This window comes from Reticulibacter mediterranei (genome assembly GCF_016587455.1).
In genome coordinates, this window is the sequence record NZ_BNJK01000001.1 from 5,184,601 (window position 1) to 5,299,943 (window position 115,343).

Consider the following 115,343-nt stretch of genomic DNA (forward strand, 5'->3'; position numbering starts at 1 on the left):
CGACTTATCTTTCTAATGTGGTAGAGCTTAAAATGAAAAACAGCTAATAAAATAAGGGTGATCATCTCTATTGAGACTCCTTTTCCTGGCTTGACAAATGCACTAGTTTTCATTATCATATGTCTATTAGACCTATTAAGAGACATACTATTAGACCTGATAATTGTTGCGAAATTATGAGAAACATATCATCAGGCGTTGGTTGTGGGAACCAATGCAAAGGGAGTTGCTTCTATGGATACTGTTACAACACCTGTATTGATTGTAGGTGGTGGCCTGGTTGGTTTATCAACGTCGCTTTTTCTGACACAACACCATGTTTCCTCGCTGCTTGTAGAGCGCCACGCCAGCACATCTATTCACCCGCGCGCTCGTGGCATCAATTTTCGCTCAATGGAGCTTTTTCGTGAGTTAGGACTGGAAGAGCAGCTACGTCTTGCTGGAAAAGATCTTGCCAATAATCACGGCATGCTGGTTGTTGAGACGCTGGCAGGAGTCGAGCGTAAGCGTATTGCGATGGCAGAGCCAGAGCATAGCTCAATGGATCTCGTCAGTCCGACAGGTTGGTGCGTCTGTGCCCAGGATCAGAGCGAACCTGTCCTGCTTGCGGCGGCTCGTCAGCGTGGCGGTGATCTCCGTTTCAGCACCGAAATGATCTCATTCGAGCAGGATGAGGCTGGTGTGACCGCTATTGTGGCAGACCGAACCACCGGAGCGCAACAGACCATTCGCGCCGACTACCTGGTAGCTGCTGATGGCGCTGCCAGCCCTATTCGCAACGCTCTTGGCATAACCAGAAGCGGCACTGGAACGCTGGGACACAATATTAGCATCTACTTTTCCGCCGATCTGGGTGATCTGGTGCGAGGCCGCGAGTTTGTGCTGTGTCAAGTTGAGAACGCAGAGGTTCGAGGCTTGTTTATCGCCATCAACAACAGGGATCTCTGGTTATTCAGTATAGCTTATGACCCTGAGCGTGGTGAGAGGCCGGAAGATTTCTCGGCTGAGCGCTGTATCGATCTGATTCGTAAGGCTGTTGGCTTGCCGCAACTTGCCGTTGAAATCAAGAGTATCCTGCCCTGGGAGGCGGCGGTACGGGTTGCTGATCGCTTTCAAGATGGGCGCATCTTCCTGGTTGGCGACGCCGCACACCAGATGCCTCCGACCGGAGCCTTCGGTGCAAATACCGGCATTCAGGACGCTCATAACCTTGTCTGGAAACTAGCAGCGGTCTATCATGGACAGGCCGCATCTGCATTGCTTGCAACTTATGACGAAGAGCGACGCCCGGTTGCCCGCTTCACAACCGAACAGGCCGGCCTTCGCTCTGCCGCTACTGCATTTGATCCTCGTAACGCAAACCGAACAGATCTGGCCGATAGCCTCGTCATTATCACGGGATACCAATACACATCTGGGGCGATCATTGCGGATGAAACTGAGCCACTGCCCCTTGATCATCTGGCGCTGGATGGTCATCCGGGCAGACGTGCTCCTCATGTCTGGCTTGAACGGCAAGGCAGACGCATCTCGACGCTCGACCTCTTCGGGCCGCGCTTTGTCTTGTTAACTGGAGAGCAGGGACAGGGATGGCGCGATGCTGCTCATGCTCTAGCTACTCGTCGAGACCTTAATCTCGATGTCTATTGCATCGGTTCCAGTGACGATCTCATTGATCTGGATAATCGTTGGAGCGATGCTTATGGCGTGACGAGTGCTGGTGTGGTGCTTGTGCGCCCTGATGGTTTCGTATGCTGGCGTGCGCGAGATGCAAAAGAGCCGCAGGAACAGGCGCTAGCAGCCGTTCTAGATCAACTGTTGCATTAAGCGTTCTCAATCATAATGCAAGAGCTTTTACCAGAGCGGTAAAAGCTCTTTTCGCCTGGTAATTTATCTGTGTATCTAGAGGTCGCTACCTGCCACCGAGTCTTTCTTGCCAGGAAGCAGTTTTTCTCGCAATTGCAGCGTCCAATCGACCTCCGCCTGCCACTGCTCGGCTCGATGTTGCATGATATTGAGCGCCAGTTCTCTATGAGCAGGATTGGCCCCTTTGTTGTCGGCGAGTTCGTGAACGAGGTTTGCGGCTTCTGTTTTGATATGCAGTATACAGGCCTGGCAGTAATTGATGTAGTGGTTGAGCAGATGGAGGCGCTCCCTGTATGGCAAAAGATCCAGGGAAGAGACTTTTTGGTGAAAGTGGCGCTGGTAATCTCCTATATTCGATGACGTATCCATCATGAGCTTGTAGAAGCGCTTACGTCCTTCTTCGGTAATCATAAATGTGCGCGTGGTCCGTTCCGTTTGCTCTGTGTTTGGTTCGTCTTCGGCGCGTGTAATCAATCCGCTTTGCTCTAAACGGATCAACAGTGGATAGAGCGTCCCATTGCTGACCTTTGCCCAGGGACCGATGGTATCATTCGTGATTTTTGCAATGAGATAGCCATGCATGGGAAAGCGCATCAAAAGTGCAAGAATAATCAGTTCGTACATCCTGATCCCAATAACGATTATATAGATAAAAGAAAAATTTATACGCTGTTGATAGGTCGCGTAGACCTATTATAGATGTGCAAAGATGGATCGTCAAGAGAAGTCACAGGCGGATTTTTGTGGTGGGAAAGTTTCGTTCAGGTGTAAATAAAGAGGAGAAGATGACAGAGCGTGTCAAGAAATATCTGCTATACTACTGTTGAATGAAATAGTAGGAAATATGTTCTTATGCAAGGAGGTGGTCATGGCTTCTGTTCCCGCGATCTCTATTCAGAAGCTACGTAAGGTGTATACAGTCAACGAGCGAGAGGCCGGTTTGCTGGCAGCAGTGCGCAGTCTGGTTCGCAGGCGCACGCGCGATGTGGTAGCGGTTTCTGATCTCTCGTTTGAGGTGGAGGCGGGCGAGATGGTTGGTTTTTTGGGACCAAATGGTGCAGGCAAAACCACAACGCTAAAAATGTTGGCCGGGCTGCTCCATCCAACTTCCGGTGAGGCGAACGTGCTTGGGCATACCCCCTGGAAACGCGAAAAAGACCTGTTGCGCCAGATTACGATGGTGATGGGGCAGCGCAACCAGCTTGTCTGGGATATCCCCACAATTGATTCATTCGAACTGAACCGTGCTATCTATCGCATTACCCCTTCTGCTTATCGGAAAATTCTAGACGAGCTAACTGATCTACTCGATCTCGCTCCCTTGCTGCACAAACCGGTGCGTACTCTTTCGTTGGGAGAGCGCATGAAGTGCGAGATTGCGGCGGCGCTTTTGCATAAGCCACAGATCCTCTTTCTGGATGAGCCAACAATTGGGTTGGATGTGGTGATGCAGCGTCGTATTCGCAGTTTTATCGGCGAGTACAATCGTCGTTTCGGGGCCAGCGTCCTGCTGACGAGCCACTATATGGCCGATGTGGAGGCGCTCTGCAAACGTGTGGTTATCATTCATCATGGTGCCTTGCTTTTTGATGGCGATCTCTCGGCGTTGATAGATCGTTTCTCGCCCTATAAAACCATTGTCGTGAGTCTGGAAACAATGGACGATGAGCATGTGTTAGAGCGTTATGGCAAGGTGATAGAGCGGCAGATTGAAGAGGGGCGTGCCGTCTTACAGGTGCCGAAAGATCAGACGGCAAGCGTGACGAGCCGCTTGCTGGCAGACCTGCCGATCCGCGATTTTACCATTGAAGATCCGGCCATTGATACAATCATTGAGCAGGTTTTTGAGCAGGAGGCGGTATGCGAGACCTTCTAGATCTATATCGCGCCTTCTTGAGCATCAGGATCGCGGAGCAGTTGCAATATCGTGTTGCGGCGGCAATCTGGTTGATCGATATTGCGCTCAGCCCATTGATTTCCATCATCATCTGGTCGGCAGTTGCTAAGAGTCAGGGTGGCATGGTCAATGGCTACACCATATCGTCGTTCGCCGCTTACTTTATTGCAGCGATGCTAGTTAATTATGTGACGGACACCTGGGTTTTCTGGGAATTTGAGTGGCGTATTCGTAAAGGGATGTTCTCTTCAGCCTTGCTCAAGCCGGTGCATCCTGTGCATGGTGACGTGGCAAATAATCTGGCGTACAAACTGCTGATGCTATTTGTCATTGCGCCTGTCACGCTGCTGCTGGTGGTGCTGTTCCATCCAGTCTTCCATCTCCACTGGTGGCATGTTCCACTGTTGCTCGTGGCATTGATACAGGCATATATTGTGCGCTTCTCCATAGAGTGGACGCTGGGGATGGTGGCTTTCTGGACAACACGGGTCAGCGTCCTCAACCAGCTCTATGTGGCGCTTTTGCTCTTTCTTTCGGGACAGATGGTGCCGCTAACATTTTTTCCAGCTTCAGTGCAGATAGTGGCAAGCGTCCTGCCCTTTCGCTCAATGGTGGCGTTTCCTGTAGAACTGGCTCTGGGTACGTTGTCCTTGAACGAGATGTTGAGCGGATTAGCTGTGCAGAGCATATGGGTCGTGTTGAGCGTGGTGTTGCTTGTTGTCGTCTGGCGTATTGGGATACGTCGTTATTCAGCTGTAGGAGCGTAGTATGATGGGCCTGATCCAACTCTTCCGTTTACTCAGCACCTTCTTTCGTATTGGCATTTTAAATGAGGCAGCTTATCGCGCCAATTTCTTTATGCAAATCTTGCAGGCTCTTATTAATCTGGGAACCGCGTTGATTCTGTTACAGACGATTTTTAGCTATACCACCACGCTGGATGGTTGGCATTCGACGGAACTGCTGGCATTGGTGGGTATCTACTTTTTGATGGGTGGCGTGATGAATTGTGTCTTGCAGCCCAGCATGAATCGTTTTATGGGTGATGTGCGCGACGGCACGCTGGATTATACCTTGCTCAAGCCCGCAGATTCTCAGGTATTGGTCAGCGTGCGGGAGGTAGAGATATGGCGCTTGATCGATGTGGGACTGGGTATCGTGGTGATCGTGGTGGCGCTGCTTGAAGGCGGCGTCAAGCTCAATATCTGGGGCGCGGCGAGCTTTATGGTGGCGCTGCTGGCTGGTGGGATAATTATCTATAGCTTTATTCTGATCCTGTCTACGCTGGTGTTCTGGTACACCAAAATCGAGAATATCCTGGTCATCTTTCAAAGCATGTATGAGGCGGGACGCTGGCCTGTCACGATCTATCCCGGCTGGTTGCGCATGATGTTGACATTTATTGTGCCAATTGCCTTTGCCATTACCGTTCCTGCTCAGGCGTTAACGGGAAGGTTGGTATGGCCGACATTATTAGGGGCAATCGCGCTTGCTCTGGCATTATTTGCTGGATCACGCTGGTTCTGGCGCTTTGGTATTCGTCATTACACTGGAGCCTCTGCTTGACCTTGTGCCCTGTGTGTACTTCCACTTTCACGTAGCGACAACCGCAAGGGATTGTCGCTACGTTCGTTTTCTATATCAGAGGCGTAATTAACCCCGACTTTTGAAGTATTCGACGGTGGTTTTGACGCCTTCCGCGAAGGTGACAGAGGGTTTCCAGCCCAGGAGACGCTCTGCCTTGCTGCTATTGAAGTAGGAGAGGTAGATATCGCCCGGGCGTTTCGGCGCACGCGTGATCTCTGGCTTGTAGCCAGTAAGGTTTGCCAGCACTTCATAGATCTCGTTGACGGATGTTGGGGCGCCGCTGCCGATGCAGAAGATATCGTTATCGCCGCGACTCAGCGCCAGCACATTGGCACGAGCGACATCCTCGACAAAGACGTAATCTTTGCGCTGTTCGCCATCCCAATCGATCCGAACAGGCTGGTGGGTCAGGAAGCGTTTGGCAAAGATAGCGATAACGCCTGCTTCTCCGTTGGGGTCTTGACGTGGCCCATAGACATTGCCATAGCGCAATGCCGTGTAGTTGAGTCCCTGCGATTCCTGCCAGTAGCGCAAATAGTGTTCTGCAACCATCTTGGTGATGCCGTAGGGAGACTCGGGACGTTGGGGAGTATCCTCATCAATAGGCAGGCGCGTGGGGGTGCCATAGGTTGCGCCAGAGGAGGCAAAAACGACCTTTTTTACTTCGACTCGTGCGCTGTTACTCAGCACATTGAGGAGTCCGATAACGTTGACACGAGCATCAAGTTGAGGGTTTTTGGTGGAGACCGCAACACTGTGCTGTGCTGCCTGGTGGCTCACCGCCTCCGGGCGAACCTCATCAAAGATACGAGCAAGCGATGTCTCGTCTGTAATGTCTGCACGGTAGAAACGTGCATTGGGGTTCAGATTGGACTCTTTGCCGCCACCCTCTGCCCAGAGGCTATCAACGACCGCAACCTCATGCCCCGCCGCGATCAGTTGATCAACAATATGCGATCCGATGAAGCCAGCTCCACCGGTAACTAGAACCTTCATAACAAAAACGAACCTTTCCTGATTGGATGTTAGCCAGTTTTCAGGCTAACAGTAGCGCCAGAGAACCAGCGCTACCATATATATCTTTTACTATACGCCATTATAACCAGGAATGATAGTACCCTTCAAACGAGTTGTTCTAGTGCAGTTTGAAGCTCTTGCGGTGGGGCCAGAACCGGGAAGATGCGCAAGCCTGTTTCCTGTCGCAATCGGTCTAACACCTGCTTGTCGCGCGGATTTGCGATTGCCACCGTCAATGTGTCGCGTTCGCGCCCAAGCGGGAAGCAGCCTAGTTCCAGGGCCAGTTGTGGGCTGATAAGCTGTCGTAATTTGAGCGGGAGCTTGCGCGGTAACAGAGAGAGATAGGGGATGCCTGATTCTTGTGCTAAAAGTGGCAGTTCAAAAGCTTCGGGTGATTCGCGAATAACCTTCTGCGAATGCCTGTCCTGTCGTGTTGTGTACTTGTGAACAGGTTTACCGGGAGCGGAGAAACTTTGCTGAGGCTTGTGGGCAGCGGTAATACAATCGAGAGCCTGTTCGTGAGGGGATGGATAGGCACTATGTCCGATAGTCATGCTATAGGGACGCAGGATATCTCCATCTGTTGCGTTGTGGACGCGCCAGAGGAGAGCCTCCCAGAGTCGTTCCTGAACAATAACTCCACCAGCCAGATTTGCTCCCAACAAAATAAAATGGAAGGAAGTATTCATGAGCAAAACTGTGTCGGTCTTGCGCACCAGAGAGCGCAAATTATCAAGGAAATACCGCGTGCTCTGTTCGACACGTTCCTGGCTGTAAAGATCCTCCTCAAAATGGAGAGAGATCGAGACCAGAGCAAGCTGTGTGATATCGGACTGCTTGAGCGATTTCAGCGTTGCCGTGATGTCGTGTATTGTATCGACGGTGCTGTATGTATAGGTATCTGCCGTATACCTCTGTGTAGCGACCAGCGTGCGCATCGTGCTGCTCCTTAAAGGCTTGAGTGGTGTAAGCTGGTGAATCATTATTCATAGCCAGATCCGCGAGAGGTAGACACCTTTTCCACGCGGAGGCGATGTCGCTGTATCCATAATAGAAACAAGCATACCCTAAAAATACTGAGAGCGCGGCGAAAAGATGGTTGCGTTCCTGTTAAGAGTTTTCATTTGCGGTTGAGATCCGGGTTTCTGTTCAGATGTAATGCTCAGATTAGCTGTTAGATCATAGCTGTTAGCGCTCCTGTACGAGTAGTACATTTCCATCTAGAATGATAGGATATCATAGAAGAGAACAAAATTTCGAAGGATGAGAAATTGATGAATGATCTGGAAGATGGCACATTAGAATAATTGAAGAAGATAAATAAATGCCAGGGAAAATACGCTGAAGCATCAGCGCATTTCGGCTCCAAGCGCAAATTGTTTGGAGAGCGTATGCAACGGCACCATGATCATATCAATTTGTTGTAACATCAGGTCCACTTTTTGCATCAAGTCGAGAAGGAGTGCGGTTATCTCCTCTTGCTGGGCCGTACTCAGCTCTGGCAGCGTGTCGCGGAAGAGCGAGCAGGCGCATTTGAGCAGCCTGGAGATGGTGTTATCAATCTGAAGTAGCGTGGGCGTTGCTGAGAAGAGATGTGCAAAGCGATAGCGGAACGTAGCAGGCTGGACCAGGCATTGCAACCAGCCGTTGAGCCTGGGGGTGAGAGCGCTCAGAAATTGCTCACAATACAGATGGATGGCAAACGATGTATCTGGAATTGTTGGTATGGTTTGCAACGGTACAGAAGCGGTAGAGGTAGCGAGTGAGATTAGGATGGCATAACTTGCATCGTTCAAGAGTTGGCAAAGCGGTTCAACTCGCTCAAGAGCCTGTTTGATCTCCCGTAAATAGGTCCAGGTGGCGCGGTGTTGTTTCATCTGCCAGATGGAGGCGGATTGAGTTTCGGCTGAGGAAATTTCTTCGCTGAAAGCGCGGCATAGCATGCGAGATAACGCTTCAATACTCAGAAAAAGATGATGTAAACAAAAACAGAGAATATCTCTATCATTTGTGTGAGTATGCAGGTCGATGCCGCCACAAAGTTGTGTGATCAGAGTCAGTATATCAGCGGTCGTTTGTTCTGGCTCTAATCTGTGGGGTGTAAGGTGCAATGTGTCTGTATAGTTCTGTTCTTCATCGCTAACAGCGAATGGTGTCGCATCCGGTTTCATCTGTGCCCGATTCATTTCTCTTCCTCCCAGCATCACCGAGTAGTTTTCTCTTTCTATTGTACTGCTACTACATAACTGGATAATGCCTGAAATTGCGAGAAACTGGCAGCGTTTGGCAGGAAATTTGGCGGTAATGGCAGCAATTGATCTTTATGCTGTGAACATAGCAGAAACGATGCAGGGCGTTGTAGCAAAGAGCGTCCGCATGAACGAAAGAGAAAGCGAGGTTTTCTTCATGGTAGCAAAGACTTCTGATATGTCTACATCCTCAACTCTACTCAGGGGTACATTGCAGCTTGATGGAGCGGTATCGGCGGTGGGTGCGCTTGCTTTTCTGGCTGTTGGCTTCAGTCCGCTCTCCGATTTCCTGGGTTTTACTGAGCCTGCCTTCCCATTAATTGTAGGTGTCATACTGATTGCCTATGTCGTCTGGTTGTTTCGGTTGACCCGGAGGCGGGAGGTGGATCGTCGTCAGGCGATGGGAGCAGTAGCTATTAACGATGCCTGGGTTGTGATCAGCATTGTGTTACTTGTGATCAATCTACCCCCGCTGACCCTGTGGGGTAAGCTTTTTGTGGGACTGATCGCCGTTGTGGTTGCCGCTTTTGCCATTGTGGAATTCTATGCCTTGCGCAAGAGCTAATACACACCATTTCAAGAAGGAGGGGCTCATATATGTCTTCTCCTTCTTGAAATACATCCATTACGACAATATTTTGCTATTGCAGGGCTTCAAGTGTTTTGGCGCGTACAGCTTCGACCGTTGTACCGAGGCTTTCTAGCAGTTTTGGAATGCTTCCCTGGCTTTCTCTGGTGAGAGCAAGCAAGAGGTGTGGCGTGTCGAGTTGGTGATGCCCTCTCTGCTGGGCTTCGTCGGCGGCCAGGTAGAGATACGCCCAGGCAAGAGGCGTGAAGTCGAGATTGCCGGGTTCGACAGGTTGTTGCCCGCGCTTCATCTGGCCCTCAATTGCGGCGCGTGTTTGAGCGAGATCAATGGCGAAACTATGCAGGATGGTGGCGGCGGCATTTTGCTCTTCATGCAGTAATCCCGCCAGCAAATGCTCCAGGCCGATGTGGTCGTGTTGCAGAAGATGGGCCTCTCCCTGTGCCAGATCCAGCACTTTTTTTGCCGCGTTCGTGAGATGATAGGTTTTCTTGAAGATTTCAATAGCCGGGAGCGCGGGAGTGGAGGCCGCTGAACTGCTTCCGCCCTTTTCTTGCGGTAGGAAGTCTAACGTCTGCTGACGGACGCGTGCCAAGTTGATCCCCATACTCTCCAGCACGCCAGCTGCGATTCCCTTTCCTTCGCGCACGAGTCCCAATAGGAGATGTTCGGTGCTGGCAAGCGGTTGGTTGAGGCGTTGTGCTTCGTCGATAGCCAGTTCGATCACCTGTTTGGAGCGTGGGGTCATGCCGATCTTACTATTTACAATGCGATCTCCGCGCCCAATAATAAATTCGATGGCGCGGCGCACCTGCTCAAGTCCGACGCCAAGACGGGCTAGCACCTGGGCCGCAACTCCACCCTGGTCTCGTGTCAGACCAAGCAGCAGGTGTTCGGTGCCGATATAGTTGTGTTGGAAGCGCCGCGCCTCTTCGTCTGCCAGATCCAGCACTTTGTGTACCTGCTCATTCAGCTTGTTCAGGTGGGTCTCTTCCCAACTCTTTTTCGCTTCCCCAGACGGGTCGTTCGGTGGTGCTTCTTTCGTCGGTTCCAGTTTTTCAGAGGGCGTTTCTGGCTGGCTGAGGAACTGGATAGTCAAGGTGCGCACCTTCTCCAGTGTTACCCCTTTCTTCTCTAATATCGCATTGCCAACGCCTGTGCCTTCACGTATCAATCCTAGCAAGAGATGTTCGGTGCCGATATAGTGATGGTTTAAGTGCCGGGCCTCATCCACTGCCAGTTCAATGATCTTTTTTGCACTTGCCGTGAGGCCGATCTCGCCGAGGACGATATGGTCGCCTCGTTTGAGGGTTGCCTCCATATCTTTGCGTGCGCTTTTCAGTTCAACGCCCAGTGTGTGTAACACTCTGGCCGCGATCCCTTCATTTTCGCGGATCAGTGCCAGCAGGAGATGTTCGGTGCCGATGTAGTTGTGCCGGAAGCGTTGCGACTCTTCCTGGGCCAGACTGAGGACTTTACGAGCGCGTTCGGTGAATTTACCAATGGGGAAGCGATCTGGTGGAGGTGGATCTGTAGGGGACATACGGAGTTCTCCTTTCGATAAAAAGCGGAGAGTATCGCCTTTGACGGGAAGGTGAATATATGCTGATACTATCGAGAAAAGTTATATTTTAAGATACAATTGAGAAAGAACTATTACTCTGTGGTGTTGCCTTACTATATCTTATTATTCGGTAATTTGCAATGATTTTGCCTCTCCTTCGCAAAGGCTTGCTTTATGAGATGGATAGTATTGTGAGGGGAAATGCTTGCCTGGCTTGAAAAGCGCGCCCCCGACAAATATAATGCGCTCAGACCGTGAACGATTCTTTCATTTCATGATGATGATTTTGCGGAAACGCTTTGATTGTCGTTGTATCTCTACTTGACAGTGATGCCTACGAGTATGAAAATGTACGGAGAGCTATTCTTCTCGTATACTTTCCGTCAGACCGTGTTAGGGATGCTGGAAGGCGATAGGTAAACGGCAATGAAGGATACTTCCACAGGAAATTCTTGTAGTCATATGCAAACGGTGGCGTGTTACTCGTTGGTTTTATTGAGCAGCTGGCTGGTGACATGTGGCTCGGCAACCTTCAGACGCATGAGAGAGGGAGGCGCGGCCAATATCACTCGCTCTCTCAACTTCGCCCAATATCACAGACTGGTAAATCAAGGTAAAAGATGATAGAAGATACGATGCAACAATTTCAGACGCCATCGACCGCTTCAGAGACGGCACAGCAGGCCAGCATCACCACAGGCGAGCATGCGCCTGTGCAGGCAGCGCAGGCGATGCAGGAAGCGGCCAGAGCTGCTGAAAGGGCGCGTTTGCGGCAGGGCATTATGCATGTGCGCATTCGCCATTTTTATTGTGCGTTGGAGGAGATGTTTGATCCAACGCTCAAGGGGCTGCCTTTTGTAGTCGGAACAGGGATGGGACGGCCAAACGAGCCGGGACGTGTGATCGATGTTTCGCCCGCCGCAATGCGGCTGGGTATTATTCCAGGGATGCCGTTGCGCCGCGCTCATCGTATTGCCCCACGCACCCGCTTTTTACCAGCCTCGCACGAACATTATCAACCAGTATTGCAGAAGCTGCGCGAGCGTTACCGGGCCTATTCGCGCATCGTCGAGTCGGTTCCTCTGGCCGATACCTTTATTGATTTACGCGGATGTGAACTAAGCTTTGACTCGCCGGTTGCACTGGCTGAGCGGCTGTGTGCAGAGATCGCCGAGATGGGCCTGACCGCGCTGATCGGCATTGCGAACGGCAAGGCGATTGCTGAACTGGCTGCCTTGATGAGCCGCCGGGATGGACGACAGGGCGTTCTCTATATCCCTACGGGGCGTGAGGCCTCGTTTGTCCAGACATTGCCGCTTTCCATGTTGTTGCAGTTGCGAGCGGCGGGTACAGGAGTGCCGGGAGCATTGCCCGAATTGGCGGAGCAGCACGAAGGAAATTCATCACAGCCGCCCGAAATCGAGGGGAAGAGCGACCTGATTGATCCCGTTGCTGTCGCCGAACTGGTCGCGCATTTGCGGGACTTTGGCATCACGACCTTTGCGCAGGTGGCCGCGCTCTCAGAAGAAGGGCTGATTCGCCGCCTGGGACGGCTGGGTGGCTGGGTGTTTCAGGTGGCGTGTGGAGAGGATGGCAGCCTTGTTGTGCCTGATGCGCCTCCACTCAGCCAGAATGCGCGTATTCGCTTTCACCATGCCGCCGACGCCGATGAGACTTGCGCAGCTATTCGTCGTCTCGCCAACTATCTTGGGGATCGCTTGAGGGAGCAGCGGCTCAAGGGGCAGGCCATTGCCTTGATCCTCTGGCCCAATCGCCTGCGCCCCGAGACGCGTAAACTGGTGATGGGCGAGGATGGCGAAGAGGTGGCGATCACCGCAGCCGAGGAAACGGTAGGAGGCCAGATGATGCTCTCGCGCCATACCGACGAGGCCGATATCCTTGCTCATCATAGTCTGATGCTCTTTGCACATTATCATCGCCCCTCGTTCCGCTACCTGCAAGTGCAGTTGCGCGTTGGCGATATCATCTCGTCTATTCCAGCTTATTATCCTCCGCCAGCCCGTTCGCGTGGCAAGCTGACCAGGAAGTTAGAGCGGCCCGGTTGAGGCCGCTCTGTAGCTTAGAGGCGCTCGAAGGCGCGTAATACCAGAAGGTTTTGTATCGTACTCCATCCTCGCCAGCCAGTATCATAGGGTGTGGGCCAGCCGCCGTCCTCGCTCTGTTCCGCCCCCAATCTGTCCAGGCGATCCTGCAATATGGATGCTGGCAGATGTTGCGCGGTATATGTCTGTGGGTGACGTATATACGCGAAGAAGTGTTCGCTATCATCCAGCGAATTCGCAAGATGTTGACGAATCAGCCACCAGAGGACGCCAGAGATGTATAGCTCACGTTGGGGATGGTTCCAATTGGATAGGAAGTAGGAGGCGTAAGGCCGCACGCCGTAGAATTCGTTGCCTGCCACATCTTCCAATCGGGCAAGTTGCGTGAAGAGCCGTTCAACTCGCATATGGAGCCGCTCTGAGCCGAGGCCCAGTTCTTTGAGCAGCCCCGCGAGCGAACAGGCGGGATTGAGATTGGGCCATTGCCAGCCCTGGAACCAGGGGGCGAGCGGATGCTGATAGATTTCAGGTGCGAAACGCCAGTTGCCGTTCTCTTCCTGCGTCTCTTCCAGATAGCGTAGCGCCTCCTGTAACACCTGATGGTCGCGTGGCACGTTCGCTTGCAAGCAGATGAGTAGTGCCAGTTCAGTGGCAAATGGATTACTCTGCGGCGCTTTAATATCGACCTCCAGACCGAAGAAGCCACCATCGGCGTTCTGATAGCAGTGCAAAGTCGTGAGCAGTTCATCAAGCGAGAGTGTGCCGAAATGATAGTTGAAGAGAGCGCGGTCGATGTCGCGTCCATGCTGCGTAAAAAATTGTTCTGCTTTGTTAAGAATAGTATTCATTGTTTCTCCTCCTCTACAAACGGTATCTTTTCGTTCAGAAGCGCTTCTACTGGAGAGTATAGCGGTGATTGTGGCTAGAACTGGTCCTATTTGAAAAGGATTTTTCTGGTTGTGAAGTAAACTTGTGATCCAATGCATATCTAGTAGAAGCGATATCTGCTATACTAAGCTCCGAAAGCGTTGTCAGAAAAAAGGGAAAGGTACTACAGGTATGCTGGGTCCACTCTCTCAACAAACATTGGGGAAGAAATATCTCCTCGGGGAACTCCTGGGGCAGGGAGGCTTTGGATCAGTCTATAAAGCCGAGAACCTGTACCTCAAGCGTTCCCAGGCCGTCAAAATTCTGCTGGAGCATCATTTTGCTACTCCCGCCTTCCGAGCGCGCTTTATTCGTGAAGCGCAGGTGTTGGCGGGCCTGAGCCATCCAAATATCTTACCCATTTATGACTTTGAGCTTGAAGAGCGCATGGCTTATCTGGTGATGCCGTATATTAGTGGTGGCACGTTGCAAACAATTCTCAAGCAACAGGGGGCGCTCAAACTGGACGAAACAGAAGCCTATTTGCGCCAGATCTGCTCTGCATTGCAGTACGCCCATACGCGCAATATCGTCCATTTGGACCTCAAGCCGTTGAATCTGCTGCATCAGGATGGAACGCTGCTGCTTTCCGATTTTGGCCTGGCTCATCTGATGAAGGAGGGAGCGGTCGAGGGTGGTACCAGCTTGAATTTTGGTTCGCCTCACTATATGTCGCCCGAACATCTGAGAGGCGAGCCGCAGCAGCGCAGCGATATTTACGCGCTTGGCATTATCCTCTACCAGATGTTGACCGGTCAGATCCCGTTTCATGGCACAACGCCGGAAGCGATCATGATTAAACATCTCACGGAGCCGCCGCCCTCGTTGCGCGTCGTGCGACCCGATTTGCCAGCGTCCCTTGATGGCGTGCTCAACAAAGCATTGGCGAAAAAGCCAGAGGAGCGCTACTCGACAGCTGGCAATTTGTTAGATGATTTCAAACAGGCGCTTACCCTTCGGGCATATAGCACGCCCATACCTGATTCGCGGCCATCACTGCCCTCAACGGTTCCTGCAAAACAGCACGTGGCATCACCTCCCCACGCTGATCCCTATCCACCGCAACCAGTGCAGAATATGCAAGCTGCAAAGTCGGCAGCGATACCTGTTATCCAATCTCCTGTTCCAACTTCGTCCGCTGCCTTGCCAGAACGTGGAGTGATCCTGACTGCTGCATTTATGATCCAGCTTGCGTTACTGGGCGGCTTTTCATCATTCCTTTCTGTCCTACCGATTCGCAATTATGGTTTGTCTACGGCTGCGTTTAGTTCTCTGACACTGATTACAACATCCTCTCTGGGTGTTGCTGCGGCAGTGGGCGGTTCTCTCTACAACCGCTTTGGTCCGCGCAAGATTGCCACCACTGGTGGTATTCTTTATGGGTTGGGCATCGTTCTGATCCTTTTGTGGCCGACTCTATTTGGCATAGATCTGAGTGGGCTGCTTGGTGGTGTTGGTACCGGGCTGCTCACGATTGCCTCTCTGACAATGGTTCTGCAATGGTTTCCTGGACGGCGAGGGCTAGCTGCTGGTCTAGTATTAGCAGGGTCAACGCTTGGTGGCTTGCTTCCAAATCTACTCAATTCGGGAAGAAATCCCTGGATATATAACCTGGGTATACCTCTGCCTGCTATGTTTGTCCAGGGTCTGTTTGCTTGCCTGATCGCCATCATTGCTGCCCAATTCTTACGGCAGATCCCGGAAGGAGACGGGCCTTTTTCGTTTCAGACCCGGCGAGAGTATAAAGTTGGGGAAGTGTTACTCAGTCCTGTATGGTATATTCTGCTGATGCTGCTCTTCTGCTCTGCGGGCATTGGCTTAAACATGGCTCTCGTGACTAGATGGCTTATGGGTCCGTACGCTCTCGGCATATATTCCATTATAAGCGTAGCGGCATATATGAGTGGTCGTATCCTGGGTGGCTGGCTATCAGATCTGATTGGCCGTCCGAGGATGCTGATGATCCTTTTCGGGCTACAGGTGGTAGCCTGGCTCGCTTTTCTGGTAAGAGGCGCAATGCCAGAGATGCTTTTGATTGGCCTGATCTTATTATGTATTGGAGGATGTGCAAGCGTCGTGCCTGCAACAACTGCCGATGTGTTTGGAGCAAAGAACGTTGGTGCGATTTATGGTATCATGTTGCTAATTGCTCCGCTGGGCAGTATTCCTATGGCGTGGTTGCTGTCTTCGTCGGGTGTTTATGCGGCGATACCTGTTCTGGTTGGTATTCTGCTGGTTGGTTTGATACTGGCGTTCGTTCTCTCTCCACTCACTCGCAAGGGGGGACAGGGTTCTTGAGAAAGGCATGGTGAGCAATGTATTCTCCGGTGACGCGTTTGCTCACTGCGCTTGATTTGCTGCAATCGCGCCCAAGCATTACGGCTGCTCAACTGGCCGAGCGCCTGGAAGTGAACGGGCGGAGTGCGCGACGTTATATTGCAATGTTGCAAGATCTCGGCATCCCAATTGAGGCCGAACGTGGGCGCTACGGTGGCTATCGGCTACGTCCTGGCTACAAGTTGCCGCCGTTGATGTGGACGGAAGAGGAGGCGCTGGCGGTCACACTCGGTTTGCGGGCGGCGCAACAGCTTGGATTGGCCCAGACGTTACCAACGGTCGAGAGCGCTCTGGCAAAGGTCGAGCGTGTGTTGCCGACAGCCTTACGCGAGCGTGTACAGGCGGTGCAGGAGATGGTAGTACTGGATGTGGGAGAGCCAATAGCATCAGCGCACACAGAACATGTGGTGCTTTTGAGCATGGCAGCATATCGCGGGTTGCGTACTACTATGCTCTATCAAGCGAAAGCTGGTGAGCAGACAGAGCGCCTGTTCGACTGCTACGGGTTGGTATATCATGAGGGGCGCTGGTATGCCATCGGGTACTGTCATTTGCGCCAGAGTTTGCGCGTATTTCGCCTGGACCGGATTGAGCGAGTGCAGCTACACGAAGAGCGCTTTACTCGCCCGGCCCATTTCGATTGCCTGGCCTACGCTGTCCAGTCGTTTCTGACCATGCCCTCGCGCTGGCTGGTTGAGGCCGTGTTAGAGACGACGATGGACCAGTTGGACCGACGCGCGATACCTCCAGGTTTTGCCTCGTTGGAGGAGATTGAGGGCGGCCTGCTCTTTCGCGCATATGATGATGATCTGGAGCATGTGGCGCGTTTCCTGGTGCATCTGGGCTGTTCCTTCCGCGTAGTACAGCCTCCTGAACTTCTCGATGTGCTGCAACACCTTGCGGAAGGGCTACTGCGCAGCGTAGAGCAGGCAAGGTCGAATATGGCAGGGGCGACGGCTTGTCCTCGCCCAGGTGTACAAAACGGTAATTGATGGATCACGGGCGAGGACAAGCCGTCGCCCCTGCCATATTCGGCTTACTTATTTATTCTGTGCCTGCATCTGTTGAAGTTGTGCCAGTTCTCGTCTGCCACGCTCCTCCAGTTCTTTTTGCCAATCGTCTTTATATTTGCGCATCGTCTCTACCAGCGTATGGGCGATGGCGTAGTTGCGATACCATTTGTGGTTGGCTGGCACGATATACCAGGGGGCGTTGTTGGTGCTGCATCGACTCAAGGCATCTTCGTAGGCTTTCTGGTAGTCTTCCCAATATTTCCGCTCAACCCAATCGCCAGCCGCGATCTTCCAGGCTTTGTCCCGCTCCTGAACCCGGTCTTGCAAACGCTGCTTCTGTTCATCATAGCTGATATGCAGGAAAAATTTGAGAATGATAGTGTTGTCGTTGGCAAGCAATTGCTCAAAATGGTTGATTTCTTTATAGCGCCGTTCCCAGACCTCTTGAGGCACAAGTTTATGGACGCGCACCACCAGCACATCTTCGTATTGCGAGCGATTGAAGATGCCCAGGACGCCCTTTGGTGGAGTGACTTTATGGATGCGCCAGAGAAAATCATGGGCCAGTTCTTCAGGCGTTGGTTGCTTGAACGAGTGGACCTCGCAGCCCTGGGGGTTGACGTTGGAGAATACGTGGCGAATCGTGCCATCTTTGCCGCTGGTATCCATGCCTTGTAGAATCAGCAAGATACTGTGATGCTGAGCGGCTGCCAGTGCCTCCTGCAAATCGCTCAATTTCTGGGATAAATTATCTAACGCGTCTTTTGCATTGCTATGATCGATATCCTTTGCTATATAATTTGGATCATGATCTTTCAAATTAACCTTTGTGCCCTCTTCAACCTTCCAGAGCAGATGATTGGTAGTCATGAGCAGTTTCCTTTCCGTTATGGTGATCCTGCGTGCTGGTGTTTGCTATCTGCATCATCTCCTCTGCCAGCTGGCGCAGCGCCTCGCGTAGTTCTGGCGGATGCAGGATAACGAATGGAAGATCCAGTCCCACCAGATAGCGTGCCATTGTTGGCAGGTGGACATGGTGTGTCTGATACAGAACCCCCGTTGGCGTGGCGGTCAGTTGCCCATACGCGGAAGGGATCTTGTGCTGTACCAGATGGAGTTCTGCGTGAAACTCAACTTCAATCGACCATTTCGCCGGGACAGCGGTGAGATGTTTGTCTGCGTAGGCTCGATAGTCGAAGTCTTCATCGGCAAGAAAGGTTTCTGATAGGAGTTGCACGCTGCGAAAGCGATCCAGCCGAAACGTACGATATCCCTGGCGCAGACAACAGTACCCCACTACATACCAGCGTCCTCTCCATCCCACAACTCCATACGGTTCAATTGTGCGCTGCGTGACCTCGTTGTGGTGCGAACAATATTCAATGGTGACTCGTCGGTGCTCCTGCGCGGCTCCGCTGACTACCACCAGCCATTCAGCGTTGGTGTGTTCGTCCTGTGCACGAGGTAAGAGCCGCATATGAGAGGAGATTGCCTGGAGACGCTCGCGCCCCTTCATGGGAAGCACGCGATAGACTTTGGCGAGCGCTCCCTGCAATGCGACGGAGGGGAGATCAATTTCTAGCCAGGAGGCTCCCAGCAAGCCAAGAACGATAGCGGTGGCCTCCTCTTCCGTAAAGAGCAGCGGCGGGAGTTTAAAGCCGGGTCGCAGCCGATAGCCACCACCTGGACCGCGCATTCCCTCAACAGGCATACCCATCTCCTGAAGCATCAGGATATAGCGGCGCACCGTTCGTGGCTCGACCTCAAGACGGCTCGCCAGTTCTTCTCCGCTCATATGAGGATGCGTTTGCAGCAGTTCCAGAATGGTGAGCAGGCGTGTTGTTGGATGGTACATTGACGTTCTCCACGACAGAGATTGGGATAGTCGGACTCTCATTGTAACTGGTACACCTGTTATACGGCAAGAGAGAGGGAGAGGGGATACGCTATGCTCTTCTAGAAACAAAGAGCCGACACTTTCGCTTGGGGAAATATAGGTGAAAGTGTCGGCTGGACGGCTCCTATCGGTTGCGGCTCAATGCCTCTTCAATCAGATCATAGGGGATACCCTCCTCTCGGAAGATGGAGAGCATGGTATCCTTACCGATAGAATGCGTGGCTTTTTTCATCTGATAGATCCGCTGGGCAAGAGCGGTGAGCGCCTTTTCCCTGACTTGAGGCACGTGCTGAAAGATGCTGGTGAGATTCACCCGCTCTTGCATCTCAGGTGAAGGGAGACCTGTCAGCACTCGGGCCTGCTCAGCCGTTTGCTGCTTTGCGCCTATCCATGCCTCTCCATAGAGAAAGTATAGAGCTATTGTAACGCCCACCTGCCAGGTGAGTGTAGCGGCGATAGTGGCCTCGATGCCGAGCAATACGCCTGATGTTGCCTCTACACCTGCGTCATGCCATATCTCATGTAGCAGCTCCAGCAGAAATGGATGATCAAATTCACCGGCCAGATACTCATACACGACCTCGCCGGTTCTGTTGAGAGGACTTCCCATGATGGTTGATTGCGTGACCATTCCGCGTGCGAAATGATCCGGTGGTGTTATATAGATGGCGACCAGTTCCTTGAGCATGGGTCGATAGACAAGAGCGACTTGAGATGCAATTGAGGCCAGCTTTGCTTCTCTGTCGCCATCTGGGGCCAGCATGCTTATCACAATATCTGCCATCGTCCGCCCCGCTGCATGGAGCGAGATGGTGCGTTCGGCTAGCTGGTTACGCGTCGCTGCATGAAACAGGCTGTTGGGTATATCAGCAATATAATTCATCGTATCCTCCTTGTCTTTACATATGGGAGAAGCGCTTGATGTTCTCCTGAAACAGAGGAGTAAAGAGAACATCGGCAAACTTTTTTAATACTTGAACCACACGAATGGCTGAGAGCAGGCGGTAATTCGCCAGTGGCTCTTGCAGCTTATCGACAATCTGCTCATACAACTGTTCAATGGCTTGCGGCGATTGCATGTCCGTGCTCTGTGCAACTATTACGTGGCAGCACGCTGCCAGCAGCGCGATGCCACGCACACCGAAAGGATGGTAATGCGTCTCCACAACGCGCGTGCCAGCTGGTTCACTTGAAAATATCGAGTCGGTGCAAACCCGTTCGTAGCCATCAAGGACGCTGCGTGTTCTTGTTTCATAGCCGATAACGACCTTGCGCTTTTTCTCTATCGTGCGCCATCTTTGGACGCGACCCGTGTTGCCATCAAAGATGCTATCGAGGAACTCGATGGGATCATTTGTATCGCTCCAATAACTTTCCTGTACATACTCTATCTCCTCTTTTTCAATAGGTCGTGTATAGTCAATCTCCTCTATCTCTTTGTAAACTGGAATTTGCTGATAGATCGGGACGGAGCGTGTAACATAGATTGTCTCAGTGATGATCTCTGTGCAATCTTGCGTAATGCGATTGATGATGGCCTGGAAGTGTGGACGATACTGTGCACTTTCTCTATCGTGTATCTGATTATTCAGGCTTAGCAGAAAATCCAGTAAACTTTGCAGATAGCTTTCGAGCGGATTTGGCCCGGTCGCATCAGGCTTTTCAAAGGCAACCTCGGCGAAGAAACGGATCAGCTCCTTCTTTAACTCCTTGACATAGGCATTTGGAGTCTTCTGTAGTGATGGTTTAACCAGTGGAACCAGCATATTGTTCTCCTTTACCCTTCGATTCTTGCGAGACGAGCGCCTGACGTAATAACTAAATCCCATCTGGCCCTTAGAAATGATGCCAGTATTTATGACACCGCTTGTTTGGTTTTTATATTTACTTAGAGCTAATCTATCCAAGTGCGAATTAAATGGATCTACGTCGTATTATCAGTGAAGAGTAAGCACTCTCAGGAAATGAGATGGATACTTGGCCTGAGAGTTTTTTGCTTACATTGCCAGTATGACCAAAAGAAGGAGGAATGTCTTTGAAACTGCTGGTGAATAAAACTTGAATTCTCTTGAAAATATTTGAACTTGGGAATGTATTTGTTGGAGAGGTTGTGTTCATGACCAAAAATTATGCTCAGCAATCGCTCAGTAAAAAGCTGGCGATGCTACGCGAACGTGTTGACGGTCCATTGACGCAGGAGGCAGTCGCAACTTATCTGCATGTCTCATTGACGACTGTCAACAACTGGGAAAAGGGGATTGCCAGCCCACGAGCATTCAACCTGCGCAAAATTATCACTCTATATCTTTCCAGAGGGGCGTTCACTATTGGGAAGGAGCGCCAGGAGGCCCGGCAGTTGTGGGAAGAGTCGAGGGTCGCAGCCGATTTTGATGAGGAGTGGTTCTCGCGCTTGCTGGATCAGCATCGGCAGGGCACGCTCGAAGTGAACAACTCTACACCAAAGGAGGCTGATTCGTCTCCTGCAACCGCCATCGAGGTTATTCCTATCCAGGTAGAAGCTACTGAGAGCGACACGCTCAATCCACCGCTGCTCGCTGCTCTTCAGGATGGCATGGTGATAGAGGCAGAGGGTCAGGGGGAACTGCATTCTGTGGGCAATCAGGGCAGCGTGCGGGAAATCTTTATGAGCGTCCAACCGCATCTCGCCACTAGCGATGAGCAGCGGGAGCGTATACTCTTGATTACCTATAGCAACCTGCATACGCTTGTGACAGAGATGTTGCAGCACAGCGCCTATGTGCGCCTCGAAATGCGCGAAATGCCAGAGGCCGTCGTGTCGCCTTCTCAGACCTTCTCTAATGATGAGCCTGTGCGCCGCATTTTCTCTGATATTATGCGTATATACGATAGAACGGCAGGAGCTTTTTTGCTGTTGGGTACTCCAGGATCGGGCAAGACGTTTCTGTTGCTGGAGCTGGCCGGGACGCTTTTCAAACGCGCCAGCCAGGACGAGCGGCACCCTGTACCATTTTTATTTAACCTGTCGTCATGGGCCGTACGGCAGTTGCCGCTTGAACAGTGGATGATCGGGGAGCTGAACGATGTCTATCAGGTTCCGCGCGAGATTGGTCGGGCCTGGGTGACAGCCGGGAAGATTTTGCCGCTCCTGGATGGATTGGATGAGGTGGCCGCTGCCGATTATGCTTCGTGTATCGGGGCGATCAATGATTTTCGGCACAAACAGGGTTTGCTGCCGCTTGTGGTCTGTTCTCGCACCGCAAACTATCTGGCACAAAAGCAGCGCCTGTGGCTGCGTGGTGCAGTTGAAGTGCAGCCTTTGACTTCTGAGCAGGTAGATAGTTATCTGGCACAGGTGAGGGTAGAGGCCGCATCTGTTGCAGCGCTCAGAGTGGCGATTCGTGAGGATGCAAGGCTGCAAGAGATGGTCTCCACGCCGCTCATCTTGAATATACTTACTCTGGTGTATCGTGGGCGTGCCGCTGAAGATCTCTCAGAGATCAAATCCGCCGACCCGGGCCAGATCTTTACTCATTATATCGAGCGTATGTTGAGGCGGCGGAAGAACAAAAAATTATATCGGCCCGAGAAGATTATTCGCTGGCTGTCCTGGCTGGCCCGACAGATGGTCCAGCGCCATCAGAGCGAATTTCACTTTGAACGGCTGCAAATCGACTGGCTCCCGGAGAAGTTTTTAAACCAGCTACTTCCGATTCTCGGCGTTGGGATCGTCTACGGGCTGTTCTTAGGCATCATCAAAGGCGTCAACTATGCCTTTTTAAAAGGTGCGGATCAGGCTGGGCGCAATTTCGGTCCTGGACGTGGCCTGTTAGATGGCGTGATGATCGGGCTGGTGACAGTTGTTGTTTTTGTTTTGCTCAATGGCTTGATTACTGCTCACCGGGTCAGGCGCAGGCAGGCGACTCAAATGAAGGGCTGGCTGCATGTGCTGGGTGGACTGTTTGAGAAAAGGCTTGTCTATGGAGTGGTGAGCGGCTTTTTCAGCGCACTAGCGATTACGCTACTGGTTGATCTCGCTGCCGGATTGTACAATGGCCTTTTCTGCTGCGTGATATTTGCCAGCCTTGGTCCGTTGGATACTGAGATCAGGCCAGCAGAGGTAATTTCCTGGTCCTGGACGCCCATTCGACGCAATGCGGGTAAGTTTCTTGGCGCGGGAATGGTGCTTGGCCTGGCCTATGGTCTGCTCACTGGACTCTATTGGGAGGTAAAGCAGTATCCCGTGATGCCGGGATTGAGAGTCTTCATTCCGTGTCTGTTGTTCGGGTTAAGTCTCGGTCTCGTGCTGGGTCTGTTGATTGTGTTGACACGGGGCGTCTCTCACGGCAGGCTAAAGCAGCAACCAAAGAGGCCCAATCAGGGTATCTGGAACTCTTTGCAGTATAGCCTGCTGCTCGGTGGCGGCTCCTTCCTGCTCTTCGGGCTGTTTTTCGGGATCTTTTATGGCGTCCTCCTGTACCAGATTTTTCACTTCTTCAATGTGCCATATAGCGAATATAATGGGTACTTTCCGAGGGATAGCGGGCTGGTTATTGGTTTCGCCGATGGTCTGGCCGTTGGCGCGTTCTTCTGGTTAAATAAGGGCGGGACTGCCTGTGTACTGCATCTGGTTTTGCGCTTGTTGCTCTGGAGTGGAGACTATGCCCCCTGGAATTATCCTCGCTTCCTCGATTATGCAGTGGAACATATTCTCTTGCGCCGTGTCGGAGGAGGCTATACTTTTTTTCACAAGCTGGTGCAGGAACATTTTGTCTGGCTTTATAGCCAATCAACTCTGGGAAACGAGGAGCGAACACTTGCTGTGCAGGACTGAAAAGGGAAAGGGGGCGAGATGACGCTCTCGCCCCCTTTCTCGAAGCCGTTTTACCCCGCTCACCAGTATAAATGCACCTATCAATAAATGCTAGCTTTTGATACTTTGGGATCATAGAAGAGATACGATAGTAGATAAAAGGGAACATCATGTAATTGTAAACATTGCAGTTTTGTGCAATTTACAATGTTTACAATTACATGATGTTCTTGCTTTACTTGACTTTGAAGGAATCGGTCATAGGCCGGAAGGTTCCAATCACTGCATTGTCGAAGTTCTGTGGAGTAGAGTAAAAGGCGATGGAATAGTAGGTGTTGCCAACTGGTTTCGCCATGTCCAACGTGCGAATCTCCTGATCGCTTCCGTTTGCAATTGCGGAGGAGCAGCGATACTCTCCTTGATTCCAGGTGACTCCATTAATATCAGCAGTTGCAAGCAAGTTGCCGGATTCTTTACAGCGATCTTTCAGGCTTGTTCCCTCTTCTATTTGCAGCGCAGCCGTAGGGGACTGTGTTTGTACAATCACATGCAGCACAGATCCTTTTTGTGCTGGGTCTGTAAATGTGACGCCGTTATTGCCGTCCGACTCAACTTTCCAGGAAGGTCGATAGTTGATTGTATAGCCTTTGCCGGTATAGGTGACGAAAGATGCGTTACTGCTCTGTGTGGGGCTGGGCGTGCTGCTGGTAGTAGTTGCAGTGGGTTGATTATTCGTAGTTTGATTGGTGGTAGTGGTGGTTTGATTGCTGGCACAGGCAGCCAGTAAGAGCGTGAGTGTTAAGAGACAGCCTGTCAGATATATAGAAAGAGGTTTTTTCATATTTTTAAAACTCCTTAATTGTGCTATTTTAGATTATTTTTGACAACGTGGACATGTTGTTATTATGCAACTATAATGTTGTATGAAGCTATGAAACACTGCACAATCCTAATAATTGATGTGTTCAGTACCTTTGCTGTATATGGCAGGACGTTTATTTTCACTTCTTGAGGAGAATGCTCATGAAAATCGGCACAGGTCTTCCCATAGCCATTCCAGGAACGCAGGCAAATTTGCTCCTGGAATGGGCGAAGCGAGCCGAGCAGGGACCATTTTCAAGCCTCGGCGTGTTGGATCGCGTCGTCTATGACAACTATGAGCCGCTTATAACGCTCGCAGTTGTTGCTGGCGTCACCACGCGTTTGCGTCTGGTGACTACTGTTCTGCTTGCCCCCACGCGCAATACTGGTATCCTGGCGAAGCAAGCTGCCAGCCTGGATGCGCTCTCGGGTGGACGCCTCACGCTGGGTCTGGGTATTGGTGGACGTAAGGATGATTTTCTTGCGGCTCCGGCAGATTTTCATACGCGAGGTAAGCGTTTCAATGAGCAACTGGAGTTCTTTGAGCGTGCCTGGTCCGGCCAACCAATCAACGATCAGATCGGACCAATTGGCCCGACTCCAGCCCGGCCGGGCGGCCCGGAAATCTTAATTGGTGGTTACTCTGGAGCGGCGATACAGCGTTTGAGCCGCTGGGGAAATGGTTTTATCGCGGGTGGACGCGCTCCCGATCAGGTGAAACAGTTTTTCCAGATGGCGCGCGATGCCTGGCAGAAGGCCGGTCGCCCCGGACAACCTCGTCTGGCTGCGATCGCCTATTATGGTCTGGGGCCGCAGGCGACAGAGGGGATCGAGAAGTATATTACCCATTATTACTCTTTCCTCGGTCCTGCCGCCCAACAGATGGCGAAGAACGTTCCCTCTTCCCCGGAGGCGGTACGTACACTCATTCAGGCCTTCAGCGATCTGGGAGTTGATGAAGTGCTGATCGGCCCCTGTATACCCGAACTGGATCAGATTGATCGTCTGGCCGATGCCATAAAATGATTTACCATTCGTAGTGGAGTGATTTATCGCGTAGGACAACCTGGGATGCAACTTGAGCCCATACGCGATAAATCACTCCACTACGAATGATGCCTTAGCTCTGAGCGATACGAGCCTCGGCGGGAATAGCAATGCTCAGGATTAGAGATATGATGATGGTGCCGAGCATACAGGCTGCGCCACCAACACCCAGCGTCCAGGCTGCTCCGGCGGATTGTGCGATCCAACCAGCACAGAGATTGCCAAAGGGAGCCAGCCCGAAAGCAATCAAGATCCAGAGACTCAGCACGCGGGCGCGGACGTTCTCCGGCACCATTGTCTGCACGGCGGTATTCGTCATCGTTGTTGAGAGCACCGAGGTGGCTCCCAGCAATGCCAGCAGAGGCAGCGCCAGAATGATATTGCTTACCAGCGCAAACGCCAGACACGCCACGCCAGCCAGAGCAGAGACGATCAGCAGGAAGCGCGCACCGTCCTGAATACGTTGAGAAAGCACCACAAGCAATAGCGAACCCCCCAGTGCACCAATGCCCGCAGCTGAGTTTAACAGTCCCAGACCGGTGGCTCCAACCCGATAAATGCTGTCGGCGAAGATTGGCAACAAGGTGAGATACGGAAAGACCAGGAAACCGGTGATGAGTTGCAGCACCAGTAAAATCTGAAGTACTGGCCGCTGTCGTGCGTGGTCCAGGCCAACGCGCAAGCTATGCCAGAGGCCCTCCTGCTGCTTCTGCTCTGCTTGTTGGACATGCAACTGAGGACGAATGAAGACTAAAGGAATAATGACTGCTACGTAGCTCAAGGCATTGAGATAATAGGAACCAGCGATGCCTAACAAGCCTACGGAGAGGCCGCCCACAGCCGGGCCGATCACTCGCGAGAGATTAAACTGGGTGGAGTTCAGCGCAATTCCCTGTTTGAGCTGGTCTGGTGGCACCAGATCTCCAACGAAGGTTTGCCAGGCCGGAAGACCGACCGTGCTGACGACTCCATTAATCAGCGCAACGGCGAGAATATGCCAGACGTTGATGATCTTGAATGTGGTGAAGATGCCGAGCAGCAGAGCCGTGAGCATATAGATCACCTGCGTCCAGATGAGCAGACGACGGCGATCCAGACGATCTGCTACCACTCCACCGATCAGAGAAAAGATGATGTTGGGCAGCGTAGCGGCAAAGGCAACAAGACCTAAGAGCAGGGCAGAGTTCGTCAACTGGAGAACCTGCCATCCCTGACCCACATTCTGAATCCAGAAGCCCATACTTGAGAGAAAGGCTCCCGCCCAGAAGACGCCGAAATTTTTGTCAGCCAGGGGACGAAGCGAAGAAGGAAGCGCGGGCAAACGTGTTCTTTTAGGCGTACGTGTTTTCGAGGGCACCGACAATGACATTGAACATCCTTTACATAGATAGAAACACACTACTAAACACACAACATGCAAAAAACACCACGAACATAATTTAAGTTGCTTGTTTGAGATAAGTAGACATAACGTTCAACAAAACATAAGCCGCAGGGCTTTTCAAAGCTCGATCCCGGCGGGCAAAACTGCCTGAAGAGCCGGAAAAGACTGCCTTGAAAAGCCCTGCATTTATGATTACCTCAATTGTAGGAAGGATATGCGGCAGATACAATAGGCAAAGTAACTATAAAAAAGAAAGTAGAAAAGTGCAAATATGCTATCCTGGGGCAAATGGAGCCAGACGAGGTTTGCCAAAGGTACCATTTCGTTGTTCCTGATGATACAGAATGATATCATAAATTACTGTATAAGTTGCTAAATAGATGCGCACGCCGAGCGTTAAGAGGCCAATCACTCATGGGTAAAAAATGTATCCTGTTGCTCTCCCCTTCAGAGATAGTTGTAGCAGCGCTTGAGTGTAGTTGCTGCTATTTGTGATGGTTTTCGCCCGGATTATGGCATAAAATACATCTTGTCCCGCGTCCCTTATAGTAGGAGTATTCAAGAGTAGGGAGTACTCGATGAAGTATAAGTGATAGCAGGACCGCCGATATTCTACCACTGCTAGATGGTGGCAATCGGAGTGAAAATGTGGCCCGGTATGTCAAACCGCGCACATTGAATTTATGATGTAGGGGAGGGTGATGACGATAAGCACGATAGGATTTACAACCTGGTTTACTCTTGGCTGTTATGGTGGTTTAGCTGCTTGTGTAGTCGCCATAGCCGCCAATGTGTTTTATACGACATTACGCCAACGTGGAACAACCCGTCAGTTGGTGGCGGTCGTTGTGATCTGCGCACTCGCTGCACTACTCTTGCTGCCTGCAATTATCTGGTTTCATCTTCGCTTCAGCATCCGACAGGCACAGCTCTCACAGATGGAGATCTATCTTGTCCTGGCTTATATCGCATTTTGTGGCTGGCTGCTGCCAATTGGAGCGACCTGTGGCTATTTCCTTTTTACTCGACCTCGCAATGCAGCACCACCCCAGCCTCTTGCAGGCGTGGAACAACCGAACGTGCAAGCTCCGCCGCAGCCGCCGCAGCAATCTGTTCCACCTCGCTATCAACATGGTGTGCATGTGCCATTTGTCTATGGAGATGATACACCCTGGGGCTGGTTGGAGTATCGCACTGGCAGCTTTCAGGGCCAGCGGCTGGCGCTCAAACGGGCCATTATTACGATTGGCCGCGATGAGGGCAACGAGATCTGGCTCGACGACGATATGGCCTCTCGTTATCATGCCGAACTGACCTGGCACGAGGGACGTGTGTATCTGACCGATTGCGAGAGCCTCAATGGTGTGCAGCTCAACGGCCAGCGCATTCAACACAGCGTTCTAGTCTCATCGAATGACCTGATAGAGGTTGGCTCGCATCGCTTTGGGTTCGTGCTGGAAGAGGAGCCACGCAAGCTTGACGATAGCGATGATCCCCTGGCACACCATACATGGCGTTCGGCACTGGAATCGTTGACTGCCGGGAGCGATATCTTGCCCGCGACCCGACCGCTTGACGATTCCCTGGCTGCTGTTGTGGGGGGGAAAGAACTGGCCGATAGCGATTTGAAGCAGACAGAGGAGGTTGATCGGGCAGCCCCGCTGTTGCTACCGAACAATATGCAAGGCGCGCTCGTCATTTGTGCAGGCAGTAAAGCGGGACAGAGCTTTCGTTTGAATCGGCCAATCCTGACTGTTGGGCGCGGCATTGAGAGCGATGTCATTATCAATGATACGTCTATTTCTCGCCGGCATGTTCAATTTCTCTGCCAGCCTGATGGCGATTATGTGCAAGACCTCGTGAGCCGCAACGGAACGACCATTAACGGAGAAATGCTCAGCGCGCCCAAACGTTTGCAGTTGGGCGACAAGGTAATGATCGGGAATATTTGCCTGGAATATACCACCGTGCCATCTTTGCAAACATCTTCCCTCACGACGGATATTACCCCTCCGCCTACTATGACTGGACCGATCAGTGGCGTAGGTCTGGCTCCGCTGAGATTGCCGAGTAGACAAAAAGAGGAATAATCTCCCTGATCGTCAGCCCCAGCTCCAGAGCACAGGGGCCGGGGCTGACCGCTCTCACCATTCCACATCCGCATTGCTCAATGGATGCCATCCCAGGATTGGGCGACCATGACCTGGGTAGAGATAATACACTCGCAAGCTGCGTAGCACTCGTAGTGTCTCCTCCAGTTCGTGCCGATTGCTCCCACCGCGCAACAGCGGAGCGCCTCCCGAGAGGGTAATGACAGTATCGCCACAGAGTAACTCGTAGGTGAAGGCGTTGTAGAGGCAGAGGCTTTCCGGGGTATGCCCAGGGCTGGCAATCACCCGCCAATCGGGATGTGAGGGTAGCCCTGCGATATCTTCCAACCAGAGATCAATCAACTGTATCTGTTGCGTATAGGCGGGCGGAAATAAATCGAAGTGATGCAGTGGCCCGGGCAGCAGTTGGCCGGCGAGATGGCTGATGCGAGGCACGACCTTGCCGATCTGTTGCTCTTCCAGTGCTAGATGTTGGATGGCGAGCGATGCTGCGACCGGGGCCTGGCAGACGGAGCGCAGAGCCTCAACCCCCGCCGTGTGATCGGGATGGAGGTGTGTCAGCACGATGAGGTCTATGTCGGTCGGCAGGCGATGCAGAAATCGTTGCACATAATTGCATAGAAGATGAACATTTAGTTCCGAGCCGGGATCAACGACAATCAGACGTTCGTCGTCAATTAAAAAGGTGTTTGCCATTGAGAAACGATCTGTAATGGTGTGTACGCTCCTGAGCCGAGGCGTAACGGATAGATCCTGGGATTGGTCGGCAGATGCAGGGTTCAAGTCATCCCTCCGCTGGTCGCAATACTCAAAATATGCTTCTATCCTAGCATCGCGGTCAAGCCAGGGAGATTCACGCAATTTGTGTTACATTTTGATGATGTATATGTTACAATGATTACGTGGTTCGGGAGCAAAGTCCCCGCGGTTAGTAATGTCCCAGCCCCGGTTCGTTCCGCCATCCGGAATCTAGGAATCACTGCCTGTGAACCACAGAGAACATTCTGCATGAGATCGTCTTGTTAGAACAACTTCACCTACCGATGAGTTATTGTCAAGCGGAACGATAAAGATGAAGAAGGGGAAATAGTATTCATGATGTCCAATGAGGGCTACCGGGATCGTATCCTCACCTGCCGTGATTGTGGAAATGAGTTTACCTTTACTGCTGGCGAGCAAGAGTTCTTTGCCAGCAAAGGATTGACGAATCCTCCTGGTCGTTGCCCATCCTGCCGTGCCGCCCGGCGCGGTCAGCAGTTTAGTGGTGGCGGAGCGCGTGCTTCACGTGGTGAACAGTACGATGCTATTTGTGCGGCGTGTGGTCGTCCAACAACTGTACCCTTTATGCCCCGCGAAGATCGTCCAGTTTATTGTAGTGATTGTTTCCAGGCTCAGCGTGCTTCACGTCGTCCTCGTGAAGAGAGCAACAGCTATAGTTTTAGTTCTGGTAGTGAGAACAACTACGGCGGTGGGAGCTATGGTGGTGGCAACTATGGTCGAGATCGTCGTGGTGGCCGCGACCGTCGCGGCAATAACCGGGATCGTGAGCGTCGCGATAACCGCTGGGATGACCGTTGGTAGAGCAAATCTGTCTCTAAGTCAGGCATATAGTACAAGAACTGCAATGCGACAAGAGGGCAACTCCATTGAGGGTTTGTCCTCTTCATTTTGCTCTTTGTTTCTGTTTTTCTCATTTTCCTTACCCATATGTTATACTAACGTCGATATGAGTCCTTATCCTCGATACGGAGGTTGTTCTGAACAATGACAGTCACCAGGGATGATCAGTGGCCACATTATAGCTATATCGTGCCTCAGATCTATACAAAATCAAAAGTACGTCTGGTTGGTTTAGGGACGTATACCCCTCAAGGAGTTATTACAAACGAATTTTTTGCCTATATATCGACCCGTCTTGGCGATCCGCGCAAAGCGGAAGATCTTGAGCGCGTCACCGGTCTGCAAACGCGTCATGTGCGTTCCAGTACCCTTGATCTGTGCCGCGCAATGGCAGGCGATGATGCTCCCGGCCTTATTTATGATCCAAACGCGCCTGCTGAGGAGTCATTGGTCGATATGGCGGTAATTGCTGCGAAACGAGCCATCGCCAGCGCTGGTCGCGACGTTTCCGAAATCGATACGATCATCGGTGCCTCTTCTTCCGATAATGATGCTTTCCCTACTATTGCTGGCTGGGTGCAGATGCGCCTTGGGCTACCACCTATTCGCGCCACTATGCTACGTGGTGCTTGTGCTTGCCAGACCGAGGCGTTCCAGGCATGCGCTGAAGTGCTGGCGAGTAGCTCAGCGAAACTGGTGCTGCTGGTGACTTCAGAAGGGTTGTTGCCCAACATCATGAATGTGCTGGATTGGAAAACCAGCTCCTTGTTTGGTGAAGGGGCCGCTGCCTTTCTGCTGGAACGTGGCGATGAGGATACCTTTGTTATCAATGGCTCCGACGCTCATCAGGCCCAGTCGCTCATCTACCAGACGCCGTTACGTAAAGATGTGGTCGAGATGGCGGAGGTCGATATCAAGATTCGTCAATTGTACCGGGAAGGCCGTGGGAAAGATTTAGCCCAGTTGCTTTCTCAGTATATGGTTGGTTATACCAAAATGAACGGCAAAGAGGTTTTCCGTGCTGCCCCACGTGCAATGGCCGAGTGTGTTGATGCCGTGTGCCGTCATGCTGGTCTCCATCCCGACGAGCTTACCCACATCGTTCCCCATCAGGCCAACTCGCGCATCACGCGTCGCCTCGGCGAACTGCTGATCCACGATTATGGCTGGCCCGAAGAGACGATGGAGAAGCTGGCTGATAATTTCCGCTACTACGGCAATCTCTCGAACGCCAGCATCGCCCTTGCCTTAACGGAACTGTTGCGCCAGGGGCGACTGCACGATGGAGAATGGATAGCCTTGCCTGCCGTTGGTGGCGGGATGAACTATGGCTGCTGGCTGATGCGCTATCATACCCTATCCAATCTCGATGCAACCCTCAATCCGCAAGCATAGAGATCAACGAAAGGTTTGTGGCAATACAACCCAAACCTTTCGTCATTTTATGTTTCTTCCTCTTCTTCCTCCCGCAGATCCATAAATATTTTGAACAGTACCAACAACACATAAAAAATGCTAAAAATGGGAATCAACAGCCAGGGAGCATTAATAAGTATAAAGATAAAAAAGATCGAAAACATCATCGTGCAGAGCATTGCATCCATGATTGATTGAGGCAGCGCAGTAAACAGGCTGCGAAAGAAGCGGCGGCGAGCATTCACTCGTGACGATAAGAGGCGCAGTTGTAGCCTGACCTCTGCAATCGTTTGTGGACGCTGGTTGGCGTCTGGCTCCAACATTTGTTGCAATAACTGGTGAAGGTGTCGCCTTGTTTTCCCTTGCAAAAATCGTTTGCGTGTCTTCTTCCCAACGAGGGAAGGCTCCTTGCCCGTAAGCAACGTATGGAGCGTTGCTCCCAATCCGTAGATGTCGGTTTGTGTGGTTGTCTGCGCCCTTCCGTATTGTTCGGGAGCGGCATAACCAGGCGTGCCAAGCGGCCCGGTATCGCGTTTGCGACCGGGAACGTAGTGGCGGGCAATGCCAAAATCGATCAGGTACAGATGCCCGCCCTTTGTCTGCATGATGTTGGCTGGTTTGACATCGCGAAAAATGACGGATGGTTGCTGTGAATGTAAGTAGCCCAGGACATCGCATAGCAGCAGGCCAATCTGTAGCACCTTTCGCAATGAGAGATGTTTGCGATGCGTCTTCTTGAGTGCCTCTTCCAGCGTGGTTCCTTCGATGTAGTCCATCACAATGTACCAGTGATCGGCATCGGTGAAGGCATCGTACATGCGCGGCAGGCTGATATGCCGCAACCGCGAGAGATAGCGCACCTCTCGATTGTAGGCATCGGTGGCCTCGATCATCTCGCGTGGTCGCAACGTATCAAGGTTGATCTGTTTAATTGCTACTTTCGTCCGATAGCGGTCGATATCCTCAGCCTTGTAGATCACGCCATAACCGCCCTCGCCGGCTTTGCTTACGATGCGATAGCGCCGGGCAAGCAGCGAGCCGGGCTGCATGGGAGTTTGCACAGGCGGAGCGAGCTGTGCATGCTGTCCCGGCAAAGCTGGCGTGATTTGTATGGGTTGATATTGTACGGGTTGATGAGGGGGCTTGCCGCAGACAGTACATAGCGTCGCCTGGGCCGTAACACCAGCTCCACAGACATCACAAAAGCAGACAAGAGCAGCATCCATGGAATCCGTCCTTGCTGTACTATACTCCGTTGTACTTGCTACAATACGCTACAATACTCTATTGATCTGGTGGTGTTCCGTAGTGATGCTTTTTCTTTGCGCTGATTGATTCATCCACTCTTATTATAATACAGTTGGGAAAGCAGGTATAGAGGAGGTACGATTATTCCAGCCCACGTTCGTAGGTCGTATAGGTATCCCCGTTCCACTCATACTCTACTCCGGTCAGAGCGTCGCGCACCAGCACGAGATCGGGCGCGTAGATCCGTATCTTTGTCAGTTCCATTGCATGCAACTGTTCTCGTAGATCATAGGCGAGCAGGCTGATTGGCTCGATGGCGGTCCCGTCAATATAGCCCACCGAGAGGATCTTCTCACCAAAGAAATCGGCCGTCTCTGCTATTGCCAGACCATCGAGCCGCTCCCAGCGATACAGGACATATACTTGCTTTGCCGCTATCTTTTCTTCCAGCAGCTCAACTGTAATAGGAGAGGCTTTGAAGTGGGCATAGTAAAGGCCGCCAACCAGTGGGAAGACGTTGGAGGCATTCAGGAAATCAACAATGGTCTCTAGATCGTCGGAGGTAGCCAGGCGTGGTTTCTCCTGTCCTACCCCTTTCTGTTTGGCCTGGATAGGAGAAGCATGGAAGAGCGCCGAAGTGCCAACATGTCGGAAGTGGAAGAGCCTGGCAAGGCGCTGAGCAGGTTCGTTGTCCGATTCAATAGCCTGCCGTGCATATGTCGCGCCGCGCTGCATGGCCTCGATCAACAGAGCTTCGTAGAGGGCGCGCGCCAGCCCTTGCTGGCGATACTGTGGATCGACGCGTAATCCCTCAAGCCAGGCGTCGATTCTGGTTAACATATCGAGATGGACGATACCTGCTGGGCGCTCTTCGACCGTTGCCACAAAGAGGCGACCATCAGGATTGGTCAGCCACTCATCCCAGGTCTGATCGATATAGTCGCCCCATTCCCAGGTGTTACGACAGAATGCCAGAACTGCCTCGCGGTCCTCTGGCCGGGCCGGTCTCACTTCAATATAAGCCATACTTTCCTCCTTGTTAAGAAGCATATAGCGAGAAGACCCGCGCGTCAATGGCCGGCTGGATGAAGAAACAGTTTTACAGCAAGCAACGTACTATACATATTGGTATCCATACATTACCATCCAGGATTCTTATCCTGATAGATATGAGTCTTAAAAAGAGGTAGTGCCCTATGCCACAACGTTTCAAAAAAGAATCGGTCGATGAGAAAGACGAACCAACCAGCAAAAAAGTCGAAAGCAATATCGAAGGGGCAGTTGAGCAGGTGCAGCAGGAAGTGGCTCGGGGGCGCGCTCCCTGGTATCGTGTCCTTCAGCGTACGCAAGTGCTTGCAGCGGTTTGTATCGTTGTCTTCCTCCTGTTTGGCCTGCTGGCCGGGTATGTCTACTTCAATCCCGTCCTCGCTATCGATGTCTTCATCACCCGTGAATTTCAGGAGAACCAGAACCCCTGGTTTCAAGCGCTGATGGCCTTTGTGAGCTGGCTTGGCAACTATCCGCCGCTCTTTTCAATACTGGTAGCGCTGACAGGTGCCGCTTTCTGGCTGGCGCGATTGCGCCTGGAGGCGCTTTATATCGTTGTGCTTTCAGCAGTCAGTACCCTGTTGAATATCGGGATAAAAGTGCTGATTAATCGACCACGTCCTACCGCAAGTCTGGTGGAAGTGCTTCAGGTCGTTGGCGGGAAGAGCTTTCCCAGTGGACACGTGATGTCCTATATGGCGTACTGGGGGCTGCTCTTTGCACTGGGCTTTATTCTCTTCAAAAGAGATCGCTGGTGGCACTACGCCTTGCTGATCGTGCCAGCTTTCTTTGTCGTCCTGGTTGGCCCATCGCGCATCTACCTGGGAGATCATTGGGCCAGCGATGTGCTTGGAGCGTATATGCTCGGCGGTCTGCTATTGGGGATCAGCCTGTGGATCTATCTGAATTTGAAGCAGCGTGGTGTCACTCTTACATAGAGAGGAAAAAGAGGTGGTGAGCGCCCCTCCCATATTCGTGTATCCCTGGAAGATTCCAGGGATACACCCATAAACAGCTTATTGTTCTTCGGCTGTTGTTTTGTCGCTGCCTCGCCGGGTTTTTCGTCGGTGGAGGGCCTCCTCAGTGGTGGGAGTGTTGTCTGCGCTCTGCTCGTCGTTGACCGCTTCTGGTGCTTTGCTGGTCTCAGCATCAGCTTGCTCATCTGTGCTCAGGTTCTCTTCGGATTGTGTGTTTGTCTCGCTAAGAGCTTCTTCAGGGGCAGGAACGGCGACGTTTTCCTGCTCTTCTGTTGACTCGGAAGAAGGTTCCTGGTTCTCAGTGGCGGCTGGCTGATCGGCAGGAACATCTGCGCGTCCTTCGACAGGTGGCAGCGATTCTTGATGCAGTTCTTCTATCGCCTCCTCCTGGGCGGCTGGTGCTTCTGCTTCGGTAACTAGCATGTCCAGCGGTGGCAACTCGGCCTGCTGATCGTTGCTGCTCGCGGCAGGAATGCCATTAAGAGACTGTCGAGAAGATTGCAGTTGAGAGAGCTGTTCTTCCAGATTGAAAACATGTGCCTGGGCATCTGCCAGTTTGGATTGTACTCTGTTCACCTTTTTTTCTGCCTTCTGTACATCCTGTCTGGCCTGTTTAATCTTAGCCTGCAACTTTGTTTCCCGTTTGGCTTGCTTCTTTGTCTGCTTTTTCTGTGAAGGTGCTGGTTTGGTGGTGTCTGTGGTCTTTACCATCGTTTTCTCCCGGCTTTCAGTTGTTATTTGTGTAGATACCAACGAAAATGGATAGGTTCTCTGTTTACCAACACGCATGAGAATGAGGTAACGCCTCACTCATGGTAAGTGGATATGCTGGGCTATTGAGGTACTCCATTATATTAGAAAACGAAGGCCATTCGCAAATGTATCGAGGCGAGCCTTGCCTTGTCCGACAATTTTGTCTGTGATAGACTCAGAAATAAAAATGGGTAGAGAGAGATGGACTATCCCCTATGGAATTGAACGATACTACTGACTATCAGCTCTGTTTTGCCTGTGGACAGCGCAATCCGTTTGGCCTGCATATGACCTTTCGCCTGGAAGAAGATACGGTCGTCTCTGATTTCCGGCCTCAGCAGGAGCATCAGGGCTTCCCTGGCGTCATTCATGGTGGCATCGTTGCCGCGATCCTGGATGAAGCGCTCAACCGTACCACTATGCTCACAGAACAGCCAACATGGACGATGACGGGTCGCCTGGAGATACGCTATCGTCGTTACGTCCCATATGGTCCACTACTGCGGGTTCGCGCGCGATTGGAAAAAGTACGAGGACGCATGGCGCAAGCAATTGGTGTCTTGACCTATTCAGATGATGAAAGCATTGTGCTGGCTGAGGGGCAAGGAACCTTTATGGCGCTCTCTCCTGAAAGCCTGGATGCCATTATGCAAGAGCATCCAGGTATGCGCGCCTTTTTTGAGAACAACCAGAAATAAAAAGGCCGGTCAGCAACAGAATGCTGACCGGCTCTGTTATTGCGATTCCTGGTGCGATTCCATTTCTGGTGGCGTGACTGGTTCCGCAGGAGGCGGTGGGGCCAGTGTTGTCGTAGGTTGTCGCTGATCGGGATGCAATTGCGACTGCGCCAGGGGCGTCCCTGTCTCCTCCAGAATGTTGTGCAGTTGTTTGGCGTCTATCGTTTCGTGACGCCGTAGCTCCTGCGCGATTCGATCCAGCGCCGGACGGTAGGTGGTGAGAGCCTCGATTGCCTGATCGTAGCAGGTGCGCACGATGCGGTCTACCTCCTCATCAATGATCTCTGCCGTCTCTTCGCTATAATTCGTGGGCGCTCCCGTATCGCCGGCACTTGCGAAGGGGCTTTGCCGCTCACTGAACGAAACCGTGCCCAGCCGCTCGCTCATGCCCCAGCGCGCTACCATCTGGCGCGCCATCGCTGTGACGCGTTGCAAATCGTTTTCCGCGCCGGTTGTGATCCTGTTGAAGACCACCTGCTCGGCAGCACGACCACCAAGCGCCGTGACGATCTGGGTGAGCAGATACTCTTTGGCGTAGTTGTAACGATCATCCAACGGAGTATACATCGTCACACCGAGTGCCTGACCACGAGGCACAATCGTTACTTTCGTGACCGGATCGGCACCCTCGCTGACCAGCCCGGTGAGCGCGTGACCACCCTCATGATATGCGGTAACATTCAGGTCTTCGTCGCTCAGCACCAGCGGACGCTCGGCACCAAGCAGAATCTTATCCAGCGCCTCTTCAAAACAGCGCTGGTTCACACGATCCAGATTGCGTCGTGCCGCCAGTAGAGCGGCTTCGTTGACCAGATTCGCCAGATCCGCACCGACCATACCTGTTGTTGAACGAGCGATGGCTTGCAGATCGATATCGCTTGAGAGCGGTACGTCGCGAGTGTGAATCTTCAGAATTGCCAGGCGACCATTCCAATCGGGACGATCAACAGTCACGCGCCGGTCAAAGCGGCCCGGACGCAGAAGCGCCTGATCGAGACCATCAGGGCGGTTCGTTGCTGCCAGCACTACGACCGCTTGCCGTGCGTCGAAACCGTCCATCTCGACAAGCAGTTGGTTCAAGGTCTGCTCACGCTCATCGTTCGTGTTAATGCTGGCTCCACGCTGGCGACCAACGGCATCGATCTCATCGATAAAGATGATGCTGGGCGAGGCTTTTTTGGCCTGATCGAACAGGTCACGCACGCGACTGGCACCGACACCAACCAGTACCTCGACAAACTCGGAGCCGCTCATCGAGAAGAAGGGTACGCCAGCTTCTCCCGCCACAGCACGTGCCAGCAGCGTTTTACCGGTTCCTGGAGGGCCAACCAGCAACACGCCGCGCGGGATCTTGCCGCCTAAACGCTGGAACTTCTGCGGCGTCTTCAGGAACTCAACCACCTCTTGTAGTTCGTACTTCGACTCATCCACGCCTGCGACATCGGCAAATGTTGTGCTGGGTCGATCCTCCAGGATCAACTTAGCACGGCTCTTGCCAAAGCTGAAGATGCCTTGTTGCCCCTGTGTCGCTCGACGACTGAAGAAGAAGAACAGGCCGATCAGGAAAACCCAGGGCAGGAAGGTAATGAGCAGGTTAAGCCAGAAGCTATTGTCGGGCGGTGGCTGATAGACCACTTTCGCTTTATGTTGGATTAGCAGCTGTGCAAGCTGATCATCTCCATTTGGCAGCTGATAGACGTGATATTGCGACTGACCATTCACAGGAGCGTTGAGTTCGCCGGTAATGTCGGTCTGGCCAATAAACGTCGCTGACTTCACATTATCCTTCTGGATCTCGTTATAGAATTGTGTGTAGCTCAGTTCCACTCGTTGTGGTGAGTTGGCGCTCTGATTGGAATTGTTTACATAATTGAATATGAATAAGGCCAGCATGATGCCAACCAGCAGCCAGAGCCAGCGATTGATTCCTCCTGATGGTCGCGGCTGTGGGGTCTGCCCATTATTGCGGCCCCCCGGTCCTGGACGCGCCTGCTGCCTATCGTTACTATTTTGTAGCCAGTATTTATTACCCGGCTGTTTATCCATATGATGTACCTGCTTTCTGGGCCTCCACATCTATTACCCTCTAAGAAATCCATGTGAAAAAGGATATGGGTGGGCCATTGTATGGCAACATCCTTATTATATCTTACTGATGGGGGAAATGCACGTACCGGCTAGTCGCTCCTCGTGTATTTTGAGGGCGACAAGTGTGTACCCCACCTCGTATATCCTCTCTTCATGGCCTCTTGTAATTGTTGTAGTTTATACGATTACAAGTTACCGTCAGTTACAATTTATTTGCCTAAAAAAATTGAAGGAATAAAAAGGGCAAAACAAGTTGTACGGACCCGATTTATCGCGTCCCATTTATCCATTGATTCATCCATATCATGCAGATGCCAGATTTATGGATAAATCAGGATAAATGGGACGCGATAAATCGGGTCCGTACAAGGCGGTCTAGGCAAGCGATAGACTAATCAGAATGGTTTCGCAGTAAGTTGCAGCGTAAGTTGATGAGCCTCGTGGGGAGGGATATTGATGCGATCCTGGGGACGATTGAGGCCGTCCTCGCTGGCAACGACCGGCTCGAAGCAGACAAACTCGTGGTCCGGGGCGCTGGCTGGCTCGGACCAGACCTGCATGGCGGAGAGCGAATACTGACCGTTGACTGGCTGCTCAGCGATGGTCAGCACACCGCGCCGGGGGATGCGCACCGTTACTTTCTGTGGGAAAGGGTAAGGATTGTTGGGCGGCTGCGTATCCCATTGCCATGTCTTTGGATCGAATCCGGGAGGGCCAGAGGTTTCCAGCCTGGCCTTGTCGCTCTGCGCTACTGAAAAGTATGGATGGAAGCCGGGTGCGATGGGCATCACCTCGTCGCTGCGATTCTCCATCGTCAAAGTATATGTCAGCGTGCCTTCACCAACTGTAATTGTGGCGGTAAAGGTAAATTCGTAGGGATAGTTGGAACGGGTGGCATCGCTGCTCTGCAATTGCAGCGTTGCGCTCGCCTCGCTCTGTTTCGTCAATGTCCAGGCCAGTAGGCGACCGAAGCCGTGAATTGGGAGCGTGGTTCCTTTCTCCTGAAAGATGCCATTTTTGAGCCGCGAGAAGTTCGGGATCATCAAAGGCAGCCCCCAGCGCTTGACATTGCCCGTTTGCATCGGACGATAAAGCACCTGCCAGGAGTCCACCTGAAAATGCGAGACCAGATCTATGTCGGGAATAATGCCGATTTTCGTTGTTCCGCTGGTTAAGACGAGTTCTCGTTGCGTTGGAAAGTCCATAAATGTCATTATCTCTTCCTCTGCTTGCACCACATATGAGATAAGGTGCGTATTCTCTCTGTATTATGGCCTGTTGTTGAAAAGGTCGGCAAGCTTGTCTCTATGGAACAGGACCAGGGGGGTTAACATTATATTAAAATTTGCAGGCACCACCGGGATTGTGTATTTGAAGAAGGGCTACAGGAGGCAATGCAGAAAAGGAATGTGTAATAAGCGTTCTATCCACCTCTGCGCGTGAATCCTTATCCAGAATTCCCACCGGCTTGCCCTCCACTTGAGCTTTCTGTCATAATAATGGACGCATCGCGACTACAAACCCTTGAGTTCTATTGCGTTTTACTAGTCACATGCTTATACTGTATCATAGCGGACACATATGGATGTAGGCATATGTACCGCATTCAACATAGTTGCACATGTTGTTCGCGAGAAGCTGCTTCCAGTAGCACATGGGGGCCGGGTATGGAGGAGAAAACGGGAAAGGACGCGTCGGAGGCATCAACGCAACAAAGCGGGCTGGAAAGAGAGGATAGACAGTCTGTGTCAGCCTATATTGCCATAAAAGGAACACGCAGTGGCTTGCTTTTGACGTTGGAGCCAGAGACCCCTTTTGGAGACCTGCTCACTGCACTGGCCGAAAGGCTGTCGGAGGCTCCAACCTTTTTTCGAGGTGCCTCGCTGACGGTTGATACCAGTCGTCGAAACCTGCGTGTCAGTGAGCGATTACAACTAGAAAAATTACTTGCACATTATCAAATGTCGGTCACACCTTTAGAAAAGGTTATCGAACAGCAAAAAGAAACAAAGAGAACAATTCCTTTGTATCTCGATGAGCCACTGTCGGAGGCACCCATCGTGCAGACGAATGAGCCGATCATGCAGCGTGATCCACGCGAATCAGATGATACCCTCTTTATTCGGCGAACGGTGCGCTCCGGGCAAGCGATCCACCACCACAGCAATGTCGTGGTGCTTGGCGATGTCAACCCCGGTGCGGAAATTGTGGCGGGTGGAGATATTGTTGTTTGGGGGGTTTTGCGCGGAATGGTACATGCGGGCTATCCCGACAACGATCAATCAGTCGTTTGTTCGCTGTGCCTATCTCCGGTTCAATTACGGATTGCCCATTTGCTCTCACGCCCCCCGGAGGGCTTTGAGGCACAACCACGGCCCGAAGTCGCGATGATTCGGCACGGCCAGATCGTCGTCGAAACCTGGGTTAGTGGGCGCTCTCCTCGTCGCTGATTTTCAGTCGTCAGCGCTATGGAGTGACAATTACTACGATTACCTTGTATACTACTAAAGAAATGGAAACTGTCTTCAACAGACGGGCGTATGTTAATGCGCTTCAATATGTAACTGTTTATATACAGCAGTTCGTGGTATACTAGATGGCACATAATGCCAGCAGCTAGACGTTCTTCTACATAAAAATTCTGAACATATATGCATCGGGAGTAGAGCATGGACAGCAGGGTAATCACAATTACATCGGGTAAAGGCGGCGTAGGCAAAACAACCACTACTGCAAACCTGGGAACGGCCCTGGCTATGCAGGGCAAAAAGGTGGCTGTAGTAGACGCCGATATTGGTCTGCGTAACCTTGACGCTGTGCTGGGCCTGGAGAACCGCATCGTCTATGATCTGGTCGATGTCGTTGAGGGCCAGTGTCGTCTGCGACAGGCACTCATTAAAGATAAGCGCTTGCCCGAATTGTATTTGTTGCCTGCCGCTCAAACGCGCGACAAAAATGCGGTCAATAGTGTTCAGATGGAACAATTGTGTCAGCAACTACGCCAGGAGTTCGATTTTGTCATTCTCGATTCACCCGCAGGCATCGAGCAAGGCTTCCGCAACGCCATCGTTGGTGCCGATGAAATCGTGATTGTGGCAAATCCTGAAATGGCTTCGGTGCGTGATGCTGACCGCATCATTGGCCTGGTAGAGGCGGCTGGAAAACCAGAACCTCGGCTCATCCTCAATCGGTTGCGCCCGGAGATGGTTAAGCGGGGCGATATGATGGATGTGGCGGATGTGCTGGAAGTGCTGGGAATTGATTTACTTGGCATCGTTCCCGAGGATGAAGCGATTATTGTTGCCACGAACAAAGGTGAACCTGCTGTCTATGATAAGCGCTCACGTGCTGGGCGAGCCTTCATGAACTCAGCTCAGCGTATCCTGGGTGAGGAAATTCCTCTCGACGAGGTGGCTGACTCCCCGTCGCTCCTGGAACGTTTACGCCGCTTGGTAGGGTTTGGACCCGCAATGCCTGAGAAACAGATCCCTTCTCAGTCGTCCTAAAGGGGGCAGTTGTATGGGTGTTTTTGAGTTTATGGTCGGTCGAAAAAAACCAACACCAGGGGAACTGGCGAAGGAACGCTTAAAGGTTGTGCTGATGCATGACCGCTTAAAGGTGAATCCAGCGTTATTGGAAATGATTAAAGATGAGCTTCTTTCTGTGCTTTCCAAACGTCTGGATGTCGATGAAGATCAGGTTGAATTAACCCTGGCACACGAGGACGGCTGGGACAAGCTCCTGGCAAATGTTCCCATTAAACGGCAAAAAGTTACCTTTGAATGGGACCCTCCCTCTTATACTCCTCCCGATGTGCTACGTGGCAAAATTCACGTCGAGGACAGCGAGGCTAATTGAGCGCCTCTCTCTATAAAAAAAGGCATGAACGTTGGTGCATCTTGCCTATTCGCTGGATGCACCAGTTCTACAGCCGCAAAGACGTAGAGAGATGACGTTCTCCATATATCTCCACACCGTTGCCTATATTCCCTCCCCTTGAGCTAAAATTTGCAGTATAAGAAGAGAAAAGTTCTATTTTTGGAGTGTTAATTCGGATTTTGTAAAGAAATTGTATAATTCCAATATGATGATAATCAAATCAACAAATCAACAAGTTAAGAAATTTTCTGAAGTTCGTTGCATTCTTAACTGAATCTCCATATCTTCATAACCACAAACGATCTGGCTGGCATTACAATATATCTGTAATCACGTTCTGGTGATTCGCTTATCCCTAGGATAGCTTCTATCGGCTATTCCCTCCACAGGCAGCGGGAGAGTGCAGTCAGGTAGGACGCTATTTATGGAGATTTGTCGACAGTGTCAGGTGATGTGGTGGTTGAACTCCTCTTGTGTTCCTCTTCCGCTCATCAACTGCGGCAGCAAATGAGCAATCCCCTATCGCGATAGTGAAGTGCCGGTGTGCGGAACACTACGCTCCTCTACTCCCTTCTCTGAAGGGAGTAAAATGGCTCATGTCGAGCAGCGGGGCGCGTTCTCTGGAATGTACCGGGTTGTGGAATCAGGTGGTTGTGGGTGGTGAAGGTACAACTTCATCTATAGTTCATCTGTAGTTCATGTGTTGGGCGTTGTGGAATGTGTGGATAGGTCAGCATAACTGAAGCGGAATGCTTTAAGGGCTGTGGGGTCGGTGGAAACTGGTGGTGTGTTATGCGACAGGCGGTGGTAAAGCCAGCACTATGTACTCAACGATGACTGGATCGAGTATTCCAGGCGGTGGAGAACACCCGGCACTGGAGATCGCCGGTGCTTGACCGGCACTTCAGTATCGCGATAGGGGATGTTTGTCTGTTCTACAAACAGGGTGTGGATGTGGTGAGTAGGAAGCAAAAAAGTAGAGCGAACAGAGGCAAAAAGCGACAAACGCAACTACAAATACCAGAGTCGCAGCAGGAAATTTCTGTCTATCCAGGCGGTGCCAGCCATGCGTTCTGGCCACTGGAGGTGCGCCGTTGTCTGGCTACTGGCAAACATGCCCAGCGGCGCAGATTGATAATCTTAAAAGAAATCAGCTGGTTAAGAAAAAAAAGACCGCAACAGAACGATCAAAAACGAACATTACGAGGCACGTTTCGCATCTATCTGCTGTATAGTGCACTGGGGATATCTTTTCTGATGACGGGTGTGCTGCTGGCGCTGTTTATGCTGCGTCCCTGGGCCGTAACCATGCTGCTGGTCCTCTTCTGGCTGGCAACAATTGCTCTGACTGTGCGGCTCTGGTACGTTTGTCTGCAAATGACCCTCGTTGCCAGGCATGCCTCGTCCTATAAAACAAAACATGGTGCGAAGCCTGCTACAAAACATGTCGCAGCAAAGCGTGAAGGTCAGCAACATTTTCCGACGATTGCGAAAACGCGACCTATCGTGGCTTCTCTCCCTCCTGTTCCTGTGACGCGACCACTATTTCCTGCGACACCGATGCCTTCCACTCCCCTCGTGCGTGTACTGGAGACCATTGATCTCTCTTCCACCAATATAGAACACTTTCTGGATACCAATCAGCCTTCTGAGCAAGACGTGCCGCACACTCAGCTCGAGCATCCTTCCGATATCTCCATGTCAACTACCGGTAGATATGACGAGTACACAGGCGGACATATAGAAGTGCATATAGATGAAGAGGCGCGATAAACATGTGACCTTCGGGTAATGCTGTTGACCCTCCTGTAATCTTATGAGTATGATACCAGTTGGTTTAACTACTCGTGTCGTGCCGGCTATAAATATCAGGAGGTAGCTGTGAGCAATCAGCAGATTCAAAAAGTCAAGGTAAAGCGATTGGCACACATAGGATTATGGGCAACGGACGTGCTGCTTCAGGCACGTTTCTATCACCAGGTGTTGGGGCTTGATCTGCGCACGACATCTGATGCCCCCTCTGATCTTGATCTGGAAGAGGCCAATCTCTTTTTTGCTCTGGACGATGAACCCTATTGTCTGGGACTATTTTATGATAATCGCCCTGTTGTGAATAATGGACGCAAGCCGGTGGCCCGCTCTCCGCTCCACCATCTGGCTTTTACGGTTGATACCGACGCGGAACTGGCTGCTCTGGCTGCTCGTCTCCAGATGGCCGGTGTAGAGGTTGTCTTTGGACCACGTGAGGGCGAGCTGGAACAGGGCGATGCGCTCTGGCTGAGCGATCCCGATGGCAATCGTATTGCAATAACCGTCGCGACTGACGAGCTTTTTCCGCCGACCGGCACGACGTATACACGTCGTTCATCTCTGCGTCCCCAGGTACTACAACATATCGCGCTCAATACTCCGCAACTGGAAGAAATGGTTGAGTTTTATACAGAAGCGCTGGGCTTCGATATCTCCGACTGGCTGTTGCGTGAGCGTGCCTGGCTGCGCTGTAATGCAAACCACCACACCATTATGTTTACTCAGGGCCAGCCTGGAATCGATCATATCGGCTTTACCATCGCTGATAACAATGATATTGTGCGCTGGGCCGATCTTTTATATCAGCAAGAGGTCCAGATCCTCTGGGGGCCGGGACGACACGGCGCAGGCAACGATCTTTTCGTGCGCTTTGCCAATCCCGATGGTACTCATATCGAGCTATCCGCTGGATTGCAGCAATACCATGATCGCGATGTCACTATTGCGCCGCGCCTCTGGCATACTCGTACATCCGCTCTCAACCTGTGGGGCGTCATGCCGTCCTGGTTACACGAAGAAGTTCAGGTCTGAGTTCGCCACCTGAAAACGATCCATGTTAATGATTGGGGACCTTGAATATTCAATCATCAGCATGGATCAATCTTTGGCGTGTAGATTGTACTAGCATAATTCATCATGCCCCATTTATCCTCTGATTCATCATAATCTCCTACTATGATGAATTGTAACGCTTTATGACGGCTCCTCCTGTCGTAGTCGCGCGATTTATCGCGCATGTGCAGGATTGCGTGATAAATCGCGCGACTACGACAGGAGGAGCCGGGTTATCTGGTTAAATTTCATTGTGGCAGAAATGACCTCGAACCGTTTACTGCATGTACCAAATCCTTCAGTCTCAGACAAGTTAAAACGCCACTGATCGTGAGTAAACGCTTTCGCCTGGTTAATTTCTGGTTGCTATTGCCCCAAAATATAGGTATAGTGGTCTAGATGTGTTGACAAGTTTTTGAAGGGAAAGCTAGACTGGTTAGTAGAGTCTCGAAAGGCGATGCAGGGATGTTGCAAATCATAACTAGTTTTTCGAGCATACTTTTCAAGGAGGAAAGCTACATGCAGTCCCCAAAACGGCTGGTGATCTTTGCCATTGCCAGCTTTTTGATCGTTACTGGCGTCCTGGCTACCGGAGTAGTGCTTAGAAACTCTCTTCCCCGCGCTCACGCAGCCGGCGTCCCCAGTTCCTACTTTGCCCCATATATCGATATCACCCTTAGTGGCCCGACGTTGCAATCGGTCGTGCAGAGTACCGGACAAAAGTATTACACGTTGGCCTTCATTGGTTCTAGTGGTTGTAATGCTGAATGGGCTGGCACTATCCCACTCAATCAGACAAATATCTATTTGCCACACCTGGATAGCGATATTCAATATATTCGCGATCAGGGCGGAGATGTCATTATTGCGTTTGGTGGACAGGCCGGACAGGAATTAGCGCAGGTCTGTACCAGCGTAAGTAGCTTGCAAGCTCAGTATCAGGCGGTGATTAATCAGTACCATGTGAACCATCTCGATTTTGATATCGAAGGTGGAGCACAGGGTGATTCAACCTCCTACACGCGCCGCAACGCAGCTCTGGTTGCCCTGCAAAAGGCGAATCCTGGCCTTGCGATCTCGTTCACTCTCCCTTCAGCTACGACTGGCCTGCTCAGCGATAGCCTCGGCTTGCTGAATAATGCGGTCTCGCAGGGCGTGAATATCAGCATGGTCAATCTCATGACGATGGATTATGGTTCGCCGAATAGCCAGATGGGACAGGCGGCTATCAGCGCCGCCAACGGCCTCCACTCGGAATTGCAGAGCATCTATCCTTCGAAATCTTCCAGCCAGTTGTGGGCGATGGTTGGTATCACGCCGATGATCGGTCAAAACGACAGCGCAGGCGAGATCTTCAGCATGAGCAATGCACAGGAGGTGCTCTCTTTCGCTCAAGCGAATAGCATTGGCGAACTGGCTTTCTGGTCTATCTCGCGCGATAATGGCGGCTGCGCTGGCTCAACCACCGCATCTCCAACATGTAGCGGCATCTCGCAAAGTACTTTCGCGTTCACCAATTTCTTTAAAGTCTTTGGCGGTGGCAGCAGTAGCAATCCAACGCCCACGCCAACACCGACAAAAACGACAACCGCGACCGCCACGCCAACGACTGGTGTTACACCCACTCCGACGCCGGGCGGCAATCTGGTAACGAACTCCGGTTTCGAGACGGGGAGCCTCTCCGGTTGGACCTGTGACTCCGCCGACAAAGCCGTCACCTCTCCCGTCCATAGCGGCTCGCATGCGTTACAGGTGACGCCGGGTAGTTCGACGACCGGAGAGTGCGATCAGACCATCACCGTGCAGCCGAACCACTCTTATACCCTCTCGGCCTATGTTAATGGCTCTTACGCTTATATCGGTATTCAGAACGGAGCCTCTAACTGGACAAGCAGCAGCAGCTACACCCTGTTGAGTGTGCCGTTCACAACTGGTGCCTCTCAGACCAGCGTGACGATCTACATACATGGCTGGTATGCTCAAGGGAACGTCTATGCCGATGATTTTTCACTCAAATAGAGCTGTTCATCATCAAGCCGCTCGTCGAGTGACGAATCGAATAAGGTGCCGCAGCTGTGATATTTCCATCTGTGGCACCTTATTCTCAGGGCTTTCCAGTTCTCCGCTCAAAGGGGTGCAGGGTCTCCCTGCCGGGGTCTGGGGTGTCCCCAGTTTCCTTCCCTCCTTCGCGCGCCGCCGCAGGCGGCGCGCAAAAGAGAAGAAAAAAGGTTTTTTGCGGGGACACCCCGCACCCCGGCAAAGGGCTGCCGCCCTCTGCACTCCCGCTAGATGAGAGAATTGGAAAGCCCTGACCTTATTCTTATCTTTATTGACAAAAACATATATGTTTCGTATGCTCTAAGCGTGGATGTTCCCTACGTTTACAGTCTCTAATTACTCCTTATAGAAAAGAAGGCGGTCGCTTCTCATAGCCTCTCTGCCCATGCAGACAGGACTTAACGACCACACCATCTATGACATCTTCTGCTACATCCCATGCTCGTTCTCGCCATGTTTCTGCTCGCAGTAATCAGCAGCATGCTCGCCTCCAACGCATCTATGCTCTACGCACGCGGGAGGAGCGTCAACGCACTGGCCTCTATTATGTGGAAGGTTTGCGCTTCGTGGCCCATGCCGTTCAGCATCACATTCCCCTGGAAACGCTGGTTGTATGTCATTCCCTGCTGGATCATCCCTTTGCCTACAGGCTGGTTCAGCAACAAAAGCAGCTAGGTACGCCAGTTGTGGAGGTGCCTGCCGCTGTTTTTCGCGATCTCTCGCGGGTGCTGGAACCGCAAGGGATCGGAGCTGTTGTGCGGCAGCGCTGGGAGTCACTGGAAGAGATCAGGCCCGATGCCGAATTGTGCTGGCTTGCTCTTCAGACCGTCAACTCGCCCGGCAACCTGGGAACGATGCTGCGTACATCCGAGGCAGTTGGCGGCGCTGGCGTCGTCTTGTTGGATAACAGCATCGATCCTTACGATCCCGCCGCCGTACGCTCTACAATGGGTGCGATCTTCTCCCAACGCTTTGTACGCATCAGCATTGCAGCCTTCAAACGCTGGAAGCAGCACCATCGCTGTATGCTTGTTGGCACGTCTCCCTCTGCTCCACACGATTATCACGCCGTCACGTATCAACGCCCGACGCTGTTGCTAATGGGTGAGGAGCGCAAAGGTCTCCCGCAGGAGTTACAAGCCCTGTGCGATATCATGGTGCGTATTCCGATGGTTGGCGAGACCGATTCGCTGAACCTTGCCATTGCGACAGGCATTATGGTCTATGAGCTGTTCAATCAGAGCAGGTTGAACAATAATCCATGTTAAAATAAGACGAAGCGAAGACGAATAGAAGTAAAGCAATGAGGGGATTTCTTTCTAGATCGTGTATGACGAAAGGACCATGAATGGTATGCAATTCACCTCTCGTCGTCAGCCGGTGCCATCGATAGGGAAGGCCGCGCTAGGTTGTGGTTTCATCGTTGGTCCGCTGCATGGCGCTGTTTCGGCGATACTCTCCGTGCTGGCGCTAAGTGTCCTGGCTGGATTTTCCGGGACATTGACACTGTTGTCCTTCCCTATTGCCTGCGCATTCTTTTTGCTCGCCGGTCTGCTTGTCGCCAGAAAGACGCAGAGAATTGCCGGCGGGACACTGGCTGGCCTCTGGACGGCCTTTATCTCCAGACTGTTCAGCACGCTGCTCGTGGCGATCTTCAACCTCATCTATCTGTTGCCCAGACAACTCCAGCCCGGGAGCCAGGTCGCGCCCCTCTTGCGTTTAACTCCCTTCTTTGTGCTTGAGTTTCTCTATCTGTGTTTGAATGTTGTGTTGGGTGCTGGTTTTGGAGCACTGGGAGGTCTGTTTGGTAAAGATCGTGAGCAGGAGATGCTTCCAACGGTCGAACCTGCCGCCGCTCCATCAGCACCTCCACTATATGTCCCGCCATCATCGCCTGTATCACTGGAAGAACCGGCAAAGTCAACAGGATCGACCAGTGCGGTAAAGCCGTCTGATCCCAATCCCTATGGCACTCCTTTCTTTCCCCCACCTTACCCGGTGTCGCCCTCACCATATGAAGATCTTTATGATGATCGGCCTGATTATGAGTAAATTATGTTTTCCCTGCTTTATCTCGACCAATTCTCTGCGTCCAGTACAGTAGATGACGGGGCATTTCTATGAATAAAGAGAGGCGGGATACTACTTTTGCAACAACATAGCTTGCCTGATCCCAACAGCGTTTTGCAGCAGGTATGGCAGAGAGATTATCCCAATACCTGGCGCGTTTTCTCGAGTCATGAGACCCCTCCATTGAGCCGGCTTACGATTTTGCTTATAGCGCTGATTTTCTTGTTGTTCTCTCTATCGCTTTGTGTGGTTTTCACTGCATCTCTGCAACAACTAAGCTGGTTTATTCTTCTCTTTTTGCTTGGCTTTTTCACTCTCTCCATCTTTTTTGTGCAATGGTCGAGGAAGCGCAAGGAGAGGAAGCAGCCGAAGCCCACAATGGTTGTGCTGCCCGACAGGGTGGTGGAATATCGTCGCCAGCGTATCAGAACGCTGGCTTTTGCGGATATCAGCTATATGCGGTTGCGTGTGGAGGGCTATCAGGATGCTCCCCCATCTATCTTGCTTGATATCAACCATTATAATGGCCAGAGCACCATCTGGGAGATTGATATTGCCCCCTCAGATATGATTGCACAGTGTATTCTCGACACCTATACCACCTATCGTGTTCAATCTCATCATTGAGCGCTTTGTTGTTCTGGCATGACCATTGCTTGTATCTGCTCTGGTGTTATATCTGTGATCGTGCCATAGATGGTGACGCGTAGCCGATAGGTTGCCTGCTCATCGAGAACTGTCCATTCATCTTGCGTAAGCTCTCGATGGTACTGCTTGCCTTTCGTCGCCTGGAAGAACACCTGATAGCTCTCCTGGGTTTTATCGATTTGTTCCTGAGTTGTCTCGTCGAGCGTATAATCGGGCCAATAGACATGGTTGCGGTCGTTGCCTTCTGCGAGAACCTCTCGGCTTCTGCGCCATCGTTGGATTTCGTAGGTGTATTGCGTGCGATATCTTACGACAGGTTCATAGACTGAATGTGTGGTCGTGGTGGTGTTGCCATTGGCATCGGTCGTGGTTCTGGTGTCGAAGCGCACGAACTCATAGGATAGGTAGCTTTCTTCTGTGCTGCTCCGATTTCTGCTTCCATCGGGATAGTCAGAGTAGGAGCTTTCTTTGACCCATATAAAATGTTTCAGAAATATTGTTCGTTGCCAGGAGAAGCCTGTGATGGTTGCAATGATGGTGCGGCGGATCAACGAAGCAAGCAGAAGATGAGCCAGAAAAACGCCAGCCGCTGCGATAGTAGCCACTAAATGTATATCCATAACGCTCCTCTTTTTTATTCAAAGAAACATGAACATCTCAGTCATACTTATACATTTTGTTTAGATATAGATAGCTTTGTTGTATCATAAACATTTTCATGGTTATTATAGATAGACGCTGCTTAAAACGAATAATCGCATGACAAAAACGTAGAATGTGATTCAATTCGTCTATCACCAGCACCCCAACGGGCCCGATCAACACGCCTGAATTGCTCGCTTGTTGAGATATGTCTCTCTTCTATGCTATGCTGGTTATATAGATTGTTTTCTATCTATTTTATTGCTCATTGTGTCATCATTCAGATCTGGCTATCACCTCATTTCTAGGAAGAGTCAATACATAGATAATTATCGATGCAAAGAGGTATCAGAGAGATGAAAGTTGTGAAGACCAATGCGGGAAGCTGCGATGTGTGTGGCGCGGCTGCTGCCTATGCGCAAATGTTGCCTGCTGGGAAGCGATTTTTGTTTTGCAAAGAACATGTGCCATTGCCCGTAAAAGAAAGGGCTGAGAGAGCTAAGAGAGAGGAGAAATAGATGCCTTTATTATTTTTTATCCTTCGGAAGCCAATTTTCTAACATCTCTGCGTCATTTTCCCGATTCATATCGCGTAAAAGCGATGTATAGCTCTTGATTGTGTCAACAGTATCTGGATGTTTCAGTCCTAGCGCTTTTTTTCTGAAGTTTAATACTTGTTGATATAATGACTCGGCCTCTTGAAACCTTTCTTGTCTCTGATAGAGTGATGCAAGATTATTTTTAACCAGCGCAATCTGTCCTAACTCTGCTCCCATCTCACGTCCATTCACTAAAATTTCTATTGCTTGCTTGTATAATCTTTCCGCTTCCTCATATTTGCCTTGTTCAACCTGGGTTAATGCAATATTCTGTAGAGTTATTGCAGCCGCTGGATATTCAATGGTTTCAATGATCTCTTGATAAATATTCAACGCTCGTTGATACATCTCTATTGCTTTGTGATACATTTTCCTATGACGGTATATCATCCCTCGTGAGTTAAATGCAGATGTTAAATAGTGTAATGTATAGTAGGGATGGCCGCCTAATGTTTTTTCAAATATTACTAATGCTTTTTCATAAAACTTTTCTGCCTCTTCGTACTGTTCTTGTTTATGATAGAGTGAGCCTAAATTATGTAATAGAACGGCTATATCTCTTTGTTCGGTTTCAGGAGATTTTTCATAGATTATAAGAGCCTTTTGATAGAATTGTTCTGCTTCAGAATATCGCGCATACTCTTGTAAATAGAATGCTGCACTATGCAATATTCGAGCAGAAATATCATAAAATAGTTGATATCTGTCTATAAATTCTGGGCAAATATAAATTTGAGGTACGTAGCGTTCAAAATCAGTGAAAGTTTCATATTCCCTGTAGGCAAATATTTGCCAAACAGCTCTGAACATTTTCCCTATCCATATAACTTGATCTTCCTCCTCCATATCGTATCTCAACACCACCTGCACGAGCCTATGGATAGACAGGATTTTCGTTTCGGGGTTGCGCCTGATCAGCGAATAGCGTAGCAGTACCTCTATGGCATCGTTCAACAATAGGGGATCTGCGGCTACCGGCCCCAGCACATCGCCGAGGTATTGTGCGCCCTCGGTAATCAGCTCTTCGGGAATGGCGTCAGGGGCAAGAAAGGCACAGAAGCGGAGAAGTTCAGCAGCAGCGGCGTTCTCCTGTTGGATACGCGCAAAGGATAGCGACCATGTAGTAGCAACCGTCTCTGAATAATAGGGCGAGAGGCGGTTCTTGAGTGCCAGTATATCCTTGCGCCTGCTCTGATACAATTGCAAATAATCCTGGATGCTACATTTGCGTTCGTCGATATAGCCAGCAGCCTGATCGATAGCCAGGGGCAGGCCGTCCATCTCTTCCACCAGCGTTTCGGCGATGGCGCGTAACTCTTTTTTGCGCAATCGGTGGCCCTCTACAAGCATTCTAGATCGCTTGAGCAGCAGGTCCACCCCATCATCATGATCCATCCTGGAGACTTCGATAGGGCGTATCAATGGCCCAACGGAGTTGGCTCGCGTGGTGAGCAGAATATGGCCGCGCATATGAACGCCGCCTGGTAGAAAATCCTGGATCATGGCTAGATCGTCGGCATTATCGAGGATCAATAGCCAGTCTCGTTGCTGCTCCAACCACGCTTTGACAGCTGGTGGTGCCGTGCGCTGGTCCTGAGCATCATAGCCGGGGATATGTTGTGTGGCGGCGAACTTCACGTAGTCAGCGAGCAGATTTTCGGCTGAGGAGGCGTTGACCCATAGCACACAACGATACTCTTTACCATAGCGCCACGCATATTCCAGCGCTGTCTGCGTCTTGCCGATGCCGCCGAGACCGCTGATGGCCTGAGTGAGCGCGGTAGCTGATTGTGAGCGCTTTTGCTGTGCCAGTTGCTTATGCAGCGCTTTCAACAGCCGTTCGCGGTCCGTAAAAAAGGGGTTGCGTTGATAGGGAACCTGCCAGATCTCCGGCCATGTCTGGGGAAAGATCGGAGGGGTTTCGCCTGGGAAATGCGGCTCAGTGGTAGGTTTGGCGCGTACTTGAGAGATGCCTGCTAGCAGTTGCTTGTGAGCCTCTTCCTGTGGCAACCCTGCAAGATCGATAGCAGTGATGCTGGCAAGCAAACCACTCGGCTGGCACTCGTGGACGCGGATGGGCAGCAGCTTATAAGCCGCTCCGGTGGGATCTTTTGCGAGCGCGACACTCCATTCGCGTGCAGAGGGCAGAGAGGCGAGATAAGCTGGCGAGAGAACGGCAATCGTGCGCTCTGCCATGCTAGCAGCGCGGTCCAGCTCCAAAATAAAATTCATACCGGGTCGCACATCCCACATCTCGATATGAATCGAGTAGCCCGCCGCATCAAGCTGCCATGCAATCCACTCTGCCCACGCCTGATCGGTTGGGTGATAGCTAATGAGAAAGTTTATAGATGTGTTGTGCTGCATGTTGATGCTGCTCTACTCCTCCCATCCTAACTTTATTGCTCGTTTATGGCATTGCTCTGCTTCTTCAGTTCTACCAAGCTTTTTAAGCGTATCACTTTTGTTTTTCCAAGTTTGCGCAAATTCAGGGTCAAGGTGAAGAGATTTTGTGTAGGCAGATAAAGCATCTCCATAAAGTGCCAGGTTATGAAGAGCAAAACCTTTATTGTGCCAGGTAAGTGCAATATTTGAATCAATGAAAATAGATTTATCAAGAGCAGTTAGAGATTCTTCATATCGGTTTAAATAATGCAAAGTAACTCCCCTATTATTCCAGGCTAAGGCAAGTTGAGGATCAAGACGAAGAGCTTCATCGAGAGCGGTTAAAGCTTCTTCATGTTGTGCTAGCGCATTCAGAATAACTCCTTTACCATTCCAAGCGCTAGTGAATTTGGGGTCAAGACGAAGAGCTTTATCGAAAGCAGATAAAGCATCTTCATATTGCTCTATACCATGCCATGCCATGCCTTTACATGTCCATGCATAAGCAAGATTGGCATCAAGCTTGATAGCTTGCTCGCTAGATCTCAATGCTTCCTGGTATTTTTTCAGCCAAGATAGAGTTTCACTCTTACCTGCATAGGCATAAACATTACCTGGATCAAGTACGATTGCTTCTTTGAATGAATCTAAAGCCTCCTCGTAATCTTTGCGCTTCAAAAAAAGCTTTCCTTTATCGATCCATTCCTGCACTTTTTGCTCATTCGTGGGCTGGGGAAAAGGAGGAAGCGGTGAAATTGTCGGAACTGTTGGTGGTGTACTGGCGGCACTCTTGAGCGCATTCATCAACTTATTCCAGGGGCGTTGGCTATAACGGTAGTCTGTGAAATCCAGATATTGTAGCGTTTTGAGACGAGGGTGCAGGTCGGTTTGCTTATACATCAAGGGGATCACTTTGACGCCACAGCCATAGGCATAGGACCATTCGTAAGTGATGTATTCAGATGCCTGGGCTGCCGGAGACATGATAACGATGAGGGCAAAAGCCTGCTGAATGGCCTGATCTATCCCTTCGCGCCAATCTTCGCCAGGACGCAAATGATCGTTATCGATCCAGTGCTTGAAGCCTTCCTTCGTGATCTCATGGATCACGTTATAGGCAAAATCGTTATCGTCATGCTTATACGAGATGAAGACATGTTTGTCCATAGAATACACTTCCAGCAAACTATGAAGAACGATGCTAATGATGGGCCTATCATAGCATAAAGAAGAATCTGTCTCTATATAATGGTCCTGCATACAACGCTTGTAAGTGCTACCTAAACCTTAGTAGCTTAGCTCACTTGCCCGGCGATAGGCTTTTTCAGCCTCTTCGTTTTTGCTCAACATGGCAAGAGTGTTTCCTCTGTTCCTCCATATGATGGCGTTGTTTGGTTCCAGGCGAAGAGCTTGCTCATAGGCCGTGAGCGCTCTTTCATATCGTTTCAAGCCATACAATGCATTGCCCTTCCCGTTCCAGGCGTTTGTATATTCAGGGTTAAGTTGGATAGCCCGTTCGTGTGCGGCCAGAGCCTCTTCATAACGATGAAGGCTATACAGGTCGTTGCCCTTGTTAGTCCAGGCATTGGCATAGGTTGGGTCAAGGTGAATGGATTGTTCATAGGCAGCGAGCGCATCATCATAGCGTTTCAGGCTATAGAGCGTATTCCCTTTACTACCCCAGGCATTGGCGTAACCAGGATCAAGATGGATAGCCCATTCGTGTGCGGCCAGAGCCTCTTCATAACGATGAAGATTGCGCAAGGCATTGCCTTTACCATTCCAGGCATAGGCGAACTCAGGATCGAGATGAAGCGCCTGCTCGTAAGCAGAAAGAGCTTCTTCGTATTGCTTGAGGCTGTTCAGCGCTGTACCTTTACCATTCCAGGCGTGTACATATGCAGGGTCGAGACGAAGCGCCTGCTCGTAAGCAGAAAGAGCTTCTTCGTATTGCTTGAGACTATTTAGTGTGGAACCCTGGTTGTTCCATCCACGTACATATTCAGGGTTGAGCTTGAGGACGTATTCGTGTGCAGAGAGCGCCTCTTCATGCCTCTTGAGACTGCTGAGTGCAATACCTTTGCCTGTCCATCCACGCACATATTCAGGATCAAGGCGGATGGCTTCTTCGTAGGCAGAGAGCGCCTCTTCATATCTCTTGAGCTTCAAAAGAGCGGTGCCTTTGTTGTTCCATACAACAGCGTTGCTTGCACCAAATCTGATAGCTTGCTCACAGGCAATGAGAGCTTGTCCGCTCATGTCCAGTTCACAGAGAGCAGTGCTTTTCCCTGCATAAGCTTGCGCATTATTCATGTCAAGATGGATGGCTTCTCTGAACGCATCCAGGGCATCATGATACTCCTCACGAGTTAAAAAAAGCTCACCCTTATTAATCCATTCCTGCACCTTCTGAACAATAGAAGCCTGGGCAGTTGACGGCTTACTTCTTGCCGTCTGGAGCGCTTCTATCAGACGTTCCCAGGGACGAATCTGATTGCTGAAATCCAGATATTGTAGAGATTCCAGGCGAGGGTGAAGTCGAGTTCGTTTGTACATCAAGGGGATAACCGTAATATCGCATCCCCATGCGAGGGTCCACTCATAGGTCACATATTCAGAAGCTTTGGCTGTTGGGGATAGGATAACTATGAGGGCGAAAGCTTCCCGAATAGCTTGATCGATCCCTTCACGCCAGTCTTCTCCAGGAATGAGGCTATCATTATCGATCCAGGTTGCAAAGCCTTCTTTCTCGATGCGTTGGATCAGATTTTCAGCAAAGTCACTATCATTGTGTTGATAGGAAATAAATACATGTTTGCCCATAGAACGCACTTCTCACAAATTACGAAAGTGATTCAGCGATGGGCCTATCATAACATAAAGAATGCTATACATCTATATACTATAGATCGTTTATAGCTATCCCTTCGCCCCATATTCCTACATTGTGTCACGTTCCATCCAGATCACAATTAGTACCAATCCAGGCATACTCGCATATGTGATTTATGTCGTTGTTGATGCACGCAAAGAATCCTATCATCGAAGCAGAAACTTCTCTCCCTCATTCGTAGATTCTCTTGACAAGAATACGATATATCGTTTAAAATCACATCAGAGGAATACGATATATCGAAATGGCAATGAACATACATGTGAAAGGAAATACTATGGCAAAATATAGCTTTTTAAATGTACCCGCATGGGGGCATGTCAATCCAACGCTACCTGTCGTGCAGGAGTTGGTGAGGCGCGGCCACGAGGTCAGCTACTATCTCACCGAGGATTTTCGTGAGACCATCGAGGCGACCGGGGCCGTCTTCCAGCCCTATGAATCGAAAATCAAAGAACTGGCAAAGGGCGGTATTGGTGGTCGCAATATCGGGATGGGACCGCGTGTATTCATCCTTGAGGACCGCAAGTTTGTCCCGCCACAGGTGATTGATCGCATTCGTGCGGAGAAGCCGGATGTCATTCTCTATGACTTTATGTGCGGCTGGGCAAAAGTGATCAGAGACGAACTGCATGTGCCAGCGATTGGCCTGCGTGCCACCTACGCCTCAAACGAACATTTTAATCTGTTCAAGCATATTCGCGCTGGTATGCAAAATTCGGCCAATGGACAGGAATTTCTGGAACGGTTTAAGGCGCTTCAGGCCGCCAGCTCGTCTGAAAATCCGATGGAGGAGATAACCAGAGAGTTTACCGATGTTGAGTCTCTCAATATCATTTTCATGAGCCGCGCATTTCAGCCGATGGTTGAGACCTTTGACGAGCGTTTCCTCTTTGTTGGCACCTCCATTCAGACGCGCCACCAGGAGACCGGCTTCCCCTTCGACAAGCTTAATACCGAGCTACCACTCCTCTATATCTCGATGGGTAGCGTTATGACCAATCAGCCAGAATTTTACAAGCACTGCTTTGAGGCGTTTGGTGGACAGCCCTGGCAGGTGGTTCTCACGGTGGGAAAATCCACTGATACAACGCAACTTGGCGCTGTTCCTGACAACTTCCTGCTCTCACCCTATGTGCCACAGCTTGAGATTCTGCCGCGTACACAGGTGTTTGTGACGCATGCCGGAACGAATAGCGTGATGGAGAGCATATATTATGGGGTGCCGATGGTGCTGATCCCGCAGCAGCCCGAACAACAGATGCATGCGCGCCGAACCGTCGAACTTGGCCTGGGCGTGCAACTGGATAAAGGGGCCGTGACTGCTGCCAGTCTGCGTGAGGCCGTCGAACACGTCGCCAATGATCCACAGTATCGCACGCATGCTCAGGAAATGCAGCAGCGCATGCACGAAGATGGTGGCTATCAGCGCGCGACAGATGCAATTATCGAATTTACGCAAAAGCATGTAGTACACGTCTAATAGCAATCAATGCTGGTAGCAATCGCTTCAATGCTACCAGCATTTGACGATGCTAATCGATGCTCACGACACGATTTCTAATCAGGCCAACGTTTTCTACCTCGGCCTCGACTACATCGCCCGGTTTGAGAAATTCGGGTGGTGTGCGTGAAAAGCCAACGCCGCTGGGTGTGCCGGTCGCAATGATGTCTCCGGCCTCCAACGTCATGCCTTGCGAGAGGATTGAGATCGCCTTGTTGATCGAGAAGATCATCAGGTTGGTGCGCGAATCCTGTTTGGTCTCGCCATTGACGCGCAGACGCAGGGCCAGATCATGCGGATTAGGAATCTCGTCTGCTGTGATGATCCAGGGACCGATCGGGCAGGAGCCATCGAGACTCTTTCCTTTAAAAAATTGCTTATGGCGCGCTTGCAGATCGCGAGCCGTGATATCGTTCAGCACTGTATAGCCGAAGACATAGGATAGCGCATCTTCCTCACGAATATTCTTTCCACTCTTGCCCAGCACCACTCCTAGCTCGACCTCCCAATCGATCTCCGTAGAGACAGCTGGATCGATGACGATCTCTCCATATGGAGCGTTGATGGTGGTGGGAGCCTTCGTAAAAAATACAGGGATTTCGGGCGCCTGGCCGCTGTGACCGCGCACGTGGGCCGTCTCTTGAGCATGTTCGCGATAGTTGACGGCCAGGCAGAACACGTTTTTGCGTGGTCGAGGAATGGGTGCGGCCAGCTGTACCTCGCTAAGTGCATGGGCGGCCCCGATATCCGAATAAGTTCTCACCTGAGTAAAGCGGCGTGTGCCAACCTTTGCTAAAACAGCCTGGAGCGCTGGTTGATGCTGCTCATACTGATCGATAAGACCAAGCATCTGATCTGGTATCGCCAGCGAGAGCGCCCGCGCCGCCAGATCGAGATCAAGCACCTCATCGTCGCGCACAAGTCCAAGATGTGGTTCTGGCAGCTCGTGCGTGGAGAAAGTGACAAATTTCATGGACACCTCCTTAAACTGATCGTTGTGAAGGGAGTTCTCTGTATGCCATCTCCATTCTACAATATGCAGGAATGTGCCCGATGATCCCTTATTTTTTCTACAGAAGCGCGCTTCTCATCACCTCAATGGGGGCCGGGCGACAGGTCCAGAGCGTAAAGGCCAGCGCACCTTGATGCAGGAGCATCGAGAGACCGTTCGCGGCCCGCAGACCCATCGTGCGCGCCTGCAAGAGCAGGTGGGTCTGGATCGGGTTATAGATCATGTCGTATACAAATGTATCAGCATCGAAGCGCGCCAGCACCTCAGCCGGGAGTGGGCTGACATCTCCATGCATGCCAACGGATGTGGCGTTGATGATGATCGATGAGGAATGTGAAATGAGGAAGCTGGGATCGCTCAAACTGAAAACGGGGCCGTCATAGGTTTGCTGAACATCGGAGGCTAACATCTGAGCGCGTTCCAGGTGGCGATTGAGGATAATCAGACGATCGACCTGCGCTCCAACCAGTCCAAAGGCGGCACCTCTGGCGGCACCACCGGCACCGAGCAAGATAGCAGTATGTCCCCGCAACGAGATGTGACCATGAGTATCCATTGTGCCGATGCCATTTTCGAGCAGTGCATGGAGCAGGCCAGGCGCATCCGTATTGTAACCATGTAGATAATCATCCTCATTAACGATTGTATTCACTGCGCCTATACGTTCCGCCAGTGGATCAATTATATCTAAAAGCGGCAGCACCGCCTCTTTATGTGGAATGGTGACATTCGCTCCCAGACAATCTTTCTGACAGAGCGAGCGGACACGTTCTAGCAATTGTGTATCGGGAGTATGCCATAATTCGTAGCGTGCGGGGATGCCGAGCGCATCCAGTCCTGCTTGCTGGAAACGTGGCGAATATGAGTGAGCTACAGGATCGCCTATCAGCCCGACGCGCAAATAAGGAGGAGTGGATGATTTTGGCTTAACTTTTCTAGACATACGGCACCGTTCTTTAGTTTTTACATAAATATCTCATATCTGGCACATCTGGAGGGCTGCGAAACGGCCCAACTCATTTTGTAGTATAGCAGAAATAGATGGAAAATGGATAAAAAAATAGCAGTATGCAGCCAGCATGCCATACATTTGTTACATATCTCAGGTACAGGCATATATGGTACTATTAAACTTGTATCTGCGTCTGTGATGATTGTGAGAATCTATGGAGAATGGAGAAAAGCGCATGGCGGCAGTGCAGCCCAGAGCAGCCTCGACGGTGATGTTGTTGCGAGAGGAGAAAGTGGCAGGGCAACAGGCTACTCAAAAAATAGAAGTCTTTATGGTGCGGCGCGTCGTGCAAAGTGAGTTTATGCCCGACCTGTATGTGTTTCCGGGCGGCTCTGTAATGGCTGATGATCGTCTGGTCGAGCAGAGCGAGGAGCTTTGTCGAGCGGTATTGCCTTCTTCGGCAGACCCGGAAGGCCGTACTCTGCCCGGTCAGGGTGTGCGAGCGGCGGCCATTCGCGAGCTTTTTGAAGAGGCCAATGTGCTGCTTGCATACCACGATGATAAAATTCTTGCCGTTGGTAAAGAGGAGGAGCAAGCGCGTTTCGCCCTCTATCGTCAGGCGTTCAATGAGCGCAAAGGCTCGCTCACCATGATGGCACAGCAGGAGCAATTGACGCTGGCAACCGACCGGCTGGTGTATTTCTCGCATTGGATCACCCCGGAGGGTATGCCCAAACGCTATGATACGCACTTCTTTCTGGCGGCAGCTCCGACCGAACAGGAAGCGTTATATGATGACCTTGAAACGAGCGAGGGCGTCTGGATTTCACCTGCCGAAGCGCTTGCCCGTTTTGCTCAAGGTAGCTTCCCCGTCGCTTTTCCTACGTTCCATCAACTGCGCGATCTTGCCGAGTTCGATAATGTGCAGCAAGCGCTCAATGCTGCCCTGACGCGCTATGTGCCGACGCATTCGCCCATTTTAACCCTGATCGATGGCTTCCCGCATGTCTATTTGCCGGAAGATACCGCCCATCCCTGGAAGATATAGCCGAAGACGAGAGGGAGAATAATGCTCGATTCACATGATCCCTACACTATTCTTTTAGCGCCCAACGCCTCGTTAATGACTGGCCGTGGCACCAATACCATCGTGTTTGGTGGAGGCGAAGAGGGAGCCAGCGTTATTGATCCCGCCGACGACGCCCTGGAGCATCAGGAGGCGATCATCCGTGCTGGTGAGCAGCGTGGTGGGATTCGCCGCATTTTGATTACACACGGCCATCCTGATCATATTGGAGGTGCGGCTGCGCTACGCAAGCGTCTCCACATTGCCATTTATGCGTTCAGTCGCCAGGGAACGTCAATTGCCGATGAGGAGGTTCCCGATGGCACGATGTTTCCAGCTGGCAATGACCTCTTACGCGCAATTCACACGCCCGGTCATAGTCCCGATCATTTTTGCTTTTTGCTGGAACAGCGTCGTACGCTCTTTGCTGGCGATCTCGTGGCAGGTGAGGGTACGGTAGTGATTGACGATCTCTTTGAGTATCTCGCTTCGCTTCAGTGCTTGCAATTACTCGACCTGGCAGAAATTGTGCCTGCACATGGTCCGATCATTACGAATCCACAGGCAAAGCTGAGCGAGTATGTGGTGCATCGTCTGGAGCGCGAACAGCAGGTGATACAGGCATTGCAGAATTTTCCGACTGGCACAACAGTCGCGGCACTGGTCTCTGTTATATACAGCGATGTTGATGCACGCCTGCATCCCGTTGCGGCTCATTCGATCAATGCGCACCTGCGGAAATTGGAGCGCGAGGGACGGGTGAAGAGAGGCGCGGAAGATGTATGGCTGTTAGATAGATAAGCAATGTTGCATCATCTATAATTTTTTTAATTTGAGGAAGTGTCTATGAAGATCACCGACATCAAGGCTACTGCGGTCACTGTACCATTGGAAGCCCCCCTGAGACACAGTAATGGTGTGCAGTGGGGGCGTTTTGTGCGCACTATTGTTGAGGTGGAGACGGACGAGGGCATTATCGGCCTGGGCGAGATGGGTGGCGGGGGAGAAAGCGCGACCCTGGCCTTTCAAGGTCTCAAATCCTATCTGGTCGGCCACGATCCCTTTGATCTTGAGAAATTGCGTTTTGCCATCACCAATCCCACTGCCAGCCTGTATAATAATCGCACACAACTGCATGCCGCCATCGAATTTGCCTGCCTTGATATTATCGGCAAGAAGCTTGGAGTCCCCGTCTATCAACTGCTTGGGGGCAAGATCAGGGACGAGGTGGAGTTCGCAAGCTACCTGTTTTTCCGCTATCCTGATGAAAAAAACGGGCGCTATGAGGTGCGCACGCCAGAACAGTTGATCGAGCATGCACAGGATTTGCAGCAGCGCTACGGCTTCACGACGCACAAGCTCAAAGGTGGCGTCTTTCCACCACAATACGAGCTTGAGTGCTATCTGGCCCTTGCTGACGCCTTTCCGCAAGATCGTTTGCGCTACGATCCCAATTCGATTCTGAGCGTGGAACAGGCGATTCACTTTGGGCATGCCATCGAAAAGCTGAATAACGATTATTTTGAAGATCCGACATGGGGCTTGAACGGCGTGAGGCGCGTGCGGGAGATGGTGCGTATTCCCACCGCCACCAATACGATTGTGATTAATTTTGAGCAGCTCGCCAGCAATATTTTAAATCCAGCCGTTGATGTGATCCTGCTCGATACGACCTTCTGGGGAGGCATTCGACCGTGCGTAAAGGCGGCTGGCGTCTGTGAAACCTTCCAACTGGGCATCGCCGTTCATTCATCAGGTGAGCTAGGGATTCAGCTGGCGACCATGCTCCATCTTGGGGCTGTCCTGCCCAACCTCGCTTTTGCTGCCGATGCTCATTATCATCATCTCACCGATGACATTATTCAAGGTGGAAAAATGGAGTATCGCGAGGGAAAAATTGCTGTGCCAGAGCGACCGGGGCTTGGCGTGGAGTTGGACCGCGACAAATTAGCGCAGTATGCTGAGCTATATAAAGAACTGGGAACTTATCCCTATGATCGCGATCCGCATCGTCCGGGCTGGTATCCGCTTCTCCCCAACACAGATGGTTTCGCCGATCCGACGCGCTCATATTAAATAATGTTTGCTTGCTAGTTCTTCCAGGGAGACTCACAGGGCCAGTGCCCTATGGGTCTCTTTGTGTTTCCAGGGGTAATTATTCGGTGACATCAACCTGTGCGGTAAGACAAGGGGGCGCGAACCACGTGGTGCCGGGGATATCAATACAGGCGCGTGGATAATAGGTATCGGCTGTTTTGTATGCATGAGATGCGCTGGGAATGACGGCGGGGCAGAAATCGCCGGTGCAGATCGGTACTACGGACGTGGTGCCATCTCCCCACGCAACATTGATCTTTACGTCAGTGTTGGGCTGAAATGGGCACTGGTTGTATCCATAGAAACCGAGTCGCGCTTCTTGCCCGATCGCAACTGTCTGGTGTTCGGTTTGGAGCTTAAAGCAAGCTCCGCTGCTGGTCGCGGTTCCTGTCGGTTCTGCTGTTGGGGTTACATCGGCAGCTGCTGCGCCCGCAAAGCAGACGAGAAGGAGCAGCGAAAGCAGAAACGATACGAATGCACGACAAAATTTCATTTAAACCTCCTTGTTACTACAATTCTGCACATTAAACTAAACAAATCGCTGTTCGTTTAACAACGTCTGTCATATTATACTGTTATGATGCCAGTAATACAAGAGAAAAGAGAATAAATGTAATAGATAAAAGAATATGAAAATTCTCGGAGTATTCAAACAGGAGATATTGATTGAGTTGAAAGCAGTTTCTGAAATTTTTCAGGTTTTAACAGGGAAATTCTGATGATAGAGTCAGAATTTCCCTGTTAAAACCTGTTCATCTTCTGAGCAATGTTGCCAGCGCAGTAATGCCAGCGATGCCTAGACAGAACCAGCCAGGCATGGCTTGATGAATGCCGGTGAGGTAAATGCCACCAGCCAGTGAAGCGACAAACATAAAGCCTCCCAGCATACTTCCACTACCATTAGTACTGGCGGCTACTACTGTCGTGCCACCATTGCCGCGTCGCCCGCGCGAGCGTCTGCTATGGCCGCCGGGGATGTTTGCCAGCCGAACCTCTAATTGTCCCGTTTCAATGCGGGTGATGACGCGCTCAAGCGAGCGGGGTAGTTCCAGCATCACTTTGCTGGTATCCAGGAGTTGCGTGAACACATCCTGAACGGTTTGTGTGATTCCCTCGGCATCGAGTCCCAGAAAACTGCGGGCGTAGGGCGTGGCAACCTCTAGAAAATTGAAGTCAGGGGCGAGGCCCGTTGAGACGCCAACCAGCGTTCCCACTGCTCGACCGCTGAAGGCGAATTGAGCAGGGATGTGGAAGGGCTGCCCATACAACAGATTTTCCAGTTCGCGCGCGACTTCGGGGAAATCCAGTTCGCGCACCTCGCCAAGTGTGATGCCGTAGTATTGTTCCAGCATGATCGAGAGGCCCCGTTCAATCGCTGCCTGGTTCGCCCCATCGCCGATAAAGCCCAGACTGGTGAGGGCATTGACAATCGCGTGTGAATTGCGCGTGACGAAGCCAAGAAAGATCTCTTTCAGAGAGCGCTTCATATGCTTGGTTAGCCTGCCAACCATGCCGAAATCGACAAAGGCAATCACTGGCCCGTCGCTCCAGGCTCCCTTTTTCACAAAGATATTGCCTGGATGAGGATCAGCATGGAAGAAGCCCTCTTCAAAAAACTGGTGGAAGTAGGCATTCACTGTACGCTTTGCCACCTCCAGGCGATTGATGTTGGCAGCTTCGAGCGCGGCATAATCGTTGATCTTGATACCATCGATCCACTCCATAACCAGCACGCGCCGGGAGATATATTCATCGTGCATGCGGGGAATGTAGATGGTGGGATCATGCTGGAATATTTCGCGGAAGCGTTTGGCATTGGTGGCTTCGGTCACATAGTCGATCTCTTCGTAGACGGTGCGACGAAACTCGCGGTAAACGCCCATCAGATCGATGAAGTCGCTGGTATCGACAAACCGATTAATGACCTGAATAACAAATTTCAGGGTGCTTAAATCCATACTGACAAGTTGAGCAATATGTGGGCGCTGCACTTTGACGGCTACTGTTTCGCCTGTGGAGGCGAGGACGGCCTTATGCACCTGTCCCAGCGAGGCGGCAGCAGTACATTTGCGCTCCAACACGCTGAATATCTCTTCTACCGGTTTGCCAAGTTCGGCCTCGATGACGGAGACGACATGCTCGAATGGTGCGGGTGGCACCTCATCTTGTAGGTCAGCCAGCACGGTAAGTGCCTGCTCTGGCAGCAGATCGGCGCGTGAACTGAAGAACTGGCCCAGCTTGATCATCAGCACACCTAGCTCAATCGCGGCCTTGCGGAAGGCCTCCAGGACACGGATAAGGACTTCAATATTTGGCTGTACTTCGTAGTTGCCACGACTGCGAGCGCGAACAACGCGGCGGCGTTCGCGATAAATAACCCAGATCGTCCAGAGCAGCAATCTGGAGACCCGAAAGAAGCGAATGATTTGTGTAAGCCTGTTTATACGAGGCGTTTTTGAACGCATGAAGACATCCTCTCAAGTATCGACGTTTCTACTACATTGTACGTTAGAGATATGTCAGAGGTTTGATGAAACTGTACGCTAGATCGCCCCTTCCCACTGCGACTTTCCATCTATTTATGAGATATCCTTCAAACCCAGTAAGGTCTTTCGTAGTCTCGCGATTTATCGCGTTGGGGCCATGTGAGAGGAGCTTGCCCCAACGCGATAAATCGCGAGACTACGAAAAGGAAAATCACAGGTTCGTTTGTAAAAAACTCATCTATTTAAGAGACATGACCAGCCGTTGTGATAACTCTTGGAAAGTGTTATATGATAAGATAGCGCTTTGAGCGAACAAAACCTCTCATGGGGAGGAAGGAACGGTTCGACGCAGAACGTATTCGTTGCTAGAGGAGCATATTTCATGTATTGTAATCGCACATATACTATTCAGCTTGGTGACGGTTATAGCCTGATGGTTATGGGTACACCCACACCACAGGCGCGCTCGTTTGAATTGCCTGGCGATACCATTCATTACGCCCCGGATCGCCCTGCCGATGTGCAACATGTCAGGCTCACGTTTGAGTTGGATTTCGAGCAGGAGATGGTGCGTGGCACCGCCTCAACAACGTTTGTGGCACTGTATGAAGAGGTCAGAACGATTGCTCTGGATGCAGTCGCGTTGCAGATAGAAAAGGTTGCTCTGGCAGATGGTCAAACGCTGGACTATAGCGTGACCGACAAACAGTTGATTGTCACGCTGGATCGTCCATACACGCATGGCGAGACGTTTACTGTTGACGTGACCTATCAGGCCAGGCCGCGCGCGGGATTGCATTTCGTCAAGCCTGCCCCGGAAGATCCAACGCGCCCCGTCCAGGTCTTTACCTATGGACAACCGCGCTACCATTCGCACTGGTTTCCCTGCCACGACTCACCCAATGATCGGGCAACAACCGAGATGATCGTCACCGTCCCAGCCGAATTGCAGACGGTTTCCAATGGTCGCCTGCTCTCAACTACCGACAATGGCGCGACAAAGACCTATCACTGGCGGCACGATATCCCGCATGCCGTGTACCTCGTGTCGCTCGTCGTGGGCGATTTTGCCGTTGTCGAGGATAGCTATAATAGGAAGCCCGTCACCTATTATGTGCGGAAAGATCGCAGAGATGATGCATTGCTCTATATGGGGAAGACGCCGCAAATGCTCAGCTTTTTCTCTGAATATACCGGCGTCGAGTATCCCTACGATCACTATACACAGACGGTGGTGGAGATCTTTACTGGCGCGATGGAGCATACAACCGCGACCACTCACGGTTTTACCTTGCTACTCGATCAGCGCGCTTCCCTCGATCTTGGCCCCGAATACGTCTCTGTTGTTGCACACGAACTGGCTCATCAATGGTTCGGTGATTTGGTGACGTGCCGCGATTGGGCGAACGGCTGGCTCAATGAGGGTTTTGCAACCTATTTCGAGAACCTGTGGAACGAGCACGACCTTGGCACGGATTTCTTCAAGCATTCGATGCTGGAACTACAGGCGGGCTATCTGAGTGAGGATGCTCACTATCGGCGTCCGGTGGTCTATCATGTCTATCACGATGGCGGCTTCGAGTTGTTCGATGCCCATCTTTACAATAAGGGTGGGTGGGTATTGCATATGTTGCGCCATCAACTGGGCGATGCCATGTTCCGGCGCGCGATTAAAGCTTATCTGGAGCGGTATCGCGAGAAAGAGGTGATCACCGCCGATCTTGAGCGTACGCTTGAGGAGGTGACGGGTCGCAGCATGGCTCAGTTCTTCCAGCAATGGATCTATAGTGGCGGCTATCCCGCCTTCGAGGTCAACTATTCCTGGGATAATGAGCAGAAGCTAGCAAAAGTGAAGATCAAGCAGACGCAGAAGATCGACGATCTGACGCCCTGTTTCGTCACGCCTGTCGATCTGGCTTTTACTATCCCGGTCTCTGAGAAGGCGACTGATGGGCAGGCGCAGGGGACGCAGGTAGTATCGAGGCGTGTGCTGGTGGGGGAAGATGGGCAGATCGAGCAGAGCTTCTATTTCCCATTGGAGCGTGAGCCACTGATGGTGCGCTTCGATCCCGATGGCTGGCTGCTGAAGACGCTCAAGTTTGAGCGTTCGACGCAACTGTTGCAGTACCAGTTGCAGTACGATCCCGATGTGCTGGGACGCATCGAAGCTGCCGAGAGCCTCGGCGATAAAGACGAAGTGGAGGCAGTGGCCGCGCTGGGTGTTGCGCTGAACCATGATGCATTCTGGGGCGTACGCTGTGTCGTCGCGGCCGCACTTGGCAAACAGGGAACAAGTCTCGCCCAGGGAATTCTGTTACAGGCGTTGGAGCAGCTCGATCCAACACAATTTTCGCGCGTCCGGGCGATTGCAGCCACCGCGCTTGGGACATTCCAGCATCCTCAGCGGGAAGAGATGGCACGTCAATCGGCACAGGCGTTGCAAAAAGTGTTGGAGGCCGGTGATATCAGCTATCGTGTGGAATACGCGGCATCCGAAGCGCTGGGGAAGACGAGGACGGAGAGAAGTGTCGATCTGTTGACGAAGCTCATTGAACGGCCCAGTTGGAACAACTATGTGCAGCGCGGCATCTTCAACGGTTTGGCGTCAACGGGCGAAGATCGCGTGGTGGATAGCATGGCCGGCTATCTCTTGAATACAAGCAACCACCCGACGTTGCGACGTGGAGCAGCTGTGGGTCTCGGACAGATCGGACGGCAGCGTTACCTCTATAGCCGGGCGGCACGGGAGCGCGCGGTCACAGCTCTGTGTGTTGCTGTGGAGCATGATAGCTGGGGACCGGTTCGCTCTGCTGCCGCGCATGCGCTCGCGGCGTTGCGCGAGAAGCGTGCGATTGAGGTTCTGGAGCGGCAGGCTGCTCAGGAGCATGATTCAGGAGTTCAGCGCAGTATGCGGGTGGCCGCACATGTGCTGCGAACAACTGATGAGGATCAGGAGCAGGTGAAGCAGTTGCGCAAAGATCTTGATGAGTTGCGCGAAGAGAACCGCAAGCTGAAAGAGCAGTTGAGCAATCTTGAGGCGCGTATCAAGTAAAAATGGTGCATCCAGTAATGAGACGAGTTGCGCCACCCGAATATGGCAGGGGCGATGGCTGGTCCTCGCCCTGGCTGCAACACGTGTATGGCGTGCAATGCAGGCGAGGACCAGCCATCGCCCCTGCCATATTCGGCTACTCCCCTCCCCATGTTTCAGGGAACTTCTTCCTGTATTTTCTCATTTCTTCTTTTCCACTACCTGTTAAAAATGTATCAGCTTTTATTCTGCCCGCAACAAATATGTCGTTTCTGGCGTCATGTATAGTAGGGCGCGACCCTCGCGGTCGCCCGTGACCATATCACCGAATTTGCACAGAAACATCTATCTGCTATACTATGCTAATAGTGAAATAGCAACCGATGTGTCATTTTAATAAAATATTTTCTTTATTTCCTTCAATATTTGCAAACCCTGTAATGTCGGGGGTATCCATTGATGAATATACAAAAAGCACCATCTCGTTTTGCAAAAAGTGTACGAAGAGCAACCGACATATCTTCCTGGCAAGAAGCCGATGTGAGCGGCCTTAACTCAAGAAATAGGAGGCGTTATCGCAAACGGAGGGCAGCTGTCATCTCCTATTTTACGACTGCGGTGCCAGTAGATAAGCTGGCGGCGTATCATCATATTCCGGTTTCCCAATTGCTACAATTTATTCAGCACTGCCTGATGATGCATGAAGATGGTTCGGTCTGGGGCTTTCGTGCGCTCATTCCGGGTATGCGGGTGATTGATGGTGCTACTTCTGAGCGAGACGAAGCGGTTGAAGATCCCATCCGCGCAATAGAGAGCGAGCTGCTCGAAGATGCTGGAACGACATTCCCTGAACAGCAAGAAATCGACGATTATAATTCTATCGAAGTGGCTATCGACACTGTTGATGAACAACAGGGTGATATATATACACCTATTCCCGAAATTCCTGATGAGTTGGACGAGATAAATACGCCCCTGATTGTGATCGATGAACCAGTTGAGGTTGATGCAGAACGGACCCTCTACGATGGCACGGATGCTCTTCAGTTGGACAAGGAGCAACCGATAGAATTTCGAGAGAGCATCGTCGAAGCCGGCACGAATAAGCATAGAGGCAGGCAGCGAAGATTTTTCACCTCGCGGCGCATGATTCATATGCGGCGGCAGCGCGCGGCTCGCCAGCAGCAGCACCGCAATCAGCGTATCCGTTTGCTCAATATTGTCAGTGGCGTCATTCTGATGATGATGCTATTGGGAACGTTATTACCTCTAGGACTTGGTTTGATGGCCTATAACGTTTATAACGACGTGAACGGGATAGCTCGTAGCGGCATGAATCATCTGCTGGCCGTCAAAACGTTGCTGCCGTCCTCGACCAGCGATCCGCTAGCTGCCCTCGATAGCACGAAATTACGGCAGGCGCAGAAAGAGTTCCAGGCGGCAGAGAGCGATTTTGTGCAATTAGAACAGCTGGTTAATCGCTCCGATCTGCAAATGCTTGTTGATCAGGTCGGACCTTCATATAGCTCAAAACTGCTGATGGCGAGACACCTGGTTCGTGTGGCTCTGGATGTTTCGCGAATGGGGCAGGAGTTAAGTGGCGTTGGCATCACGGCTTCTGGCATTCTGCATAGCTCTCCACTGGCAAGCGATACAAAGAACGTAAAGCCGTTGATCTCGGTGACAGATGTTTCGGCGGCGCAGGGAGCGCTGATCCATGCGCTCTCCTATATCGATGATATTAGCACGGAGATGCGCCAGGTTGATCTGCGAGAACTGCCTATCAGCGCAAAGCAGAAGACACAGCTTACTGATATGCTCGCCCTGCTGCCGCGAGTGAGAGGCTCTCTTCTTGAGGCGCAGGGATTGGTGGGAACCGTTGCCTGGCTGCTTGGCGTGGGACAGACCCGGCGCTTTCTGGTGCAAACAATGGATCGTGCGGAACTGCGCCCCGGCGGTGGCTTTACCGGGCAGTATGGCATTCTGCAACTTCAGGATGGGCGTATGGCCCCCTTCAGCTTGCGCGACGTTGCCCTGCTCGATTATGCCGGGAATGGTATGGAACTGGGACGCGCCGCACCACCCGAATATAGCCAGTGGATGAACTTTGGTAACTGGGGATTGCGCGACTCGAACCTCTCAGGCGATTATCCCACTACCGCTCGTATGAGTATGAGCGTCTTTGAGGAGGAGGGTGGTGGCCCTGTAGATGGCGACATCTCGTTCACGCCCACCTTCATCAGCCACATTCTCGATGTGACCGGGCCGATCTATGTTGCCGACTATAAAGAGACCATCACTTCACAAAACCTGGAAGAGCGGTTGCACTACTATCAACAGGATTACAACGCCATCGCCGTTCAGCAGCAGAAGACCAATGATACCAGCCACTCAGTACGCAAAACCTTCACCACGCTGGTTGGCAAGTTGTTGCTTGATCGCGTGCGCCATTTGCCCACCAGCAAACTCGTCGCGATCCTCAAAAACGCGGTTAAGGATATCCAATCGCGCGACCTTGAGATCTATTTTGCCAATCCTGTTGCTGAACAATGGCTGATCGATCACGGCTATAGCGGCGGGATGGATAGCTTTCAAAAAAACGACGGCTTTATGGTGGTGCAGGCGAATATCAGCATTAGCAAGGCCAGCCAGTATGTACATACTACAGAGCAGGATCATATCGTGCTTGATGCTGGTGGTGGCGCAACCCATAATCTCACCATTACACTGAATTATCAGCAGACCGGGCCGGTCTATGGATTCGATACCTATGCTGATTATATGCGCATCTATACTGCTCAGGCTGCCCAATTGCTTGGCGGACATGGCTTCGATTCCGGACAATGTTATAACAACGGCAATAAAGGTTGTTGTGCTGCTAGTGCCGCGAAGCCATCGTCAAAGGGAGACAAAACGCCTGCGACGAACGATACCGGGTGTGGACAATACAAACATGCGTTTCCCGACGATGCCCGCTATTGCCCGGACGGAAACTATGATCTTGGCATGCGTGGAAGTATTAATAAGCCCTGGCCCATCGATAAGCTGAGCGGTCCAACAGCTCTGGCGAGCGATCTTCCAGGTCGCAGCATGTGGGGAGGATTGACTGTCACACCAAAGAACTGCATCTCAACGATCACCCTCTCCTGGTATGTTCCGCACGCTGTTCGATTCGTCGGCAAGCACGCCACCTACTCATTGTTGGTTCAGAAACAGGGCGGCTATGTGCCATTGGCACAGGTGATAATCGATGCCAGCGCGATCAAAGGGATGAAGCCGTTGAGCTTCCAGGGCAATCTGGTTACCGATAAACTGCTCACTTTAACAGCCCAATGAAACATAACCAGTCCTGTGCAACCTCGCAAGTAAAGAATGGCGTAGCCGAGTAAAAATGGTTTTCTTTACCTGCGGAGTGCCAGGATGTTAGCAGTTACTTGATTATGAGTTGTCCTGCTTGACGACCTAAGACCATTCCTGGTAAGACGCCGAGCGCTCCCAGCCCTTCAATAGAGAAGCCGGGAGCGAATGCTTTTAGCGGCTGTAGCTCTGGCAACAGATCCGGCGTGACGTAGAGATCAACCGCCCATTTGTATTGCGGCTCCTTTCCCGCCAGTTCTGGCAACCAACGCTGCGTTCGTACAGTCAGTTGTGCATGATAGCGCTTATCGTGCTGAGTTCCCCCCGCTTTGCCATAACGTCCACCGCTGACGCCCAGACGACCGTTGCCGGGTCGAAAGTCGGCATAGGTGTAGGGTGAGGCATCCCAGAACAGGGGGAACGTCTCTGGCAGATCAGCGGCGAAGGCGAGCGCATAGATCCGTGCATTGGGTCGCGACGTGGGGCCGGTTGCACGAATCAGTGTACGCGCACTCAACGTACGACCATCATGTAGTGTCACTTGCCAGTGAGAGCCGTGCAGCGCGGTCTTGACCTCCTCGTTGCCACAAACGCGCGCCTGTCCTACCAGCACGACGCCTTGCGTGCGTGCCTGTCGAGCCAGATGCGCCAGCAAGGTGAGAGGATGGATGCGTCCTTCATCGGGCAACCAGAGAGCGCTGTGTACCGATTGCACATTCAGGCGATCAGCAGTGGCTTCGGCGACTCTGATCGGGGACCATTGCTCTGCATGAAGACCCGCGGCCTGACGCGCGCGAGCTTCACGGGCGAGGTAGCGAGTCGCGTGTTTGCTTTCAGCCAACATCAGTGCTCCGGTAAGCTGTGCGGAGAGCAGACTATCCGGCTTCTGTGCCTCTTGCACAAGTTTGTGTAAAGCTCGTGTTGTGGAGATCCAGAGCGACATAAGCGGATCATCGGATAGTAGCTCGCTGAGGCCCATATTCACGCCAGCGCTGAGGATGCCGGCATTGCGTCCGGTGGCACCGTAGCCCAGTCGTGCCTCCCGCTCAAGCAGCGCCACCTGTAGTCCCGCTGCCCGAGCACTCAAAGCAGCGCTCAACCCTGCGACTCCCCCGCCAACGACGATCACATCCCAGATGTGTTGAGGAAGCGCAGGGTCAGCAGCAAGCTCCAGTTCGGCACGTGCCGCCGGGGTAAGGTCGTTCCACCAGGGGATCTGGTGTGGTAATGCAGTGCTGGCCCACAGTGAAGAAGTTGAGGAAATTTGCGTGTGTTTGCAAGGTTGCATAAAGCTCCTATTTTTAAACTACGCCATATACTGCTAATAATAGAGAGCAATCATTGTGAATGTCAAGGCATATATGTATTTATTGATAAATGCGAGTAAAGAGGCGATACAAATGCTCGATAGGGGTTGTAGTGGATGGCTGCTTTGCTAGCTGAAGCAACGCCTGCTCTGCCTGCCCATAGAATGCGGTGGCGTCCTGGCTGGCAAGGAGCCGTTCCGCCTCATCGCCAGCTGCCATAGCAGCATAAAATGCCTGCTCATACAGTTTCCCCGCTATTGCATGCTTAGTGAGCAGCGCAGGTGCTGCCTTCTCCTGTTGCAGCAATGCGACTATCCGCTGATGCAAGAGCAACTGCTGCTCGCTGTCCATATGTGAATAGAGAATGTAGCCTATGGACTCGTGAGTAAAGTGATAGATCGTGTTCATCTCAGAGACAAGAAACTGCTCATGGACCAGTTCGTCGAGTGCTTCCAGTCCTTCCTGCTCAGATAATCCCGTCAATGCGAGCAATTGAACTAAGGTGAGTCCTCGTCCAGAGGTTGCAAGGGCGGTGAGTATGGCCTTTGCATACGGTGAAAGCAGGTCCAGGCGAGTATGAATCAATGAGTGCAGGCCAGGCGGGATAATCTTCAACCAACGACTGGACTTCCTGACGACGTTTCTAAACTGTACAGACTGACGCTGCACCTCGATCAAATTGTGAGCCAGCAGGAGCCGCAACGCTTCCAGCAAATAGAGTGGATTTCCTCCAGTGAGAATAGCTAGCCAGAGACCAATGGTATCGAGTTGCTTGCTGTTGTGTGCTGTCTGCTGAGTTGCCAGCATGTGGATAGTAGCGATCACTTCCTGGCTGGTAAAAGGGACGAGCGCGAAATTGGCGGCAAGCACATCTGGATGTTGCATACATGTGTACCATGAAGCGAGCGCTGGGCGTGCCTTGACGAGATCTGACCGCAGGCAGAGCAGCAATAAGATCGGTGTTGCGCTGTGCTGCCAGCAGGAAACGAGTGTGCAGAGAAGGGTCAGTGTGGAGTCATCTGCCCATTGTATATTGTCGAGGCAAATAACGAGCGGCTGTGTTTGAGCGATTGCCGATCCTAAAGCCGCCACTGCCTGTGCCAGATGTGAGCGTGCCTGCTCCTCATTGTCAGTGCGGGAGAGGGATAGCTCAGGATATTGCTCAGCTAATGCCGGAAGCAGACGGAGCAACTCGCCCGCGTAGGGCAGTGTCGAGAGGCGGGTTGTTACGGCTTCGTGGGTGATCCATGCCTGGAGCATAGCGAATAAAGGATGGTAGGGATGATGTTGTTCGGAAGCGTCTGCTCTGCCTTGAAAGACTGCTGCTGTTTGTGTTACGTCCCATTGGAGAAAGTGGAGGAAATTCTGAGCCACGTAGGTTTTCCCTACCCCCTCCTGGCCCTCCAGCATGATGATCTGGAAATGGCCGCTTTTGCAGTGTTCGTACTGCTTGACCAGGAGATTGAGCAATGGAGTGCGGTAGTGCAAAAGAGCAGCATCCAGAAGAGGCTGCAATAAGGCCGTCTTAGAGCGAACGTGAGCGTGAGAAAGTTGACTCATACCGCAGTTCCTACCTGCTCAGTTATGAAAAGACAGTTTATAAAGAATATTCTAGCTTTACATTTTAACTTATGCAGTGTTTAATGGCAATAGTACGTTATAAATATCTTCTCGCTGTAATTTAGAAAAGATAATATAGTAGAGTTCAGTAATTGTTGGTAAATACCTGCCCATACTCGTAATGATAAGTATGCAGTAACTGAAGATAGAGTTCTGATCCACTTTCTTCTATTGCCTAAAAACGAGCGCTGAGACGTTGTATAAGTGAAGTCTTAGTACGCGTACAATGAGTCACGTATGTATCGTGACGTTCCGGTGAGGGAGTACAAAAATTATGGGCACCAGAACTCGCGTCAATCTTTTTCTACTTGGGGCATGGCTAACATGTTGCGCCTTTCTACTGTTCGTTTTTCTAGCGATAACAGGGTTTTTTTCGCTGTTTACAGGTACAGCACTTGTCATGTGTTTTATCCTCAACTGGATTCTCTCCATCTGGGTGCATACCTATATTGCGATGAGGGCAGAAAAGATGCGCCAGAAAGACTGGTTGTTTGTTTTCAACATAGTGAAACGCATTCCGTTCGTATTGAATTGTGTTGATACTGCCTATGTCATTCTATGGCCTGGTTTACCCGAACGAGAGCGGGTAGGCGAGTGATTGTCAATGCAGGAGCTGTCTGAGCAACTGACTGAACGATGCCAGTCTATAACAACAAGCAGACAGCGAACCCCACGTTTAGCGACAAGCGGATCAAGCGCGGGTTGTATCGTGCAGCAGATGGCACACTCATCAATGCCGATTGCAACGGGTCGTATAATATCATACGAAAAGTAGCCCCTGATGCTTGGAAACTCGTGGAGGGGGTAGAGGATGGGAAAGGCCACAAGCCGGCAGTCCATCCAGTGAGGATTGTCGTTGATCCCCTCACGAAGCCAAAAAGGGAAATCCTAGCCTTGCTATAAGACGCAATAAAACGCTAGAGATCGCTATACTTTTTGGAACTATGCTATACTCTATGGAGGCCAGTTTGTGGCCTCCAACCCTGGCATGATAAAAGCGTAGATAAAGTAAGATTAAGAATCTTTTCATTAAATCCCTGTGACAAAGGCCATAATACAAAGGCAATTTGTAGGAACCTGATTTTTTGCGTCTGGCTCCTATATATGAAGAGTGAAACCGATGTTGGAGGATATTCATGGATGCTCGCTTTTATAATTCGGAAGAGATAGATATTGAGCGACTTGCTAATGATCTCGTTGGCGCGTATCAGGTTCAGGGATACCAGGCTCAACAGATTGGCAATAAAGATCAGATACTCGTACAGTTGAAGAAGGGTGGAGATTTTGAGGCCATTATCGGCATGCAGGCGGCGCTTTCGTTGACCATACAGCGTACCACAGGTGGCGTGCTGGCAATGGTAGGACAACAGCGCTGGTTAGATAAAGCAGCTGTTGGCGCTGTCGGCATTGTTGCGTTGCCGGTGCTATGGCCGCTTGCTCTGACGGCTGGCGTCGGAGCGCTGCGTCAGGCCAGCCTGGGCAATCAGGTATTGAATATGGTAGATGGCCTGGTGCGCCAGCAGCGACCGGGCATTCAGGCAGGCCCGATCCCTTATCAGATCATGCCGCAGTTGCAACAGCAACTGTCGCCGCCACCAACGCCAACCTATGTCCCTTCAACTCCGACCTATGTTCCACCGGTTCCAGTTGTGCCAGCGCCACCACCGCAGCCGCTTCCTGCTCCAGCAGCCCAGAAAGGGCTACGTTGTACAAATTGTAATACGCCATACGAGCCGGGTGATACCTTCTGCACTGGTTGTGGACGCTCGTTGACCCCGCCCAGACTTTATTGTGCCAATTGTAACTCCGAACTCAAACAGGGAGCATCTTTCTGTCCTAAGTGTGGTGCTTCAACCTTTACGACGGTCTCGGCTCAGCAGTCCGCGCCGCGACCTGCGCCTCCCGTTCAGCCAGCGCCCAGGGTAACGTATACGCCAGCAGCGCCAACGCCGCCACCAGCAGCGCCAGTATATACGCCACCACCGCCGCAACCACAAACTCCGGTCTACACACCGCCGGCGTATTCGGCCCCAACGGTTCCAAATACACCTCCAACGCCTCCAGCGCCGAAACAGCCAGAGGTGTACTATACGCCACCAAAGACGCAGGAGCCAGCGGTGCAGCCGCAACCAACGATAAACTATGTGCAGAGTACGCCGCCACCGGCCCCAACGCCGCCGAAACAGCCAGAGGTGTATTACACGCCACCGGAGACGCAGGAGCCAGCGGTGCAGCCGCAGCCAACGATCACGTATTCGCAGAACGCCGCGCCGAAGCAGGACATAACGCCGCCTCCGCCACGCCCGGAGAAGATCTACTATACGCCGTCCAATCAGGCGGCCAGCCCTGCACAATCGAACAAGCCGAAGGTTCAGCCGCCAGCTCAGCAACCACCAGCTCCGGCTTCTGCTGCAAAGCCGCTTGTCTCTCGTCCGGCCTCTCAGCCAGCCGCAGACTCGAATGCGGAGTGGGGAACCCTGACCTTTAGCGACGGCACGCAGGTTCAGTTGAAGGGAGAAGGCGTCTCGGTTGGTCGCTACGATCACGATCTTGGCGGCATCCAGCCCGATGTCGATCTGGCAAAGATGGAGGGCGCAGATACCGTCTCGCGCATCCATGCCGCCATCGAGCATATCGGTAGCGCCTATACGCTCACCGATCTTAACAGCACCAACGCCACGCGAATCAATGGCAAGCGTCTGGAGCCTGATAAGGCTACACCCATCGATGATGGCGATACCCTCTCCTTCGGGAAGGTTACTGCAACCTTTAAAAAGCTCTAGCTGAAAAGGTCCAGCTTACTGATAAGGGAGAAGAGCAGAGAGGATGATCTACTTAGATCGTCTTCCTTGCTCTTCTCCTTTTTTATTGTATCTGTAAATTTTACAGGAAATTACAAATCAACTGCTATTATGATGTGATACCATACGTATACTATTTTCGATACTTTCGTAGTATGAGTTACTTTTTCCTTCTTCTGACGCTCTACTTAATAGAGATACTCGACGATAAATGAACTTGAGGTAAGATGATGAAATTTCGCTACCAGGATCGGGAATGCTTCCCCATTTCGTAGTGGAGCGATTTATCGCCTTGGCCTGCCTATTATGGACTTCACCCACACGCGATAAATCGCTCCACTACGAAATGGGGAGATCACCGGGTTCGTTAAAGTTCATTATCTGTACCGTCTTCATGAGTATTTCGCGTTTCTGTTTACAATGCTAATGTATTCAGTGAAAAAATAGGAGTTATAGCATATGGGCAAGATGCCTGGAGTGCCTGCGTCTGGAACACCTCGTGTTCCTCTCCAAATCGTCAAAGTTGTGGCTGTTATCGCTCTCTTCCTGGCGACCACCGCTATTAGCAGCGCCGCTACCGTTGGTACTCCTAATACACCAAGTCAGGTGAGTACTGAAGCGGGCGAGCATAGAAAGGGCAACTATGTGCCACCAACCCTGCATATGCCTTCCCAGGTTTCCCCTTTCCTCTTCGGTACTGGCCTTGAACTGACCAGCACCACCGATCCCTTCATCACCAATGATACCGTTCGTGCTCTTATGCAGCAGGCCCACATGACGATTATTCGCATGCCAACTCGTATCGGAGCCAATACCAGCCCTCAGATCCCTATTGAGACCGAGATGGAGGCGGCCCGTAAGATTCGCGATATGGGGGCCGTTCCGCTGGTGAATTTGCGCGGTCCCGCGGATCCCAATGTACTGCAAGATGATCTACAAATGGTAAATGGTCTCAACGAGATCTTCGGCCACAAACCGGTCTACTATGAGTTGGGCAACGAATCGGATCTGGGCGGCTTTGATAAGGTCGCGTACACTGATAAGTGGAATATCGTTATACCTGAATTAAAGAATGCAGCGCTCAATGGGAAGTTTATTGGCCCTGTCAACTTCCAGTACAACGACGATTACCTGCGCTATTTTTTACAAAACGCCAATCCACGTCCCGACGCCGTCAGCTGGCATGAGTACAGCTGTGATACCAGCGGCATCTATACCACTCCGCCCGATCCAGCCAGCACATGTATTGCCAAGCTTGACCGCTGGAATGTCCACTTCAACGATGCCCGTGTCGCTATGCATGATGTACTGGGAGGAACCACCGAGATTCCCATTATTATCAGCGAATACAACTATGATCCACATGTGCCCGCGTTTAACAACGATAGCCAGTTTATCAACGAGTGGACCAGTAAAGCTATCGAGACGCTAGCGAAAAACAACATCTTCGCGGCGATGCAGCATTCCGTTCTCTCGCTCACACCGCTGATCAACAACAACCAGTTGACGATTCAAGGTACTGTTCTGAAATCTGAGTATGAGAAGCTGATCAAACGTGGTGGCGGCTTCTCTTTTGAGGATGGCGAGACTGATGGCTGGCAGGGAGATAAGGCACAGGTGAGCGTGCAAAACAGTACAACTATTGCCAGGGATGGCATTCATTCCTTGCAAGTGGATCTCACCAATCCCAGCGCTAAGCCATCGATCTCCGTGAGCGGTTCAGCGATTGCCAACCTGAGGCAGTTCCCACATCTCACGGCTCAGGTGTATGGTCCAGCCGGAACAACTGCTATCACTGCCCAGTTATTTGTGCAGGATAGCCTCGGCCTCGTTCTTTACAGCAAATCAGTCACGCTCACGGCCCAATCATGGAATCTGTTGAGTTTTACTGTCCCACCCACACTTGGCCAAACGAGCAAGGTTGGTATCAAGTTTTCCAGCACTGACCAGACGGCCAGTACTGTTTATGTCGACGCTGTAAGCTGGATTTGATCAAGCAAATCTTGTAATAGGGAGGATGATTAGCTTTATGCTGGTCATTCTCTTTTTCTCTCCTCAAATGTTGATGAAACTGGTACAATGAAAGGAAATAGAGCCGAGGTAGTAAAATATGCTGAATTTTCAGGCATATCAGGCAACGCTGGAGCAGATTATATGCTCTCAAAGAGCTGCTCTTGGCTTACAGGAAGCTGTTGAGACTGTAACCACGACACTGCTTGGGGCTGGTGAAAGCAATATTTCTTTGCGGATAACGGTCAATGGACGGCACGATTTTACGCTGCGCATCGCCTATCGTTCCGATATCGAAGATAATCTTGCGCGTGAATTTGCTCTGTTGCAACAACTGGCTCCTGGCTTTGGTCCAACTCCGCTCTATCTGGATACTTCCAAACAGTCCATCCCGTATGCCTTCGCTCTCCTATCTTTCATTCCCGGCGAGATCGTGAGCAGTTGGACTGCGCATCATATACAGCAGCATGCAACTAAACTGGCCCGCTTGCATCTGTCCCAGGTGCCATATTGGAATCGGAGCAGAGAAGCGCTGCGTTATGAGCCGTTTGATATGTACCAGGAGTTTCAAGCGGGCCTGGCTTACTGGCGTAGTCATTACCCTGCTATCATGGAGGTTGAGGCGGTGGCGCGATTGATATCTCCCCTCGCTGCCTATTTCCAGCAACACAACGACCTGTTTATCTCGCTACCTTCATTCTCGCTCATTCATGCCGATCCATGCCTGCCCAATATCCTTTTCACGTGCGATGACGTCTGGTATATCGATTGGGAATGGACGCGTTACGGCGATCCTGCCTACGATATTGCGCAGTTGGTATGGGATATCGACAATCCGCCCTGGCAATTTGCGCTTTCAGCAGAGCAATTTGCCCTCCTTCTTGATACATACCTGCAACAACGACCAGATCCAACGCTAAGAGAGCGCCGGGAGGTGTGGATGTCGTACATACAATTCTTTGACCACTTGCACTATCGATCTCGCGTTCAAGATTTGATGACCTCTTCCAGCCACACCCTCTCGCAGGATGAATATAGAGCTGTCGTTGCGCGTATTACCGATGCTCTGAGCATGCGATTTTTATAGCGCAAAATCATTTTTAGGTAATATATACTGAGACCTACCTCGTTGCGGATGAGCAGGACGAAGCGTTTGCGTTTCCCCATCTGGGCCAGGTGACTGGCTATTATCGCCGGCTGTACAAGCAAACAAAGAAGGAGATCGCAGAGGCGTTAGGCTGGTCGGAGGGATATGTGCGTAAGATAGAAGCAAACGCCCATCAGCCGGAGAAGCTGGAGAGGCGTATTGCGCTTGCTCGACACCTTCAGATCTCCCCTATGTTGATGCGCATCCCTATGCGTGTCTTTGAAGAAGAGGAAGCGCAGTCGCCACCCCCGCTGATGACGGAGGTCGAGCGAGAGCAACTGATGGCAGCAGATTTGCCATTGAAGGAGAAGCTACACCGATTAGAAGAGAATTTGCAGAATCATATATGGCACGCGTTCATCAGGAGCTATCCTTTAAGCCTGGAAACGCTGGCGGTCTATGGCGAGGCTCTGGAGAGCGCTCATCATATGCTGGCAAGGCGCTTTTGCAGCGAGCCTCGCTCTACCTGGAACAGAATCAATACACCGATGCACTCGATGATATTGAACAGATGCTCTTTTATTGTGAGGTGTTGATGGATGCGTTGGAGGATGATAGCATCCCGGTTTTTCTCGCCTGCAATGTGGGGAGATTGGTCTGGCGAATCAAAAATAAAGCAGTGATTCGCAAATTGCAGACGCTCCATGTGAAAGCGCGGCGGATTGCTCAGATTACGCACGAAGATCTCACCAGAACAACTGTATAGGCATATCCAGAGCCATTGCGGAGATGCAGAGAGGCAATGTTCTGCATCTCCTATGTCTTTGCAACTGCTTCAGATGCTACAATACAATCATGCTCTCGATAAGAAATGTTCAATGAACCAAATTTATAGCGAAAATCACTGAAGCATGGTTGAAAGCGCTCATACGGTTGTCATCTCTGACCACAAGCTCTATTATCGCGTTATGGGACAGGGAGAGCCGCTCGTCCTGATTCACGGCTATGGCACCTCGGGATATGTCTGGCAACGCGTTCTGCCCTATCTTTGCCAGAACTATCGGGTATTTGTGCTTGATTTGCCCGGCTACGGACGCAGCGCCGCACCTCGTTCCTGGCGGCTGCGTGCTATCGCACCAGTGATTGCAGCATGGTTGCACTCGCTTCATTTGCCGCCCGTTGCGGTGATAGGCCATTCAATGGGCGGCGCTATCGCGATTCATCTGACAGCTCTTGCGCCGGAGACAGTTCGCAAGCTCGTTCTGGTGGATGCGGCAGGTCTGCCTTTATCGTCTTCTTTCCCCACGCTTGCTTTACGAGCTGCCTACTCTATGATTCAGCCAGGCAACGGTCGATATCCGCTACAAATGGTGCTCGATGCCGTTCAGCCGCGCTTTCGTGTGCTGTGGCAGACATCACAGGAGATGCTGCGGAGCGATTTGCGGCTTGAACTGGCCTCTATCACTTCTCCAACGCTGATCATCTGGGGCGAACGAGATGCTCTACTTCCCATCGCACTTGGGTACGCTCTCAACGCGGCATTACCACATGCCATGTTTGTCTCCCTGTCGGGTTGTGGGCATCGTCCCATGCTGGCTCAGCCAGAACGCTTCAGTCATATTGTGCTTGACTTTTTGCAAGCACACGACACACCCGCACAGGGCTGATCGTCTTTTAGTCCTCGCCCGTCCAGTGGGGTTTGCGCTTGGCCCCGTACGCCTGGACGCCCTCTGCGAAATCGTGACTATTGTAAATACGCGCCATGACATCATCAAAGGGGATATTGTGCAGTGTTGCTGCATTAAGCCGCCGCTGGGCTTCTTTCGTGGCCCAGATGGTCAGCGGAGCGTTGCTGCTGATCTGTTGCGCAACCTCCAGAACATGGGCGTGAATATGTTCTTCCTCAACAATTGCGGTGAGAAAATTATAATGTAGAGCTTCTTGAGCGGAGAGCAAGCGTCCGGTAAAGAGCATCTCTTTGGCACGCATGGCACCAAAGGCTTCCACCAGGTGGTGATAGTTTTTCATGCTCAAACAATTGCCCAGCGTGCGAGCGATGGGGACGCCAAAACGTGACGAGGGCGTGGCATAGCGTAGATCTGCAACAGCTGCAAAGAGCATACCAGCGCCGATCGCATACCCATGAATGGCCGCGATAACAGGTCTGGGAAAGTTGTACAGACCCTCGATAATCGTCTCCATCTTGCGCTCATACGCCGCACCATCAGTGCTAGTATAGCCGCGAAACTGGTGAATATCGGTACCAGTTGCAAAGGCTTTCCCTGCTCCACGAATAACCAGTGTGCGCAGCGTCTCATCAGAGGCAAGGCTGCGCAGATGTGCCTCCATCTGTTCATACATTGTCCAGGTCAGAGCATTAAGAGAGCCGGGACGCGAGATAGTCATCATTGCAATGGAGCCGGTGCGCTCCAGCAGGACCACACCTTCTTCGCGAGCATTGCTATGGTTGGTAATGGACATATGGCAAACACATCTCCTTTGCTGATTACGAGCAATCTGTGTGGCTTATTTTACCATGTTTTGGCTATCCCTCGTGCGACTGCTCTCCTTGCCTCAACAGAGCTAATAATATAAGGTGCCAGAAACCTTATAAGAAGCTGTTGCTCCATACCCCTGAAATTGTAGGTGGAACGATGTTCCGGCGGCCAGACCTGTCATGATAGTGAGTTTACTGCCTACCGCCGTATATTTGACCCAGCTGCCACAGGTGCCACTGGCTGTACAGAGCCGCACCTGGGTATTTGTGACCGCAGGAGCGCTGCTAAAAGCAAAATATGCTCTCCCATTACAATGTCCACTGGCAGTGCGGAAAGTGCCTCCGTTGCTATAAGCATAACTATTGCCCTGATAGACGGGAGTGGATGTCGTCGCGCTAGCCGAACAGGGAATCGGGGTTGGCGAAGGCTTCGGGGTAGGAGTTGGAGTAGGGGTTGCAACATCTGTTGGGGTTGGTGAAGGTGCTGGCGTTGGAGTCGGAGCAGGTGTAGAAACGCCGCTATTCGTTGTCGGCGAAACATCGATGGTGTCCGCCAACGTTGGCGTCGTCGTGCCGGTTGGCGTCCCTGGAGTAGAAGATATGGTTGGTATGGGAGCGTTTGTTGGTGTACTGTGCAAGGAGATTGTCGGCGATGGTGTTATGTTCGCCTGCTTTTGCTTACTGTTGTTTGCGTTGTAGAGTGTGGTTGCGAGTAACGCTCCCAGGATAAGCAGCAGAACGAGGCCAACGAGCGGGATCATTTTGCGAGGCATGGAGGAGACAGTGCGTGTCTGTGATGCCAGAGAAAAAGGCCCGACGCTATCGGTCTGCATCGAGGCCGATGGAGGAGGAGGTGGCGCTTGCAATGGAGGAGGAGGTGGCGCTTGTAATGGAGGCACAATGGGCAATGGCGTTGTAGGGCCATTCACTACTGAGATCGCCGAAGAGGACGGTAGTAGCGTGGGTTGAGCGCCGTCTTCTGTCTGAGTGAGGAGATATGCCTGTTCAAGTGCTGTGGCGAAGGCGTTCACATCCGGGAAACGTTGGTCTGGCTCTTTCTCTAATGCTTTCAACACGACCTGCTCTACTGCTGGAGGAAGCGTGGGGCTATGTTGGCTGAGTGGAGTTGGTGGAACTGATTGGTGCTGACTATACAGCTCGATAATGGTTCCTTGAAACGGACGAGTTCCACATAGCCACTCGTAGGCCATAATGCCCAGAGCATACTGGTCGCTGGCAAACTGAGGGCGTCCACGCAACTGCTCCGGTGCCATATAGGTAGCGGTGCCTGCAAAATTCTCTTCTGCATTATGCGAGCTATGGGTCGTCTGAGCAATCAACGCCACACCGAAGTCGCTGATCAGAAGTTCTTCCCTTTGCCCGACCAGAATATTGTCTGGTTTGAGGTCACGGTGAACCATTTTCTTTTCATGCGCGTATTGCAGGCCATCGGCAATCTGTTTCACATATGCTACGACGGTGGGCAGCGGTAGGATGCTGTTGCGCGGATGGCGCTGGCGCAAAGAGCCATGAGGCGCATATTCCATGGTTAAATATGGAACGCCCTCTTCCGTCCCAAAGTCCAGAATACGGATAATGTTCGGATGAGAGAGTTGCGCCAGAATCTTCGCTTCGGTGAGAAAGTTTTCCTGTAATTCGCTGGTTAATCGCGTATATAATATTTTGATCGCGGCAAAGCTTTTGAGATGAATATGCTCACCCAGGTAAACATCTGCAAAACTCCCCTGTCCGAGAACTCGTAACAACTGATAATTTCCAAATCGTTCTCCAATGCGCGTCTTCATAAGATCAAGCTCTCTATCATAAGAAATGTAGATTAGGAAATAGAGAAATTATGCAATATCTTTTCCTTCATCCCTGAGTATATAGAAGTTGTTCTATAAAAACAAGATAGAAAGATTACAACCATCTTTGTCGGTTGATAATGCTTGTCCTGTGCTGCGAATCCATGATATACTAAACACGATAAAGTGAGATAATCTTACTCGACAATCTCTCATGCAAAGGAGACCTGGCAACCGTATGGGCGTAGTTTGCATTCGACCCTGGATTCGCGCGTAATACCGCTGTTCCTGGTCGATAGTTGTCTCTCACACATCATTTTTCCTCTTCACTGACATCATCCTCAGAAGAGTAGAACCGGCCCGGCAGCGTGTAGCGCTGTTTGAGGGAGTTCTATGGCTTCTTTTTTTATGTATATGCCATCCTTCTGTTTCTTCAGGCAGCGCGATCCATTTTGTAAGAGATAGTGTTGTATTGCGCGTTATCAGGCGCAACGAGGAACAAAAGGAAGGATACATTCATGACAGCGAGACGGAATAGCGAACAGACGGTGCGGACCAGTTGGGAGCCGCTGGCGAACTGGTATGATGGCTGGATGGGTAAAGATGGCAGCATTCATCATCGCAAGCTGGCGGTGCCCGCCGTGATGGAATTGCTCGATCCCCAACCTGGCGAACAGATTCTCGATATTGGAGCAGGTCAGGGCGTGTTGGCACCGGCTATTCACACAGCCCATGCGCAGTATACCGGCGTGGAGGCCAGCCCGACGTTATTGCGGCAAGCTCAAAAATATCATGGGAATAGTGGGACATTTCTTCAAGGCGATGCGCGCCATTTAACAACTCTGCCAGGACTTCAGCGAGCAAGCTTTGATGCTGCCGTCTTTTTGTTGAGCATTCAGGATATGGACCCGTTGCTCTCTGTGCTGGAAGGTGCGGCCTGGATGCTGAGGGGTGGAGGGCGTGTCGTGATCTTGATGACGCATCCCTGTTTTCGCGTGCCCAGGCAGAGCGGCTGGGGGTGGCAGGAGGAGCGCAAATTGCAGTATCGGCGCATTGATCGCTATCTGACCCCACTTTCGATCCCGCTCAAAGTTTTTCCCGGTCGCAAACAAGGCATAAGTATGAGCTTTCATCGCCCGTTGCAGCACTACATCAACGGTCTTGCTGAATGCGGACTGCTGGTAGATCATATGAAGGAGATCACCACCTATAAAACGGCCACCGGCCCAAGAGCAAAAGCTGAAAATTTAGCAAATCAGGAGATACCGCTATTTCTGGGATTGCGGTCAAGGAAATTATGAATGGATAGCCTTACATAAACTAAAATTACCACCATTTGCCATTGACAAATCGCCAACTCCTGGTTACACTTTTCTATGGTGTGAATAAAAACGCATGTTTTGTGTAAAGGAGAAGGTATCCAATGCTTCCCGCTTATAGCATTGAATTTGCGATCTATTAAGTCCCGCTGCTTTTGGGCCAGCGCAAGGTGTGGTTATATGCTTATAATCTCATCTTATTTTCCTCTGCATTCTCTTTAGAGGATCATGTTCCTCACACTTCTTGGGAGGGGCCGTACCCATTCAGCAGCGGCAATGGCTGTCTGAGGGTAATGCTCTGCATTTTTCTCCACCGTTTTTTAGATACAACATGTCTTTTGAGTCCTTTGACAGCTATCACCGTAGCATCGTGTGCATTTTTTATAGGTTGCCCCAACATTTTACAGCCTTTGCTCGTAAGTACGTGCAATCGTGACGCAAGATGTCAGGTTCTCGCGGCTACACTTGTAATAAGGTTAAGTAGCGAGAAGGTGTGGCGTGTTGCTGATATATACCGGATATACTTATGTGCTGTCGTCATCTAGTGAGGAAGGTTGATAATTCTATGTCAATGATGGACTCGAACGTAGATCCCGTCGTGCGATTCGTTGTTTTCAGAGAGTTGATGAATTATCGTGAAGAAGTGGCACGATCAAAGCCGCCTCGGCAGCCCAGGCATAGCAAACTCAAAAAGCTTCTGATCCTGAGCATGAGGAAGCTGGGTTGGCGGCTGGTGAGCCTGGGGTATCGCTTAGAGGAGACCCAATAAGGGTAGGTATAATGGGTGGCAGAGGTATAGGCGAGCAGGTCTCGTCTATGCCCCTGCTATTTGCCTATTTAGGCGGTGAGAAATTGAGATAGGAATAAGACGGCTTGACAATTTTGTTATCACTCTATAGACTAATGCCAACACAAACTCATATCGGCAGGGATCAGGAGGAGTAGGTGCAGGAATCCGCAAGAGAGGGAAGATCACTGGCTGCGAATCTTCCTCGGAGCAAACCGCGCTGAAGGTCGCCTGGGAGCATGAAAAGCACCGTATATGGCAGGGGTCAGGCTTGTTCTGATCCGTAATCCCAACGGGAATTTTCACGGGATAGCCCGTTATCGCTTGCTTGAGGATCAGCGCGTCTATTTCTCATGGACCCGTGATCGAAACAAGGTGGTACCACGAGTGTTCTCCTTTCTCGTCCTTGACGGGAAGGGATTTTTTTATATAAAGACAGATTAATTATGCTGCGTATGGTGCAGGAGGGGATATGATCGAGCAAGACAAACACAATGAAATCGCACAACCTCTATCGGTGGCAGATTTGCCAAAGGCTTACGAACCCGGGTCGGTGGAGGCCAAATGGTATCGCTTCTGGGAAGAGGGCGGATACTTTAAGCCGCGCCCGAATCCAGCGCGCAAGCCATTTGTGATTAGCATGCCGCCGCCTAACGTGACGGGTGCCCTGCATCTGGGCCATGCCATCACTGCCACCGTTGAAGATAGTTTGATTCGCTATCACCGCATGAAGGGCGATGAGACGCTCTGGGTGCCGGGCGAAGATCACGCCGGTATCGCGACACAAACGGTGGTGGAGCGCCTGCTGGCTCGTGAGGGTACGGATCGCCACAAGATCGGGCGTGAGGCATTTATCGAGCGTGTCTGGCAGTGGGTGCATCAATACAAGAGCCGCATTCAGGACCAGCATCGTCGCCTGGGCGCTTCCGCCGATTGGTCGCGCGAACGCTTTACGCTGGATGAGGGACTCTCGAAAGCGGTCCGCGAGGTCTTTGTGCGCCTCTATGAAGAGGGGCTGATCTATCGTGGCGAACGGATCATCAACTGGTGTCCTCGCTGTATGAGCGCAATCTCTGATCTGGAGGTCAACCACGTCGAGACTCCGGGCAAGCTCACCTATGTCCGCTATCCACTGAAGCCTGTTGAGGGCGAGACTGAGACAAAGTATATCAGCGTTGCTACCACGCGTCCTGAGACCATCCTGGGCGATACCGGTGTTGCTGTTAATCCCAAAGATCCGCGCTATAAAGATATTGTGGGACGGCTCGCCATCCTGCCGCTGATCGGACGCGAGATCCCCATCGTTGCGGACGAGGCGGTTGATGCGTCATTTGGTACAGGAGCGGTGAAGGTCACGCCTGCCCATGATCCGACCGACTTTGAGATCGGACTGCGTCACCATTTGCCACAGATTCAGGTGATTGGTTTCGATGCGAAGATGACGCCCGAAGCGGGTGTCTATGCGGGCCAGGATCGCTATGAGGCGCGCAAAAACGTGGTGGCCGACCTGGAAAAGCAAGGGCTGGTCGTTAAGGTCGAGGACTATACGGTGCCGCTGGGTCATTGTCAGCGCTGCGATACGGTCATCGAACCGCTGATCTCCAAGCAGTGGTTTGTGAAGATGATGCCACTGGCAACGCCTGCGCTGGCTGCCGTCAACTATGGCCTGATTAAGATTGTGCCTGAGCGCTTCACTAAGACTTACGTGGAATGGCTGGAGAACATTCACGACTGGACGATCTCGCGCCAGTTGTGGTGGGGGCATCGCATTCCGGTCTGGTACTGCGATACCTGTGGAGAGATGACGGTGAGCCGCGAGGATGTCACAACTTGCTCGCATTGTGGCAGCGAGGCAGTGCATCAGGATGAGGACGTGCTGGATACCTGGTTTAGCTCCTGGCTCTGGCCGTTTAGCACGTTGGGCTGGCCGGAAAAGACCACCGACTTGCAGCGTTACTATCCAACCTCGGTGATGGAGACTGGTTACGATATCATCTTCTTCTGGGTGGCGCGTATGGTGATGTCGGGCATCCACTTTATGGGGACGATCCCGTTCGACACCATCTACCTGCACGGTCTTGTGCGCGACGCCAAAGGCGAGAAGATGAGCAAGTCGAAAAATAACGTGGTTGATCCATTGGAGATCATGGACAAATATGGCACCGATGCGCTGCGCTTCACGCTGGCAACAAGCAGCACGCCCGGCAACGATATGAAACTGATCGAGGAGCGCATCGTCGGCAACCGCAACTTTGCCAACAAGATCTGGAACGCCTCGCGCTTTGTGCTGATGACGACCGCCGAGGTGGGCGGTGGCGTGCCAACGCTGCAAGAGGTGCAGCCGCGCACACTGGCGGATCGCTGGATCTTGAGTCGCCTCAATGGACTGATTCAGAATGTGACGCGTTTGATCGATGATTTCCAGTTGGGCGAGGCCGGTCGTCAGATCAACGACTTCTTCTGGTCTGATTACTGTGACTGGTATGTGGAGATTGCTAAAGTGCAGATGCAGGGCGATGAGGAGGCGCGCAAGAGCACAACTGGTATCCTGCGAGCGGTGCTGGATCAGAGCTTGCGGCTCTTGCATCCCTTCATGCCTTTCGTTACTGAGGAGGTCTGGCAGTATCTCTATCGCACCAGCGAGCCGGATACAAGGCTCTGGCCTGCCTCCGCGCTGATCATCGCTCCCTGGCCGCAAGCCGATATTCGTGAGCAAGATGAGCAGGCAGAGCAGGAGTTCGCGCTGGTGCAGGAGGTTATCACACGCATTCGTGATGCACGCAACCAGATGAATGTGGAGTCGGCCCGGCGCATTCCAGCTCTCCTGGTGGTGGGCGATGCTATCAACATGTTTGAGGAGCAGACCCCGCTGATCGAGTTCCTGGCCCGCACAGAGAAGCCACAACTCTATCACACGCTGGATCAGAAGCCAGAGCAGGCGATGAGCTTGCTTGCTGGCAACGTTGAGATCTATCTGCCGCTGGCCGGGATGCTCGACATCGGGAAAGAGTTGGAGCGCCTTGACAAAGAGATTGCTCAGGCCCAGCAGGAAGTGGGACGCCTACAAGGGAAGCTGGCAAACCAGAACTTTGTGACCAGAGCAAAGCCAGAGGTGGTCGAGAAAGAGCGCGAGAAGCTGGCAGCTCAGGAAGAGCGTGTCGCCAGATTGCAGGCCCGCCGATCCGAACTGGCAGGTTAGACAATAATCTACGTAGGTTGATATCCACATAGATAACACAAAAGACGGGATGTACAGCTCCATTTGTACATCCCGTCTTTTGTGCGCAATTACGAAAAATGCTAGCTTCCCATCTTCGCGAAAACCGAACCCTGTGGGGTGATGTGGTTTTTCGAGTCGATCAGGGGAACTTCTGTACCTGTCACGGAGAACTGCATGGAGGCATAAATATTATTTTGTGCCAACACATTCAGCGCCTTTGTGGTCCAGGTGGTCATGAATTGTGCGTTATCGTGCTTGCCATCGCCATCAACGCTGTGAGCTGGCGTGTAGTTCCATTCGCTGATAATGATGGGCAACGATATATGGATGGTGGCATTCATGATCGAGCGGATTTTAGAGATATGCGTGGTCCAGTTGTCGATGTGCGAGATGCAAACAGAGGCATCCCAGGAAGCATCGCATGTGTATTCGTGCCAGCTAATGAAAGATGGCGTCGGGCGAGCTTTGCTGAGAAAACTTTGGATATAGTCATAATTAGCGTAATAGGTGGACGGCCCGACGAGACGACCGTTCTGCATCAATTTCTGAAGTGCTGGTACATTTTTGTTCCAGGAATTAATATACCAGCTTGCGTCAGAGTTGTTGAGATCCGGCTCGTTGCCGAACTCATAGTAGACAATGCCATTACTAAAGACATTGTTCATTGTGACGATAATTTGCCGATCATCGTTGAGGGCGCTGCTCTGGTGTTCGGGCGTCTCCAGGATGACCAGTGGGACAGCTCCGACGCTTTTGATCAGATTGGCAGCTTTCATATAAGTTGCCTGCGATGTACTCGCCCGCATGGGGATGCGTACGATCTTGATGTGCATCTGTTGCAGAAGCGGCGCAACCGGTGCAGTCAACGCCTGATCATCACTGTCATCTGCGAGATTGAGATTGGTGCCGTAGAGAAGCGGGTTGATAGCTGCCGAACGAGCAGGAGCGGCCCCGGCCGGATGGGTGATGGAGCCAAAGACGGACCAGATAGCTCCTCCTACCAACAGCAGCGGGACTATAAACAGAAATGCCTTTAAAAGATTGTAACGAGATGTTTTTTTATGAGATGGTTTAAATTGAGACTGCATCCACAAACTCCCTTCAAGATAGGTTTATACCCATGTATTATATCAATGAGGATAGTAATGTGTATTTGCGGATACGTTTCTCTAGTACTATAGAGCTATTTTAATGGTCCTCTCATTTTTCTATGATTGATACATTTATATATTTTTATTAATTGCATGATATTATATTCTGTTAAATTATATTAATGTATGTCATGAATAGCTATTCTATGTCATGAAGTTTATGTTCACCTCTTAACGTGCCTCCAGATACCATTTCATCCGTTGCACGATACGCTCGCTCTCCTTGCGTATTGACCTTATCACAAACGGCTGAAATATAGCCAGCAGATCTGTAGTGCGTATCTCGCATGTGCGCAGGACTCGCGTGCCTTCTTCTTTGGGAGTGAGCATATAGCGAATATGCATATCCAGTTCTCCCCGTGCTCCTGGCTGGTTGATAAATGACGACTGATGAAAAGCGAGTCGTGTGTATGGCTTATACTTTGTCACTTCTCCGCGCATGTCATACGTTTTTCCTTTGTCCAGATAGGTTGTGCCGACTTGAACAGGCTGCTCTGAAATTTCAGTTATCTGGCTATAGAGCGAGGAGGGAGGGAGCCAGGCCGCGTAGCCCACAAGATCTGTAAGCAGTTGAAACACGGTTTCAGGAGAACGTTTAATCAGCGCTTCAACACGAAATATGCGCATAGCAATGATCCTTTTCTGTGTGCAAACTTATTGTCCATTAAAAATAGCACATTTGTCCATCTTGACTTCTCGCTTTTGGATCAGTATACTCTCTTATAGTTTTGTTTGAGTGACAGATCCTAGAAAGGTCCGTTTTGATGCAAGCCACCGCATATAGATGCGCGGCAGGTAGCAAATAACTACTCAGGTGATCACTGTGTTGATCTATGTAGAAACGAGTAGTTTTTTCAGGTAGAAATAATCGATATAATCAGTATTATATAGCTTTGCGACGGTCCATGATGCCACATCTTCATGGTTTCTCGTCTATTGCCAGAATGCTTCCATCTGTCTGGCTTATTCATGCTATGTACTTCTGAGCTTTCTTACCTCGTAAATAGCACCTCCGCGCATCCCTCCATCTTTTTCCTTTACTCACCATTACTGGCATCATTTTGCCCATTTTCAGCGTATCGTCATGCCCGAAAATGCTTGCTTATAGTCTTTTTTCGGCGCAATGAGAGCCAGCCCTGATGGGGTGAGTATTCCGCAGTACGAACCGTTTGATTGCAGCTATTGTCTGCTAAAAAACAATGACAACAAGCGCATATGCCGCTAGAAAGAGCAGGAGATTGTATGTGTAATTCTCCCAAACGTTTTGCGTCGGTCCTTGTTTCTTATCCTTCCCGGTCAACACGGCCTGTGAGAGATCAGCAGGCGTCGAATATGCACGAGGCCGGGACTCTTCTATGTGTCAACAGCAGAGTCAAGATAAAAAAGAGGTTCACCGGTGCGAACATCACGCAAGAAGCTCCTGCGTTTGGAGAAGGAAAACAGACAATCCCACGAAGAGTTCGACTATTGTGAAGAAGATAGAGCATATTGTCAGGGACGCCGTTCGGAGGAGCGCCGTAAGCCACGCTACAGCCAGTCGTCCGATGAGGTGTTTAAGTGTCGGCATTGCCATCGTTTTGTCTGTCCGTTGCCCAGTGGAGGTCATCATAGAAACCATTGTCCCTTTTGTCTCTATTCGAGGCACGTCGATGATCGACAATCGGGCGATAGAATGAGTACCTGTGGTGCTTCAATGGAGCCAATCGGATACTTCCAGCGACCAAATGAAGAGTATGTTATCGTTCATCGCTGTTGCGATTGCGACTTTGAGCGCTTTAACCGCGTAGCAGCCGACGACGATTTCGAGTTGGTGTTGTCCTTGCCAGAGCTACCGCCACGCAGCAGCCGCGAGATCAAAGCACAACGCCTGCAAAGTGAAGTTGGCGAGTCAACAGAACTCGATACCGATCAAATCGCTTGATATTGTCCTATAATCGAGGCAGGAGAGGATTATTTATCTTCTCCTGCTTTTTTCTTTTCCATTTCCTTTCTCATAAAATCTTCTGTTGCATCAACTAAAGAAGCCTGGAAAAACATATAGATCTTCCAGGCTTCATCAGCTTTGATTCCTAGCTCATGGATCTACGCTACTCCCTCCTCCTGCGGCAATTGCGAGAACTGTTCGTGATAGAGTTGAGCGTAGAGGCCATTGCGTTCCAGCAGTTCCTGATGGGTGCCGCGTTCGACGATCTCGCCTTTATTGACAACCAGAATGATGTCGGCGGAGAGGATCGTTGAGAGGCGGTGCGCGATAGCCAGGGTCGTGCGACCCTTCATCAATGGTTCCAGAGCAGCCTGGATCATGCGTTCCGCATGTGTATCGAGGGCGCTGGTGGCCTCGTCGAGAATCAGCAGACGCGGATCTTTGAGAATGACACGCGCGATTGCGATGCGCTGCTTCTCGCCACCAGACAGCTTGTAGCCGCGCTCTCCCACGATGGTATCGTACCCATCGTCAAGCTCTACGATGCGGTCGTGAATGGCAGCAGCTTTCGTGGCTGCTATCATCTCCTCTTCGGTGGCGTCTGTACGGGCATAGAGTAAATTCTCGCGGATCGATGCATGAAACAGATACGTTTCCTGCGTTACCATGCCGACCAGTGAGCCGAGGGAGGACAGGGCAACATCTTTCACGTTATGCCCATCGATCTCCACTTCGCCGCTGTCTACATCATAGAGGCGAGGAACGAGATAGGTAATCGTCGTTTTTCCGGCACCACTCGGACCAACCAGCGCGGCCAGTTGTCCCGGCTTAATCGTGAAGGAGATGTCGTTGAGCGTCTGGTGTGCCGGCTCCTCTGGTGTGTGCACAACGGCTAACGGTGAGATAGGATTGGATTGTGCCACCAGCTCTCGCTCTTCTTGCCCTGTTTCTTTGTCGGAGGATGCCTCCTCATCGCGCTTATAGGCAAACATAACGTTCTTGAACGTTACCTCGCCGCGCACCTGTTCCGGTTTGAGTTGGAGAGCGTTCGGTTTATCCTTGATATCGATGGGTAGATCTAGATACTCAAAGATGCGATCGAACAGGGCCAGTGCACCCTGAATTTCTACCTGAATATTGAGCAACTGTCCGACCGGGAAGAAGAGCCTGCTCTGCAACGTGGTAAAGGCGACGATAGTACCAAAGGACATGCCAGCACCGAAGATTGGGACGCGATGGATGATCTGCCAGCCTGCCGCGAGATAAACGATGGCGGGCATGACCGAGAAGAAGGTGCCGATAAACATAAAGAACCAGCGCCCGATCATCTGCTGACGTACCTCTAAATCGGTCAATTTCTGATTTTCTTGCTCGAAGCGATCCTGCGAATACTGCTGGCGACCAAACGTTTTCACCAGCAGAATGCCGCTCACCGATAGCGTTTCCTGCATCATTGCCGTTAGCGATGCCATGCTCTTTTGCGTCTCTTTGCTCGTCGCTCGTCGCACGTTGCCAACTTTATAGGTAATCCACATGAAGAGCGGCAGCAGGCCCAGCGAGATGATTGTGAGCAAGGGACTGAGCAGCACCATTGCGATGATTGTACTGATGGTCGTCGAGAGGTTGGAGACGATGCTGGTCGCGGTATTCGTCACCACGCCCTGTACACCGCCCACATCGTTTGAGAGACGCGATTGAATCTCGCCAGTGCGCGTCGAGGTAAAGAAGCGTAAAGACATGCTTTGCAAATGGTTGTAGAGCCGATTGCGGAAGTCACGCATTACGCTTTGACCGATGCGATTGTTGAGATAGGATTGTCCTACGCCGATGATGCCAGATACAATCGGAGTTACGAACATAATCACGACATAAATGATCAGCAGCGTCACGTTGCCTTTACCGATGGCATCATCAAAGATCCGCTGGATCAACAGAGGATTGATCAGCCCTAGTAAGGTGGTGACGATAATTGCGATCAGGACAAGAATAACCTGTGCTTTATATGGTTTAAATGATAGTATGATGCGTCTGACGGTGCGCGCATCGGTTTTGCGCCCACTTTTTTTCTGTTCTTCAACGTAGTCGGCCATGTTGCTGCCGTGAGAACCACGCATTCCCCGAACTGCCATAAATGCCGCTCCTTAATAATCTATTCTAATTACATAGCTGGCTGTAATAAACGATATTGCAATGGATAAGACAAAGACCATCAATTCGATCTGTTTAATAGCATGGAATTGACGGTAATTGTAACACGATATAACGTTAAGTATACAGGACGGGCAGTGAATCGTCACCGGTCAAGAGGACGGTTCGCGACCTGTAAATTTTGACAGGCTGATGCGCCGGATCAGACCGGTGAGCAAGGAGCCGCGCAACGAGACCGAGGCCAGTTTGAGATATTCGAGCGAGAGATTGTGCATGCCACCACCAACGGGGCCAAGGCTATCGAGCGCCGGGACACCAGCCGCCATCAAAATGTTTGCATCCGAGACGCCGCCTTTGCCTTCGGAAACGATTTGCCAGCCGAACGCCGTGCCTTCGATCTGGGCCATATGGACCAGCTCCATTACCTCGGGCGTGGCGCGATAAGGACGGCGACCGCGCGCGCGCGTCAGTGTTGAGACAGTGTCGGGTACGGTGTTACCTGCCACGATCTGTTCCATAGCGGCGGCGGCACGATTGAGGCTTTCATCGGTATGTGCACGTACAGAGATATGGCAGCGTGCAATGTCGGGCACAATATTGAGTGGTTCGGTGCTGCTGAGCCGGGTGACATTGAAGGTCACGCCTGGAAAAAGGGTGTGAAGATTCTGGATCGCCAGAATCTTGTGGGCCAGTTCGACGACGGCGGAACGTCCCTTGTGCGGCTCAGCTCCTGAGTGAGCCGAGACGCCGCGTACCTCTAGCACATATTTGTCTGCCCCTTTGCGCGCGTGCGTGACGATTTCCGGGTTGCGCGAAGATTCCAGCACCAGTCCGACATCAACCTGCGGAGCGAGATCACGCAGGAGGGGTGCGCTGCCAGGAGAGCCAACCTCTTCATCGTTATTGAAGACGATACACAGTTCGCCATAGTCTTCAAAGCCGCTTTCGATCAGCGCACGCAGGGCATAGAGGCACATCACCACGCCGCATTTCATATCGATAACGCCGGGTCCATAGGCAATGCCATTCTGAACGCTAAAAGGGCGGGTGCGGGTCGCATCCGGTCCATAGACGGTATCGACATGGCCCACCAGCAAGATGCGCGTGTTGCCCTTCCCGGTTCGCCTGGCGACCAGATTAGGACCGAACAGATCGTTTGCAATAAGCGTTACCGTGCAGCCCAGTTCGGTGAGCCACTGTTCCAGGTAGCTCATGATCTGGGTGATGCCGTCGATTTGTCCACTGCCTGAATCGATATTCACGAGTGTTGTTAAACGGTGGAGATATTCTTCCTGGTAGGATTGGAAAAGAGGGAGATACTGTTGAGCGTACGTGGTTGGCTGTTCTGGCATGGTTACATCCTTTGGTAGTTGCGTTGCTGCGTGAAGTTTTCTGGTATTGTACCACAAAAGGAACACGAGGCCTTTTCGCCTTTCACAGTCCACTCGATGAGGAAAAGAGATGTATTGTATCAAGGAGAAGAGAGCAATAGCAGGAAACGCCGTTTAGCGAGGAGAGGAAAAAGGGGGGTGCCAGGTTAAGCCAGCGCGCACCCCGGGTGAAGCGTTATTCATGCAACGATGTTGGACGAGCCAGGAGCAAACCAACAAGGGTTCCTGTAACGAAAGCGAGCAAGATGAGCAAAACGATAGTTGGTATATCCATGAGATGCTCCTTAGTGCAAGTAAGAGGGTGAACGTTGTTTTCGTGCAGGGCACGGTGATCCCGGATAAGCAGCGTGAAAATCAGTGCGCAGGCGGCGGTATCCAAGACTAACCAGGGCGTTGTAGCGGGAACGTTCCAGCTGATTGTGCGGGAGCAAGTGGCGGTACTCTTCCAATTGGATGCCCGCTTTTGCAAATGCAAGTTCAATCGCTGATGGCGTGTCCGTGAAATCGTTGTAGCGTGCCAGATCTGTCAGTAGAGCGCGCCGCTGCTTATTTGGAATGTCCATAATGATGCGTGCAGCATCAGTAAGGATGGATTGTATGCCGATGGCTTCGAGCGTTTTTGCCAGTTCATCATCGATGTTAAAGGCGTACATCTCTACCTCATTGCCTTCCTGTGGCAGACGCGTCAGGCGTTTTTCTTTACGGCGTAAGTCGAGGCAATAGCGCAGTGCAACAGTGTAGCTGAATGCCTCCATGTTCTGAATAGAGAAAACTTCATCAGGAGAGGTGAGAAATTTTTTGTGGAGACGCACGACGGTTTCTTGAACGATGTCGTTGATTATGTCATCCTCCTGACCTATCCAGGAAGAGACTTTGTAGCGGTGGACAAAGGTTGTGACTGGCTTGCGGAGCTTATCGTACAAATCCTTCCAGAAGCACTCATTATGAAGAAGAGACTCTGATGTAACATGACAGGTTGTATATTGCATCATGCGTGTGCCTCCTTGTGATGCAGCTTTGCGGCTGCATCGAGATAGCGACCGTGTGTCTTTGGTAACTTTCTGTCCGATCTTCTTCTCTAAATGAAACGTCCTAAAGTTTGGAGGATGTTTGAAAAATCATGTGAATGTGTATAGAAAACTTAAAATTGTTGCAGAAAATCTAAATATATTTGTAGATTAATTTTAAATATAAAGAGAAAAATTGTCAATGGTGCGGAGATGAAAAGAAGATGTCTTTAAAATATTGTAGGAAATGTGTTGGACGTGTAAAATGATTGTAGGATTTCTGTCGGATTTCTCAATTGCGTTTCTGATAATCTGCATATAGAATAAGATTTATGTAGTAGATCTGCAGGTTTGTGTAAAGAAATTCGTAAAAATATGAACGATAATCCTGGCCTGATAGTGAGATACATACAGATATGTCCGTTCATGAGATGGCGTGTGTAAAGGTATGATGGCTTCTCAATCGTGTTTTAAGAACAGTAGTACTTCTATATAAATATATATGCAGATTTCTGTCAGCCATGTATAATGGACTTGAGAGAGAAAGCGCTTACCTATTAAGCAATAGCACTGTTTGCAACATTTCTAAATAGCATTGTAGGAAACCTCATAGCGTCAGTAGATTTTCGCTGAATAGATTTTCAGGGGGTACGCATGGAAGATACGAACCGGCAGAGGGTATTGCGACATCTCCAGGACGAAGAGGTCCAGGCTCGTATTCACAGTACTATTGAGCGAGCGCGAAACGATGCAACGATCACAATAGGGCGAGCGGCAGAACTTTTTGGATTTAAGGAAAGTAAGTTGCGTGAAATGCAAAGCCTCAACTTACTCAATCCTATTCGTAAGGAGAGTGGGCAGCGTCAGTATACGCGAGATGACCTGGATAAGCTCGCCATTATTCGGGAACTGATAGACTCGAAGTATGGATTACAGGAGATCCCTAACGACATTGATATCCTCTGGAGATCGTTGCACTCTGCCAATGTTAGTCGTGGGCAGAGCGAAGATGACAGTGCATTTGCTCCTATTGATGTGCGTATCGAGTCTGAACAAGAGCTGGTGTTCTGGCGCTATTACGCGCCCCAGGCATTGCGTATGTCGTTAATGTTGATTCGAGAGAACTTGCCAAATACGACTGTGGGTTTAGTTTTGCCATTACATCGTCAGGCGAACGAGGTTATACCAACATCTGAAACGATTTCTATGCTGGGGGAGTCGCTTGTTGGCTGGCTCAAGAGCGATGGCTCAACCCATATTCTTTATACCCCTTGTCCATCCTTCCAATTTCCCACCGATTATTTTATCTATCCGCTCGTGAGAATGGGGCAAGAAGAGTGGTCCGAAAGCCCCGAAGATGCCACTTTGATTGTATTAGAGCGGCCCGATAGACGCTTGAGGAAGCTGTCACTGAATGCGCCCTTTGTGAAACTGATCCGGCGCTTGCTCTCCCGGCTCTATCAGGAAGCATCGATCATGAGAGCATGCTTTGGGCCTGGAATGCGCGATGAGCGCGTATCAGCGACCAATATGAGTGAGATCGCAGGCTTTCAAGATGTTATTCTTGAAGGTCTGGCGGATCTTGTTGTCTGGCTAGGAGGCAAGACAGCACATGGAGAAGATCGCTGGCGCTTTTGTACTATATTACTGCCTGATACTCCTATTGAATCCCTCCCTCTCCAGCAACGCCGCCTGAATACTCGTGCTCAGAGTGCAAATGGTCCTTATGTTTTGGGAGCGTCGGATCTGTCACCTGATAAATCAAAAACGAGTGTGAGCATACGAGCCTTCCAGAGTGGACGTGTGATTTACCGCCCCGAAATTTCATTAAAGGAGAGAATGCCTGTATTTGTTGATGTCGAGGGCAATATCAAGTCAAATATTGCGGTTCCTATAGGGGCAGAAAGCGGCCAGCCAGTGGGCGTCTTATATGTTGCCTCCGACGAATTACACGCGTTCCCAAAGGACGATCAGCAGTTTCTCCGAGTTATCGGACGTTTCGTAGAAAACATGTTGAATACCTATAATTCGCGCCTTCAGGTGACGCAAGATTTGAGAAGTTTAATGCGCACTCCTGAAGTTGTGGATATTTTCTTTAACGAATTTCTCTCTGAAAACAGCTTTATGAGCGATCTGGAGTCCTTGCTGTTAAATTTGCATTCTTCATTTGAGGGAATAGCTGAGAAAGTAGATAGCTTTTCGGATGGACAAAAGCCAGCAGAGTCACACGATGTCGTCTCCTTTATCGGACTTGACGTAGACGACCAGGAAGGCATTGCCAGTCGTTATGGCGATCAGATTATGCGCCATCTGAGCAAAGCAATTGGTTTGCGTATTCAAGAATATATTGTATCACTCGTCACCAGATCAGCGAATTGTCAACTATATTACATGTATGCCAATCGTTTTTATCTCATTTTACGTGGAATCTCATTAGAGAAGGCATGCGAAATAGCAGGAAAGCTACAAAGAAGTTTATCTGGCAATATTTCGTTGAAGCGGTCAGAAGTAGCTGATAGCGTCTTGATAATTCCAGATATTACTGTCCATCTAGCTGTTAGTTCTTATAAACGTGAGAAATTACGTCAATTGTTGGAGGAATCTTCTTCAGTTGTTGATATCAGCACAAAGATTAGCCAGCAGTTGGATAGCGTATTAAAGCAAGGGCTGGATGAGGGGGGGAAAGTGATTAAAGCTTATGATAAAGCTCTTCATGCATTTGAAACGTGGGGGAATGTTTGAGTAAGAAGAGAGTGCTTACTCAGTCTGAAATGCCTGATATCAGGCATTTTTATTTTTTGTTGACTTAGGGGGAATTTTAGTATGTTTAGTATCTCAGAACTCAAGGTCGTTATGGGGCAACGTAATGAGAGGACGTTTCTTTGTGATCGATGGCCGGAACGGAGGTGGGGGACATGCTCATAAAAGTATTTGTCATGGGGAGGCCTGGATGTGGAAAGACGACTGCTGTGCGTCATATTCTTGAGATGGTAAAGCAACGAGGGTACGAGACGCGACGTAGTAAAGACTATGATCTTCTCTATAGATGGTTTCTAGAAGACCAGGAACGTCCAGACTCTCATAGGTTTCGCAAGATAGAGTATGAAGGTTTTGATGTACTTGATATCTCTGTCTTTGACGAGGCGTTGAAAGAGTTGGAAAAAGAAGTACGGCAAGAGATTGCCGCCGCAGAAAAACCAGGCATGATTGTTATCGAATTTGCCCGTAATAATTACCGCACTGCTTTGTGCAATTTTACTTCCGAATTTCTCAAAAATGCTTATTTTCTCTTCGTTGACGCTGACTTACACTCTTGTATGTGGCGTATTCATCAACGACTAGCAGATTTTCCGAAGCCGGATTGCCATTTTGTCTCTGACTGGATCATGGAAACATATTATAAAGATGGTCGGGATGATTGGGGTTATATCAGTGATGAATTATGGCATCAATACGGGCTACCTAGAGAGGCGGTCAAGCTCTATTACAATATGGGTACAGTGTCACAACTGCTAGAGTGTACAACGGATTTTGTGAACGGTATTCTGGAAAAAGAGTTCTCTAATATTGACGAGGAAAACATGCTCCCTGACCAGATTCCTTGTCCATAGCAGTCTCTTAGAAAACGCTTATACATCCAATTTTTCCAGTGACTAAGAGCAATTATAGTCACTGGAAAAGCATAAATTTATATATTTACATATAAATGATAATTTATCATAAATGAAGTAAAAAGAGTAAAAACACTCCCGATGCGTAAAGAAAAGCCAGTCCGATTAACCACCTGCTAGTAGAACGTTGATTTTTGTTCCTCGGTTCCTCGTAAAGTTTGCTTTGAATATCCAGCGTTGCTCGGCCTGACTTTTCCATATGTATCAGGTATTTACGTAAAAATTTGTTATGCTCGTAGAAGTGAAGGTACATTACTACAGAAAAACAATAAACCACCAGTCCGCAAACTCGTATAGCCAGGGCAGTTGCTATAGTCATGTTGGTTTGAAAAGAATAAGCTAGGATAGCAAAGCTTACACTCATAAAAAAAGTTGTGATGGTCCACCGCGTTTTCACGAAGTCCTGGTCAGCCAACCAGATTTTTATGTAGGTATCATCGTCAACTACAGGCTGTTGTTGAGGTTGCTCCATTTCCATGCTCTAAATTCTCCTTGAGAAAATTGGGATCTTCAAAGAGTTAGACGCATAATGAGCATACTGCTGAAAATTTTGTAGGATAAGTTTTTAAATGGACAAGAACTACACCTCGATCTCCTTGCGCAGCCTTTTATATGCGATGCAGAGCAGGGCAGCATGGCGGTTGCGCTCACCCTGTTCCTGCGATAGTGGCTGGGAGTAATCGCGCAGGGAGATGCCTTCCTCTGAAAATGCCTGCTCGAGCAGGCCCGGGTGCTCGCCGAAGTCCGCTGTATTCGCGAGGTCGGTCAGGAGTGCAATACGCTGGCGCTGGGGAAACTTGATTACAGTGCGGGCCGCCGCGACGATCACCGCCGAAAGCATCATGCGATCCACCGCAATTTGTGAAGGATCAATTGGGTCATTTGTTGGATCGATTGTTTCGAGCAGAGGCATCTCAAGTGTTGGGCGGACGAGACAGCGCTCTTTTTTGCGCCTATCGCGGAAGTGATTTTGTGCTATCGTTCTACATAATGATTTGAGAGAGGCAATGGAACGAACCTCCCCTCGCTCGGCACGTTGGCTGTAACGGAATGTGCGCAGCAACGCCTCCTGCGTAATATCCTCAGAAATTTCTTTTTGCTGTCCCAGCCAGGACGGAACATCGGCGTAGTAGACCCACATCTCAACCAGAGGAAGGAGCCAACTGTAGAGATCGTGCCACTGTTGTTCGTCATCCAGGGAACATTCTTCTGTGGTTAAGCAAGCCGTTGCCGTTTTCACGAGCGATACCTCCATCAAAAATGCCTGGTAAGCATCATTGTCTGGTCGTGTCTAGATGAGCTTTTCATTCTACGTCGTGAAGTATCCAAAGGTAATGTCAAGAATGTTAGTGTGCAATAAGTAATTTCATGTTTCACTATCATAATAGTACCTGAAAAAGAAGAAATTTGTCAACGGATGGGGTCCAAATTTTTTGAGGATGAGGTACAAATCCTCGTATTTGTAGGGTGATCATCGGAATTTTGTTCGGGAAAAGAGAGTATAATACTAAGGAAAATTAGTGGATGTAAAGAAAGTTGGTAGGAAAATTTATTGTTAAACAGGATAGTCATGAAAGTTAATTTTGTGATGATAGGTAACTATACAAAAAGCTGTTTTATATGTTACTATTAAGCATACGCCCGGTAGAACGAGACAGGTGTACATGTTAGAGGGAATAAAACATGGACGAGCGGAGCAGACAACGGATTCGTGAGCATTTGCAAGACATGGAAGCGCAGGAACGTATTCAGCGCTACATGGAGAAGGGGCGTGCTGAGGCTTCTGTAACCATCAGTCGTGCGGCAGAGCTGTTTCAGTTGAGCGAGAATCGCTTGCGCGACTGGGAAGAATATGGCCTGCTTTCACCTCTACGTCCGACAGGCCCAAAGGGGCGTAGATTATATACGCCTGGAGAACTGGATAAACTGGCTATTATTCGGGAGTTGATCGATGCCGGGTATGCACCCAGCGATATTCCTCCTGATGTTGGCTTGATCTGGCATACCGTGTATGGAGAGAGCGACCATCCATTGCTGCTTGAACGACGTGGGGCGCAAGGGAGCCATGAGAAAAGCCTGTTTCTCTCCATTCCTCCCCGCGTTGATAGGGCGCGCAACGAACTGTTCTGGCGCTATTTCGTCTCTCGTGCATTACGCCTCTCACTTATGCTCATCTGTGAAGATATTCCATATGCGACCGCGGCCCTCATCCTGCCTCTGGAGCCATCGGTTCCAGCGGAGACGATCCAGAGCGTTGAAGAATGTGTAAAGTTGGGAGAATCGCTTATCGGCTGGCTTGATCCGAGCCGCTCCTCGCATACCTTGCTGGTAGCTGCCCCAACTTTCGACTATGCAACCGATTATCGCTTGCTTCCGTTGGCTGTGATGACGGAAGATCACGTGGAAGAGGCTGTATCAGATCATACATTGATCCTCCTGGATCGTCGGTCGCGACGTTTGACCCTTTCACGAGCAATCGTGGACGCTATTCATCAATTGTTGGGACCGATTTATGAAGATGTGCAACGTTCGCGTTCCTGCTTTGGCATTGGTATGCGTGATGTGCTGGAATCAGTTACCGATCTGGAGAATATCGGCAGCGATGAAGATATGGTGCTCAAAGGGTTGGCGGAAGTGATTGTGACGATTGGAGGGAAAACGGAATATGGGGTGCCGCGCTGGAAATTCAGTTGCATCCTGTTACCAAATCATCCCGCCTCGGTTCTCTCTTTGCAACAACGGGCACTCATCGTACGAGCGCAAAGTGCTCTTTCTCCCTATAAAGTAAATGTCACCGCCGTCCACCCGTTGGGATCGGCCATCGGCCCCTGCCTGCGCGCCTTTCAGAGTGGACACATCGTTTCGCAGCCCATCATCTCCGGTGAAGATAGGCCGATGGGTCGCTCCGAAGAGAGCGGCCTGAACCGCAACGATGATGACGAACGCGTCCGCTCGGCAATTGCCGTACCGATAGAGGGGCAGGATGGTATGTCGATTGCGGTACTATATGTCGCGGCATCAGCTCCCCATGCCTTTTCTGATGATGATCAACGCGTCTTGCGTTTGATGGGAAACATGATTGGCGAGTTGTTGGATACGTACAGCGTCCGTCTGCGTCCCAGAGGGAAATTACGAGATCTCATCGCAATGCCGGGTAGTGTGGACCCATTATTTCGCGAGTTCCTGGCTGAAAATGCCTTCGCCTTGCATATCGAAGGCATTCTGTGCGATGTGATGACGGTGAGTGCAGAAGATCAGCCCAGAGATGTTGTCTCGTTTATTGCCATCGATATCGATAACCAGAGCAGCCTGGCCAATAAGTACGGAGATCGGATGGCCAGGGATATTAGCCGGGCGGTGGGGCTGCGCATCCTGGGACAACTGCGCGCTTTTAAGGATGATGGCAAATGCGAGCTTTATCGTGTCAACGCTGACCGCTTCTTTCTAGTTCTCCAGGGAATTCCATTGGAGCAGGCGCGAGCGAAGGCTGAGCTGCTCAGAAAAGTATTGAAGGGATCGTATCAGATAGATCCGCAACGCGTTCCGACTGGACAGCCAACGCTGCCAGAAAATATGGTCACGCTCTCCAATATCACAGTACGTCTGGCTGTTTCATCGTATTTCCATAGCAAATTGCGCGAGATTTTGCAGCGATATTCCACTGAAAACGCTATTGTTGAGGCGAGGCTGCTTTTAATGCGATTTTTGGACGAGGGGTTAGATATTGGAAAGCGAGTGGGTGGTGATGTTGTGGTAAGTTGGGACCCGCATAATCGGGGAATCATTCCTCTGCTATCGACCGAATAGAGCCAGGCCCCTAGGCGATACATTGGTAGGTCTGTCTAAATAGAGGTATAGCCTTTTTCGCCTACGACTGGTTGCTTTCGGCTGTTTTTTACAAAATTTCCGCTATACTAGGTTCTATTAAAGCTAACCACCTTCTTCCCGCGTTATCACCAGGGATGGTACGTCCCTAGTCAATAGATATAAGCAGGATGCGCTCCGTCAGGTGCGAAAGGGGCGCAAGCAAGAAAAGACAGATAGATGTCCATAGAGTAATGCGTGGGAGGTATGTCAACGGCGAAGATATGCACAAGGGCAGTGCAATACATGAGTGATGGACAGGTAGTTTGTTCTATTCAGGGGCGCAGTAGATGCGCCTTCTCTCATTTTAGCGAGAGAAGAGCGCACAGGATTGTTTTGTTTGTGGAGTTGCGGGAAAGGAGTTGTGTACGTGCTGAAAAAAAGCATGATCATGAGTGTTAGCTAGCAGGAGAGTAGTCTTATGGTTGTAAAAGTATTCGTATTGGGCCGTCCTGGAAGCGGTAAATCCACCGCTGCACGTCATCTGAACCACCTGATGAGACATCAGGACTGGAGAGTGAAACACTTTAACGATTATGATATCCTATGGGAAATGTTTCTGGCCGACACCGAGCATAAGAAATTTCAACCTACTCCCCACAATGGCTTCGATGCTACAGATTTCACAGTCTTTGATGATGCCTTGAAAGATCTAGAGAAGAGGGCGCAAGCGTATATGGAACATGTAGATCTATTGACTATTGAGTTCGCCCGCGATGACTACCACATGGCATTGAAGCAATTCTCCGCCGATTTTCTGCAAGATTCTTACTTCCTCTTTTTAGATGCAGATATTGAGACCTGTTTGCGCCGTGTTCATGAGCGCGTGGAGCATTCCGAGACGAATGACGATCATCCCTCTTTTTCCGACGATATTTTTCGCTGGTATTACGCCAGGGATAATAAACGGTATATGGCCGAACACCTCAAAGTTGAGTTTGGCATTCACAAACTGGTGCGTGTTATTGAAAATACCGGCCCTCTCCCACGTTTTCTCCATCGCATTGAACAATTTACTGGTGAGTTGAAGCGCTGCGAAAATAGACTGCTCCTTCCCGCGCTGGGCAGCGGCCGTTAAAAAGCATTGATGAGCACGTATGCCTTCTATTAGAACATCGCTATGGAAAGTTTGACCTGATGTGATACAGTAAGGGGAGGCGTGGACCCGCTAGTAGCAGACAGGAGGCTGAGGACGAGTGGCTTCAACACGTACTCCCTTTGAAAAACTTACCCCGATACATCCCGATCGTCGGATTACCCTGGAGACAGGAGCAACACCTGTGGCAACGCGTTTGATAGATCTGTTCGTACCGTTAGGGTTCGGACAGAGAGCATTGATAGTTGCTCCACCCCAGGCGGGGAAAACGACGATTTTGCGGCAAATAGCTGCTGCAATCCTGGCGAATCATTCCCAGGCACATCTGTTTCTTTGTCTTGTTGATGAGCGTCCCGAAGAGGTAACGGAGTGGCGCATGGAGGTTCGCGGGCCGATGGTGCATGTGTATGCATCAAGCTTCGATCAGCGCGTTTCCCGGCATGGGCGCATTGTCGAGGATGCTTTGAGAGATGCAAAGCGAGAAGTTGAGCAAGGCCATGATGTAATCATGGTGCTCGATTCGTTGACGCGACTGGCCCGTGCGCATAACCTGAGCAGCGATATGTGGTCTGGAGGACGCAACGCGCGTGGTGGATATGGGAGTCGAACGCTTTCTGGTGGCATCGACGCCCATGCATTGGAGGTTGGACGCCGTGTTTTCGGTGCGGCGCGCGCTCTGGAAGAGGGCGGCAGCCTGACAATTGTTGCGAGCTGTCTGGTAGAGACGGGAAGCCGTCTGGATGAGGTTGTTTATGAAGAGTTTAAGGGAACGGGCAACCTGGAGGTACGGCTCTCGCGCGAGCTGGCCGATCGACGTATCTTTCCCGCCATCGATGTGACACAATCCAGCACACGGCAGGAAGAGCGGTTGCTCTCGCCCGATGAGTTAAGGGCAATGGCGATTGTGAGAAGGCGCATGGCTGATCTACCCCGGCGTGAGAGTACCGAGCAGGTAATACGCCTCTTTGAGAAGACGAACTCGAATGCGAAACTGGTGGAAGCTATTGTGAGGCAGGGATAGCGAAGTCTGTTGATGGGATAAGGGGTATGATATACTACAGTGCAGTATGTATCATCTTAACGATGTTTCATCAGGAGGGTTCGTTATGCGTTGCCCCTATTGTGGTGGTCTGAATGCAGATCAAGCTCGATTCTGTGCTCGTTGTGGGCGAGATATCGTCCAGATGCCAGCTCCTACGCAATCTTCACCCCCGGCGAGAGCGTCGTATACCCCAAATACGCCACCTCAACGACCCACATATGCACAACCGCGCCCACCACAGCCGGCCGCGGCACAGCAACCATCGATTGTGCCGCCACGCCCGCCACAAAATGCTTCACGTCTGCGCCCAACGGGACCAGCGCAAACTGCTCCTGCAACGCGAGGCAGGAGAGCCGATAGTGGACAGCAGGCCGCACCATCAGCTCCCGATGCCAGCGCTGCAACTCCCGTTGCAGAGCCGCCGACAGCATTTCCTCCACGCACCGTACGCCAGTTGCAGGATTTAGAGGTTGGGGCACTGGCGTATACCATCCTCGATGAGAGCGAAAGCTATGGACGCAAAAAGATTGTGCGTATCGGCTACCCCAGTTGTACCGGTTGGCAGCAGGTCGCCACGCTCTATAAGGCATTAAAAGCATATCACTCAGCACAATTTGATACGGTGATCATTCAGGGAGTTTCACCAGAAAAGGCCGATAAATATAACTATACAAATGGAATGGTGCAGTTTGATCAAAATGTGCGGCTTGGTAGCCAGATGTTGAAGCGCTATCAAATAGAGACGGAAGACGGCTTTAGTAGTGACGCCATACGTATTGTGTTGACGGAGGAATAAAAAGGCAGTCGGGAAAATCCATGCAAATAGTCGAGCTAATTAGCAAGAAGCGCGATGGAGAAGCGCTGACTACAGAACAGATTGACTGGTTGATCGATCAGTATACAAGAGACACTATTCCCGATTATCAGATGGCGGCCTGGTTGATGGCCGTCTATTGGCGCGGGATGGACGCACGCGAAACCAGCGATTTGACGCTGGCGATGATGCGTTCGGGCGAGCAGTTGCGTGTGCGCGATATCGTGACGCCTGTAGTGGACAAACACAGCACTGGTGGTGTGGGCGATAAGGTCACGCTGGCCGTAGCACCATTGACGGCAGCCTGTGGCGTCGCGGTAAGCAAGATGACCGGGCGTGGTCTAGGCCATACCGGAGGTACAGTTGATAAGCTAGAAGCGATTGATGGGTTTCGCGCCACGCTTTCACGTACTGAGTTTATTGATATATTGACGAAACACAATATAGTGCTGGCCGGTCAATCGCAAGATCTCGCTCCTGCTGACGGCAAGATGTATGCCCTGCGCGATGTCACCGCAACCGTGAGCAGCCTGTCGTTGATCGCTACCAGCATTATGAGCAAGAAGCTGGCCATTGGCAGTTCGCATCTGCTGCTCGATGTCAAATTTGGCAGTGGCGCTTTTATGAAGACGCAGGAGCAGGCTCGTGAACTGGCGGTGGCGATGGTGGAGATCGGGAAACTGGCCGGTATGCATACGGTGGCGGCGATTACCTCAATGGAGCAACCGTTGGGCTATGCGGTCGGCAATGCGTTGGAGATGGCTGAAGCGATAAAGATCCTGCACGGCAGAGGGCCACGCGATATCAGCGAACTATGTTATCACGAGGTCGCCGAGTTGTTGGTCATGACGGGGAATGCGCCAGGTATGAGTGAGGCTAAACAGCAAGTCGAGCGGGCTGTGCGTTCGGGAGCCGGCGTCGCAAAACTGGCGGAAGTGATTGCTGCCCAGGGAGGAGATGCTGGTCAGGTGGAGCAACCTTCGCTCTTGCCCGCAGCACCAGTGCGTAGCATGGTGGTTGCGCCGCGTAGTGGCTATATTGCTGGTATTGATGCCGAGAAGATAGGGTTGGTCAGTATGAGCCTGGGGGCCGGACGCTTTAAGAAGGGCGATCCGATTGATCATCGTACCGGGCTGATCTTGCAAGCAAAGCTGGGCGATCAGCTCCGTGCAGGAGAGCCGCTAGTTGAGGTGCATGCGCGTACAGAGTCCGAGGCTGAGAGTGTGCATGACGCGCTGCTGGCCTGCTATCGATGGAGTGAAGCATCGGTGACAGCAGGCCCGTTAATCGGCGAGGTCATTCATCCCTCTTGAACGGTCAGGAGCCAGAAATCCGCTGTTGGGTGTTTGGGATCGCTGGCTCCGCGCATCAGATAGGCGTGACCGCGACCATCGCAGGCGACCGCTCCCAGCACTGTTCCGCCTTTGGGGAAAGAGTCGAGTTGTGTCCAGCGTTGCGTCCGCATATTGATAAGCCATGTCTCGTGTGATCCTTGCTTGCTACTCGCATCGTAGCCCCCGATAACGAGAAGATGATCACTATCAATAGCACAACTTGCCGAACCACTCAGCGGATGTGGCAGTGTTAATGGCTCCTGCTGCCATTGATTGTGCGTGATATTGTAGCGATAGACGCGCCCCGACTGATGCGTTTGTCCAGCATCGGTTGCTCCACCGAGCAGCAGAATGTCACCATTGGCATCATTTGCCAGCGTTGTGTAGCCAAGACCGACCGGAAGTGGGGCCAGCGTGTGCCATGTTCTTGTTGCGATATCGTAACGATACCAGCCAGTGCCAGCCTCGATGGATGGATCACCGGCTTTCTGATAGCCCTCCGTCAGATAGAGATGGCCCTGCTGATCTGCCAGCATTGCCGTTGCGAAGCCGAAGGCGATACCAGCTGGGGGCGTGATCTTGCGCATGTGGTCAGTCTCGGGCTGATACAGCGTCAGGAGCGGTATCACTTTATACGCGTCGGTCGAATACCCTGTCGTGAAAAACAACTGGCCATGCTCGTCTTCAGCGACCGAGTTATTGAGCATCCCCGGAAGGCTCTTGATGCCGACCTGCTCCCAGCGCGCCGTCAGAATATCGTAGCGATACAGGTTGCGATCATATTGCGGCGCTGCCTGCGTACCCCGATAACCTCCGCTCATATAGACGTAGAAGCGTCCTCCTGATTGTACGTAGATAGCGGTGTTGTCGGCTTCCGTTGATGGTGGCGACGGTAAGGGTTGCCATGTTCCGCTCCATGTGTGGGCGCTGGTTGGGGATGGCGATGGACCTCTGCTGATAACGGGAATGGCGCGATGAGTAATGTGTATATACGAGAAGAGCGAGGCCAGCAAGAGGCATACTATCAGCGTGAAGATGAAGCATACTTTGAGCAGGCCAGGCAGTTTGTGCTGTGCCGGCGGCTCTTGCTGAGGCTCTGCTGGTGGCATCTCAGGCTTTTTGATCGCTTGCGAGTGCGAAGTTTGTGAGAGCAGGACCAGCGAGCGACGTTTCAAGCTTTCATCGACCGATGCCATCTGAATTTCCAGGCTCTCCTCTTTCAAACGTTCGCGACGTGCCTGCTGAAGTGCGTCGCGTGTCTGCTGACGCTGTTCCAGGTTCAACGATAACACGGGCATAATCGGCAAAGTGAGTCGGAGCGCTATGGTATTGTTTACTGGTTGAACAACTGGGGCTGGAACCGACTCGACCAGTTCGGCGGCATCGGGATCGGGGACTGCTTCCAGCTCGTTCTGCTCTGTGGAAGGCTGATCTTTCGACGACGTGTTGTTGAGCGCATTGCTGGTTGCCTCGATGTGGCGCTGATAGGCAAGCTGCTCTTCAATAGAATAGATACGTTCGAGCGCAAGGTAAAAAGTATGTGCTGATTGAAAGCGCTGATCTGGTTCCGGGCGTGTTGCCAGTGTGATGAGGCCAGCCATAGAAGGCGAGATGGGCAGCTCATTGAGTGCGCCGTTGGTCATAGAGGAAGGGCGTTTGCCGGTGAGCATTTCGTGCAGAATGATGCCCAGGCTAAACAGGTCGGAGCGGCCATCGGTCTGGCCTTCGCCTTGATATTGTTCGGGAGAAGCGTAGCCTGGGGAGCCGAGGTCCATTGTATCGTTGACCTGCCCTGCTTTGAAATACCGTGCGATGCCGAAATCTACCAGCATGAGCGCGCCATCGGGCGTCAAAATGAGGTTGGAGGGCTTGAGATCGCGAAAAATGATGCTGGGAGATTGACGGTGTAGATAATCGAGGACATCGCAGATTTGTATGGCATAATTCAGCGCTTCCAGCGGCGGCAGGGGCGCGTTGCTACGTAAATAGTGGCTGAACGTGGGGCCAGGGATATAATCCATGACCAGATACCAGAAGCCATCCTCAAAGAAGTAGTCGTAGAGTGTCGGGATTGCGGAATGTTGCAGGCGCGTTAGGAGCAGGGCTTCTCGCAAAAAACGGTCGGTATGGACCCCTCCTGTGGCGGGAAAACTTCGTTCTTGTGATTGTCCTGGGATGGAACGTTGGGGATGTTCTCCACCTTGCAAAGCCAGATCAAGCTCGGCAATGACGCTTTCTGGTAGGGGTTGATCGGCGCGGGCCTGTTTGAGCGCAAAAGGCATCTCCAGCGACGTATGCATAGCGAGATAGACTTTGCCCATTCCGCCATGACCCAGCACACGCTGCACGAGATACTCTCCATCACGCAACTTTCGCCCCAACAAATGATCCTGATTGCTTCGTGCGGCTGAACTCTGCGCTTCCGGCATATTCGACATAGAGATTTCCCCCTCCCACTTATCCTGATCGTTCTGCTGTATTGTAATGGATTAGTTGCTTGTAGTCAATAAAAAGAGAAGAATATACTGGAAAATGTTGTATTGCTATATGTATATATTTATTTTATTTTGCACGAGATACAATGACCGTGAGCAATGCCGGGAGCATGACTGCGCCAACAATCAGGACGCCGCCGAGCAGTGTGGTGAGCGTGGGCAACTCTTGGAGCAGGATGATGCCAAAGACGATACCCCAGACCGGTTCGAGACTTGCAACAAGGCTGGCTGATTGGGCCGTCATCGAGCGCAGGCTGGCGATGAAGAGGGTGTGGGCCAGAGCCGTACAAAACACCCCCAGGAAGAGGAGAATAAGGAGTTCGCGGGGAGTCCAGAGTTGCGCATTACCCGACCCCAGAAAGAGCGCGGGAAGCAGCAGAAGCGTCGCCACACCATCCTGATACAGACTGATCACCAGGCTTGGATAGCGCTCACCCAACCCGCGATTTGTCACGGAGAGTAGTGCAAAGGTAGCCCCGGATAGAACGCCCCAGAAGACGCCCAGGGTGGTCTGGTTCTGGAATGTGAACGAAGGGACCAGTAAATAGATGCCGGGCAGGATGAGCAGGGCCGCGACGACATGGATGTGACTGAGGCGCTGATGGAGCAGGAGCGGCTCTAAGATCATGGTAAAGAGTGGAAAGCTGGAGTAGGAGAGCAGGCCGATGGCGACGTTGGAGACGGCGATGGATTGAAAGAAGGTTGTCCAGTGCAGGGCGAGCAAGGCACCCAGACCAACTAAGGTGATGCCATCGCGTAGGGTCTTGGGGCGCAAGGGTAGTTTTTGCAGCAGGCACAGTGTCAGCAGCACAGGGCTGGCAAAGAACACGCGCCCTAAGACGATAAAGGGCGAGGATAGTGTACTGAGCTTGCCCAGCACGCCAGCCAGCCCGAAAAAGAGGACGGCGATATTGGCGGAGATAGTCCCTCGCCAGTGTTCCGCTTGTTTCAAAAGATCAGGACTCCTTTGGATCAGCAGGCCAGGGGATTTTCTCTCCAATCGTGATGTAGACCTCCCAGCGCCGGCTACGGACCACTTCGGAACGACGTTGTAACCCGAAGCGCTCTAACGGGATGTGGCGTCCAAACCAGGCATCAGGAATGACTTCGGTAACGGTGTCATCTGCGTGTTTCGTCTGCTTCCTGGGCGCATCGACCTCCTCAATCTGGCCCTGCTTGTGTCGTCCAAAGAGCGCGGCGGGACCATAGACGAGCACCTGGATCAGCACAAGCAACGGCTGGATGAAACCAACGGGTAGCAGGTTTGCCCCCTCAATGACGATCAGGCGACCGCCGGGACGCAACACGCGCTCGACCTCCGCAATCGTATCGGGATCGTAAATGTATTCGGAGGGAAACGTGCTGACGACCGTATCAAACGAGGCGTCACCAAAGGGGAGGGATTGTGCTGATCCCTGAATGATATTGGCTGGATCGCCCAATCTATGTCGTCGCAGGGCATTGCGCGCCGCCGCTACCATCTGGGGAGAGCGCTCAATGGCTTTTGATTGATAGCTTGCTTTGCGCAGATCGACCTGAAGATCACCCAGGCCACAGCCGAGTTCTAGAACATCCATGCCGCGAATGCGGGATAGCACCAGTTGTTGCCAGACGCGCCATTGACCCGCAAAAGGCACGGTGCTGGCAAAGCGGTACAGGTAGCGATTGCGATAGAGTATTTCAAATAGCCATTTGCGTATCGTTGGCGTCACTGTGGGCCAGCCTTTAGAAAGACATCCAGCAATTCTTGCAGATGCTCGATAATCAGATCGGGGCGCGCCTGGCTATCCTCTGGAGACAGACCATATTTTTGTGCGCTCCTCTTGTAAGAATATGCGACCAGATGCTCGCCGTCAAGAGGTGTTCCAGCGGGCAGGGTTTTGCTGACTTCAGCGAGCAGCCGGGGTGAGGTTTTCCAGATGGCGAAGATATTGAGATGTTTCGCTCCAACGACATCAGCACCAAACGAATCACCAACCATTGCCGCCTCTTCTGCTGGGATGCGCAGTGCATCGAGCGCATATTGGAAGATGGCCGGGTTGGGTTTGCGGATGCCCAGATCTGCGGAGATTGCCATATGGTCGGCATCGAAATAATCGAGCAGACCCATGATCTGGAGATCCTCTAAAAATGGCTCGCCACCATACCAGCGGTTTGTGACCACGCCTAAGAGAAAGTTCCGGTGTTGCAGTTCGGCCAGCGTGGGGAGAATATTGTCGAAGAGGTGGCGCGATTCGGGTATGCGCACGCGCAACGCCTCGAAGATTTCAGCGGCTATAGCAGGCTCTACGGTTGGCAGGCCGATCTGCTGAAGAGCCTGTTGAGTGG

90 protein-coding genes (1 of these 90 running past the window's edge) are annotated in these 115,343 nt (G+C 51.3%); 48 read left to right on the top strand and 42 right to left on the bottom strand.

Features of this window, described 5'->3' with window-relative positions; genetic code table 11:
- Positions 1-234 precede the first annotated feature (234 nt).
- Complete coding sequence (locus tag K3T83_RS22335; protein ID WP_220205144.1) at positions 235-1,827, top strand: FAD-dependent monooxygenase; 1,593 nt, start codon at positions 235-237, stop codon at positions 1,825-1,827.
- 75 nt (positions 1,828-1,902) lie between these two features.
- Here the strand turns inward: K3T83_RS22335 and K3T83_RS22340 are convergent, their stop codons facing one another.
- Positions 1,903-2,490 (bottom strand): PadR family transcriptional regulator, encoded by a 588-nt coding sequence (locus K3T83_RS22340; protein WP_220205145.1) that lies wholly within the window; start codon positions 2,488-2,490, stop codon positions 1,903-1,905.
- Between the two features lie 244 nt (positions 2,491-2,734).
- Here K3T83_RS22340 and K3T83_RS22345 point away from each other — a divergent pair, with 244 nt between their 5' ends.
- Genes K3T83_RS22345 through K3T83_RS22355 form a run of 3 tightly spaced genes read left to right on the top strand, consistent with a single transcriptional unit; the run spans position 2,735 to position 5,329 of the window.
- Positions 2,735-3,742, top strand: a complete 1,008-nt coding sequence (locus K3T83_RS22345; protein ID WP_220205146.1) for an ABC transporter ATP-binding protein — start codon at positions 2,735-2,737, stop codon at positions 3,740-3,742.
- Complete coding sequence (locus K3T83_RS22350; RefSeq protein ID WP_220205147.1) at positions 3,727-4,530, top strand: ABC transporter permease; 804 nt, start codon at positions 3,727-3,729, stop codon at positions 4,528-4,530. Before K3T83_RS22345 ends, K3T83_RS22350 begins: the two co-directional genes overlap by 16 nt.
- A 1-nt stretch (position 4,531) precedes the next feature.
- Positions 4,532-5,329 (top strand): ABC transporter permease, encoded by a 798-nt coding sequence (locus tag K3T83_RS22355; protein ID WP_220205148.1) that lies wholly within the window; start codon positions 4,532-4,534, stop codon positions 5,327-5,329.
- Positions 5,330-5,416: 87 nt separating this feature from the next.
- Here the strand turns inward: K3T83_RS22355 and K3T83_RS22360 are convergent, their stop codons facing one another.
- From K3T83_RS22360 to K3T83_RS22370, 3 genes are all read right to left on the bottom strand, one after another.
- Positions 5,417-6,346: an NAD-dependent epimerase/dehydratase family protein gene (locus K3T83_RS22360; protein ID WP_220205149.1), complete on the bottom strand. Its 930-nt coding sequence runs from the start codon at positions 6,344-6,346 to the stop codon at positions 5,417-5,419.
- Positions 6,347-6,471: 125 nt separating this feature from the next.
- A complete protein-coding gene (locus tag K3T83_RS22365) occupies positions 6,472-7,305 on the bottom strand; it encodes a GspE/PulE/PilB domain-containing protein (RefSeq protein ID WP_220205150.1) in 834 nt (277 codons plus the stop codon).
- A gap of 411 nt (positions 7,306-7,716) precedes the next feature.
- The gene (locus K3T83_RS22370) at positions 7,717-8,553 is read right to left on the bottom strand and encodes a hypothetical protein (protein WP_220205151.1); all 837 of its coding nucleotides are present in this window, start codon (positions 8,551-8,553) and stop codon (positions 7,717-7,719) included.
- Positions 8,554-8,743: 190 nt separating this feature from the next.
- On the opposite strand from K3T83_RS22370, the gene K3T83_RS22375 reads away from it, so the two are divergent.
- A complete protein-coding gene (locus K3T83_RS22375) occupies positions 8,744-9,181 on the top strand; it encodes a hypothetical protein (protein ID WP_220205152.1) in 438 nt (145 codons plus the stop codon).
- Positions 9,182-9,257: 76 nt separating this feature from the next.
- Here K3T83_RS22375 and K3T83_RS56335 read toward each other — a convergent pair whose 3' ends face one another.
- The gene (locus K3T83_RS56335; RefSeq protein ID WP_236064958.1) at positions 9,258-10,745 is read right to left on the bottom strand and encodes a Clp protease N-terminal domain-containing protein; all 1,488 of its coding nucleotides are present in this window, start codon (positions 10,743-10,745) and stop codon (positions 9,258-9,260) included.
- 641 nt (positions 10,746-11,386) lie between these two features.
- On the opposite strand from K3T83_RS56335, the gene K3T83_RS22395 reads away from it, so the two are divergent.
- Positions 11,387-12,832 (top strand): DNA polymerase Y family protein, encoded by a 1,446-nt coding sequence (locus tag K3T83_RS22395; RefSeq protein WP_220205153.1) that lies wholly within the window; start codon positions 11,387-11,389, stop codon positions 12,830-12,832.
- Positions 12,833-12,846: 14 nt separating this feature from the next.
- Here K3T83_RS22395 and K3T83_RS22400 read toward each other — a convergent pair whose 3' ends face one another.
- The gene (locus tag K3T83_RS22400; RefSeq protein WP_220205154.1) at positions 12,847-13,677 is read right to left on the bottom strand and encodes a hypothetical protein; all 831 of its coding nucleotides are present in this window, start codon (positions 13,675-13,677) and stop codon (positions 12,847-12,849) included.
- Between the two features lie 211 nt (positions 13,678-13,888).
- Here K3T83_RS22400 and K3T83_RS22405 point away from each other — a divergent pair, with 211 nt between their 5' ends.
- The gene (locus K3T83_RS22405) at positions 13,889-16,054 is read left to right on the top strand and encodes a bifunctional serine/threonine protein kinase/MFS transporter (RefSeq protein WP_220205155.1); all 2,166 of its coding nucleotides are present in this window, start codon (positions 13,889-13,891) and stop codon (positions 16,052-16,054) included.
- A gap of 17 nt (positions 16,055-16,071) precedes the next feature.
- Positions 16,072-17,085, top strand: a complete 1,014-nt coding sequence (locus K3T83_RS22410; protein WP_220205156.1) for a helix-turn-helix transcriptional regulator — start codon at positions 16,072-16,074, stop codon at positions 17,083-17,085.
- 48 nt (positions 17,086-17,133) lie between these two features.
- On the opposite strand, the gene K3T83_RS22415 is transcribed toward K3T83_RS22410, so the two are convergent.
- The 4 genes from K3T83_RS22415 to K3T83_RS22430 form a co-directional block, all read right to left on the bottom strand.
- Complete coding sequence (locus K3T83_RS22415) at positions 17,134-17,976, bottom strand: PPK2 family polyphosphate kinase (RefSeq protein ID WP_220205157.1); 843 nt, start codon at positions 17,974-17,976, stop codon at positions 17,134-17,136.
- Positions 17,945-18,961 carry a helix-turn-helix transcriptional regulator gene (locus K3T83_RS22420; protein WP_220205158.1) on the bottom strand — a complete coding sequence of 339 codons (1,017 nt, stop codon included), beginning with the start codon at positions 18,959-18,961 and terminating at the stop codon, positions 17,945-17,947. Before K3T83_RS22420 ends, K3T83_RS22415 begins: the two co-directional genes overlap by 32 nt.
- A gap of 166 nt (positions 18,962-19,127) precedes the next feature.
- A complete protein-coding gene (locus tag K3T83_RS22425) occupies positions 19,128-19,886 on the bottom strand; it encodes a hypothetical protein (RefSeq protein WP_220205159.1) in 759 nt (252 codons plus the stop codon).
- A gap of 16 nt (positions 19,887-19,902) precedes the next feature.
- Positions 19,903-20,769 carry a hypothetical protein gene (locus K3T83_RS22430; protein WP_220205160.1) on the bottom strand — a complete coding sequence of 289 codons (867 nt, stop codon included), beginning with the start codon at positions 20,767-20,769 and terminating at the stop codon, positions 19,903-19,905.
- Between the two features lie 350 nt (positions 20,770-21,119).
- Here K3T83_RS22430 and K3T83_RS22435 point away from each other — a divergent pair, with 350 nt between their 5' ends.
- Positions 21,120-23,816: a helix-turn-helix domain-containing protein gene (locus tag K3T83_RS22435; RefSeq protein WP_220205161.1), complete on the top strand. Its 2,697-nt coding sequence runs from the start codon at positions 21,120-21,122 to the stop codon at positions 23,814-23,816.
- 214 nt (positions 23,817-24,030) lie between these two features.
- On the opposite strand, the gene K3T83_RS22440 is transcribed toward K3T83_RS22435, so the two are convergent.
- The gene (locus tag K3T83_RS22440; RefSeq protein WP_220205162.1) at positions 24,031-24,636 is read right to left on the bottom strand and encodes a hypothetical protein; all 606 of its coding nucleotides are present in this window, start codon (positions 24,634-24,636) and stop codon (positions 24,031-24,033) included.
- A 182-nt stretch (positions 24,637-24,818) separates the two neighbouring features.
- Here K3T83_RS22440 and K3T83_RS22445 point away from each other — a divergent pair, with 182 nt between their 5' ends.
- On the top strand, positions 24,819-25,682 hold the full coding sequence (locus tag K3T83_RS22445) for an LLM class flavin-dependent oxidoreductase (protein ID WP_220205163.1): 864 nt from the start codon (positions 24,819-24,821) through the stop codon (positions 25,680-25,682).
- Between the two features lie 94 nt (positions 25,683-25,776).
- Here K3T83_RS22445 and K3T83_RS22450 read toward each other — a convergent pair whose 3' ends face one another.
- Positions 25,777-27,072, bottom strand: coding sequence for an MFS transporter (locus tag K3T83_RS22450; RefSeq protein WP_220205164.1), 1,296 nt, complete (start codon positions 27,070-27,072; stop codon positions 25,777-25,779).
- 716 nt (positions 27,073-27,788) lie between these two features.
- On the opposite strand from K3T83_RS22450, the gene K3T83_RS22455 reads away from it, so the two are divergent.
- Complete coding sequence (locus K3T83_RS22455; protein ID WP_220205165.1) at positions 27,789-29,177, top strand: FHA domain-containing protein; 1,389 nt, start codon at positions 27,789-27,791, stop codon at positions 29,175-29,177.
- Between the two features lie 54 nt (positions 29,178-29,231).
- Here K3T83_RS22455 and K3T83_RS22460 read toward each other — a convergent pair whose 3' ends face one another.
- A complete protein-coding gene (locus K3T83_RS22460; protein ID WP_220205166.1) occupies positions 29,232-29,981 on the bottom strand; it encodes an MBL fold metallo-hydrolase in 750 nt (249 codons plus the stop codon).
- Between the two features lie 312 nt (positions 29,982-30,293).
- On the opposite strand from K3T83_RS22460, the gene K3T83_RS22465 reads away from it, so the two are divergent.
- Positions 30,294-30,779 carry a zinc-ribbon domain containing protein gene (locus K3T83_RS22465; RefSeq protein ID WP_236064959.1) on the top strand — a complete coding sequence of 162 codons (486 nt, stop codon included), beginning with the start codon at positions 30,294-30,296 and terminating at the stop codon, positions 30,777-30,779.
- Positions 30,780-30,962: 183 nt separating this feature from the next.
- On the top strand, positions 30,963-32,213 hold the full coding sequence (locus tag K3T83_RS22470) for a 3-oxoacyl-ACP synthase III family protein (protein WP_220205167.1): 1,251 nt from the start codon (positions 30,963-30,965) through the stop codon (positions 32,211-32,213).
- Positions 32,214-32,260: 47 nt separating this feature from the next.
- On the opposite strand, the gene K3T83_RS22475 is transcribed toward K3T83_RS22470, so the two are convergent.
- Positions 32,261-33,460, bottom strand: coding sequence for a serine/threonine protein kinase (locus K3T83_RS22475; RefSeq protein WP_220205168.1), 1,200 nt, complete (start codon positions 33,458-33,460; stop codon positions 32,261-32,263).
- Between the two features lie 163 nt (positions 33,461-33,623).
- Positions 33,624-34,508, bottom strand: coding sequence for a GNAT family N-acetyltransferase (locus K3T83_RS22480; RefSeq protein WP_220205169.1), 885 nt, complete (start codon positions 34,506-34,508; stop codon positions 33,624-33,626).
- Positions 34,509-34,678: 170 nt separating this feature from the next.
- On the opposite strand from K3T83_RS22480, the gene K3T83_RS22485 reads away from it, so the two are divergent.
- On the top strand, positions 34,679-35,467 hold the full coding sequence (locus K3T83_RS22485) for a phosphatase PAP2 family protein (RefSeq protein ID WP_220205170.1): 789 nt from the start codon (positions 34,679-34,681) through the stop codon (positions 35,465-35,467).
- Between the two features lie 78 nt (positions 35,468-35,545).
- Here K3T83_RS22485 and K3T83_RS22490 read toward each other — a convergent pair whose 3' ends face one another.
- Positions 35,546-36,217, bottom strand: a complete 672-nt coding sequence (locus K3T83_RS22490) for a hypothetical protein (RefSeq protein WP_220205171.1) — start codon at positions 36,215-36,217, stop codon at positions 35,546-35,548.
- 257 nt (positions 36,218-36,474) lie between these two features.
- Between K3T83_RS22490 and K3T83_RS22495 the strand changes: the two genes are divergently transcribed.
- Positions 36,475-36,957 (top strand): PaaI family thioesterase, encoded by a 483-nt coding sequence (locus K3T83_RS22495; protein ID WP_220205172.1) that lies wholly within the window; start codon positions 36,475-36,477, stop codon positions 36,955-36,957.
- A 36-nt stretch (positions 36,958-36,993) separates the two neighbouring features.
- Here K3T83_RS22495 and ftsH read toward each other — a convergent pair whose 3' ends face one another.
- Together ftsH and K3T83_RS22505 are read right to left on the bottom strand one after the other, a co-directional pair.
- A complete protein-coding gene (ftsH, locus tag K3T83_RS22500; RefSeq protein ID WP_220205173.1) occupies positions 36,994-39,042 on the bottom strand; it encodes an ATP-dependent zinc metalloprotease FtsH in 2,049 nt (682 codons plus the stop codon).
- Positions 39,043-39,479: 437 nt separating this feature from the next.
- Entirely contained in the window at positions 39,480-40,298 is an 819-nt protein-coding gene (locus K3T83_RS22505; RefSeq protein ID WP_220205174.1) for an aldose epimerase family protein, read from the bottom strand.
- Between the two features lie 453 nt (positions 40,299-40,751).
- Between K3T83_RS22505 and minC the strand changes: the two genes are divergently transcribed.
- The 9 genes from minC (at position 40,752) to K3T83_RS22550 (ending at position 50,580) form a co-directional block, all read left to right on the top strand.
- Entirely contained in the window at positions 40,752-41,534 is a 783-nt protein-coding gene (minC, locus tag K3T83_RS22510; protein ID WP_220205175.1) for a septum site-determining protein MinC, read from the top strand.
- A gap of 219 nt (positions 41,535-41,753) precedes the next feature.
- Entirely contained in the window at positions 41,754-42,590 is an 837-nt protein-coding gene (gene minD, locus K3T83_RS22515; protein WP_220205176.1) for a septum site-determining protein MinD, read from the top strand.
- A gap of 13 nt (positions 42,591-42,603) precedes the next feature.
- Entirely contained in the window at positions 42,604-42,942 is a 339-nt protein-coding gene (minE, locus tag K3T83_RS22520; RefSeq protein ID WP_220205177.1) for a cell division topological specificity factor MinE, read from the top strand.
- Between the two features lie 909 nt (positions 42,943-43,851).
- Positions 43,852-44,736 carry a hypothetical protein gene (locus tag K3T83_RS22525; RefSeq protein ID WP_220205178.1) on the top strand — a complete coding sequence of 295 codons (885 nt, stop codon included), beginning with the start codon at positions 43,852-43,854 and terminating at the stop codon, positions 44,734-44,736.
- Positions 44,737-44,844: 108 nt separating this feature from the next.
- The gene (locus K3T83_RS22530) at positions 44,845-45,804 is read left to right on the top strand and encodes a VOC family protein (protein WP_220205179.1); all 960 of its coding nucleotides are present in this window, start codon (positions 44,845-44,847) and stop codon (positions 45,802-45,804) included.
- A gap of 540 nt (positions 45,805-46,344) precedes the next feature.
- A complete protein-coding gene (locus K3T83_RS22535; RefSeq protein ID WP_220205180.1) occupies positions 46,345-47,844 on the top strand; it encodes a carbohydrate binding domain-containing protein in 1,500 nt (499 codons plus the stop codon).
- Between the two features lie 455 nt (positions 47,845-48,299).
- Complete coding sequence (locus K3T83_RS22540) at positions 48,300-49,151, top strand: TrmH family RNA methyltransferase (protein WP_220205181.1); 852 nt, start codon at positions 48,300-48,302, stop codon at positions 49,149-49,151.
- 85 nt (positions 49,152-49,236) lie between these two features.
- Positions 49,237-49,935, top strand: coding sequence for a hypothetical protein (locus K3T83_RS22545; protein ID WP_220205182.1), 699 nt, complete (start codon positions 49,237-49,239; stop codon positions 49,933-49,935).
- A gap of 96 nt (positions 49,936-50,031) precedes the next feature.
- Positions 50,032-50,580: a hypothetical protein gene (locus tag K3T83_RS22550; RefSeq protein ID WP_220205183.1), complete on the top strand. Its 549-nt coding sequence runs from the start codon at positions 50,032-50,034 to the stop codon at positions 50,578-50,580.
- On the opposite strand, the gene K3T83_RS22555 is transcribed toward K3T83_RS22550, so the two are convergent.
- On the bottom strand, positions 50,574-51,221 hold the full coding sequence (locus K3T83_RS22555) for a hypothetical protein (RefSeq protein ID WP_220205184.1): 648 nt from the start codon (positions 51,219-51,221) through the stop codon (positions 50,574-50,576). The genes K3T83_RS22550 and K3T83_RS22555 overlap by 7 nt on opposite strands.
- 378 nt (positions 51,222-51,599) lie before the next feature.
- Here K3T83_RS22555 and K3T83_RS58635 point away from each other — a divergent pair, with 378 nt between their 5' ends.
- On the top strand, positions 51,600-51,761 hold the full coding sequence (locus tag K3T83_RS58635) for a DUF7455 domain-containing protein (RefSeq protein ID WP_444544563.1): 162 nt from the start codon (positions 51,600-51,602) through the stop codon (positions 51,759-51,761).
- Between the two features lie 9 nt (positions 51,762-51,770).
- On the opposite strand, the gene fxsT is transcribed toward K3T83_RS58635, so the two are convergent.
- The 3 genes from fxsT to K3T83_RS22570 form a co-directional block, all read right to left on the bottom strand.
- On the bottom strand, positions 51,771-54,209 hold the full coding sequence (gene fxsT / locus K3T83_RS22560; RefSeq protein ID WP_220205185.1) for an FxSxx-COOH system tetratricopeptide repeat protein: 2,439 nt from the start codon (positions 54,207-54,209) through the stop codon (positions 51,771-51,773).
- A 12-nt stretch (positions 54,210-54,221) separates the two neighbouring features.
- Complete coding sequence (locus tag K3T83_RS22565; RefSeq protein ID WP_220205186.1) at positions 54,222-55,394, bottom strand: tetratricopeptide repeat protein; 1,173 nt, start codon at positions 55,392-55,394, stop codon at positions 54,222-54,224.
- 120 nt (positions 55,395-55,514) lie between these two features.
- Positions 55,515-57,050, bottom strand: a complete 1,536-nt coding sequence (locus K3T83_RS22570; RefSeq protein WP_220205187.1) for a toll/interleukin-1 receptor domain-containing protein — start codon at positions 57,048-57,050, stop codon at positions 55,515-55,517.
- 347 nt (positions 57,051-57,397) lie between these two features.
- On the opposite strand from K3T83_RS22570, the gene K3T83_RS22575 reads away from it, so the two are divergent.
- Positions 57,398-58,603 (top strand): macrolide family glycosyltransferase, encoded by a 1,206-nt coding sequence (locus K3T83_RS22575; protein ID WP_220205188.1) that lies wholly within the window; start codon positions 57,398-57,400, stop codon positions 58,601-58,603.
- A gap of 52 nt (positions 58,604-58,655) precedes the next feature.
- Here K3T83_RS22575 and K3T83_RS22580 read toward each other — a convergent pair whose 3' ends face one another.
- A complete protein-coding gene (locus K3T83_RS22580) occupies positions 58,656-59,597 on the bottom strand; it encodes a fumarylacetoacetate hydrolase family protein (RefSeq protein WP_220205189.1) in 942 nt (313 codons plus the stop codon).
- A 97-nt stretch (positions 59,598-59,694) separates the two neighbouring features.
- Positions 59,695-60,579 carry a shikimate dehydrogenase gene (gene aroE / locus K3T83_RS22585; protein WP_220205190.1) on the bottom strand — a complete coding sequence of 295 codons (885 nt, stop codon included), beginning with the start codon at positions 60,577-60,579 and terminating at the stop codon, positions 59,695-59,697.
- Positions 60,580-60,823: 244 nt separating this feature from the next.
- Here aroE and K3T83_RS22590 point away from each other — a divergent pair, with 244 nt between their 5' ends.
- From K3T83_RS22590 to K3T83_RS22600, 3 genes are read left to right on the top strand one after another with little or no spacing between them, the layout of a single operon-like run.
- Entirely contained in the window at positions 60,824-61,636 is an 813-nt protein-coding gene (locus tag K3T83_RS22590) for an NUDIX hydrolase (protein WP_220205191.1), read from the top strand.
- Positions 61,637-61,657: 21 nt separating this feature from the next.
- Positions 61,658-62,455: an MBL fold metallo-hydrolase gene (locus K3T83_RS22595; RefSeq protein WP_220205192.1), complete on the top strand. Its 798-nt coding sequence runs from the start codon at positions 61,658-61,660 to the stop codon at positions 62,453-62,455.
- A gap of 45 nt (positions 62,456-62,500) precedes the next feature.
- Positions 62,501-63,730, top strand: coding sequence for an enolase C-terminal domain-like protein (locus tag K3T83_RS22600; protein ID WP_220205193.1), 1,230 nt, complete (start codon positions 62,501-62,503; stop codon positions 63,728-63,730).
- Between the two features lie 79 nt (positions 63,731-63,809).
- Here K3T83_RS22600 and K3T83_RS22605 read toward each other — a convergent pair whose 3' ends face one another.
- Positions 63,810-64,244: a hypothetical protein gene (locus K3T83_RS22605; protein ID WP_220205194.1), complete on the bottom strand. Its 435-nt coding sequence runs from the start codon at positions 64,242-64,244 to the stop codon at positions 63,810-63,812.
- Between the two features lie 259 nt (positions 64,245-64,503).
- Complete coding sequence (locus K3T83_RS22610) at positions 64,504-66,216, bottom strand: ABC1 kinase family protein (protein ID WP_220205195.1); 1,713 nt, start codon at positions 66,214-66,216, stop codon at positions 64,504-64,506.
- Positions 66,217-66,619: 403 nt separating this feature from the next.
- On the opposite strand from K3T83_RS22610, the gene K3T83_RS22615 reads away from it, so the two are divergent.
- A complete protein-coding gene (locus K3T83_RS22615; RefSeq protein ID WP_220205196.1) occupies positions 66,620-69,289 on the top strand; it encodes a M1 family aminopeptidase in 2,670 nt (889 codons plus the stop codon).
- Here K3T83_RS22615 and K3T83_RS22620 read toward each other — a convergent pair.
- Positions 69,282-69,419, bottom strand: coding sequence for a hypothetical protein (locus K3T83_RS22620; protein ID WP_220205197.1), 138 nt, complete (start codon positions 69,417-69,419; stop codon positions 69,282-69,284). The genes K3T83_RS22615 and K3T83_RS22620 overlap by 8 nt on opposite strands.
- 308 nt (positions 69,420-69,727) lie before the next feature.
- On the opposite strand from K3T83_RS22620, the gene K3T83_RS22625 reads away from it, so the two are divergent.
- The gene (locus K3T83_RS22625; protein WP_220205198.1) at positions 69,728-72,604 is read left to right on the top strand and encodes a DUF4012 domain-containing protein; all 2,877 of its coding nucleotides are present in this window, start codon (positions 69,728-69,730) and stop codon (positions 72,602-72,604) included.
- Positions 72,605-72,698: 94 nt separating this feature from the next.
- Here K3T83_RS22625 and K3T83_RS22630 read toward each other — a convergent pair whose 3' ends face one another.
- A complete protein-coding gene (locus K3T83_RS22630) occupies positions 72,699-73,913 on the bottom strand; it encodes an NAD(P)/FAD-dependent oxidoreductase (RefSeq protein ID WP_220205199.1) in 1,215 nt (404 codons plus the stop codon).
- Positions 73,914-73,992: 79 nt separating this feature from the next.
- On the bottom strand, positions 73,993-75,492 hold the full coding sequence (locus K3T83_RS22635; RefSeq protein WP_220205200.1) for an ATP-binding protein: 1,500 nt from the start codon (positions 75,490-75,492) through the stop codon (positions 73,993-73,995).
- A 696-nt stretch (positions 75,493-76,188) separates the two neighbouring features.
- Here K3T83_RS22635 and K3T83_RS22640 point away from each other — a divergent pair.
- The 6 genes from K3T83_RS22640 to K3T83_RS22665 all read left to right on the top strand — a co-directional run bounded on the left by K3T83_RS22640 (position 76,189) and on the right by K3T83_RS22665 (position 83,117).
- Entirely contained in the window at positions 76,189-76,455 is a 267-nt protein-coding gene (locus K3T83_RS22640; protein WP_220205201.1) for a hypothetical protein, read from the top strand.
- Positions 76,456-76,688: 233 nt separating this feature from the next.
- A complete protein-coding gene (locus tag K3T83_RS22645; protein WP_220205202.1) occupies positions 76,689-78,335 on the top strand; it encodes a double zinc ribbon and FHA domain-containing protein in 1,647 nt (548 codons plus the stop codon).
- Between the two features lie 477 nt (positions 78,336-78,812).
- Positions 78,813-80,345, top strand: coding sequence for a hypothetical protein (locus tag K3T83_RS22650; protein WP_220205203.1), 1,533 nt, complete (start codon positions 78,813-78,815; stop codon positions 80,343-80,345).
- A gap of 118 nt (positions 80,346-80,463) precedes the next feature.
- On the top strand, positions 80,464-81,450 hold the full coding sequence (locus tag K3T83_RS22655) for an aminoglycoside phosphotransferase family protein (protein ID WP_220205204.1): 987 nt from the start codon (positions 80,464-80,466) through the stop codon (positions 81,448-81,450).
- Positions 81,451-81,856: 406 nt separating this feature from the next.
- Complete coding sequence (locus K3T83_RS22660) at positions 81,857-82,216, top strand: hypothetical protein (protein ID WP_220205205.1); 360 nt, start codon at positions 81,857-81,859, stop codon at positions 82,214-82,216.
- Positions 82,217-82,361: 145 nt separating this feature from the next.
- Positions 82,362-83,117: an alpha/beta fold hydrolase gene (locus K3T83_RS22665; protein ID WP_220205206.1), complete on the top strand. Its 756-nt coding sequence runs from the start codon at positions 82,362-82,364 to the stop codon at positions 83,115-83,117.
- Positions 83,118-83,124: 7 nt separating this feature from the next.
- Here the strand turns inward: K3T83_RS22665 and K3T83_RS22670 are convergent, their stop codons facing one another.
- A complete protein-coding gene (locus tag K3T83_RS22670) occupies positions 83,125-83,931 on the bottom strand; it encodes an enoyl-CoA hydratase (RefSeq protein ID WP_220205207.1) in 807 nt (268 codons plus the stop codon).
- 102 nt (positions 83,932-84,033) lie between these two features.
- Positions 84,034-85,752, bottom strand: coding sequence for a serine/threonine protein kinase (locus tag K3T83_RS22675; protein WP_220205208.1), 1,719 nt, complete (start codon positions 85,750-85,752; stop codon positions 84,034-84,036).
- A gap of 518 nt (positions 85,753-86,270) precedes the next feature.
- On the opposite strand from K3T83_RS22675, the gene K3T83_RS22680 reads away from it, so the two are divergent.
- From K3T83_RS22680 to K3T83_RS22690, 3 genes are all read left to right on the top strand, one after another.
- Positions 86,271-87,053, top strand: a complete 783-nt coding sequence (locus tag K3T83_RS22680) for a class I SAM-dependent methyltransferase (RefSeq protein WP_220205209.1) — start codon at positions 86,271-86,273, stop codon at positions 87,051-87,053.
- Between the two features lie 583 nt (positions 87,054-87,636).
- Positions 87,637-87,840, top strand: a complete 204-nt coding sequence (locus tag K3T83_RS22685) for a hypothetical protein (RefSeq protein ID WP_220205210.1) — start codon at positions 87,637-87,639, stop codon at positions 87,838-87,840.
- A gap of 490 nt (positions 87,841-88,330) precedes the next feature.
- Complete coding sequence (locus K3T83_RS22690) at positions 88,331-91,057, top strand: valine--tRNA ligase (protein ID WP_220205211.1); 2,727 nt, start codon at positions 88,331-88,333, stop codon at positions 91,055-91,057.
- Positions 91,058-91,158: 101 nt separating this feature from the next.
- Here the strand turns inward: K3T83_RS22690 and K3T83_RS22695 are convergent, their stop codons facing one another.
- Together K3T83_RS22695 and K3T83_RS22700 are read right to left on the bottom strand one after the other, a co-directional pair.
- Positions 91,159-92,166, bottom strand: coding sequence for a hypothetical protein (locus K3T83_RS22695; RefSeq protein ID WP_220205212.1), 1,008 nt, complete (start codon positions 92,164-92,166; stop codon positions 91,159-91,161).
- A 234-nt stretch (positions 92,167-92,400) separates the two neighbouring features.
- On the bottom strand, positions 92,401-92,856 hold the full coding sequence (locus tag K3T83_RS22700) for an SRPBCC family protein (RefSeq protein ID WP_220205213.1): 456 nt from the start codon (positions 92,854-92,856) through the stop codon (positions 92,401-92,403).
- A 769-nt stretch (positions 92,857-93,625) separates the two neighbouring features.
- Here K3T83_RS22700 and K3T83_RS22705 point away from each other — a divergent pair.
- Positions 93,626-94,150 carry an RNHCP domain-containing protein gene (locus tag K3T83_RS22705; RefSeq protein WP_220205214.1) on the top strand — a complete coding sequence of 175 codons (525 nt, stop codon included), beginning with the start codon at positions 93,626-93,628 and terminating at the stop codon, positions 94,148-94,150.
- A gap of 161 nt (positions 94,151-94,311) precedes the next feature.
- On the opposite strand, the gene K3T83_RS57270 is transcribed toward K3T83_RS22705, so the two are convergent.
- From K3T83_RS57270 to K3T83_RS22720, 3 genes are all read right to left on the bottom strand, one after another.
- Positions 94,312-96,282 (bottom strand): ABC transporter ATP-binding protein, encoded by a 1,971-nt coding sequence (locus K3T83_RS57270; protein ID WP_220205215.1) that lies wholly within the window; start codon positions 96,280-96,282, stop codon positions 94,312-94,314.
- A 171-nt stretch (positions 96,283-96,453) separates the two neighbouring features.
- Positions 96,454-97,653 (bottom strand): M20 family metallopeptidase, encoded by a 1,200-nt coding sequence (locus K3T83_RS22715; protein WP_220205216.1) that lies wholly within the window; start codon positions 97,651-97,653, stop codon positions 96,454-96,456.
- Between the two features lie 323 nt (positions 97,654-97,976).
- Positions 97,977-98,684, bottom strand: coding sequence for an RNA polymerase sigma factor (locus K3T83_RS22720; protein WP_220205217.1), 708 nt, complete (start codon positions 98,682-98,684; stop codon positions 97,977-97,979).
- Positions 98,685-99,353: 669 nt separating this feature from the next.
- Here K3T83_RS22720 and K3T83_RS22725 point away from each other — a divergent pair.
- Both K3T83_RS22725 and K3T83_RS22730 read left to right on the top strand, forming a co-directional pair.
- Positions 99,354-101,441: a MerR family transcriptional regulator gene (locus K3T83_RS22725; protein ID WP_220205218.1), complete on the top strand. Its 2,088-nt coding sequence runs from the start codon at positions 99,354-99,356 to the stop codon at positions 101,439-101,441.
- Between the two features lie 173 nt (positions 101,442-101,614).
- The gene (locus K3T83_RS22730) at positions 101,615-102,310 is read left to right on the top strand and encodes an ATP-binding protein (protein ID WP_220205219.1); all 696 of its coding nucleotides are present in this window, start codon (positions 101,615-101,617) and stop codon (positions 102,308-102,310) included.
- A 106-nt stretch (positions 102,311-102,416) separates the two neighbouring features.
- Here K3T83_RS22730 and K3T83_RS22735 read toward each other — a convergent pair whose 3' ends face one another.
- Together K3T83_RS22735 and K3T83_RS22740 are read right to left on the bottom strand one after the other, a co-directional pair.
- Complete coding sequence (locus K3T83_RS22735) at positions 102,417-102,848, bottom strand: hypothetical protein (protein WP_220205220.1); 432 nt, start codon at positions 102,846-102,848, stop codon at positions 102,417-102,419.
- A 102-nt stretch (positions 102,849-102,950) separates the two neighbouring features.
- Complete coding sequence (locus K3T83_RS22740; protein ID WP_220205221.1) at positions 102,951-103,610, bottom strand: RNA polymerase sigma factor; 660 nt, start codon at positions 103,608-103,610, stop codon at positions 102,951-102,953.
- Positions 103,611-104,053: 443 nt separating this feature from the next.
- Here K3T83_RS22740 and K3T83_RS22745 point away from each other — a divergent pair, with 443 nt between their 5' ends.
- The 5 genes from K3T83_RS22745 to K3T83_RS22765 all read left to right on the top strand — a co-directional run bounded on the left by K3T83_RS22745 (position 104,054) and on the right by K3T83_RS22765 (position 110,499).
- Entirely contained in the window at positions 104,054-106,177 is a 2,124-nt protein-coding gene (locus tag K3T83_RS22745) for a MerR family transcriptional regulator (protein ID WP_220205222.1), read from the top strand.
- A gap of 478 nt (positions 106,178-106,655) precedes the next feature.
- A complete protein-coding gene (locus K3T83_RS22750; protein WP_220205223.1) occupies positions 106,656-107,312 on the top strand; it encodes an AAA family ATPase in 657 nt (218 codons plus the stop codon).
- 118 nt (positions 107,313-107,430) lie between these two features.
- Positions 107,431-108,351 carry a transcription termination factor Rho gene (gene rho / locus K3T83_RS22755; RefSeq protein ID WP_220205224.1) on the top strand — a complete coding sequence of 307 codons (921 nt, stop codon included), beginning with the start codon at positions 107,431-107,433 and terminating at the stop codon, positions 108,349-108,351.
- A gap of 85 nt (positions 108,352-108,436) precedes the next feature.
- Positions 108,437-109,168, top strand: a complete 732-nt coding sequence (locus K3T83_RS22760) for a zinc ribbon domain-containing protein (RefSeq protein ID WP_220205225.1) — start codon at positions 108,437-108,439, stop codon at positions 109,166-109,168.
- 20 nt (positions 109,169-109,188) lie between these two features.
- Positions 109,189-110,499, top strand: a complete 1,311-nt coding sequence (locus tag K3T83_RS22765; protein WP_220205226.1) for a thymidine phosphorylase — start codon at positions 109,189-109,191, stop codon at positions 110,497-110,499.
- Here the strand turns inward: K3T83_RS22765 and K3T83_RS22770 are convergent.
- From K3T83_RS22770 to K3T83_RS22785, 4 genes are all read right to left on the bottom strand, one after another.
- Positions 110,487-112,958 (bottom strand): protein kinase domain-containing protein, encoded by a 2,472-nt coding sequence (locus K3T83_RS22770; RefSeq protein WP_220205227.1) that lies wholly within the window; start codon positions 112,956-112,958, stop codon positions 110,487-110,489. The genes K3T83_RS22765 and K3T83_RS22770 overlap by 13 nt on opposite strands.
- A gap of 124 nt (positions 112,959-113,082) precedes the next feature.
- The gene (locus K3T83_RS22775; protein WP_220205228.1) at positions 113,083-113,967 is read right to left on the bottom strand and encodes a DMT family transporter; all 885 of its coding nucleotides are present in this window, start codon (positions 113,965-113,967) and stop codon (positions 113,083-113,085) included.
- 4 nt (positions 113,968-113,971) lie between these two features.
- The gene (locus K3T83_RS22780) at positions 113,972-114,727 is read right to left on the bottom strand and encodes a class I SAM-dependent methyltransferase (protein WP_220205229.1); all 756 of its coding nucleotides are present in this window, start codon (positions 114,725-114,727) and stop codon (positions 113,972-113,974) included.
- On the bottom strand, positions 114,724-115,343 hold the 3' portion of the coding sequence (locus tag K3T83_RS22785) for an HAD family hydrolase (RefSeq protein ID WP_220205230.1). It continues 277 nt past the right edge of the window; the window shows 620 of its 897 coding nt (coding positions 278-897); the start codon falls outside the window, past its right edge; its stop codon occupies positions 114,724-114,726. The genes K3T83_RS22780 and K3T83_RS22785 overlap by 4 nt, the downstream gene beginning before the upstream one ends.

What these genes read in the sequence shown, in the direction of transcription:
- K3T83_RS22335 (WP_220205144.1), top strand. Translation starts at nt 235, where the DNA reads ATGGATACTGTTACAACACCTGTATTGATTGTAGGTGGTGGCCTGGTT.
- K3T83_RS22340 (WP_220205145.1), bottom strand. Translation starts at nt 2,490, where the DNA reads ATGTACGAACTGATTATTCTTGCACTTTTGATGCGCTTTCCCATGCAT.
- K3T83_RS22345 (WP_220205146.1), top strand. Translation starts at nt 2,735, where the DNA reads ATGGCTTCTGTTCCCGCGATCTCTATTCAGAAGCTACGTAAGGTGTAT.
- K3T83_RS22350 (WP_220205147.1), top strand. Translation starts at nt 3,727, where the DNA reads ATGCGAGACCTTCTAGATCTATATCGCGCCTTCTTGAGCATCAGGATC.
- K3T83_RS22355 (WP_220205148.1), top strand. Translation starts at nt 4,532, where the DNA reads ATGATGGGCCTGATCCAACTCTTCCGTTTACTCAGCACCTTCTTTCGT.
- K3T83_RS22360 (WP_220205149.1), bottom strand. Translation starts at nt 6,346, where the DNA reads ATGAAGGTTCTAGTTACCGGTGGAGCTGGCTTCATCGGATCGCATATT.
- K3T83_RS22365 (WP_220205150.1), bottom strand. Translation starts at nt 7,305, where the DNA reads ATGCGCACGCTGGTCGCTACACAGAGGTATACGGCAGATACCTATACA.
- K3T83_RS22370 (WP_220205151.1), bottom strand. Translation starts at nt 8,553, where the DNA reads ATGAATCGGGCACAGATGAAACCGGATGCGACACCATTCGCTGTTAGC.
- K3T83_RS22375 (WP_220205152.1), top strand. Translation starts at nt 8,744, where the DNA reads ATGAACGAAAGAGAAAGCGAGGTTTTCTTCATGGTAGCAAAGACTTCT.
- K3T83_RS56335 (WP_236064958.1), bottom strand. Translation starts at nt 10,745, where the DNA reads ATGTCCCCTACAGATCCACCTCCACCAGATCGCTTCCCCATTGGTAAA.
- K3T83_RS22395 (WP_220205153.1), top strand. Translation starts at nt 11,387, where the DNA reads ATGATAGAAGATACGATGCAACAATTTCAGACGCCATCGACCGCTTCA.
- K3T83_RS22400 (WP_220205154.1), bottom strand. Translation starts at nt 13,677, where the DNA reads ATGAATACTATTCTTAACAAAGCAGAACAATTTTTTACGCAGCATGGA.
- K3T83_RS22405 (WP_220205155.1), top strand. Translation starts at nt 13,889, where the DNA reads ATGCTGGGTCCACTCTCTCAACAAACATTGGGGAAGAAATATCTCCTC.
- K3T83_RS22410 (WP_220205156.1), top strand. Translation starts at nt 16,072, where the DNA reads ATGTATTCTCCGGTGACGCGTTTGCTCACTGCGCTTGATTTGCTGCAA.
- K3T83_RS22415 (WP_220205157.1), bottom strand. Translation starts at nt 17,976, where the DNA reads ATGACTACCAATCATCTGCTCTGGAAGGTTGAAGAGGGCACAAAGGTT.
- K3T83_RS22420 (WP_220205158.1), bottom strand. Translation starts at nt 18,961, where the DNA reads ATGTACCATCCAACAACACGCCTGCTCACCATTCTGGAACTGCTGCAA.
- K3T83_RS22425 (WP_220205159.1), bottom strand. Translation starts at nt 19,886, where the DNA reads ATGAATTATATTGCTGATATACCCAACAGCCTGTTTCATGCAGCGACG.
- K3T83_RS22430 (WP_220205160.1), bottom strand. Translation starts at nt 20,769, where the DNA reads ATGCTGGTTCCACTGGTTAAACCATCACTACAGAAGACTCCAAATGCC.
- K3T83_RS22435 (WP_220205161.1), top strand. Translation starts at nt 21,120, where the DNA reads ATGACCAAAAATTATGCTCAGCAATCGCTCAGTAAAAAGCTGGCGATG.
- K3T83_RS22440 (WP_220205162.1), bottom strand. Translation starts at nt 24,636, where the DNA reads ATGAAAAAACCTCTTTCTATATATCTGACAGGCTGTCTCTTAACACTC.
- K3T83_RS22445 (WP_220205163.1), top strand. Translation starts at nt 24,819, where the DNA reads ATGAAAATCGGCACAGGTCTTCCCATAGCCATTCCAGGAACGCAGGCA.
- K3T83_RS22450 (WP_220205164.1), bottom strand. Translation starts at nt 27,072, where the DNA reads ATGTCATTGTCGGTGCCCTCGAAAACACGTACGCCTAAAAGAACACGT.
- K3T83_RS22455 (WP_220205165.1), top strand. Translation starts at nt 27,789, where the DNA reads ATGACGATAAGCACGATAGGATTTACAACCTGGTTTACTCTTGGCTGT.
- K3T83_RS22465 (WP_236064959.1), top strand. Translation starts at nt 30,294, where the DNA reads ATGATGTCCAATGAGGGCTACCGGGATCGTATCCTCACCTGCCGTGAT.
- K3T83_RS22470 (WP_220205167.1), top strand. Translation starts at nt 30,963, where the DNA reads ATGACAGTCACCAGGGATGATCAGTGGCCACATTATAGCTATATCGTG.
- K3T83_RS22475 (WP_220205168.1), bottom strand. Translation starts at nt 33,460, where the DNA reads ATGGATGCTGCTCTTGTCTGCTTTTGTGATGTCTGTGGAGCTGGTGTT.
- K3T83_RS22480 (WP_220205169.1), bottom strand. Translation starts at nt 34,508, where the DNA reads ATGGCTTATATTGAAGTGAGACCGGCCCGGCCAGAGGACCGCGAGGCA.
- K3T83_RS22485 (WP_220205170.1), top strand. Translation starts at nt 34,679, where the DNA reads ATGCCACAACGTTTCAAAAAAGAATCGGTCGATGAGAAAGACGAACCA.
- K3T83_RS22490 (WP_220205171.1), bottom strand. Translation starts at nt 36,217, where the DNA reads ATGGTAAAGACCACAGACACCACCAAACCAGCACCTTCACAGAAAAAG.
- K3T83_RS22495 (WP_220205172.1), top strand. Translation starts at nt 36,475, where the DNA reads ATGGAATTGAACGATACTACTGACTATCAGCTCTGTTTTGCCTGTGGA.
- ftsH (WP_220205173.1), bottom strand. Translation starts at nt 39,042, where the DNA reads ATGGATAAACAGCCGGGTAATAAATACTGGCTACAAAATAGTAACGAT.
- K3T83_RS22505 (WP_220205174.1), bottom strand. Translation starts at nt 40,298, where the DNA reads ATGACATTTATGGACTTTCCAACGCAACGAGAACTCGTCTTAACCAGC.
- minC (WP_220205175.1), top strand. Translation starts at nt 40,752, where the DNA reads ATGGAGGAGAAAACGGGAAAGGACGCGTCGGAGGCATCAACGCAACAA.
- minD (WP_220205176.1), top strand. Translation starts at nt 41,754, where the DNA reads ATGGACAGCAGGGTAATCACAATTACATCGGGTAAAGGCGGCGTAGGC.
- minE (WP_220205177.1), top strand. Translation starts at nt 42,604, where the DNA reads ATGGGTGTTTTTGAGTTTATGGTCGGTCGAAAAAAACCAACACCAGGG.
- K3T83_RS22535 (WP_220205180.1), top strand. Translation starts at nt 46,345, where the DNA reads ATGCAGTCCCCAAAACGGCTGGTGATCTTTGCCATTGCCAGCTTTTTG.
- K3T83_RS22540 (WP_220205181.1), top strand. Translation starts at nt 48,300, where the DNA reads ATGACATCTTCTGCTACATCCCATGCTCGTTCTCGCCATGTTTCTGCT.
- K3T83_RS22545 (WP_220205182.1), top strand. Translation starts at nt 49,237, where the DNA reads ATGCAATTCACCTCTCGTCGTCAGCCGGTGCCATCGATAGGGAAGGCC.
- K3T83_RS22555 (WP_220205184.1), bottom strand. Translation starts at nt 51,221, where the DNA reads ATGGATATACATTTAGTGGCTACTATCGCAGCGGCTGGCGTTTTTCTG.
- K3T83_RS58635 (WP_444544563.1), top strand. Translation starts at nt 51,600, where the DNA reads ATGAAAGTTGTGAAGACCAATGCGGGAAGCTGCGATGTGTGTGGCGCG.
- fxsT (WP_220205185.1), bottom strand. Translation starts at nt 54,209, where the DNA reads ATGCAGCACAACACATCTATAAACTTTCTCATTAGCTATCACCCAACC.
- K3T83_RS22565 (WP_220205186.1), bottom strand. Translation starts at nt 55,394, where the DNA reads ATGGACAAACATGTCTTCATCTCGTATAAGCATGACGATAACGATTTT.
- K3T83_RS22570 (WP_220205187.1), bottom strand. Translation starts at nt 57,050, where the DNA reads ATGGGCAAACATGTATTTATTTCCTATCAACACAATGATAGTGACTTT.
- K3T83_RS22575 (WP_220205188.1), top strand. Translation starts at nt 57,398, where the DNA reads ATGGCAAAATATAGCTTTTTAAATGTACCCGCATGGGGGCATGTCAAT.
- K3T83_RS22580 (WP_220205189.1), bottom strand. Translation starts at nt 59,597, where the DNA reads ATGAAATTTGTCACTTTCTCCACGCACGAGCTGCCAGAACCACATCTT.
- aroE (WP_220205190.1), bottom strand. Translation starts at nt 60,579, where the DNA reads ATGTCTAGAAAAGTTAAGCCAAAATCATCCACTCCTCCTTATTTGCGC.
- K3T83_RS22590 (WP_220205191.1), top strand. Translation starts at nt 60,824, where the DNA reads ATGGCGGCAGTGCAGCCCAGAGCAGCCTCGACGGTGATGTTGTTGCGA.
- K3T83_RS22595 (WP_220205192.1), top strand. Translation starts at nt 61,658, where the DNA reads ATGCTCGATTCACATGATCCCTACACTATTCTTTTAGCGCCCAACGCC.
- K3T83_RS22600 (WP_220205193.1), top strand. Translation starts at nt 62,501, where the DNA reads ATGAAGATCACCGACATCAAGGCTACTGCGGTCACTGTACCATTGGAA.
- K3T83_RS22605 (WP_220205194.1), bottom strand. Translation starts at nt 64,244, where the DNA reads ATGAAATTTTGTCGTGCATTCGTATCGTTTCTGCTTTCGCTGCTCCTT.
- K3T83_RS22610 (WP_220205195.1), bottom strand. Translation starts at nt 66,216, where the DNA reads ATGCGTTCAAAAACGCCTCGTATAAACAGGCTTACACAAATCATTCGC.
- K3T83_RS22615 (WP_220205196.1), top strand. Translation starts at nt 66,620, where the DNA reads ATGTATTGTAATCGCACATATACTATTCAGCTTGGTGACGGTTATAGC.
- K3T83_RS22620 (WP_220205197.1), bottom strand. Translation starts at nt 69,419, where the DNA reads ATGGCAGGGGCGATGGCTGGTCCTCGCCTGCATTGCACGCCATACACG.
- K3T83_RS22625 (WP_220205198.1), top strand. Translation starts at nt 69,728, where the DNA reads ATGAATATACAAAAAGCACCATCTCGTTTTGCAAAAAGTGTACGAAGA.
- K3T83_RS22630 (WP_220205199.1), bottom strand. Translation starts at nt 73,913, where the DNA reads ATGCAACCTTGCAAACACACGCAAATTTCCTCAACTTCTTCACTGTGG.
- K3T83_RS22635 (WP_220205200.1), bottom strand. Translation starts at nt 75,492, where the DNA reads ATGAGTCAACTTTCTCACGCTCACGTTCGCTCTAAGACGGCCTTATTG.
- K3T83_RS22640 (WP_220205201.1), top strand. Translation starts at nt 76,189, where the DNA reads ATGCCAGTCTATAACAACAAGCAGACAGCGAACCCCACGTTTAGCGAC.
- K3T83_RS22645 (WP_220205202.1), top strand. Translation starts at nt 76,689, where the DNA reads ATGGATGCTCGCTTTTATAATTCGGAAGAGATAGATATTGAGCGACTT.
- K3T83_RS22650 (WP_220205203.1), top strand. Translation starts at nt 78,813, where the DNA reads ATGGGCAAGATGCCTGGAGTGCCTGCGTCTGGAACACCTCGTGTTCCT.
- K3T83_RS22655 (WP_220205204.1), top strand. Translation starts at nt 80,464, where the DNA reads ATGCTGAATTTTCAGGCATATCAGGCAACGCTGGAGCAGATTATATGC.
- K3T83_RS22660 (WP_220205205.1), top strand. Translation starts at nt 81,857, where the DNA reads ATGGCACGCGTTCATCAGGAGCTATCCTTTAAGCCTGGAAACGCTGGC.
- K3T83_RS22665 (WP_220205206.1), top strand. Translation starts at nt 82,362, where the DNA reads ATGGTTGAAAGCGCTCATACGGTTGTCATCTCTGACCACAAGCTCTAT.
- K3T83_RS22670 (WP_220205207.1), bottom strand. Translation starts at nt 83,931, where the DNA reads ATGTCCATTACCAACCATAGCAATGCTCGCGAAGAAGGTGTGGTCCTG.
- K3T83_RS22675 (WP_220205208.1), bottom strand. Translation starts at nt 85,752, where the DNA reads ATGAAGACGCGCATTGGAGAACGATTTGGAAATTATCAGTTGTTACGA.
- K3T83_RS22680 (WP_220205209.1), top strand. Translation starts at nt 86,271, where the DNA reads ATGACAGCGAGACGGAATAGCGAACAGACGGTGCGGACCAGTTGGGAG.
- K3T83_RS22685 (WP_220205210.1), top strand. Translation starts at nt 87,637, where the DNA reads ATGTCAATGATGGACTCGAACGTAGATCCCGTCGTGCGATTCGTTGTT.
- K3T83_RS22690 (WP_220205211.1), top strand. Translation starts at nt 88,331, where the DNA reads ATGATCGAGCAAGACAAACACAATGAAATCGCACAACCTCTATCGGTG.
- K3T83_RS22695 (WP_220205212.1), bottom strand. Translation starts at nt 92,166, where the DNA reads ATGCAGTCTCAATTTAAACCATCTCATAAAAAAACATCTCGTTACAAT.
- K3T83_RS22700 (WP_220205213.1), bottom strand. Translation starts at nt 92,856, where the DNA reads ATGCGCATATTTCGTGTTGAAGCGCTGATTAAACGTTCTCCTGAAACC.
- K3T83_RS57270 (WP_220205215.1), bottom strand. Translation starts at nt 96,282, where the DNA reads ATGGCAGTTCGGGGAATGCGTGGTTCTCACGGCAGCAACATGGCCGAC.
- K3T83_RS22715 (WP_220205216.1), bottom strand. Translation starts at nt 97,653, where the DNA reads ATGCCAGAACAGCCAACCACGTACGCTCAACAGTATCTCCCTCTTTTC.
- K3T83_RS22720 (WP_220205217.1), bottom strand. Translation starts at nt 98,684, where the DNA reads ATGATGCAATATACAACCTGTCATGTTACATCAGAGTCTCTTCTTCAT.
- K3T83_RS22725 (WP_220205218.1), top strand. Translation starts at nt 99,354, where the DNA reads ATGGAAGATACGAACCGGCAGAGGGTATTGCGACATCTCCAGGACGAA.
- K3T83_RS22730 (WP_220205219.1), top strand. Translation starts at nt 101,615, where the DNA reads ATGCTCATAAAAGTATTTGTCATGGGGAGGCCTGGATGTGGAAAGACG.
- K3T83_RS22735 (WP_220205220.1), bottom strand. Translation starts at nt 102,848, where the DNA reads ATGGAAATGGAGCAACCTCAACAACAGCCTGTAGTTGACGATGATACC.
- K3T83_RS22745 (WP_220205222.1), top strand. Translation starts at nt 104,054, where the DNA reads ATGGACGAGCGGAGCAGACAACGGATTCGTGAGCATTTGCAAGACATG.
- K3T83_RS22750 (WP_220205223.1), top strand. Translation starts at nt 106,656, where the DNA reads ATGGTTGTAAAAGTATTCGTATTGGGCCGTCCTGGAAGCGGTAAATCC.
- K3T83_RS22760 (WP_220205225.1), top strand. Translation starts at nt 108,437, where the DNA reads ATGCGTTGCCCCTATTGTGGTGGTCTGAATGCAGATCAAGCTCGATTC.
- K3T83_RS22765 (WP_220205226.1), top strand. Translation starts at nt 109,189, where the DNA reads ATGCAAATAGTCGAGCTAATTAGCAAGAAGCGCGATGGAGAAGCGCTG.
- K3T83_RS22770 (WP_220205227.1), bottom strand. Translation starts at nt 112,958, where the DNA reads ATGTCGAATATGCCGGAAGCGCAGAGTTCAGCCGCACGAAGCAATCAG.